Below are 111,952 nucleotides of genomic sequence, written 5' to 3'. Positions count from 1 at the left end.
GCACGGTGACGAAACCGTGGTCACGCTGATCCTGACCGTGTTCTCGGTGGGCATCGCGCTGGGTTCGATGCTCTGCGAGAAGCTCTCCGGGCGCAAAGTCGAGATCGGACTGGTGCCTTTTGGCTCGTTTGGCCTGACCGTGTTCGGCCTGTTGCTGTGGTGGCATTCCGGTGGGATCCCGGACAGCGTCACCGGCCATAGCTGGATTGCCGTGCTGGGCTTCGTGCACACCTGGGCGGTGTTGATCGACATCCTTGGCCTGGGCATTTTCGGTGGCTTCTATATTGTGCCGCTGTACGCGCTGATCCAGTCGCGCACGGCTGAAAACGAGCGGGCGCGGGTGATTGCCGCCAACAACATTCTCAACGCGCTGTTTATGGTGGTGTCGGCGATTGTTTCGATCGTGTTGTTGAGCGTCGCCAAACTGTCGATCCCGCAACTGTTCCTGGTGGTGTCGCTGCTGAACATCGGCGTCAACGCCTACATCTTCAAGATCGTTCCGGAATTCAGCATGCGCTTCATGATCTGGCTGCTCAGCCATTCCATGTACCGCGTCGAGCACCGCAACCTTGAAGCGATCCCGGACGAGGGCGCGGCGCTGCTGGTGTGCAACCACGTGTCGTTCGTTGACGCCTTGCTCATCGGCGGTGCCGTGCGTAGGCCGATTCGCTTTGTCATGTACTACAAGATCTACAACCTGCCGGTGCTGAACTTCATCTTTCGCACGGCGGGCGCGATTCCTATCGCCGGGCGCCAGGAAGATATCCAGATCTACGAAAAAGCCTTCACGCGCATTGCCCAATATCTGAAGGACGGTGAGCTGGTGTGCATTTTCCCGGAAGGTAAATTGACCGCCGATGGCGAGATCAACGAGTTTCGCGGCGGCGTGACGCGCATTCTGGAGGAGACGCCGGTACCGGTGATTCCGCTGGCGTTGCAAGGATTGTGGGGGAGTTTCTTCAGTCGCGATCCGAACAAGGGTTTGTTCCATCGCTTGTGGTCGCGGGTGACGCTGGTGGCGGGGCCGGCGATTACCGAAGGGACGGAGCCGGCGAAGTTGCAGGTGTTGGTGGGGGAGTTGCGCGGATCCGTCAGATAGTCGTTGACTGGACGGCCCTCATCGCTGGCAAGCCAGCTCCCACAGGTTCGATGGTGTACACCAATCTTGTGGGAGCTGGCTTGCCAGCGATGGGGCCGGTGGCCTAAGCGCTGACCTTGAGTCCGATCAACCCGGTGACGATCAACCCCACACTGACCAGCCGAATCAATGCCATCGACTCGCCAAACAGAATGATCCCGGCGATCACCGTGCCCACGGCACCGACACCGGTCCAGATCGCATACGCCGTACCCAACGGCAATTCCTTCATCGCCAGACCGAGCAAACCAAGGCTGATGGCCATGGCGGCAACGGTCAGGGCGGTGGGGAGCGGGCGGGTGAAGCCGTCGGTGTATTTCAGGCCGACGGCCCAGCCGACTTCGAACAGGCCGGCGCAAAACAGAATGATCCAGGACATGCAGGACCTCCATCGATTGACGGGGTCGTCCCCAGATTAATGACTCGATCGAGCCGCAGGGTCGTCCCCGCGTTGCGCAATATACTGACGAGCATTAACCCGGGGATCAAGTTTTCAGCCTCAATCGGCAGCCCGTTGCGCGAGGTTGTCGCGGTCTTCCTTCTCGCTCATGCGCCGGAAGTACGTCGACAGCAGTGCTCCGGAAATATTGTGCCAAACGCTGAACAGCGCGCTCGGCACCGCCGCCAGTGGCGAGAAATGCGCACTGGCCAATGCCGCGCCCAGCCCCGAATTCTGCATGCCGACTTCCAGTGCCAGCGACTTGCGCTGCGCCAGCGGCAAGCCGAACAGGCGCCCGGTGAAGTAGCCGAGCAAGTAACCGAAGCTGTTGTGCAGCATGACCACGGCCATGATCAGCAGGCCGGACTCGGCGATTTTCGCCTGACTCTCCGCCACCACGGCGGTGACAATAATCACGATGCTGACCACCGACACCAGCGGCAACACATCCACCGCATGCCGCACCTTGTCGCCGAGCAGCCGCTGCGCGACCACGCCGAGAACGATCGGCAACAGCACCACTTGCAGGATCGACCAGAACAGCTCCATGAACGATACCGGCAGCCACGCCGAGGCCAGCAGCCAGATCAGCGCCGGGGTCAACAGTGGGGCGAGCAGGGTGGTGACCGCGGCAATCGCCACTGAAAGCGCCAGATCACCGCGTGCCAGCCAGGTCATCACGTTCGAAGAGGTGCCGCTCGGGCAGCAACCGACCAGAATCACCCCGACGGCGATTTCCGGCGGCAGGTGAAACACCTGGCAGAGCAACCACGCCACACCGGGCATGATCACGAAATGCGCAACCACGCCCAGCGCCACCCGCCACGGATGGCGAGCGACGGCAGCGAAGTCGTCGAGTTTGAGGGTCAGGCCCATGCCGAACATCACCAGACCCAGCAGCGGTACGATCGCGCTTTTCAGGCCGATGAACCACGCCGGTTGCAGAAAGGCCACGACGGCGAATATCAGAACCCAGTAAGCGAACGTATTGCCGACAAAGCGGCTGAGTGCAGCCAGTGCGCGCATGGCTTGATCCTTATTTTTGGTTACACCACAAAACATTGTGGGAGCGAGCCTGCTCGCGAATGCGGTGAGCCAGACACATTAATGTTGTTGGCACACCGCATTCGCGAGCAGGCTCGCTCCCACAGGTTAAATACTCGTCAGAGTCAGATCCCCTGCGGCATCTCTTCCCCACCCAACGCTTCAACCAGTGCCGGCAGGAAGTCGCCGAAGGTCAGCATCATCAGGGTGAAACTGGCATCCAGTTGGCCCAGGGCTTCGTCGCCACCGTCCTGTTCCGCCTGATCCTGCAGCAGATCCTCGAATTTCAGGCGTTTGACGGTCATCTTGTCGTCGAGCATGAACGACAGTTTGTCCTGCCAGGCCAGCGACAGCTGAGTGACGACTTTGCCGGTGCTCAGGTGCAGCTGGATTTCTTCGCTGGTCAGGTCCTGACGCTTGCAACGGACGATGCCGCCGTCTTCGTGTGTGTCGCGCAGTTCGCACTCGTCCAGCACATAGAAATCGTCGGCGGCTTTCTGCGTGGTGACCCACTCGGTCATCACCGCAGTCGGTGCCATTTTCACGGTCAGCGGACGCACGGGCAGGGTGCCGATCACTTCGCGCAGGGTCGACAGCAGGTCTTCGGCGCGTTTCGGGCTGGCCGAGTTGACCAGGATCAGGCCCTGTTTCGGCGCGATCGCGGCAAAGGTCGACGAACGACGAATGAACGCGCGCGGCAGAAAGGCCTGGATGATTTCATCCTTGATCTGATCGCGTTCCTTCTTATAGACCTTGCGCATCTGCTCGGCTTCGATCTCCTCGACCTTTTCCTTGACCGCGTCACGCACGACGCTGCCCGGCAGAATACGTTCTTCCTTGCGCGCAGAGATCAGCAGGAAATCGCCGCTGACGTGCACCAGCGGCGCATCTTCGCCCTTGCCGAACGGCGCCACGAAACCGTAAGTGGTCAGCTCCTGGCTTGCACACGGCCGCGCCAGTTTGGTCGCCAGTGCAGTTTCCAGCGCCTCGGCATCGACAGGCAGGTCTTGGGTCAGGCGATAGATCAGCAGGTTCTTGAACCACATGGGGCGAGTCACTCCTTTATACAAAGGGGGGCATTATTGTCTTCGCCGGGGCATAGGCCAACCCTTCTCTAAGCCTTTGGAAGGCCTCGGAAAATTATTTAAAAAAGTGCTTGCCAGAGGTTAGGGTGCTCCGTAGAATGCGCGCCACACCGAAGCGAAGGGTGATTAGCTCAGCTGGGAGAGCGTCTGCCTTACAAGCAGAATGTCGGCGGTTCGATCCCGTCATCACCCACCATTCGTTTCAAGTGTTTAGCGCAGCGGTAGTTCAGTCGGTTAGAATACCGGCCTGTCACGCCGGGGGTCGCGGGTTCGAGTCCCGTCCGCTGCGCCATATTCGGTAACCTGGACCACTGAACGCCAGGTCGCCACGGAAGAACCCGCTGAAGCGGGTTTTTTTCTGTCTCAAGGTTGTACCCGCGGGATGTATCGTTTCACCGGTTTTCAGATTTTTTTGAAAAATATTCAATTAAATCAACGCTTTACGAAAACCTGTGGCATAATGCGCCCCGTAACGAAGCGAAGGGTGATTAGCTCAGCTGGGAGAGCGTCTGCCTTACAAGCAGAATGTCGGCGGTTCGATCCCGTCATCACCCACCATTCGTTTCAAGCGTTTCGCGCAGCGGTAGTTCAGTCGGTTAGAATACCGGCCTGTCACGCCGGGGGTCGCGGGTTCGAGTCCCGTCCGCTGCGCCATATTCGGTATCTGGAACTGAACGCCAGACACCACAAAAAGCCCGCCTTGTGCGGGCTTTTTGCTGTCTGCGATTTATAAAATCGCCGCGCTACTGCGCCGCATTGCGGGCATGCCGATAATCGCTCACCGCCTCGTACACTGCCTTGCGCAAGCGATTGATCCCGCCAATCGGCCGATGCGCCTCGATGCCGAACCACGGGTTGAACGACAGGTTGTCGCATTGCAGATTCAGCGCCGGCGTGTCGAAGTCCTGCGCGGGCAGGGTGATCCGCGCCACCGTTGCAAACGGTGCATCCTGCTCACGCCACTCAATGCTCGTGTCCTCGATCGGCATGTATTTGTTCGCGTCCTGGCGCTGGATCTGCAGGGCAAAACACGCCGGCACCTGATCCGTCGACAACTGTTGATTCAATGCACTGCGCAGAAAATTCGGCAGGTCGTGATTTTGTTTGGGCAGCGTATACGCCGGGCAACGCTCCGGATCCGGCACGACGCGGAATTTCGCATTGGCCTCACCGAACTTGTAGGGCGATACCGAGAAATATGTGGTCTCGGTCGGACTGTCCGGCGGCGCTGACAGGGTTGCCAACGCGATGAATAGATGACGGACCTGCCAGGTGCGCGGATCCCATGTCGGAAAAAACGCCATGACCCTCTTGCCGTCAGCCTGCGCCGCCACATTCTGACGGTACTCGGCGACATTGCTGACAAAGAAATTCGGATGGCTGAACATCACGAAATCCTGTTCATGCTGGTCCTGGCGGTTGCCGAGCAGTTGCGTGCCAGGAACCTCGAACAGCTTGATTGCCATCCCGCGCGCGTCGCGAATGCTGTCGAATTGCGGATAGGCATTGCCGTTGGACAACCGGATCAGCGCCTGCCAGGTCTTGCCCGGCTCGCTGAACACACCCTGTCGCAGCGATTGCGCCAGTTCCGGTAACACCTGCACTTGCGCCTTCACGCAGCCATGCGCCTTGGCGTGGGCATCGCGCAGATAACGCGTGGGTTCGCGGTGCTGGTCGACGATGCGCACTGCGGTTTGGATGACGTCCTGGGTCATCGCCGCTTCGCCTGCTGGAATCTGTTCCTGCGCGGACACCGGCCCGCGATGCTGCCAGGCAAACCATGCGGTGGCGATGGCCCAGCCGAGCAGGGCGATGACCAGTAGGATCAGCAGCGTCTTGCCAAGCAAACGCCCCAACCACAGCCAGAAACGCGCGAGTGGCGGCAGTTCTTTTTTGAATGTCGGCATGATCATGGCAACTGCGCCTCCAGTGGTCCGCCTAGTACTTTCAGGTATTCGAGCAGCGCCCAGCGCTCCTCGGGTTGCAGGAGTCGGCCGATCACTCCGTTGCCGCGAGCGCCGGCGCGGAATTCGTGGCCGCTGTTGTGGTTGCCGCTGATGCGCGTGTCGAACAGAAAACCGTTGGTGAAAGGCTCGGTGCGATAGCCGAGGTGGCGCGGGTCGTATTCGAGCGTGCCTTTATAGAAGGTGGTGGAGCGCTCATCCTGCGGTGACAGCAACTGATAGATGCTCGGCACCGAACCGTTGTGCAGAAACGGCGCAGTCGCCCACACGCCTGCCAGCGGTCGAGCCTTGTAAGCGACTTTCTCGCGCACGCCGATCGGCAGGCCGAAACCATCCATGCGCGGTTCTTCTTCCGGCGTGATCTGCGCGTCGCGATAGGCACGGTTTTCCACGAATGCGGTGACGTAAGCCAGGCCCTTGGCCACCGACAATTGGCTCAGATCAAGCGGCTCCTTGGGTTCGGGGTGCAGTTTGACGTCCATCTTTTTCAGCTCATTGACATCCCATTGCAGTGCGCTCAGGTCGAAACGGTGACTGGCAATGTTGTTGGCCGCATTCGGATCGGTGCCGATCACCTCCACGGGAATCATGTGCAAGTGCTGCACCCAGCGTTCGCCTTCCTGCGATTGGCGCGGGACATGGCAGCCGGCGCAGTTTTCCGCGAACAGCGCGCGGCCTCTGGCGGCCAGCGGCTTGTCGATCGCACCGAACAGATCTTCCGGCCAGGTTGGCGGCTTCAGCTGCTGCAAGGTTTCTTCGATGGCGTGCAGATCGCGCACGCGCACGCTGGAGGGATAGCGCTCAGCGCCTTGCAGCGGCTGACCGTTGGCGTCGAAGAAATTCAGCGTGGCACCGACGCCGAGCGCTTCGCCGATATTGCGCGCCATCGGCTGCTGGGCCGAGCCATTCCACTGCACCCAGTCAAACGTCCACATGTCCCACAGCTGCGGGTAATCCACCGGGGCATCGGCCACGCGGTAGTTGGCAGGGGAAATCGCATCGCCAAACGTCGCGTTGGCAATTCGTCCAAACGCGTCGGTACGCCCCGGGCCTTCCTCGGTCGGATAGAGGCCGCGATGGGTGTCGTTCCAGGCCACTTTGACGAAGGTGTTCAGTGAGGTCTTGAACTCGCTGCGCAATTGTTCGCGGCGCGCTTCGTAATCATCTCCGAGCACCTGGCGGGCGAAGCGCTCAAACTTCCATGGGTTGTAGTAAGTCGAGGCGAGACTGGCGACCAGGGCCTGTCCGAAACTGCCACCGCGCAAAGTAGGAACGCTGGAAGGCAACACGTGCTGTGCGGTGCCGCCATCAATGCGCACGGCCTGGCCTTTGAAGCGCAACTCGCCGGTGTGGCAAGCGGCGCAGGTGATGTCCAGATAACGCTCCGAGGCGTTGCCGGGATTCTGGTGCCGGGCAAAACCGACGGGGAGGTTGCCGGGGTTGTTCGGGCTAGATTTCTGCTGCGGGTCGACCAGGAAGCCGAAACGGGCGAGATATTCAGGGGAGGCGAAGCGCTGCTCGGAGAAGGGCAATTCCAATGCCTGGAACCACTCGTAACGCAGGCCTTTGACTTGCGTACCTTGGGGCGTGAAGTAGTAGGTCTGCCGTTGCTCTTCGCTCCATTGATCCAGGTAACGTACCTGTTGCGGCGGGGTGTAGAAGGGCAATTTCGGATTGGCGACGTAATAGGTAATCACCGCCACGGCGATTAACGCCAGCACGATCACCAGACTGATAACGCGGAATAAGAGGCGCAAGTTGAACATCCTTGTCGAATTGTTGCGCTGTTATGCCTGAGCGGCGCTGGCTGGGCAAGTGGCCATTACGCCAGATGTTGAGCCGTGAGCCGACGAGCCTTGTCGTTCACGGATGACAGAAGCTTCATCCAGCCATCGTCCAAATGCGTTTTAATCCCTGAACTTATCGGAAGATTCCTGCTCTCATGCCGGTAGCCATTGGTCGTGGCGGCCTGATAAGCTCGCGGCTTTACTCGATTGCCCATTCGGCGCATGAACAAGGAAATAGCATGAAACAGCATCGGTTGGCGGCGGCGGTAGCCCTGGTTAGCCTGGTACTCGCGGGTTGTGACTCGCAGACCAGCGTAGAGCTGAAAACCCCGGCGCAAAAAGCTTCCTACGGCATCGGCCTGAACATGGGCAAAAGCCTTGCCCAGGAAGGCATGGATGATCTGGACTCCAAAGCGGTAGCCCAGGGCATCGAAGATGCCGTTGGCAAGAAAGAACAGAAGCTGAAAGATGAAGAACTGGTCGAAGCCTTCGCCTCGCTGCAAAAGCGTGCTGAAGAGCGTATGGCCAAGATGAGTGAAGAGTCGGCAGCCGCCGGCAAGAAATTCCTCGAAGAAAACGGCAAGAAGGCCGGTGTCACCACCACCGCTTCGGGCCTGCAGTACGAAGTAGTGAAGAAAGCCGATGGCCCACAGCCTAAGCCGACCGACGTCGTCACTGTTCACTACACCGGCAAGCTGACCAACGGCACCGTGTTCGACAGCTCCGTCGAGCGCGGCAGCCCGATCGATCTGCCAGTCAGTGGCGTGATCCCGGGTTGGGTTGAAGGTCTGCAACTGATGCACGTTGGCGAGAAGTACAAACTGTACATCCCTAGCGATCTGGCTTACGGCGCTCAGTCGCCAAGCCCGGCAATCCCGGCCAACTCGGTTCTGGTTTTCGACCTGGAACTGCTGGCCATCAAGGATCCAGCCAAAGAAGACGCCGCTGCCAAGTAACACGCAACGGCTCGAAAACAACGCCTCGCACATGCGGGGCGTTGTTGCATCTGCAGGTCGGGAAAGGTAAACAGAGCGAACTGACGCCGTTCAACACAGTCATAGCTTTGAGGCCGCCCGCGCTAGACGCCCTGAGCTGCCAAGTCAATGAAATATTGGGCTTTTTTATGTGAGTAAAAAACGCCCGATCTGAGCGCAGCCCTTATGAAACGGGGCTCTCAGCGCTGAAATGCAGCTCTGTTCACAAGGTTATCCACAATTTGTGTGGATAACATTTCAACGGGAAGAATAGATGAAAGCTCCGTGGAATTTCGCTCGATTCCTGCCGTTGGCCGGTCGCCTGCTGGCCCGTGGACGCCTGCCGACCCTATTGTTTGCCGTGGCCAGCAAAGGCGCCGCGCAAGGCAATCGCTTGGGCAAACTCAAGGATGATCTGCGCTTGCTGCAGTCGTTATGCCTGGCCTACTGGCGTGGCGAGTATCGCGCGATCAGTGCCAAGTCGCTGATTTCGGTGGTGGCGGGCCTGATGTATTTCCTCAGCCCGGTCGATGCCATTCCGGATTTCATTCCCATGTTCGGCATGCTCGATGACATCGCTGTCCTCGCCTGGCTGATGAAAACCCTCGATGACGAGCTCAACGCCTTTCGCCTGTGGCGCAAACGCCAGCAGCCCGAAAAGCTGGCGGTGGTTGAACGCCTCCCTGATACCCCTGAACAATTGCAGCTGCAAGGCCCGAAAAAGCCCTGACTGACCAAGACTGCCTACAGATAGATACCACTCGCGACCTTAGCCGCTGTTAGGATTACACTTCTAGGGAAAAGTGCCGACTCGCTAAGTGGTGTTGTCCTACGGGGTAGTCATGGATATTCAGATAATTGCACGCGATGGCGAACCCGAATACGCGGTTCTGCCGTGGGCTCAATATCAGGCTTTACTGAAAGCAGCAGGGATCAACGCAACACCGGCGCCGCAGCCAGCAGCGCCGCTCGCCACCTCGCCGGAGCCGATTCTTCCGGGTCTGGATCAATTACGCAGTTTGCGCGAAGGGAAGGGCATCGCCATCGAGGCGCTGGCCCGCACGGTAGGCATCAGCCCGTCTTACCTGGCCATGATCGAAAGTGGTGAGCGTCAGCCCGACGCCGCGATTCGCCGCAGCCTGGCCTGGGAACTGACGGTGCCAGGTTGGAGGGATGAATCGTGAGCGTACGCATCAGCCGTCAACATTGGGACGGATTGCTGGGGGAACTGGACCAGGCGCGTCGTCAGCGCCATCTTCTGACCTATCGAGCCTTGCTTGAGCGTTTGCAGCTACCGACTCCGGCGATGCAGACGTTGACGGCTGCACTGGAGCATCTGGCCGCACTGGACGCCAAAGCCGAGCAGCCGTTGCGCAGTTCGCTGGTCATCAGTCAGGGCGCCAGTCGTTTGCCACGTACCGGGTTCTTTGAATGTGTCGAGCGTCTGGGGCGTTTTTCCGGGCCGTCGGATGGCGTCGCGGCGGCGTCCTGGCATGCGTCGGAAGTGGTGCGGGTCTTCGAATACGAATACCCGGAATCGGCGGAGGCCTGAGTGTTTCTGCGGCTCAAGGCGCGGGCCGGTTACTGGCTGGCCCGCCGGCTGTTTCATTGGTCGTGGTTCGTTCGCCAGCCGCGTGGCTGGCGCTGGCTTGAAGGCCAGTTCGCGCGCATGGCCAACCTCGGCGATGTCGATGCTCAAAGCTTTTATGGGCACATTCTGACTTTTCGCGGCGTCGGGTTGGGCGCGCGTGAAGAAGGCGTGCGTCTGCTGCGTCTGGCGGCGTTGGCCGGCGACGGTAAAGCCGCTTATCAAGTTGGCGTGATCAGCCTCGCCGGTACCCCGAGCAAGGCGCCGGATCCCGTTGAGGCCGCTCGTTGGTGGAGCATGGCCGCCAAGGCCGGGCATCCGTTGGCCGAGCTGAAGCTGCAACAGCTGAAGGCTGGTGATTCAACGCAGTAATTCCATGTATATCTTCTAAGTAAACGCGGCGTGAGGTTTTCCTCACGCCGCGTTTACGTTTCTGCCTGCACGTTTTTCGCTTGATGCTGGATTGCAGATTAGTCCTACATCCTTTGCCTACTCGCCTGACTTCTTTCCTCTTTGATCCCCCGCACAGTTCCCGCGACTAATTTCTTGCGCGAGGGACCGCTCATGCTTCAGCCCGTTTTTCAGTCCACCTTGTTTGCTCGCGTGTGTTGATGGAAGCCATCGCGCGCATCGAGCAGGAACTCGACAGCTTTCCGCAAACGCTCAGCCTCTACCGCAAACAGCTTGATCACTGGCTCAGTCGCAGGGCGGACCAGATCAGCGAGGCAGCAGACCTGCCATCGCTGGTGGGTATGGAGCGGATCATCCGCTTCGGCGATAGCAGTACGTCGGTCAGCAGCAGCGACGACGAATTTTCCTCCAGCGTCGTCCAGTGCCCGCACGGCGGGCTGATGCAAATCGAGAGCAAGTTCGAATCGGTCTACGACATCCCGCTGGGCAACATTTCCGTCGATGTGGTCGACGTGGATAGCGGCAAAACCGCGCCGGTCACCCTTGATCAGCAGGGCAAGGGCGAGTTCAGAGGCGACGAGGGCAAGTTCTACCGCGTTCTGGTCCACAGCGCTGTCACCTCCAGTCAAGTCGACGAGCTGTTCAAATCCTACGACGGTTTGACCGGCGAACTTGAGCGCTGGCTGCGTAGCGAGTGGCAAGGTTTCAAGCCGCAGTGGTCACAGTCGGTGGCGATCGCAGCCAGCAACGGCATGCTCGCCGGCAGTTGGGCGGCCATCGAGGGGGTATGGGACAGCCTCGGTCTGCTCTCGGAAATTCTCCAGGATCCCGGCAAGTTTGCCGAGCGTCTAGGCAGCGGCGCGGCTGAGCTGATCGAGCTGGCACAGACCGCTCCGGATCTCATGGAAAAGCTGCAGTTGCTGGTCAGTGACGAGGCGGCGATGTGCTTGCTGCTACGGTCGGCGAGTCTGTGGCTGGACATGCTGCCGCCCAGCGAGGTTGCCGGCAAGTCTGCTGAAGTGGCGTCGATGATGATCGTGCAACTGATCATCGATGTCTTGATCAGCGTGGTGCTGACGTTTGTCGGAGCGGGGGCGGGGATCGCTTATCTGACGCTGCGTCTGGCTGACCGCGCAACGCAGCTGTTCAACGTCGCCAAGCGTCTGGTCAAGGCGCTGTTCAGCATCGTCAACGCCTTTATTGAATACGTTGACCGCTACAAAGCCGTTGCCGCGCGGGGCATCGCCGCCGGGGTGAAAAAGGGCCGGATGCAATTGCGCTGGGATGCCAAGCGCAACGCCATGTTGAAGAAATACGAGCCACACGACGACGCGCCCGACCAATCGAAAAACCCCAACGGCGACGCCGCCGATTGCGTGCCCAAAACTTGTACCAATGGCTGCCCGGTGTCGATGGTCACCGGCGAAGAACTGCTGACCCTGACCGACGCGGTGCTCGACGGCGTGTTGCCCTTCGAGTTCACCCGTTTGTACCGCAGCAGCGCGGTCGAGATCGACATCGGCCTGGGTTTCGGCTGGAGCCATACGCTGGCCCATCGGCTGGCCTTCGACGGCGATGGCGTGATCTGGATCGACCACGAAAACCGCCGCACTCGTTTTCCCCTGCCCAACGTCGCGCGCCCGGCGATCCACAACAGCCTGTCGCGGGCGGCGATCTTTCTCGGCGAGGAACCCGAAGAACTGATTCTGGCTCTGGCCGGCGACAGCGCGCGGTTCTATCACTTTCGCGCCGGACGACTGACCGCAATCAGCGATGTCTACGGCAATCGTCTGACCCTGCAACGCGATCGCTCCGATCGCATACAGCGTCTGGACAACGGCGCCGGCCGCTCATTGCTGTTGCGTTATGACCGCGCGCAACTGGTGGCGGTCGAGTATCAGGTGTTCGTTCAGGGCGAGTGGATCACCGAGCAAAACCTCGCCACCTACAGCTTCGATGCCCGGCAACGCCTGCTGGTCGCGACCAACGCGGTGGGCGACAGCGAACGCTACGACTACGACGACCACCACGTCATCCTCCAGCGCCAGTTGACCGGCGGCGCGAGCTTCTTCTGGGAGTGGCAGCGCGAGGGCAAAGCCGCCCGCTGCATGCGCCACTGGGCGTCGTTCTCGCAGATGAACACCCGTTACGTCTGGAACGATGACGACGCCAGCGTGACCGTGCATTACGTCGACGGCACCGAAGAAGTCTACGTCCACGACGAGCGCGCGCGGCTGGTGCGCCAGGTTGCGGCCGATGGTGGCGAGCAGCTCAAGGCCTATGACCAGCAGGGGCGCTTGATCGCCGAGCAGGATGCATTGGGCGCGGTTACCGAATATCGCTACGACGAACTCGGACGGCTGATCGCGCTGATTCCGCCAGACGATGCACCAACGTCCTACGAGTACCGCAACGGTTTTCTCTACAAGCGTTGCCGTGGTGAGGCGGTGTGGATCTACCGGCGCAACGCTGAAGGCGCCGTCACCGAAGCGGTCGATCCCGACGGCCAGGTCACCCATTACTACTACAACCTGCGCGGCCAATTGCTGTCGCTGCGCTATCCGGACAGCAGCCGCCATCGCTGGGTGTGGAACGAGCTCGGCCAGCTCATCGAAGAAACTCTGCCCGATGGCGGCGTGCGGCGTTTTTCCTACGATGCGCTGGGCCGGCGGATTACCACCCAGGACGAATTTGGTGTTGTCAGCCGTCAGGAGTGGGACGCGGCCGGCCGACTGATCCTGACGACTTCTCCTACGGGCAGCACGCGCGCCTACAGCTACGGCGCCTACGGGCAGATCACCGCTGAGCGCGACGAGCTCGGGCGTATCACCCGCTATGAATATGACGATGACCTGCACCTGGTCTCGCGGCGGATCAATCCTGACGGCACCCGCGTGCAGTACCGCTATGACCATGCGCGGCTGTTGCTGACCGAGATTGAAAACGAATCGGGCGAAAAGTACCGACTGGATTACACGCCGACCGGATTGATCCGACAGGAAACCGGGTTTGATGGGCGGCGCACGGCTTATGCCTACGACCTCAATGGTCATTTGCTGGAAAAGACTGAATTCGGCGAGCAGGGTTTATCGCTGGTCACCCAATACCAGCGCGACGCGGCTGGAAGGTTGCGGGTCAAGAACCTGCCCGATGGCGCCAAGATCCGCTACGACTACGACCGCCTCGGCCGATTGATCGGTGTCGATGACGGCCAGAACCATCCGCTGGCCTTCGAGTATGACCGTCAGGATCGCTTGATCACCGAGCATCAGGGCTGGGGCACCTTGCGCTACGCCTATGACGCCTGCAGCCAGCTCAAGCGGATGCGCCTGCCGGACAACAGCAAGCTCGACTATCACTATGCCAAGGGCGGTGCGCTGAGCGCCATCGACCTCAACGGCACGCCGCTCACGCGCCACGTCTACCAGTCCGGTCGCGAACAGCAACGCCAGCAAGGCTTGCTGCTCAGCGAATACTCCTACGACGATCAGGGCCGCTTGCTCGCCCACGCTGTAGGTCATCGCCACGCTTCGCTGTACCGCCGCGATTATGCCTACAGCGCCAACGGCAATCTCGAGCACATCGCCGACAGCCGCCACGGCCAGCGCACCTACGGCTACGACGCCCTCGACCGGTTGATCCGCGTACGCCACTCGCGCGACGAACTGCCCGAATCCTTCGCCCACGACCCGGCCGGCAACCTGCTGATGCAGGACCGCCCCGGCCCCGCGCAGATCAAGGGCAACCGCCTGTTGATGCAGGGCGACCGCCATTACGACTACGACGCCTTCGGCAACCTGATCCGCGAACGCCGTGGCCACGGCCAGACCCTGGTCACCGAATACCGCTACGACTGCCAGCACCGCCTGATCGGCCTGACCCGCCCGGACGGCCAGACCGCCACTTATCAATACGACGCCTTCGGCCGGCGCATCCGCAAAACCGTCGACAGCGCCGTCACCGAATTCTTCTGGCAAGGCGAGCACCTCGTCGCCGAAAGCAGCGCCACGCAATACCGCAGCTTCCTCTACGAACCCGGCACCTTCCGCCCACTGGCGATGCTCGACGGCAAAGGCCCGAAAAAAGCCTGCCCGTTCTACTACCAACTCGACCACCTCGGCACCCCGCAGGAACTGACCGACTACAGCGGCGAAATCGTCTGGTCCGCGCAATACGACGCCTACGGCAAAGTCGCCGCCGTCACCCTCGCTGGCGAGGATTACCTCGACCAACCGCTGCGGTTTCAGGGGCAGTATTTCGATGTTGAAAGTGGGCTGCACTACAACCGCCATCGGTATTACGACCCGAGGCTTGGGCGGTATCTGACGCCGGACCCGGTGAAGCTCGCGGGTGGGTTGAATCAGTACCAGTACGTGCCGAATCCGACGGGGTGGGTGGATCCGTTGGGTTTGACGTCCAATTGCCCGCCGCCGAATAAGCCTGGGTGTGAGGTTCCGGGTGGGATTGGTGGGGCTAAAGTGGATGATGGTGAACCTGCGCTGCCGAAGATGACGGCTCAGGAGCGTCGGGCGAGGATTGATGAATTAGCTGAAGAAAACGCATACCGACGTTTGCATGAAATGGAGAATCCACAAAATGGAGAGCATTTTCTGGAAAAGCACGGCGCCCAAACAACACTACGGTCGCAATTTGAAAGGATCATGACAGGAAAAAATCCAACGACTGGCGTTATAGAGACCTACACCGGTGGATCGCACCATGGAGAACCTAAAATTCCAAGCGCGGCTACTCATTTTTTCAGCCATAGAGATCAGCTGAACGCTATCTATAGAGCAAAACTTATATTCAGTCAGACTAATCTTCAAACATCTAGAAGGCCTATGGACATGGGAAAGATAATTGGGGAAGGTTATACCAGAGACGGCATTTATGGGCAGCAGAGGAAAGCCGTGGTTATTCTGAGAGCTAATGGCGATACCGTGACTTCATATGCGGATTTTGAATGATGAAAAAAACGTATGAAATTGTAGATATAAAAAACTTATTGTTTGTTTTTGATATAGAGAATACTACTGATGTCGAGAGGGAACGATTAATAGTTGAAAAAAATGTAAACGATTCGCGTCAGTTAAAAGAGCTTTTCGATACTGTGTTAAGGCCTGAATTTTGTGAATACACAGATGCAGAACAAGAATCGCTAATAAATACTGTCGAACATTTTTTGGAGAGAGACGACAATTTCGACCGTGTATTTAATCGAATGACAACTTATTTTGACGAAGAAATTACCGATAGGTCTAGTTTTATGAGACTTCTATTGGAGTGCTTAACAAAGTATCGGGATGAAACGGGCTGTGGCTAAAAATCTGCATTCTGGAGTGGCGCCTGGCAAGTAAGCACGCACTCTACTACGTCGAGCTTAACCGACTAACTGTGATGCCTTTGGAGACGCCGTAGGATCGAGCAAATACACACTAAACCCCACAACCCCCTTCGCATGATGCTTAGCCTGCGAAGCCATCTCCGCAAGCTGGCTGGCATCAAGCGCTGCACAAGCCTCAGGTCGCAGATGTACCACCCCGATCGATAACGACAACAACGCAAACTCCTGCCGCACGCCTTGGCGATTGGGTGCAACGAAGCAGCCGGCCTCCAGATGCTCGGGGCGATAGAAGCGGCGGCATTGGCTTTGGAAATCGTCGAGCAGTTGGTTGAGGCGTTTGCGCCAGTCTTCGGGGCCGAGGACGAGGAGGAAGTCGTCGCCGCCGATGTGGCCGACGAAGTCGCGGGTGGGGTCGATGCGTTCGTTGAGGCATTGGGCCAAGCAGAGCAGGACTTCGTCGCCACGGCCGTAGCCGTAGATGTCGTTGAAGGGTTTGAAGCTGTCGATGTCGACGTAGCAGATGATCGACTCGCGGGCCTGTTGCAGCAGGCGCGTGAGGCATTGCTGGATCGGTACGTTGCCCGGGAGCAGGGTGAGGGGATTGGCGTAGCGTGCCTGCTGGATTTTCAGTTCGGTGATCAGTTTCAGCACGTCGATCACCCGGCCGAGGCCGAGGTAACTGCCGTTGAGGGTGATAATGAAGTCTTCTTCGATGCGCTGGCGGGCGCGGCTGGTTATCAGGCGGCTGACTTGCTGCAGCGACTGGCTGATTTCCACGGCGAGGAAATCATCGTTCATCAGGCGGCTGATCGGTTTGCGCGCGAACAGATCGGTGGCAAACGGTTTGAGCAGTGCGTCCGACAGCGAGTGGCGATGGACGATGCCGCAGGGCTGGCCTTGTTCGTCGAGCACGGCGAGCGAATTGAGGTTGGCCTGGCGGCGGAAGGCTTCCAGTACCGTCGCGGTGGGCGTATCGCGTGGCACGGCGGGCTGGTCGTTGAGCAGGGCGCTGAGGTCGCTGCCTTCGTCATTCAGCGCGACGGCGCTGCTATCGTGTTTGGGCATTAAGGCGCGAGCGTCGCGGGATGGATGTTCCTGAGGGCGGCCGAGCAGGTAGCCCTGCACCAGGTCGACTCCCATTTCAGTCAGCACCGCGAGTTCTTCCGGCAACTCGATGCCCTCGGCAATCACCTGCGCGCGGGACGCTTTGGCGATTTGCAGAATCGAACCGACAAACTCTCTTTTCAATGCATCCTGATGAATACCGTCGATGAAGTGCCGGTCGATCTTCACGTAATCTGGACGCAATTCCGACCACAGGCGCAGGCTCGAATAGCCTGCGCCCAAGTCGTCCAGCGCAATGGAAAAACCCATCGCCCGATAATGATGCAGAGCGGTTTGCAGCAACTGAAAGTCATCGATTGGCGTCTGCTCGGTGAGCTCGATGACCACTTGGCTCGGCGCAATGCCCAAGTCCTGCAGCAGTTGCAACGTACGCCCGGGTTGGTGCGCGGCTTCGAGCAAGGATTCTGGAGACACGTTAAGGAACAGCTTGCCCGGCAGTTGCTGCTCATTGAACCGGCGGCAGGCGCTTTGTCGGCAGGCGATTTCCAGTTCACTCAATCGTCCAGCCTGCCGCGCGACGGCGAACAGGGCAATCGGCGAGTGAAGAGGGCTGTTGGACGGGCCACGGGTGAGGGCTTCGTAACCGAGAATGCGGCGTTCGGAAAGACAGATGATCGGCTGGAACAGGCTGTGTAAACCGCTTTGAGTCAGGATCGAGCTCAACGCGCTCAGCTGTTCGGTCGTGGTCATGGCAGTCTCTGGCGATAAAAAAAGGACCGGGAGCGCTTGCTCCTGGTCCTTTATTGCACGACAGAATGATGACTGTTTGATGACGATCCGGGGATCGTCAGCACTAAATTGCCATCACTTACTTCTTGGCCACCTGATTGCTCAGTTTCAGGTAATCCAGCAGCACGCGCCCGGTTTCGCTCAGGTAGGCATCGTCTTCCGGTTTGACCTTGTCCGGCTCGGCAGCGGCCAGTGCGTCTTCGTCTTCTTTCTTCAGCTCTTTGAGCGGTTCTTCGCCTTTGGCCTTGCGACGGATGTTCTCCATCGCCAGCTGCTTGGCGTCGATGTCGGCGTGCTGGGCACGACGATCGGCTTCGTTGAGGCTGACGGTTTTTTCTTCCATCAGTTTCTGCGCCAGGGCCAGCTTGTCGCGGATGAACACGAACTCGGCATCCTTGTTGGTGCGCGCGTCATGTTCGGACTTCAGCTGGGCGAGGAACGGCTTGAACGGATCGGCCGCTGGTTTGATCGCCGCGCGGATGGTGTCCCACGGCATGGCTTCCGGCAGGGCGCTTTCGCCGATTTCCTTGGTGTCGATCAGCGACGGGTAGTCGATGTCCGGCAGCACGCCCTGATGCTGGGTGCTCTGCCCGGAGACACGGTAGAACTTGGCCAGGGTCAGTTTCAGTTCGCCATGGTTCAGCGGCTGAATGGTCTGCACGGTGCCTTTGCCGAAGGTCTGACCACCGATGATCAGCGCGCGGTGGTAGTCCTGCATGGCGCCGGCGAAGATTTCCGAGGCCGAGGCGGACAGGCGGTTGACCAGCAGCGCCATCGGGCCTTTGTAGAACGCGCCCGGGTTTTCGTCCTCGAGGACGTCGACACGGCCATCGGCATTACGCACCAGCACGGTCGGACCTTTGTCGATAAACAGGCTGGTCAGTTCGGTGGCTTCCTGCAGGGAGCCGCCGCCGTTGTTGCGCAGGTCGATGACCACGCCGTCGACTTTTTCCTTTTGCAGCTCGGTCAGCAGCTTCTTGACGTCGCGAGTGGTGCTCTTGTAGTCCGGATCGCCGGCACGGAACGCCTTGAAGTCGAGGTAGAAGGCCGGGATCTCGATCACACCAAGTTTGTAGTCCTTGCCGTCCTGTTTCAGGCTGAGAATCGACTTCTTCACGGCCTGGTCTTCGAGCTTCACCGCTTCACGGGTGATCGGCACGATCTTGGTGGTCTGGTCGTTCGGCGCATTGCTCGCCGGGATCACTTCCAGGCGCACCACGGTGCCTTTCGGACCGCGAATCAGTTTGACCACTTCGTCCAGACGCCAGCCGACCACGTCGACCATTTCCTTGTTGCCCTGGGCAACGCCGATGATCTTGTCGGCGGGAGCGACCTGCTTGGTCTTGTCCGCCGGGCCTGCCGGCACCAGACGCACGACCTTCACTTGATCGTTGTCGCTCTGCAACACGGCACCGATGCCCTCGAGGGACAGGCTCATGTTGATGTCGAAGTTTTCCGCGTTATCCGGCGACAGATAGTTGGTATGGGGGTCGTAGGACATGGCGAAGGTGTTGATGTACGCCTGGAAGATGTCCTCGGCACGGGTCTGATCGAGACGCGCCAGTTGATTCTTGTAGCGCTTGGTCAGGGTTTCCTGGATCTGCTTCGGGTCTTTGCCGGCGATCTTCTGGCGCAGCACTTCGTCCTTGACGCGTTTGCGCCACAGGTCGTCGAGTTCTGCGGTGGACTTGAGCCAAGGCGCGTCCTTGCGATCGATCAGCAAGGTCTCCTTGGTGTTGAAGTCCATCTTGTCGACGCCTTTGTTCAGCTCGGCAAGGGCGAAGTCCAGACGCGCCTTGACGCGGTCCAGATAGCGCTTGTAGATGGTGAACCCGGCGTTGAGGTCGCCGCTTTTGAGGAAGTCGTCGAACTGCGTCTTCCACTTGTCGAATTCGGCGATATCGCTGGCCATGAAATAGCTGCGCGACGGGTCGAGCAGCTTGATGTAACTGTCGTAGATGATCACCGAGCGCGCATCGTCGAGCGGCGGCTTGCTGTAGTGGTGACGCTTGAGCAACTCGACGACGTTCAGACTGGCGATGACTTCATCGCGATCAGGCTGCAACTTGTCCCAGCTGTTGGCTGCGAATGTGGTGCCCGACACCGGCAACAGGCCGATACCGATGAAAAGAGCGAGGGCGGTGCTGGGGAGCAGATGCTTCATGCTGATTCGACGCGGGGACAATTGATAACGCATATTAGGCCGTCTTTGAAGTCGCCGGTTCTTTGAGAGCCGGTCGCATAATGCAAAAAGCCCGGCGCTACAGCTTCGGGCTCAGTCCAGACTCACTATGGAGGCAGTGTGAAGGCATTGCAAGGCGTTGAAGGTCAAGTGGCATGGGTTGAAGAGCCGAGTCCTACCTGCGATGTAGGACAAGTCCGCATCCGGGTGGCGGCAGCCGGCCTCAATCGCGCCGATTTATTACAGAAAGCAGGACTTTATCCGCCCCCGCCCGGAGCCAGCCACGTGCTCGGTCTTGAGTGCTCCGGGGTGATCAGCGAAGTCGGTGCGGGCTCGTCCTGGCAAGTCGGCGACCGGGTTTGCGCCTTGCTGGCCGGGGGCGGCATGGCCGAAGAGGTGGTCGTCGACGGACGGCACGTGCTGCCGGTGCCCGAAGGTGTTTCGCTGATCGAGGCGGCGGCATTGCCCGAGGTGTACGCCACCGTCTGGCTGAATGTGTTCCAACTTGCAGCGTTGAAGCCCGGTGAGAAAATTCTCCTGCACGCCGGCGCAAGTGGAATCGGTTCAGCCGCCATTCAGCTGTGCAAAGCCTTCGGTAACCCTTGCTGGGTCAGCGTCGGTTCCGCCGAGCGCCTGGCTTACTGTGAAGCGCTGGGTGCGCAGGGCGGCGTGGTGCGCACCGATGATCTGGAGAGCCTGCGCGACTTCGGGCCGTTCGACGTGATTCTCGATCCGGTGGGCGGCAGTTATTCAGCATTGAACCTCAAGCTGATGGCGCTGGACGGGCGTTGGGTGCTGATCGGTTTGATGGGCGGGCGCGAGGCGAAACTGGATCTGGCGCAGGTGTTGGCCAAGCGTGTGCAACTGCTCGGTTCAACGTTGCGCAGTCGTGGCGATCAGTTCAAGGCCGATCTGCTCAGTGATCTGGGCCAGCATGTCTGGCCGCTGTTTGCCGAGGGCCGCTTGCGTCCGCAATTGGCCAAAGCGTTTGCGGTGAAGGATGCCGAAGCAGCGTTTGCCGAACTGGCGAGCAATACGGTGATGGGCAAGTTGGTGTTGGTGATCAATGAGGGTTTGAGCTGACAGCAAAACAAGGTCAAAAGATCGCAGCCTTCGGCAGCTCCTACAGAGGCACGCATTCCAAAAGTAGGAGCTGCCGAAGGCTGCGATCTTTTGCTTTTATTTCCAGAGGTGGATCGGCCAGCCGGCCTTTTCGGCGTGCTCAAGCAGCACCGGATCCGGATTGACCACGTGCGGGAAGTCCACTTTAAGCAACAACGGCAGATCGTTGCGCGAATCGGAATAAAAACTCGCGCCTGCGAGGTTTTCTTCTTCGGCATCCAGCCATTCCAGCAAGCGGGTGATCTTGCCTTCGCGGTAAGTCAGGGTGCCGACGGTGTTGCCGCTGTACACGCCATGGGCGACTTCCAGTTCGATGGCCAATATCTCGTCGATGCCCAGACGATCGGCGATCGGGCGGACCAGGTGCGCACCGGATGCCGAGATCACCAGAATCCGGTCGCCGGCCTTGCGGTGGGCGGCGATGGTTTTGGTCGCGTCGCTGAAGATGATCGGCTCGATGAAATCTTCCACCCACGGGCCAACCAAGTGCTCGATTTCCTCAGGGGTGCGGCCTATCAATGGTTCGAGACTGAAGGCCATATAGTCTTCCATCGCCAGATGTCCGCGGCCGTAGGCATCCATCAGTTCCTTGTCGCGCTGCATGAACGACTCGCCATCGACCCAGCCGAGGCGGGCCATCTGCTCACTCCATAGCGAGGAACAGTCGCCGTGGATCAACGTTTCGTCCAGATCAAAAATTGCCAAAGCCATCGGGTTCTCTCCGAGAACAGCTGCAAGCTACGAGCTAATAGCTGCAAGAATTAAAATCAGGTGCACCGCAGTCTACAACTTGTAGCTTGTAGCTTGTAGCTCGAAGCTTGCAGCTGCTTTTAAGCTACTTCGCACAAGGCCGTTGGATCGATGGAAAGTGCCAGGCGCTGTCCGTCGGGATGCAGATCGGCGGCGGAGCGGTTGAGCACATCGACCACCAGTTCCACGCCGCGTGCTTCGACGCGATAGCGAATGACGTTGCCGAGCAGGCTGTGGCTGCGGATCTGCGCGTCGAGTTCGCCGTCAAGGCTCAGTTCGATGGCTTCCGGGCGGATGGCGATGCGGTGGTTGATGGTTCGTTGCAACAGCTTCGACGCAGCCTCGGCGTCGAGCAGGTTGTAGTTGCCGATGAAGCCGGCGGCGAATACATCGATCGGCGCGGTGTAGAGGGTTTCGGCGTCGCCGCTCTGGACGATCTTTCCCTGATTCATCAGGAAAATCCGGTCCGACATGGTCAGCGCTTCTTCCTGATCGTGGGTGACGAAGATCGTGGTCAGGCCGAGTTCGCGCTGGATCTGACGAATCTGTTCGCGCAGGTGTTTGCGAATCCGTGCGTCGAGCGCCGACAGCGGCTCATCCAGCAGCAACAAGCGCGGGCGGGTTACCAGTGAGCGGGCGAGGGCGACGCGCTGGCACTGACCACCGGACAGTTGATGCGGATAGCGGCTGGCGAAGTCGTGCAGTTCAACCAGTTTCAACACTTCTGCCACGCGCTTGTGGCTGTCATCGGCGTTGACCTTTTGCATGCGCAGGCCGAAGGCGACGTTCTGTTCGACGGTCATGTTGGGGAACAGTGCATAGCTCTGAAAGACCATGCCGATCCCGCGTTTCTGTGGGCTCAACGGCACGATGTCGACGCCGTCGAGGAGGATCTTGCCGCCATCCACCGGGGTCAACCCGGCGATGCAACGCAGCAAAGTCGACTTGCCGCACCCGGACGGGCCGAGCAGGGTGACGAACTCGCCTTTGTTGATTTCGCAATCGATGTCGCTGAACACCGTGGTGCCGGCATAACTTTTCTGCAGGTGTTGGACGCTGACGTAGCTCATTCGCTTTTGTCCTTGTTCAAGATGTTGGCGATCCAGGTCAGGACCAGCACGAAAAAGAAATACGAAATGACCAGCGCACTGGTGAAGTGGCCGCTGCTGTTACGCATGTTGTTCAGGTACACCTGCAGGGTTTCGTAGCGGGTGCCGACGAGGATGTTGGCGAACACGAATTCACCGAAGAGGAACGAGAACGACAATAGCAGCGCCACCATCAGGCCTTTGCGCAGATTCGGCAGCACCACCAGAAACGCCGCTTGAAAAGTGCTGGCGCCAAGCAGTTGCGCGGCGTCCATCAGGTCGCGCAGGTTGATCGCTTGCAGGTTGTTGGTGATCGCGCGGTACATGAACGGCAGCGCCACGGTGAAGTAGCAGCCGATCAGAATCCACGGTGTGCCGACCATCGCCATCGGCCCGGAGCCGTAGAGCTGCAACAGCCCCACCGAGGACACCACCGGCGGTACCGCGAAGGGCAGCAGGATGAGGATGTTCATCAGCGCATCGAGTTTCGGAAAGTAGTAATGCACGACGAACAGCAACGGCAGGATCAGCACCACCGACAGCACCAGCGCGCCGACACAGACGATCAGCGACTGACCGAATGCATGCAGAAAGCGCGGATCGCTCCACAACTGGATGTACCACTTGAAGGTGAAGCCACTCGGCAGAATCGTCGCCGACCAGCTGCTGGCGATCGAATAGACCAGCGTGCCCAGCAGCGGCAACAGCAGAATGGCGAACAGCAGATAAACCACGACGCGGTGGTAGAGGCCGGCCGGACCGGATTCAGCGCGAGACATGGTAGCTCCTCTTCAACAGCAGTTGATGCACGACAGTGACGATGGTCATCAGCGCCACGAGCACCACAGCCAGGGCGCTGGCCAGGTTCGGATCAAGGGAAATGTCGCCGGAGACCATCGCCGCAATACGGATCGGCAGAACGTTGAAGTTGCCGGTGGTCAGCGCATAAACCGTAGCGTAGGCGCCGAGGGCGTTGGCCAGCAGGATCACGAACGTGCCGAGCAACGCCGGGGTCAACACCGGCAGGCCGATGTGCCGCCAGAACTGCCAGCCGTTGGCGCCGAGCAGTGCGGCGGACTCGCGCCAGTCTTCACGCAGGGCGTCGAAAGCCGGGTAGAGCAGGAGCACGCCAAGGGGAATCTGGAAGTAGGTGTAGAGGATGATCAGGCCGGTTTTCGAATACAGGTTGAAGTCCTGAATGATCCCCGACTGCTTGAGCATGATGGTGATGCTGCCGTTGAAACCGAGCAGGATGATGAAGGCGAACGCCAGCGGCACGCCGGCAAAATTGCTGGTCATGTTGGCGAAGGCATTCACGAAGTTGCGCAGCTTCGAATCGACGCGGCGTAGTGAATATGCACCCAGCACGGCGATGATGATGCCGAATACGCTCGACCAGAAACTGATCTCCAGGCTGTACTGGATCGCCTGCCGATAGAACTTCGAACCGAAGATCTTGCTGAAGTTGGCCAGGCCCCAGCGGGACTCTTCCGATTGCAGGCTGTTGATCATCACCCAGACCAGCGGGGCGATTTCGAAGACGATAAAGAACAGCGCGAAGGGCACCAGACACAGCGCCGCGAGCCATTTGCCGCGATTCATGGCATTCACTTGAGCAGCTCCCGGCACACAGGTTTGTCGTGGGGTACGCCAAGCAGTTCGCAAATTGTGCCGCAGAGCTCGGTCTGCGTCGGCGTGGCGTCAGGGTTGAGGCTGAACGCATTGCCGAGAACGAACAGCGGCACCTGACGTTCTTCCGCCAGCAGGCCATTGTGCGAGCGATCGTTGTTCATGCCGTGGTCGGCGGTCACCAGGATCTGATATCCCGCGTCGAGCCAGCGCTGCAGATAGTCTGCAAGGACAACGTCAGCCGAGCGCGCGCTGTTGCGGTATTGCGAGCTGTCGAGGCCGTGCTTGTGCCCGGCATCGTCGATGTTCATCGGGTGGATCAGAAGAAAGTCCGGCGCGTGACGCAGGCGCAGGCTTTCAGCGTCGGCGAACAGGTGCGAATCCGGATAATGATCGTTCCAGTAAAAATGGCCGTGCTGGATCGGCAACGTCGGATCGTCGGTGTGGCGGTCGCGCGCAGCCACGAACGGTGAGCGGTTATATAACTCGCTGACCCAGTGATACGCCGCGGCGGCTGTTTTCAACCCGGCATCGCGGGCGTAGTGATAGATGCTGCGCTGGTTGGACAAGCGCGAGACATTGTTGTGGACGATGCCGCTGTCGATCGGCGGCACGCCGGTGAGGATACATTCGTAAAGCGGTCGGGACAGGGCCGGCAGTTCGCACTCCAGTTGATAGAGCGCCGCGCGTCCTGCGCCAACATAAGCCTGCAGATGCCCCATGGCGTGACACGCAACCTCGTAGTTGAGGCCGTCGAGCACGACAAGGATGACGTTGTGCTTCATAGGGGCAAGAACTCCGCGAAATTCAGATATTCCGAAATCAACTCAATCCCTTGTGGGAGCGAGCTTGCTCGCGAAGGCGTCAGATCAGCCAACATCAATGTTGAATGAATAACCGCATTCGCGAGCAAGCTCGCTCCCACAGGGATCTTTGTCGGATCAAGCAGTGGGTCAAGCCATCACTTCATTTCTACGATGACTTCTTCGTTCCACTGCTGTGGCAGGGCTTTGGAAGTCTTTTCCCACGCCTCGGCGTCCTTGACCGGCGTGACCTTCTTGTACTGCTCGTTTGGCAGCAGTTTGGCTTTCACGTCTTCCGGCAGTTGCAGGTGTTCGGCGCGGATCGGCCGGGCGTTGCCGCGGGCGAGGTTGGTCTGGCCGGCGTCGCTGAAGATGTATTCGCGGGTCAGCTTGGCGGCGTTGGGGTTTTTCGCGTACTTGTTGATGATCGTGGTGTAGCCGGAAATCACCGAGCCGTCGGATGGAATCAGCACTACGTAATCATCCGGGTTGGCCATCTTGGCTTTGTAGCTCAGGCCATTGAAGTCCCAGACCACGCCGACTTCGATCTCGCCTTTTTCCATGGTGGCGATGGTCGGGTTGGCCATCGACAGACGACCCTGTTTGGCAAGCTCGGCGAACAGCAGCAGGGCAGGCTTGATGTTTTTCTCGTCACCGCCATTGGCCAGTGCGGCAGCGAGGACACCGTTGGCGGCCTGGGCAGCAGTGCTCACGTCACCGATGGAGACTTTGTATTTACCGGTTTTCAGGTCAGCCCATTTGGTCGGTACGTCGGAGCCGTTCAGCAGCTTCTTGTTGACGATGAAGGCGATGGTGCCGGTGTATGCCAGTGCCCAGTTGCCGTCCTTGTCCTTGGCCCAGTCCGGAACTTGATCCCAGGTGCTTGGCTTGTAGGGTTGCACCACGCCTTGCTTGACCGCGATCGGGCCGAAGGCAGCACCGACGTCGCCGATATCGGCGGTGGCATTGTCTTTTTCAGCAGCGAACTTGGCGATTTCCTGGGCCGAGCTCATGTCGGTGTCGATGTGTTTCAGGCCGTATTTCTTGGCCAGATCTTCCCAGGTGCCTTTCCAGTTGGCCCAGTCATCGGGCATGCCGACGCTGTTCACGGCGCCTTCCGCCTTCGCAGCGGCTTCGAGGGATTTCAGATCGGTGTCGGCCGCCATGGCGGCGGTGCACATAGCGATGGTCGAGCCTAACAGTGTTGCCAGGAAAAGCTGTTTCATTCCGAAGCTCCTTGGTCGTGTTCAACGCTGCGATTTGCGGTTGGTGTTGGTCTAGGTCAGCAATACCTGAGCCAATTTAGGTCGGCTGGATGACATTTTGATGTCGATGGCCTCGTGGCTGATCTTTTATCAACCATTGTCAGGAAGGTGCCAGATCAGCGTAGACCATGCTCAAAAGCCCGTGGAGCAGGGGACTTGGCCGATGTATTGCAAGCCGTGAAAGCGACCGTTCGGTAGTTTTGTCATCTGTCGGTCATCTGCACTGCCTAGGCTTGCAACATACGAAGGCGCTTTGATCGGCGTTCGGATTTGCCCCGAAACAGTGCTGGTCTAGTCCAGATAGGTAACGTTGATGCGCGATGAGGCAACGAAAGCGGTGACAGCGATTGGCCAGGTGCTGCAGGAGCAGATCGACCACGGTTTGCTGGCGGCCGGGAGCAAGTTGCCCGCTGAACGCAAGCTGAGCGAGTTGTTCGGGACGACGCGGATCACTGTGCGTGAAGCGCTGTTGCAGCTTGAGGCGCAGGGGCAGATTTACCGTGAGGAGCGGCGCGGCTGGTTCGTGTCGCCGCCGCGTCTGGCGTACAACCTGATGCAGCGCAGTCACTTTCACGCCATGGTCAGTGCGCAGGGGCGCGAACCTTCGACCGAGGTGATTTCGGCGCGGTTGCAGCCGGCTTCGGCGGCGGTGTGTGCGTGGTTGCAGCTGCCGGCGTTGTCGAGCGTGATCCAGATTTGCCGCTCGCGGCGCATTGATGGGCGACTGGTGTTGTATGTGGAGCACTATCTGAATCCGCAGTTTTTTCCGGGGATCCTCGAGTTTGATTTGAATCAGTCGATCACCGAGTTGTATGCGCGGCATTTCGATTTGCACTATGGGCGGGTGCGGTTTGAGATCGTGCCTACGTCTTTATCTGTCGATGCGGCAGCGGCTTTACGGGTGTCGGTGGGCAGTCCGGGACTGAGGATTGCTCGGGTCAATTATGATCAGCATGGGCGGTTGATTGATTGTGATCTGGAGTTTTGGCGGCATGATGCGATTCACGTAGGGGTTGATGTGGTTTGATCTTCTGGTCGCTGCGCTCCCACAGTCCCCCCCTTCTCTACTTGCCCACCGCCGCATTCCCATACAAATAATCCGTCGCCAACGACGCCAATGTTCTCACCCCAACCACCAGCGCTGATTCATCTACAAAGAATCCCGGATTGTGATTCGGCGCGGCCTTGCTCATGTCCTGATCCCGTGGCGTCACCCCAAGAAACACAAACAACCCCGGCGCTTCTTTGGCGAAGAACGAGAAATCTTCCGCGCCGCCCACCAGCGGTCCCTGCACCACGTCATCCTTGGCGGCCCACTTCAACGTCGGCAGCATTTTCTCGGTCAGTGCCGGGTTGTTAATGGTCGGGTCGTATTTCTTGATGATGGTGACGTCGGCTTTGGCGCCGCCGCTTTCGGCGATTTTCTCGACTGTCTGGCGCACGTCGCTGTGCAGTTTCTGGCGGATGCCGTAGTCGTAGGAGCGGATCGTGCCGGTCATGTCGAGCGATTCGGGGATGATGTTGTAGCGGGTGCCGCCGTTGATGGTGCCGATGCTGACCACCGACGGGTAAGAGGAAATGTCGGTGCGGCGGCTGACCACGGTTTGCAGGCCGACGATGGTTTGTGCGCCGACGGTGATTGGGTCGATGCCATCCCAGGGGCGGCCGGCGTGGGTTTGTTTGCCGTGGATCTTGATGCGCAGGTCGTCGGAGCTGGCCAGGGTCGGGCCGGGGCGGTAGGCGATCTGGCCGGCGGAGACGCCCGCCCAGACGTGCAGGCCGAACACCGCGTCGGGTTTCGGCGATTTCATCACGCCTTCCTCGACCATCATCTTCGCGCCCCAGGTATTTTTGCCGTCGGGAATAAAATCGCTCGGACCTTCCTCGGCGGGCTGGAAGTAGAACACCACGGTGCCGGGCAGGGTGTCGCGCATGCCCGTCAGAATTTTCGCTGCGCTGAGCAGGATCGCGGTGTGGGCGTCGTGGCCGCAGGCGTGCATGACGTCGACTTCCTTGTCGAGATACGTGCCTTTGGCTTTCGAAGCGAACGGCAAGTCGGAGACTTCCTTGACCGGCAGCGCGTCCATGTCGGCGCGCAGGGCCACGGTCGGGCCGGGCAGGGCGCCTTTCAGCACGGCTACTACGCCGGTGCGGGCGACGCCGGTTTTCACTTCCAGGCCCATGGCTTGCAGCTGTTTGGCGACCAGTTCAGCGGTGCGTTTTTCAGTGTTGCCAAGTTCTGGATGAGCGTGAAGGTCGCGGCGGGTTTCCAGCAGCTCCGGTTCGAGCTTCTGCGCCTGCTCGGCGATGCGCGTGCGGGCGCTGTCCATCGTCGCGGCGCTGGCATGGCTGGCGACCAGGGCGAGCAAAAGGGTCTGGGCAATGCGCGTCAGTTGCATGGGCTTCTCCTTGATTATTGTTGTGGGCTTCCTTGCCTGTGACAAAGGCTTTGCACGCAAGTGCGATCGGGTCCGGAAAACGCTAATGCGCTCCGACAGATTTACGTTTGAGCATAAGTTATCAGCGAAAACTCCTACCGCTTTATCAGTTCCGTCCGGCGTGACAGATAAAACGCGGGCGATAACCATGTACCGCACCGCACAACATCTATCTCCATAAATTTCTCCAGCTACCGGTCACGTTATTGGCTGTTTGAGGGTAACGGGTCAGTGCGACAAAACTATTGTCCATGGAGGACTTATAAATGCAGCGTAATGGAATAACGCTTCCGCCGATTGTTGTGCGTCCGGATAAACAAGATGAATATTTACATTACTTAGGTGCAGGGGACGGCTCGGGACCAGGCATTAACTTTGCGCCGTTGGGTGACATACTCGATATGGAAAGTATCTACAAAGATACTTCCAGAAATATTGCTCAAGTCATCGAACATGAACTGGCAGAAGTGCGGGCAGCAGGCGACCAAAGTGTATTGCCGCCTCTGGATGCGCTGGCGCGGGAGATGCGATTCAGGGATTCCCTGATCGCCAGGAAGTTTGGTGCGCTTTTGGTGGCCAAGGACGTGGCCATCGAACGTTTCGGCCACGCCCAGGTTGAAACTTTTTTCAACGGAGGTCGTTTACCGCAAGTCAATCGGCGAAGCGCCAGCGTCAGCGTACGGCAGGCCTATAGCGCCTTGTTCAACGCCAAGTTACTGGTTGAAGGCATTGGCGTGTTGAACAGCCAGTCGGCCACGGTCAAGGGCATGATTGCCGTGGTGCAAGCGCAGGAAGCCGAGCGGATCGCTCAGGAGCAGGCGCGGTTGGCGGCGGAACACGCCCGGCAGATTGCACAGGAACAGGCCCGCGTTGCTCAGGAGCAAGCGCGGCGGCTGGCGGAGGAGCTGGCGCGGCAGGCCGCCGCCGATGAAATCAGGCGGCTCGAAGAGGAACAGGCCCGTTTGGCGGCTGAGGCACTAGAGCGCAAGCGTGCCGAGGAACAGGCGGCGCTTGAGGCTGAAGCCGAAGCACGCAGGGTTGCTGAGGAAAAGCGCCGGCAGGACACCTCCGGTGGGCACAGTAGCCTGTTGCGCTTTCAGGGCAATACCAGCCACGCCCAACTGGTATTTGCGACGTCCGCTGGTGCGGTCGCGATTGCCGACAACCTGATGGCGGGTTTTGCCGCCTCGATTCGCTCGGCGGTGGCCGGTTTATCGGGGCTGGCTGCTGGCACTGCGTCCGGTCTGATGGTGGGGGTAAGTGCGTTTGTCTACTCCCCGGTGTTGGGCAATGGGGAATTGCCTGAACGCTTTCTGCTCAGCCTCCCACTGGCAGATCTGCTGCCCGGTCAACTGCCTGATCTGGACAGGCTGGCAAGCGAAAGGGCACGACTGAATCTGCCGGTGCGTTTGAGCGCCCGGCCGCTGACGGGCTCTCTCGCCGAACTGCTTGTCGTTCCGGTAGCGGGGACAAAACGGCCTTCCGGCGTTCGCGTGGTTGCAGCTGGTTTCAACGCAGGGAACAACACTTACAGCGCGACCCTCACTGACATCCCGCCGACAACCGCGGTCTGGACTCCCGCAGTAACGCCGGCAGACAGTTCAACGCTGTTCCCCATCGAGAATCCGTCCCCACCGCGATATATCGGCGGCAACCTCGTGCCGATTGAAGGACGGATCGACGCTTACCCAGGGCGGGGCAACATTCGTTTCGACGACTTCATTCTGGTCTTCCCGTCGGAATCGGGCCTGCCACCGCAGTACGTCATGTTCCGGGATCGACGCAATGATCCAGGGGTGGCGAGTGGTCATGGAGCGCCGGTTGCGGGTGGATGGCTAGGGGCTGCTGCGCAGGGTGATGGGGCGCCAATCCCATCGCACATTGCTGATCAGTTACGGGGTCGTCAGTTCAACAGTTTCAGAACATTCAGAGAAACATTCTGGAAAGCTGTTTTCAATGACGAAAAACTGGCTGACTTATTTAATGAAACAAGTTTGAACGAAATGAAAAAGGGCAAAGCCCCGATAGTTAGAATGAACGATTCAGCAGGAGCAAGAGTGAAATACGAACTGCATCATAAGGTCGGCTTGGCCGAGGGAGGGGATTTATATAATGCTGACAACATAAATATCGTTACCCCGAAGGCGCATGTTGAAATTCATAAAGGGCTTTGATATGAGATCGATACAGGATATGAGAGAGGAAGATTTTCTCGAGTTTGTCAGGAAAATACATGATTCCGGGTTTACTACAGAAAAGCAGCAAATTGCTGCCATTCTTGAGTTCTCTCGGCTAGTTGAACATCCATCTGGTTACGATTTGATTTACTACCCAGAGGAAGGTAAGGATGGGCCTGAAAATGTTGTCTTGGAGGTAAAAAACTGGCGTTCCGCTAATGGCAAACCTGGTTTCAAAGCCAGATAAAGCTAGCCCCCTATTGGTATTACCTGCCAATAGGGGGCCATCTCTGTTCAGCTTTCCTTTTTGATTTCCACCCCAGGCGTAATCACCTGCACACTCATCCTTGGCGTCGCCAGATCCAGCCCCGCCTCATCCAGTTGCCGCTTCAGCGACAAATTGAACGCCCGGGAAACCTCCCACTGCTTGATCGGCGCAGTCTTGAACCGTGCGCGCAAAATCGCGCTGCCGGACTCGAAACTTTCCACGCCCTGAATCTCCAGCGGCGACCAGATGTTGCGGCGTTGCAGCGGATCGCTGCGCATCTTCTGGCCGACGTCGCGCATCAGTTTGATCGCGTCGTCGATTTCCATGTTGTACGGCACGGCGACGCGGAAGATCGCGTAGCCGAATTCCCGCGAGTAGTTCTTGATGCTTTTGATTTCGCTGAACGGGATGGTGTGGACGATGCCGTCGATGTCGCGCAGGCGTACGGTGCGAATGGTCAGACCTTCGACAGTGCCGAGGTGGCCGCCAACGTCGACGTAGTCGTCGATGGCCAGCGAGTCTTCGATGATGATGAACAGGCCGGTGATCAGGTCAGCGACGAGCGACTGCGCGCCGAAGCCGATTGCCAGACCGATCACACCGGCACCGGCCAGCAGCGGCGTGACGTTCATGCCCATGTTCGCTAGGGCGACGATCAGCGCGATGATGAAAATCGCCACGAACAGCACGTTGCGGATCAGCGGCATCATCGTCTGCGCCCGCGCATTCGCCAGGCCTTTGCGCGAGCGGGTGAGGGCGTGATGCACGGCGGTGTCGGCGAGGATCCAGATCAGCCAGGAGAAAATCAGCGTGCCGATCAGGCTGAACAGTTTGACGCTGATGTCATGGCCATCGCCTTCGGCGAACGCGATCAGCGAATGGCCCCAGACGCGCAGGCCCAATTCGATGAAGATCAGCCACACCAGCAAATGCGTCAGGGTGTAGAAGAAGTTTTTCAGGCGCTCCGAGTACAGCGCATGGCGTTTCGGCCCGCGTTGCGGTTTGAGTGAATGGCGGCGCACCAGGCCGTTGATGACCATGCACAACACCAGCAGCACCGTGCAGATCAGCGACTGGCGCAGCGCGGTGCTGGTGTCGCCGGCGGAGACAAACGTGGCGAACAGCGAGATGCCGACCAGCACCAGTGCCGGCACGTACCAGAAGGTGCCGAGAATTTCGATGGTGTCGCTGAGGGCGCGGCGGGTCAGGCGCCGCGACAGTGGTTGGTTGCGGATCAGGTGCGCGATCGGCCGACGGAAACGCAGGATAAACAGGCCGGTCGACAGCGCCGCGAGCACATTGGCAGTGGTCGCGGCGGTGTGCGCCAGATGCACGCCCAGGCTCTCGACCAGACGCGGATCACTCAGCGCTTCACCAAACGCGGCGAAGCTGCCGATCAGCCACAGCGGCCGAAACGCCTGATGACGCAGAATGTACAGCGCGCGATGGCGGTGCGGGCCATCGAGCAGGGAGAAGGCGATCACGCATATCGCCGAAAAACAGGTGCCGACCACCAAAGCATAGGCCAGCACCATCGCCAGGCTTTTGCCCAGCGAAGACGGCAGCACGTAGCTCATGTACACCGTGATCACCAACGCGATCAGCCACGGCCCGAGCTTGCGCAGGGCAAAACGCAGCATGTCGAGGGCCTTGGGATGTTGCGGCAGTTCTTCGGTGAGGCCGAAGCGCAGACGCACGCGGTGGCCAAGCCAGATCAGCGCGGCGGCGAGCAGGCTCCAGACCATCAGGATCACCGCGAAACCGAAGATGATCGGCAGCCATTCATTGGCCGGCAGCAGCTTGCTGGTCAGTTCGTCCTTGGCCAGATCGAATTCGTTGGACCAGCGGGTAATCGGGCTGTCGGCGCCGGAAAACTGTTTTTCGAAGCTGGCGAGGGTGCCGCCGATCAGGCCCAGCACGCCTTCTTCGGGGGTGGTCTGAGCTTTCTTCGTGGCGTCGCGCAGCTTCTTCAGATCACTGAGCAGCTGCGCGCGTTGCTTGTCGTTTTCCAGCGACTTGATCACTTCGTCCAGCGACTGGCCGAGGGGTTCCACAGCTTCAGGCTGCGGTTTGGAAGTGTTGAGCAGGCCGGGCAGACCGACTGCCTGGGCGGGCGCCAGCGGCAGCAGCGTCATCAGGCAGACAAGCAGCAGACCGGGCAAAGCAAAAAGACGAGCAAACACCAGAAGACAACCTCGCGATAGGCGGATGCGCTGGAGTGTACGAGGCCCCTTGGCGCAATGCGAGCCGGGCGCGGTCATTCGTTGAGCTTGGCGAGGATCTTGTAGACCACCGTGGCGAGGATCATCAGCATGCCGATCCACATGGCGAACACCCCGGCATTCTTGTCGCGGAAGTTGAAGCCGATGGCCAGCAGGATCATCCCGCTGAGGATGGGAATGAGCATGGCGTGGAAGGAGGGCATCGAGATCATGAAGACTGCCTTGTCTGTAGAGGATTCTTGCAGTCTAGGCGGGTTTTCGAGGCAGGGTGTGATGTGGCTCAGGAATGCATCAGGCCGGGAGGATTCTGCTGTCTGCACAGGCGATTTCGCGAGCAGGCTCGCTCCCACAGTTTGTTTTGCATTCCAAGGGGAGATGACTGGCTCCCACAATAAAATGCAGTTCAATTGTGGGAGCGAGCCTGCTCGCGAAGCTTGTCAGCCGTTACGGCAATTCACGGCTGGCATAAAACGCGCTGAGCACTTTGACCAGATGCGCCAGGTCATGGCTGCCGCACAGTTCGCGAATCGAGTGCATGGCAAAGGTCGGCAGACCGATGTCGACGGTGCGCACACCCAGATGGCTGGCGGTGATCGGGCCAATGGTCGAACCGCAGCCCATGTCGCTGCGCACCACGAAGCTTTGCACCGGGACTTCTTCGGCCATGCACAGATGGCGGAAGAAGCCGGCGGTTTCGCTGTTGGTGGCGTAGCGCTGGTTGCTGTTGACCTTGATTACCGGGCCGGCGTTGAGTTTCGGGCCGTGGTTGGCATCGTGCTTGTCCGCGTAGTTGGGATGCACGCCGTGGGCGTTGTCGGCCGACACCAACAGGGATTTCTGGATGGTGCGGACGAACTCGTCACCTTCCGGCAACAGGCGGCGCAGGGTCTGTTCAAGCATCGGGCCGTCGGCACCGCATGCCGAGCAGGAGCCGACTTCTTCGTGGTCGTTACAGACCAGCACGCAGGTTTCGTCGGTTTCGGCGGTGAGCAACGCTTGCAGGCCGGCGTAGCACGACAGCAGGTTGTCCAGACGCGCACCGGCAATGAAATCGCCGTTCAGGCCGATCACCGCCGCGCTTTGCGTGTCGTAGAAGCTCAGCTCGTAATCCAGCACCACGTCGGCGTTCAGGCCGTGTTCGCGGGCCAGTTGATCAGTGAGTACGGCGCGGAAATCGACGCGCTCGTCACCGGCGAATTGCGCCAGAATCGGCGGCAGTTCGGTCTGCGCGTTGATCGCCCAGCCCTGGTTGGCTTCACGGTTCAGGTGAATGGCCAGGTTGGGAATGATCGCGATCGGTGCCTTGAAGTCGATCAACTGGCTCTCGACCTTGCCGTCACGGCGGAAGGTCACGCGGCCGGCCAGCGACAGATCACGGTCGAACCACGGCGCCAGCAGCGCGCCGCCGTAGACTTCGACGCCCAGCTGCCAGAAACCCTGACGCTGCAGTTCCGGTTGCGGCTTGACCCGCAGGCACGGGCTGTCGGTATGCGCGCCGACCAGACGGATACCGTCGTGCAGTGGCGAGTTGCGGCCCATTTTGATCGCGACGATCGAGGAGTCGTTACGGGTGACGTAATAGCGGCCGTTGGCCTCGGTGGACCATGGCTCGCGCTCGTCGAGGCGCACATAACCGGCGGCCTCCAGACGCTGAACGAGGCTGGCGGTGGCGTGGAACGGGGTAGGGGAGGCCTTGAGAAAGTCGATCAGGCCCTGGTTCAACTCTGCGCGCATAAGAAACTCCAGACAGCAATGGGCGGCAGTTTAACGTATTGGCCGGGGAATTGAATCCGGACCGGATCCCCATGGGGGAGCGAGCAGGCTCGCTCACCCAAGGGGCCGGTGCTGGCTGTCAGAACGGGGCGGGGCACTCGAAGCGCAGGCGTTCGCCGGTTTGCGGATGAGTGAAGCTGAGCATGCTCGCGTGCAGGCACAGACGTGGCCAGGCCGCCAGCGCTTGCTCGTGGGCGTAGAGTCCGTCACCGAGCAGCGGATGGCCGATCGACAACATGTGCACGCGCAACTGGTGCGAGCGCCCGGTGATCGGTGTCAATTCGACCCGGCACCAGTCGCCGCACCGTTCCAGCACCTTCCAGAACGTCAGCGCATGTTTGCCGAATTCGTGATCGACCACATGCCGTGGTTTGGTCGGCGGATCGTAGCGAAGGGGCAGATCGATGCTGCCGCTGTCCAGTTCCGGCTGACCCCAGGCCAAAGCGGTGTAGGCCTTTTCGGTTTCGCGGTCATGAAACTGCCGCGACAGCTCGCGATGGGTGTCGGCATCCCGGGCCAGCAGGATGATGCCGGAGGTTTCCCAGTCCAGACGATGGACGATGCGCGCTTCCGGGTAGCCGTTTTCCTGCAAGCGGGTAATCAGGCAGTCCTTGTTGTCGTCAGCGCGACCGGGCACCGAGAGCAGCAGGGTCGGTTTGTCGACCACCAGTACGGCGGCGTCCTGATGGATGATGCGGATGTTGGACAGCGGCATTAAAACAGCCTCGTAACAAATGCCAACGGCGGTTCAGGACCATTCCACTGGGGAATGGCCCTGAACCGCCGTCATACCTGCCGGATCGACTCAGCGATCGGGCAGGGTGATGTTGAGTTCCAGAATCGAGCAACTGCCCTGGCTTTCCAGTGCAACATGTACGTCGTCGTTGCCGATGTTGACGTACTTGCGGATCACGTCGACCAGTTCCTTCTGCAAGGCTGGCAGGTAATCCGGCGTGCTGCGCTGGCCGCGCTCATGCGCCACGATGATCTGTAGACGCTCTTTCGCTACCGAGGCGGTACTTGGCTTTTTGTTGGCACGAAAGAAGTCAAAAAGGTTCATTACCTACCTCCAAACAGGCGCTCGAAGAATCCCTTCTTCTCGACATCGAGGAATCGGTGGGCTTTTTCTTTGCCCAGCAGGCGGTCGACGGTATCGCTGTAAGCCTGACCGGCATCGCTCTGGTCGTCGAGAATCACCGGCACGCCCTGGTTGGAAGCCTTGAGCACTGCCTGGGATTCCGGGATGACGCCGAGCAGGGTCACCGAGAGGATTTCCTTGACGTCTTCAACGCCGAGCATCTCGCCCTTTTCAACACGCTCCGGGTGGTAGCGGGTGATCAGCAGGTGTTCCTTGATCGGGTCTTCGCCACGTTCGGCGCGGCGCGATTTGCTTGCCAGCAGGCCGAGCATGCGGTCCGAGTCACGTACCGAGGACACTTCCGGGTTAGTCACGACGATCGCTTCATCGGCGAAGTACATGGCCAGGTGCGCACCTTTCTCGATGCCCGCCGGGGAGTCGCAGACGACGAACTCGAATTGTTCCTTGAGCTCCATCAGGACTTTTTCCACGCCTTCGACGGTCAACGCGTCTTTGTCGCGGGTCTGGCTGGCCGCCAGTACGTAGAGGTTTTCCAGGCGCTTGTCTTTGATCAGTGCCTGTTGCAGGTTGGCTTCGCCGTTTACCACGTTGACGAAGTCATACACTACGCGGCGCTCGCAACCCATGATCAGGTCGAGGTTACGCAAGCCCACGTCGAAGTCGACGATCACTGTTTTGTGGCCGCGCAGAGCGAGACCGGTACCGATAGCGGCGCTGGTGGTGGTCTTACCCACACCACCCTTGCCGGATGTAACCACGAGAATCTTGGCCAAGGTGTTTCACCCCTAAGGAAGAAGGACTGTTCAGCCCCTGAAAAACATCTCTTGAAAACTACTGCAGTCGGACAGCCTTGGCTGGAATTTGGCTTTAGGCCTTTTTCCTACTTCGTTTGAGCCGTTTTCGCTACGTTTTAGAGATGCTTGGAAAATGCGGCAGTATCCGTTAAAGCCGAATGATGTTCAACACGTCGCCTGACAGGCTGACCTGGACGCCCGAGCCCCACATCGGATCGCGACGCAAATCCTCGGAGACCTTGTAATGACCGGCGATGGAGATCAGTTCAGCGCTCAATTGCTGACAGAAAATCCGTGCCTTGGTGTCACCTTTGACGCCGGCCAGCGCACGGCCGCGCATCGGGCCGTATACATGGATGTTGCCATCGGCAAGAAGTTCCGCCCCCGGACTGACCGAAGAGACCACGACCAGATCGCCACCCTGGGCATATATCTGTTGGCCACCACGTACTGGCGTGGTGATTACGCGGGTCGGTTTGACGCTCGGCTCAGGCGGCTTTTCCGGCTTCTTTTTGACTTCGGCTTCCGGCGTCTCCAGCGGGCGCTCGCGGGCGCCGGAGGGCGGCAGCACGGGGATGTCGATGGCGATGGCAGCGGCGATGTCTTCGATGCGGCTGGCACGAATGGCCAAGGTACGCAGGCCGTGCTGACGGCAGACGCGCATCAGCCCCGGCAGATCAACCGCGCCCTGATTCGGCGGCAGTTTGTCCAGCGCCAGGACCAGCGGTGCATTGCTGAAAAAATTCGGCGCCTGGGCGACTTTGGCGGCCAATTGCCGATCGAGGCTTTCGAGGTCGTTACGGGCCAGTTCCAGCACAGTGATGGCCAGCATGCTGCCCTTGAGCTGGAATACGGGATCTTGGTCTAACGGGTCGGTTTGGCTCATGTCGGCATACAACGGCTTGTCACTAAAAGTGCCGAGACTTATAACGAGAACGCCCGCGAGCCGCAAGCCGGGTCGAACGATGTAGAATGCGCGGCCACTGTATTTACGGAAGCTTTAATGGATCGCCCGCGTTTTCGAAAAGCATATCTTGCTCCGCGCTTCTGGCCGCTCTGGTGCGGCCTGGGGCTTTTGTGGCTGATCGTGCAGCTGCCGTATCCGGCGCTGCTGACCATCGGTCGAGTTTTGGGCGCGTTGATGTATCGCGTCGCCAGCGACCGGCGAACCATCGCCCGGCGCAATCTGGAATTGTGCTTCCCGGAAAAATCCGCCGCCGAGCGCAAACGCCTGCTCAAGGAAAACTTCGCCTCCACCGGCATCGCCTTCTTCGAAATGGCGATGAGCTGGTGGTGGTCGCGCGAGCGTCTGGCGAAACTGGCCCACGTCGAAGGCCTTGAACATCTGCAGAAGGCCCAGCGCGAAGGCAAAGGCGTGATCCTCATGGCCGCGCATTTCACCACGCTGGAAATCGGCGCGGCGCTGCTCGGCCAGCAGCACACCATCGACGGCATGTACCGCGAACACAAAAACCCCTTGTTCGACTTCGTCCAGCGCCGTGGCCGCGAGCGGCACAATCTCGATTCGCTGGCGGTGGAGCGCGATGACGTGCGCGGCATGCTCAAACTGCTGCGCTCGGGACGGGCGATCTGGTATGCGCCGGATCAGGATTACGGCGCCAAGCAGAGCATCTTCGTGCCGCTGTTCGGCATTCAGGCCGCCACCGTCACTGCGACGACCAAGTTTGCACGGCTGGGCAAAGCGCTGGTGGTGCCGTTCACTCAGGAACGTTTGGCCGACGGCAGTGGTTACCGCCTGGTGATTCATCCGCCGCTGGAAGACTTCCCCGGCGAAAGCGAGGAGGCCGATTGCATCCGCATCAATCAGTGGGTCGAGAGTGCTTTGCGTGCCTGCCCCGAGCAGTATCTGTGGGCGCATCGGCGCTTCAAGAGTCGCCCACCGGGCGAGCCGAAGCTTTATCCCAAGCGTCGTTGATTCACCCGTACTGACAAGCACTGTGGAGTGTTGCGATGAGTCCTGCTGAACCGGTCACAGGTTTGATTCTTTCCGGCGGCGGGGCCCGGGCGGCTTATCAGGTCGGGGTGCTGGCGGCGATTGCCGAGTTGCTGCCGATCGGCGCGGACAATCCGTTTCCGGTTATCGTCGGCACCTCGGCCGGGGCGATCAATGCGGTCAGCCTGGCCAGTGGCGCCACGGACTTTCGCGCAGCCATCGAACGCCTGACCCAGTTCTGGCAGGGCTTTCGCAGCCACCGCGTGTTGCGCAGCGACTGGCCGGGCGTGATCCATCAAGCCAGCCGCTTCGTCAGCCACAGCCTGCTCGGCCTCGGTCGACAGATGCCGGTGGCGCTGCTCAACAGTTCGCCGCTGCGCGAACTGCTCGAGGAAAAACTGCACCTGCCCGGCATCGCCGAATCCATCGCGCGCAAGCAATTGCATGCGGTGGCGGTGACCGCGTTCGGCTACGAGTCGGGGCAAGCGGTGACGTTCTATCAGGGCGGCGGCACCATCGACGCCTGGCTGCGGCACCGCCGCATTGGCGTGCCGACGCAATTGTCGGTCGATCATCTGTTGGCCAGTTCAGCGATTCCGCTGTTGTTCGCGCCGGTGAAAATCGGCGAGGAATATTTCGGTGACGGCGCAGTGCGCCAGTCGGCGCCGATCAGTCCGGCGCTGCATCTGGGTGCCAGTCGCGTGCTGGTGGTGGGCGTCAGCGGCAACCCGCGCGGCGTCGATCTGCAGCAGCCGCTGGAGCGCGCCTACAGCGGCCAGCAACCGACGCTGGCGCAGATCGGCGGGCACATGCTCAACAGCACGTTTATCGACAGTCTGGAGAGCGATATCGAGCTGCTGCAGCGTCTGAATCAGTTCAGTCATTTGCTCCCGGCCGGCACGCCAACCCGCGCGTTGGGTGTGGCGCCCGTGGAAGTGCTGGTGATTGCGCCGAGTCAGCCGATCGACGAAATCGCCGCACGGCATCGCCAGGAGCTGCCGGCGGCGTTGCGTCTGTTTCTGCGCGGGCCGGGCGCGACGAAGACGAGCGGGGCAGGGGTGCTCAGTTACCTGCTGTTCGAGGCGGGGTATTGCAGCGAGTTGATCGAGTTGGGGCGGCGGGATGCGTTGGCCAAGCGCGAGGAGCTTTGCCGGTTTTTGCGGATATCGGAAGCGGTGGCTCCTGCCTGAAATTGCGGTGAGCCTGTTCGCGAGCAAGCTCGCTCCCACAGGGTTTTGCATTGAATGCGCAATTTGCAGTCAACATAGAACCACCGTGGGAGCGAGCTTGCTCGCGAAGACGTCGGGGAGGACGCCGCCGGGTCAGAAGTGGAACTTGACCAGGAAGCTCGTGGTGCTCTGATCGGTCTTGAAGTACTGGCTGTCCTTGATCCCGTACTTGTCCGACCAGTAGTCGTACTCCACACCGACATACAACTGCTTCTCGCCGAAATTCAGCGCCTTGCCCAGGTCGTATTTGACCTGCGGGTTGAAGTGCAGGTTGGCGTGGTAATCGCCTTTGGAGTTGGAGTCGTTGTCGACCACCCAGTCCATGAAGCCGTCGATGAGGATGTTCGATTTGCCCACCGGGATGGTGTAGGACCAGACCGGGGTGATCTGCCAGACATTGTCACCGGCGCGTGCGCCCTGGGTGTGACGCTGGTAGAAGTTCAGCTGGAAGTAGTCGAAGCCTGGAATCGCCAGGTCGAAGCCCGGACCGATCAGGTACGACTCGGTATCGCCTTCACCGAACTCGTAGGTCATGGCCAGCAACACGTCAGTCACCGGACCAAAGGCCAGTTTCTGATCGAAGATCTTGCCGAACGACAGGCGCGGGCTGAGCTCGCCGTAGTAGGTGTTGGAGCCGACTCCGCCATCATCCTTGCCGTTGTAGAAGATCTTGTCGATGAACAGGAAGTTGTCCCCATACTTCCAGGCATCGGCGTGCTCGAAGGTCACGGTCTGCTGAATGCGCGGGTTGACCTGGAAGTCCTTGCCATACAGGTAGGTCAGGCTGTTGTTCTGCCACTGCAGCAGGCCTTCGGCCATCGCCTGGCCGCCGGCGAACATCGATCCGGCCAGCATCAGGCTGGTGCACATACGTTTCATTCGGTTGCTCCCAAAGTAGGTGTTCCACGTTATTTTTTTAAGATCGGCGCTCTGATGTGGCGCCTTTTTTCGTACCGCAAATTTCATCCGATCGGTCAGCTTTGAATGCTGATAGCAAAAGCTGCGCCAAGGCTTTCGAAAAACCAAAAAACGCCCGTTCGGCTGCTGAAAAACAGTCGACGAGCGTGTTTTCGGGATGCCTCAGGACTGACTGCAGCCGGGATAAGTTGGCTTTTCGGTCAGAAATTGAATTCAGGCTTTTTTTTAGAGCGAATTCGGACGGCCGCGGAGAATACTGACTCCTCGGCCAACGCTCAAGTGCCCCGCAACAGAGCACCGAAGACAAGCATGGCGCACGGTTGCGGGCCATCTCAGAAGTGCACCTTCAGCAGCAGGCTGGCGGTGTTCTGGTTGGTATCGAACGCGTGGCTGTTTTCAATGCCGTATTTGTTCTTCCAGTAGCTGTACTCGGTGCCGACGTACAGCTGTTTCTGGCTCCAGCCCAAGGCTTTGCCGAGGTCGTATTTGATCTGCGGATTGATGTGCAGGTTGGCGTGGTAGGTGCCGCGCGAGTTTTCGTCGTTGTCGACGACCCAGTCGAGGTAGCCGTCGATCAGCACATCGGAATTGCCCAGTGGGAAGCTGTAGGACCACGCGGGGGTGATCTGCCAGACACCATCGCCGGGCCGCGGGCCTTCGGTCTGGCGGCGGAAAATGTTCAGGGTGACGTAGTTGAAGCCGGGCACTTTCAGGTCGAAGCCGGGGCCGATCAGATAGGCCTCGGTTTCGCCTTCGCCGTACTCGTAGGTCATCGCCAACAGCACATCCTTGATCGGGCCGAACTCGATCTTGCGATCAAGGATCTTGCCGAAGGACAGGCGCGGGGTGAACTCGCCGTAGAAGGTGTGCGGACCTTTGTTCGGGTCTTCCTTGCCGTTGTAGAAGATCTTGTCGACGAACAGAAAGTTGTCGCCGTACTTCCACTTGTCGGCGTGCTCGAAGGTAACCGTCTGCTGATAGGACGGGTTGATCGCGAAGTTCTTGCCGTACAGATAGCTGAGGCTGTTGCTCTGCCACAGCAGCAGATCGCCGGCCATGGCCTGACTCGCGGCCAGCAGGCCGCCACTCAACAGAACGTTGCTTTGCGTGCGGATCATCTGTTGCTCCCTGTTGTTTTTATTGTTTGAGGCACAAGCAGTTGCGTAGTCCCTGTGGGAGCGAGCCTGCTCGCGAAGCGGTTGTGTCAGTCGCCACCAATGTTGAATGACACAGTGCTTTCGCGAGCAGGCTCGCTCCCACAGGTGGTGTGGTGGTTTCAATCAGTGCGCATGGCAATCGTTGATCGCCGCACGCTCCTTGCCGCCGAGGATGTTGAACAGCAGGTTCAGCGTCAGCGCGCTGAGGGTGGCCATGGCGATGCCGCTGTGGGTGATCGGGCTCATCCACATCGGCAGGTGGGCGAAGAATTCCGGACGCACCACCGGGATCAGGCCCATACCGATGCTCACCGCGACCAGCAACTGATTGCGGCGGTCACCGATGTCCGCCTCTTGGAGGATTTTGATGCCAGTCGCGGCGACCATGCCGAACATCGCAATCGCCGCACCGCCCAGCACTGCCGGTGGAATCGATGCCACTAGAAACGCCGCTTTCGGCAACAGGCTGAGGACGATCAGCAGACCGCCGGCAACGATGGTCACCGAACGGCAGCGCACGCCGGTCATCTGCACCAGGCCGATGTTCTGCGCGAACGAGGAGTGGGTGAAGGTGTTGAAGAAACCGGCGAAGAACGACGCGCCGGCATCGCACAACAAGCCACGACGGAGCATGCGCGGGCAGACTTCCTGGCCGGTGATCTTGCCCAGCGCGAGGAACATCCCGGTGGACTCGACGAAGATGATCACCACCACCAGGCACATCGACAGAATCGGCGCCAGCTCGAATTTCGGCATGCCGAAATGCAGCGGGGTGACGAACTGAATCCACGGTGCGCTGGCCATGCCGCTGAGGTCGACCATGCCGATCACGCCGCACAATACATAGCCCAGGCACATGCCGATCAGCACGGAAATGTTGACCCAGAATCCGCGCATGAAGCGGTGAACCAACAGGATGGTGGCCAGCACCAGCGCAGCGATGGCCAGATAAATCGGCGAACCGAATTGCGCGGCGTCGACACCGCCACCGGCCCAGTTCACGGCCACGGGGAACAGCGATAAACCGATCGAGGTGATGACCGTGCCGGTCACCAGCGGCGGGAAGAAGCGCACGACCTTGGACATGAACGGCGCGATCAGCATGCCGAAGAAACCGGCGGCGATCGTCGCACCAAAGATCCCTTGCAGACCGATGCCGGGCATGCCGGCCATGGCCACCATGCTGCCGACCGCAGCGAAACTGGCGCCCATCATCACCGGCATGCGAATGCCCATCGGGCCGATGCCGAGCGACTGCACGATAGTGGCGATGCCGGCGACCAGCAGGTCGGCGTTGATCAGGAAGGCGATTTCTTCACGACTCAGGCCAGCGGCCTGTCCGATGATCAGCGGCACCGCGATGGCACCGCCGTACATCAGCAGAACATGTTGCAGACCGACCAGGATCAGTTGCAAAAGGGGCAAACGCTGAATGGCGGGTGCGTCGGGGATGCGCGCTTTGGACAGCTCGGACATGCAACACCTCGGATCTTTTTTATTCTTGTGATTAACAGCTGCCGGGTTGCTTGCAGCTGTTTCTTTGCATCAGGGGGACCGCGGAGCGGCCATTCGCGGGCAAGCCCGCTCCCACACAGGCAATGCAAAACCCTGTGGGAGCTGGCTTGCCAGCGATGCTTTTAACGATTAATTGGTTTGCGCTCCCTGGGCAATCCAGGCACCGATCAGGTCACGTTCCTGCTGGGTCATCTGGGTGATGTTGCCCAGTGGCATGATCTGCGTGGTGATGGCTTGCGCCTGAATGCGCGCGGCGTTCTGGCGGATCTGCTCGGGGGTGTCGAACATCACCCCGGCCGGGGCTGCGCTGAACAACGGGCTGGTCGGCTTGGACGAGTGGCACACCGTGCAACGCTCTTGAATCACGTTGTGCACTTTGTCGAAACCGGGGCCGGCATTCGAGGCTTGCGCGGGTGCCGCCGCAGGGGCTGCGGGTGCCGCAGGTTGCGCCGCTTCGGCCGGTTTCGCGCCACCGCCCAGTGCCGTCTCCGGCAGCGGTTGGTACTCGATTTTCGCCGGTGCCTTGGCCACTTCAGGTGCAGTCGACATCGGCGTCGGGCCGGTGACGTAGGCCAGGCAGATCATGCCCACCGCTGCCACCGGCAGGGTCCAGGCAAACTTGTGGCTGTCGTGACGGGTGTTGAAGTAGTGACGCACCAATACCGCCAACACCGCGATCCCGGCGAGGATCAACCAGTTGTACTGGCTGCCGTAAGTGCTCGGGAAGTGGTTGCTGATCATGATGAACAGCACTGGCAGGGTGAAGTAGTTGTTGTGACGCGAACGCAGCAAGCCTTTGGCCGGCAGGGCCGGATCCGGCGTACGGTTCTCGGCAATCGCAGCAACCAGTGCCCGTTGCGCCGGCATGATGATGCGGAACACGTTGCCGACCATGATGGTGCCGATGATCGCGCCGACGTGCAGGTACGCACCACGACCGCTGAACACTTTGCTGAAGCCATAGGCCGCGGCAATGATCAGCACGAACAGGATGAAGCCGAGCAGGGCGGGTTTCTTGCCCAGGGCCGAATCGCAGAGGAAGTCGTAGACGAACCAGCCGACGATCAGCGAGCCGATACCGATGGCCACGCCTTCAGGACCGCTGAGGCCGCTGCCGGGTGCCACGAGGTAGAGCACCGGATTGGAGTAGAACACCACGCACAGCAGCGCGATCCCCGACATCCAGGTGAAGTAGGCTTCCCACTTGAACCAGTGCAGGTTGTCCGGCATGGACGGTGGGGCCAGTTTGTATTTTTCCAGGTGGTAGATGCCGCCGCCGTGGATCGCCCACAGATCACCGGCCAGACCGGTTTTCGGGTTGACGCGGTTGAGGTTGTTCTCCAGCCAGACGAAGTAGAACGACGCGCCGATCCAGGCCACGCCAGTGATCATGTGAACCCAGCGCACGCTCAGGTTCAGCCATTCCAACAGATGTGCTTCCACAGTCTTTACCTCTCGCCTGTCACTCTTGTTGTCGAGTGATCAGACCTTCTCTTATTGGTGGGGGGCGAGGATCAACCGCTCATCCTCTTTGAAAAAATGCTCATCGCAGTTATTGCCTGTGCCACTGCGATCAACCACCAGGAAGTCATCCCGCTTTTCGATCGTCAGCACCGGGTGGTGCCAGACGCCGCGATGGTAATTGATGCCCTGCCTGCCGTTGGTGACGAAGGCGCGGACCAAGCCTGATACAGGTGCATCGCCAACTGGCGCGACCACGATCAGAAAGGGGTTGCCGAGCAGCGGAATGAAAGCCTGGCTGCCCAGCGGATGGCGTTCCAGCATGCAAACGGTCAGCGGCATGTCCTGCGCGTCGGCGCGGAAAATACTGATGATCGCGTTGTCCTCAGGCTGAGCGGTTTCGACCGTCGCCAGTTTGTGGAAGCGCATGGTCGAACCGTTGTTGATCATGAAGTGATCGCTGCCGTCGGTTTCGATCACGTCACCGAAAGGGGCGAAGGCTTCTTTGGTCAGCGGTTCAATCGTCAGTGTGCGCATGCTGTTCTTCTTTTCGTTGAGTGATCGTTCCCACGCTCTGCGTGGGAATGCAGCCCGTGACGCTCCGCGTCACATCCAAAGCGGACGCAGAGCGTCCAGTGATGCATTCCCACGCAGAGCGTGGGAACGATCATTGCAGTGTTATTTAGCGACCTTGCCCAATACACGCAGGCGACTCACGCCACCATCCGGGAACACGTTCAGGCGGATGTGGGTGATCGGGCCGAGTGCCTTGATCTGCTCGACGAAGGTATGTTCGGCGTGCATTTCCAGCTTCTGGCTTGGCAACAGTTCGCGCCAGAACAGCGACTGGGTTTCGATCTGGCTGTCGGTGCCGCCCTTGACGAACGCGCCCTGGATCGAGCAAGTGTCCGGGTAGTTGCCTTTGAAGTGCAGGGTGTCGACGACGATCTTCTCGATCTCGCCCGGATGACCCAGCGCGACGATCACCCAGTCATTGCCCGGCGTGCGACGACGCGCGGTTTCCCAGCCGTCGCCCATGTTGATGCCACGGCCCGGGTTGAGGATGTTGCTCATGCGGCCGAAGTGTTCGTCGGAGCAGGCGAGGGCGCGGCCACCGTTGAGGGCTGCTGCCAAGTCCACTTGCTCGTTGTCGCCCACAGCGGACCAGTCGCGGAACGGAATGCCGTATACGCGCAGACGGGCAACACCACCGTCCGGGTAGATGTTGAAGCGCAGGTGGCTGAACGCTTTGTCGTTGCTGATTTCGTGGTAGTGGTGGCTGTTGCCCTGCAGCTCGACGGCCGACAGCACTTCGGTCCACTGGGTGTTTTCATCCGGTTCGCCCGAGGCCAGGAAGCACGCTTCCAGCGAGGCCGACGGCGGATAGTTGCCGGTGAAGAATGAAGTGTCGATGTCCACGCCTTTGATCGAGCCCGGTACGCCCAGACGGATCACCGCGCTGTCGTAACCTTCGAAGCGCTTGCGGCGCGACTCCCAGCCGTCCATCCACTTGCCGTTGTCATCGAACACGCCCTCCTTCCATACGGCCGGGGTCGGTTGGAACAGACGATTGGCGTCTGCGAACCAGTCATCGGTGACCGAAATGATCTTGGTGCCCAGACGGGCGTCGGCCAGGTTGACGTATTTTTCGAAAGGTACGGCGTAAGCTTTCATTCTTCTTGTCTGCCTTTGATAAGTTGGCTGGGGATGCTCGCAGGGCCCTGGGCGTTTGCGCGTTCATTCACGCTCGGGCCAGGCTTGCTAAAGAGTCAGTAAACGGAACAGGGCAATCTTGTTGATCTCCGCCAGCGCGCATTTGAACTCGGCTTCCACCGAATTGTTGATGCGCGTTTCGAACGCCGCGAGGATCTGATGCCGGTTGCTGCCTTTTACCGCCATGATGAAGGGAAACTTGAACTTGGCTTTGTAGGCGTCGTTCAGCTCGGTGAAGCGCTGGAACTCTTCGGCCGTGCATTGGTGAATACCGGCGCCAGCCTGTTCATTGGTGCTGGCTTCGGTCAGTTGGCCCTGGACGGCAGCTTTGCCGGCCAGGTCCGGGTGAGCGTTGATCAGGGCCAGCTGGCTGGCATGATCGGCGCTCAACAGGATATCGCTCATGCGCTGATGCAGGGTTTCGATCTCGTCGATCGAAGCGTCCGCACCGAGGTCGTAGGCCTTTTCGGCCACCCATGGCGAATGTTCGTAGATGTCGGCGAAGGCTTTGACGAAAGCGTCGCGGCTCAGGGTCGACGGTTGCAGGGTTTGAAAGCGGCTCATTTTGCAGTCCCTTGGTACGGGTGGGTTTCTTGCCAGTGACGCGCGATGTCGACGCGACGGCTGAACCACACCTGTTCATGACTTTTGGCGTATTCGATAAAGCGCTTGAGCGAAGCGAGGCGACCAGGACGGCCGATCAGGCGACAGTGCAGACCGATCGAAAGCATTTTCGGCGCTTCGGCACCTTCGGCGTAAAGCACGTCGAAGGCGTCTTTGAGGTATTCGAAGAAATCGTCACCCTTGTTGAAACCCTGCACTTGCGTGAAGCGCATGTCGTTGGTGTCGAGGGTGTAGGGGATCACCAGATGCGGTTTGCCGGTGGGGTTGTTCGGTTCCCAGTAGGGCAGGTCGTCGTCGTAGGTGTCGCAGTCGTAGAGGAAACCGCCTTCTTCCATGACCAGGCGACGGGTGTTCGGCCCGGTGCGGCCGGTGTACCAGCCCAGCGGACGTTCGCCGGTCAGTTCGGTGAGGATGCGGATCGCTTCGAGCATGTGCTCGCGTTCCTGCGCTTCGTCCATGTACTGGTAGTCGATCCAGCGGTAGCCGTGGCTGCAGATTTCATGGCCGGCCTCGACCATCGCACGGATCACGTCCGGGTGACGCTGGGCGGCCATGGCCACGGCGAAGATGGTCAGCGGAATATCGAATTCCTTGAACAGCTTCAAAATGCGCCAGACGCCGGCACGGCTGCCATACTCGTAAAGCGATTCCATGCTCATGTTGCGCGCGCCCTGCAGCGGCTGAGCGGCGACCATTTCAGACAGGAAGGCTTCGGATTCCTTGTCGCCGTGCAGAATGTTGCGCTCGCCACCTTCTTCGTAATTGAGTACGAAGGACAGGGCGATCCGGGCATTACCCGGCCAGTGTGGGTGAGGAGGGTTACTGCCGTAACCGATCAGGTCGCGTGGGTAGTCAGCGCTCACTGCAGTCTTCCTTCTTGTACGTTGACAGATTGGTGTGGCGGCCTGGCAGGCTGGCGTCACAGCGATGGGCTGATTGTATACAAGTTTATTTACATTTTGTAAGCCTGAATTTTCGCATTTTTCACCGGCTGTCATCTTTTGCTGTTAATGGTTCCAGCCTGCAAGAAACCTGCCTGACCAGTCAGCTAATGAATAGAAGGTTCAATGATCAGGCGCTTTGCCTGCGAATTGGTGATAAAGGCCCGCATGGCGGGGGTGAAGCGAAAAATGTCGTTTTTATTGTGTACAATTTTTTTGAAAAGTGTCTTAATCAGTCGCTCGCCGCAGCGTTTCATGCTCTGAAACGGTGCGGTCTCCTTTTCAACTGACTTCGGGAGGCGCGAAGTCTGACCGCTTGTTGCGGCCAGGCGCGCAGAATCAATGGGACGTTTGACAACACACGTTTTGGACGCTGCACACGGTTGCCCGGGCAGCTCGATCAAGGTCGAGCTGTACCGCGTTGAAGGATCGCAGCTGGAATTGGTCGCCAGTGCGACAACCAACAGTGATGGCCGGGTCGATGCGCCGTTGCTGCAAGGCGACGATTATCGCACTGGCGTTTATCAGGTGCAGTTCCATGCCGGCGATTACTACCGCGCCCGTGGCGTACAACTGCCCGAGCCGGCGTTTCTCGATGTCGTCGTACTGCGTTTCGGCATTTCCGCCCAGCAGGAGCACTACCACGTGCCCCTGCTGATTTCGCCTTACAGCTATTCCACGTATCGGGGCAGCTGACCCCCAAGCAGCTGCCCCCACCGGGAAGCGACTGCGCATATAGCTTCTTTGGTCTTTCGCCCGCTCACACTGCGGGCTTTTTTTATGCGTTTTTACGGCGCAACTGCCGGCGCAGTCGAGTCTCGGGTCAACGCTCGCGAATAATGAACACCGAGTCTGGCGTGGACGCGACCTTCAATACGCCTCCTATCAGCCATACCACCTTGTTCCGCGTCGCTGCATCGGTCAGTGCGGTGAAGGCGTCCTGACCGATTCTGGCGGGCAAGCTCGGTTCTGTCAGTTCGTTGCCAGGAACGTGAGTCAGGCCGGCTTGACTGATTGCCCCCAGTTTCAAAAAGAAGATTTGATCGTGACCGGCTCGTTTGAATACCAGCGTCGGCATTCTGTGTTCATAGGTCAGTGGAAACAGCTCGTAACCACAGCCGACCAGCAACGCGCCGAGCAATCGCCGCAGATTCAGATCTGATGGATAGGTCTTGTAATGATTCCAGGCGGAGGAGAAGTGCTGTGGATCAAAGGTCAGGCGTTGCAATTCGCTGTCGGTCTGGGAAGGCATCGGGATAAGCCGCTTGCCCCCCAGGTCGATGTCTGGCGCTATGGCGAGCATATTCAGCGGGTCGGCAAAATCAGGCGCTGTGGAAAACGGCAGTTGCTTCCATTGATGCAAGACGGCCTGAACGTTGATCAGGCCGGTGCCGGTAATCGTCGGGGAATGATCGGCGAGTTCGAATAACCTGCGGGCAACGGCTGTCGTTGTCGCTTGCGAAAAATCAGGGAACGCGCGAGCGACGGACGTTGTTATCGGCTCTTCGAAAAAGCGTTTGCCCGGATGGACTTCACCTGGATCGCTGCCGATTCGAAACGTCGCCACCGGCTGTTGCTCGGGGGCGTTTTTCAGCATGTTCTCGAAAGCGTCGAAACCGCTCGGGAAAAACTCGGGATGACATACGAAATACACTGTGGGCGCCGTATTCGAGCCAACCGGAACGATTGGATAATGCAGCCAGCCAAGCTGTACCGATTCGGTGTGCGCAGGTTTGTTCAGATGCCCCCAGGGAAGCCAGAAATACGGCGTCTGGTCGTTGTCAGAGGACGGCTTGGCTGTCGACGCGGTTAGCGTCTCTGCGGCTTCGGCAAGTCGGGGACGCTTGCTCGGGCCAGGTGTTGCCTGATCGGTCTGTTCGCCTGGCTGGCTGGATTGGGCTGGCGTTTGCGATGGCTTCGCCCCTGGCAGTTTTTGTCGCCAGAAAACAGTGCCGGGGATTTGCTCGAAGAAAACGTCGGGTGCATTGCTCGTCGAGGCAAACGCTTGTTGGTATTCGCCATCCTTGTTTTTGCGCACCATGACCGTGCCGTCCACCGTCGTTACGAAGGTCTGCCTGAGTCTGTTGTATCGAAGGCCCTCCGTTGCCAGCTCAGGCTTGCTCAGCGTCATGGCGTCGGCAGGCGAGATGTATGAGGGCAGGTTGGGGGTGGCGGATGCAGGCCGGTTGGATAGCCTCTCGGGCCGCCGGATCTGCCAAGTCGTCTGACCCTCGAGGCGCGTCAGGGGCAGGCCGGGCACACCGGGTGCGAAGGTCAGAGGCACATGATAATTGCCTTGCCCGTCCTGCTCGACGACGAACTGGCCTTCATTAGCGATCTGAGCGTACGTGCGCTGATCCGGTCCGGTGAACAAACCTTCGTTCTGCGCCACGGGTACCAGTTCGTGGAAACGCTCTTGCGGCCAGGCGATTGCGTTACGAGTGGCGCTGAAGTTCTCCGTTGCATCCGGCAAGGCGTGAACAGTAACTGTGGGCGGTGTGCTGGCTGCGGCAGATGTGCTTGCCGCTTGACTGACGGCCGGTGAATCGATGCCCAGAAGCAGGGCGTCAGGCATGTCCAGGCCCATACGGCTGACGAGAGGCGGTGAGCCGGAATGTCCAGCATCGGGGGCATTGGGTGGTTTTACTGCAGGGACTTTTTTGGGTGACTTGGCCATGGGGAATGCTCGGTAAAAGAGCGCGCAGACGCGTGCAAGTGCCGCGTAGACAGCAACGCTCGAAAAAAATGGGTTTATTGACGAATGACCGGCGAATTACGCGGGAGGCACTTTCATCACAGAAACGGGGCCGAAAATGTTGGTTTGGTGGTTGCAGCGATTCACCACCTTTAAAGCAGACTTTTCGATGCGGGATTTGTCGGCACGCAATACCCAGCCATGCGCCGCAAAGTTGTAGCCCACGCGCGCGGTCTGGTCGTTAAGGCAGATAATGTTCCAGACTTTGACTTCGTCATTGGCCAATGCGGCAAGAGCTTGCGGGAGTGCTTTTGAGGCGTCGGGCTCTTCGAAAAAACGTGCATCCAGACCATCCAGATAGACACGGTCAAAGACCAGATCGACCGTATGCACAACTCCACCGGTGGTAATAACGCGGATCTGGTCTATCAAATCGTCGCTTTCATAGACAGGCAGATAAAAAGTGGTAGTGCCGATGGAAAGCCGGTTTTCTTCCAGTTTTATATCGACCTCGCCGAGCTGCGTTGCATCAAGTTCCCAAGTGGATGAGTAGGGAAGCCGCTCTTTGGCATTGGCGAGCGCGCCAGGAGTCGAGAGTCTGATAGTCATGTCAGGCAATACGTGGATGAGATAACTCGCACCCACTCCTTCATAGGCGTCCATGCTGGTTTGCACGGCCAGTGGTATCGGCATTGCGCAACTCCTCAAAGTGCCAAGCGAGTAACCCGCTTTCTCAGGCAGCGCATAAAAGCACTGTCGAGAACGACCCGTGAGTGGCACTTTCATCTGGGTTACCCAATGCCTCGAGACCGAGAAGTCAGTAAAGGCTGGCGGGATGTCGGTTTCCGCTGTAAGACCAGCGTTTGCAACGACACCGTCCTTGAAAATCAACACATAACGGCCGAACGGTCGAACGGCCATGGTTCGCAGGATCTTGGTGATATTGTCGTGATCGTCTTCGCTACGCGCAGCCGAGTAATAATTCAGCTTGATGGTCTTCGCACCGAAGTGATAGACGAGATGGCAACCGACAGTCAGTCGGTATGACTTGGGTTTGTCGGAGAAAAAATGCGCCTCGGCTTTTGTCAGCTCATCACTGGTGAAGTCCAGATATATCCGGGTTATGACATCCGGGCGTAAAACCGCGTAGAAAGTGTTGGCCTTGCCGGTTCTCGGTACGTAATAGCTCGCTTCCTTGCGATGTCGGATCCAGCATTCCGGCGCATAAATAATGATCGGTGTTACCGGTTTGCCACGTTTGACGAAAATTTCCGGTATATCAGCGGTCTGGCCATCCGGGATTGTTTCAGGCAGGTCAAGCCTGAAATGCCAATCATCACTGGTTATGAAAATCAGATTTTTGTTGCTCAGCTTTCTCGTGCCCTCGTTTTTCTTGTAAACGTCATGAATGGTCAATACGTTTTTGGGATTGTCTTGAGTTTCGAAGCCTGAGCGGATGACCAGGGCATTGCCCTCGATATTCCAGGACTCAATCAGGTCCTTGCGCCAATTCATGACGATATGACTGGTCTGTTCACCATCATCGATAATGGAAAAACGACCAGCCACATGCGCAATGTAATATTGATCCGCACCGGCGCCTCCCGACGCTTTTGCTTTTTCGTGGGAGAGGAATATCTGATCGTCTCCGGCGCCAGCTTCAATGATGTCGCTGCCTCGTGATTTGATGACGTTGTCTTGCGCAGTGCCGGTTACTACGCTTGCTGCGCGATGGACTGTTTCAATATTTTCGATACTGTCCAGCAAACTGTGCAGGATGGATATCTTGTTATTCTCGGCATCGACATCGCTGGTGATGATCTGCAATGTTCCGGCCAGCAAATCTATGTCATAGCCAGTTCTGTTCGTATCACGAGAGGAGTAATTGCCGCCAAGTACCAGTGTGTCATTTCCTGCGCCGCCGCTCAGCGTTGAATATTCTGCAACATGGCTGTCCTTTTCGAGGAAAGCGGCTGCGTTCTCAAACAGGAACTGGTCATTGCCTTCACCGCCCGACAGTTGTTTTTTTCCTGACTTGTAATAGAACGTGTTGGGCTTTTTTTCTACACCTTTGATCGAGTCGTTACCCTCGCTGAGAAACCACAGAATGTTTTTGCCCTCTGCCGCAACTCCCAGTTCCGCGCCGGGTGTATCTTTTGTAACCCCTGCGCTTGCATCAATGATGTCATCGGTGCCTACCACTTCAGGGACATTGACCGACTCCCACGCATCCTGTTTGGTCCACCAGTTTCGTTTCCAGACCCGCGTCGGTTTCAGGCGTACATCAAACTTGCCATTGACGATGGCTTCGGTGCTCTCTTTCAAGGGGCCATCGAGTAGCGTTCTCGCGGTCTTTTTTAACTGCAATGAGTGTTGAAGTAGTGTTTTGGCCTTGATATAGCGGTTTTGAACGCTTTCGTCGACGTCCATCATGCAGAACGAAAACCATCCGCTACGCCACCGCTCATCAACGGTTAATTCGATGTAGTCATCTATGTCGTCAACAATCCGTACCGCACCGTAGACCTGCGAGCCAATGGCGAGAATCGCGCCGGCGGCAAGCCCGACGGGCCCGGCAAAGGAGAAACCGGCCATCGCGGCAGTGCCGAGAATGACGGTCATGGCTGCACTGGTAATGCTCAGGCCAGCGCTGACGTAATGATCCATAGCCTCTTTGCCGGTGGCATTCTCAGCGGCGTTCATGGATCTCACGGCGGTAAAGATGTCGAAGGGCAGCGTCAGCATGCCGCCGACCAGACCGCCCGATCGACCCAGTCTGAGTGCGAAGCGTGTTCTGGCGAAGTCCCGGTAAGCATTCTGTCCGGCTGTGAGCATCTGCGTGGCTATTTTACTGACCGTGACATCGGCCGCGATGGAGGCCAGTTCCGATGCAATGCCCGCGCTGTTTATTGCTACTTCAGCACGGTTATCGGCTTTGATCGCATCGATTACGCCACGAATCCCCATGAAAATGCCGAAGCCCTGGATGCCCAGGCTGGAGCCCAGCGTCGCGTAGCTTTTGGTCAATGCCGCCCAGCGGGGATGATGTCTGGGGACGTGCACATGTTGTAGATCGAGCGACTGTGCTGCGCTCAGAAGTTTTACCAGTTTGTCGCGGTAATTGCCGGCTACCTTTTCATTGGCATTGTTTTCCCTCAAGAGCTGAGGGGCGCCAAGCGGGCGCTGGCTGGCCATTTCAAACAGGAGCGTGGGTAACAAGTAGCTATCGCTGCCCGTTGAAGTTTTCAGAAAGTGTTCAACTTTATTGGCGTCGAACTGCAGGCTATTGATAAAAGAAAGTTTGGGGCGGCGAAAGAAGCTGTTCTGGCCATTCAATGGCTGACCGTCAATGGTCGCGCCTAGTCCATCGAGCGCTGTACGAGTAATCGAAATATCGCCAATTTCCAAAGGGCCGAACACTTCGTCCACCATTTGCAATTGGCTCGATTTTCCATTGGTTTGGCCATGGTCGATGGTTGAAGGCTTGTATTCGTTGGATTCATAGCCCAAATCCCTAATTATGACGGTATCGGAAACAGGTTGCGTGTCCGCATGTATTGCAGGGTCGGTTTGTGCTGTTGCTTCGCGTATAAGTGTGGCCATTAGAACTTCCTTGTTCCGGCAATTGTTGCTAAGGCCAAGGATATTACGTTGGCCTTTCGAGACCTGTATATCGATGGGTTGTTGCTATCTATTGCATATCAGGGATTGGATGTTGCACTTAATTGATTCATGAACAACATGATCCTGCCCGAGATCCATTCCGGCAGGATAATCAACAGTGGCGCTTTTCAGTCAGTGGCTGCCAAGCAACGACGCCGCGCCAGCACCACCAAACAGTCCGGCACTCACCCGATTGAACCAACTCTGGCCTTTGCCGCTGCGCAAATAACGTGCGGCACCATTGGCACCCAGACCGTAAGCCAGTTTGCAGCACAGATCGAGCACTACCCAGGTCGCAATCATGATCAGTAACTGCGGCAGAAACGGTTGGTCTGCGCGGAGGAACTGTGGCAGAAACGCGGCGAAAAACAGGATGTCTTTAGGGTTGCTCGCACCCAGGACAAAAGCGCGTCCGAACAATGTGCGAAAACGCGGCACCGGTGCGGCTTCGGGTACTTCGGCGCCCGTCGATGGATGACGCGACTGTTGCCAGCTCTGCCAGGCGAGGTAAAAAAGGTACAGCGCACCGATGATTTTCAGCGCGCTGAACAACTGTTCCGAGGCCAGCAACAGAGCGCCAAGCCCCAGTGCCGAAGCGCTGAGCAGGCAGATCGAGGCGATCACGCCACCCAGGAACGCGGGGTACGACCGGCGCAAACCGTAATTCAGACTGTTGCTGATCATCAGCAATGACAGTGGCCCCGGGATCAGGATCACCACCAGTGCAGCGCCACTGAACAGCAGCCAGGTTTCCAGACTCATCGTTTTGCTCCTTTGTTGTTATCGAGATGTGCAAAAGCCCCACCGGTGAGGGTGAGGCTGGTTTGAAGCCTGAACCGCGCAGCGCTTACAGGAAGATGAACTTGGCGATGAAGATCGCGCAGAGCACCCACAGGCTGACGGAAATTTCCTTGTACTTGCCGGTGCCGGCCTTCAACGCGACGTAGGTGATGAAGCCCAGCGCGATGCCGTCGGCGACGGAGAAGGTCAGCGGCATCATGATCGCCGTGACAATCGCCGGAATGGCGTCGGTCGCCTCGTCCCATTCGATGTGGGCCATGCCGCCCATCATCAGCATCGCCACGTAAATCAGGGCACCTGCCGTGGCATAAGCGGGAATCATGCCAGCCAGCGGTGCGAAAAACATGGCCGCTATAAATAACACACCCACGGTGACGGCGGTAAGACCAGTCCGACCACCAGCGGCTACGCCGGCGGCACTTTCCACGTAACTTGTCACTGGGGGCACGCCAACCACGGCGCCGAATACGCTGGAGGCGCTGTCGGCCTTCATGGCTCGTGAAAGGTTCTCGATGCGACCGTCAGCGGCGACAAGGTTGGCGCGCTGGGCCACGCCCATCAGCGTGCCGGCGGTGTCGAACATGTGCACGAAGAGGAACGCCAGCACTACGCTGATCATGCTGACGTTGAACACGCCGGCGACGTTCATTGCCATCCAGGTCGGCGCCAGGCTCGGCGGCGCGGACATGATGCCCTCGTAGTGGACGAGACCCAGGCCCCAACCGGCGAGGGTGACGGTGATGATGCTGATCAGGATCGCGCCGAATACGCGGTGGTAACTGAGGATCGCGATCATGAGGAAGCAGATCGCGGCGAGCAACGGGCCGGGTTCGCGCAGCGAGCCAAGTTTGATCAGCGTTGCCGGGCTGTCGACGACGATGCCGGCAGTCTTCAGCCCGATCAGGCCCAGAAACAGACCGACACCGGCGCCCATGGCAAACCGCAGGCTGACCGGAATGCTGTTGAGCAGCCACTCGCGAATCCGCGAAAAGGTCAGGAACATGAACAGCACGCCCGAGACGAACACCGCGCCGAGGGCGGTTTCCCAGTTGTAGCCCATGGTGCCGACCACGGTGTAAGTGAAGAAAGCATTGAGGCCCATGCCCGGCGCCAGGCCGACCGGCCAGTTGGCGTAGAGCCCCATCAACAGGCAGCCGAGCGCGGCGGCGATGCAGGTGGCGACGAAGGCTGCACCGTGATCGATCCCGGCATCGGCCATGATGTTCGGGTTGACGAAAATGATGTAAGCCATGGTGATGAAGGTTGTCAGACCGGCAATCAGCTCGGTCTTCACCGTGGTGCCATGCAAGCTGAGTTTGAACAGACGCTCCAGCAGGCCATTGCGTAATGGCGGCGTGAGCTCGAGCGGCGGTGCTTCGGATTTGCGGCTTTCCACAGCGAGTACTCCTCAAGAGTTTTATTGTTATTTCCAGGGCCGGACCCATGAGGGGTGGCAGCGGCCCTTTGAGGCATACGCGAATTTGTTGACCGTGTAGTCAGGAACTCGCACGCAGTGGATTATGCTTTTGTGTACAAATAAAGCAAATATTGTTTTGGTTTTTGTCGCCGATTTTTTTGCTGATAGGGATATATGGCCATCCAGGATGGCTTCGCGAGCAGGCTCGCTCCCACCTTTGTAAAGCATTCCAATGTGGGAGCGAGCCTGCTGGCGAAGAGGACGGTCCTGTCAACCGAGATGCGTCTGACTGCCCCCAAGCGCCAGATTCACCGCCAACCACCCATTCACCGCCCCTTCCCCAGCCTCGGCAAACACCCGCTCAAGCAATTTCACCTGCTCACGGCGCAACGCCTGCTCGAACTTCGCGCCTTCCGCCGTCAGCTCAAGCAGACGCTTACGCTTGTCCGTCTGTGAAGCGACGCTGTCGACCAGATGCATTTCCTGCAACTGACGCAGGGGCATGTTCAACGCCTGTTTGCTCACGCCCAGCAGGGCCAGCAACTCTTTCACACTCAGGTTCGGATAGCGCGCGATGAAAAACACGATGCGTTGATGTACCCGCGAGAGTCCGCGGCGCTCGAGCATTTCATCCGCCTTGGCCGTGAACGACTGATAGCCGAAGAAGAACGCTTCCATGGCCTGTTGCTGACTTGCGGGGTTTTTAAGGTCAAGCATGTTGACGTACTCGCTCAAGCTGTCGTAGTTTCAGTCAACCAGTTTGACTCATTTTTTACCTGCCTCGCTACGGTGACCACCATGGCTTTTTCCGAACGTGTCTCGCGCCTGAAAAGTTCTTTGATCCGAGAAATCCTCGCCGCCGCCCAGCGTCCAGAGGTGATGTCGTTTGCCGGCGGTTTGCCCGCTGAGACGATGTTGCCGAAGGTGGAGTGGGACGAGATGCCGCTGTCGCTGGGGCAGTACGGCATGAGCGAAGGCGAGCCGGCCTTGCGCGAGGCGCTGGCGGCAGAGGCGAGGGCGCTGGGCCTTGAATGCGAGGCGAGTCAGGTGCTGGTGGTCAGCGGCTCGCAGCAAACCCTGGATCTGGCGGCCAAGCTGTACATCGACAAGGGCACGGAAATTCTGTTGGAGGCGCCGACTTATCTGGCCGCGCTGCAAATCTTCCAGCTGTTCGGCGCCGATTGCCTGACTGTGGCGCAGGAAGCCGACGGCCCAAACCTGGCGCAGCTGCGCAATCGTTTACAACAGCATCGCCCGGCGTTCGTTTACCTGATCCCGACTTTCCAGAATCCTTCCGCCGTGCGCTACAGCGAGGCCAAGCGCGCCGCAGTCGCGGCATTGCTCGATGAATTCGGCGTCACGCTGATTGAAGACGAGCCATACCGCGAACTGACTTTCGATGGTGGCAGCGCGAAGCCGATTGCGGCGCGTCTGAGAAAAGCCAGCTGGATCTACACCGGCACCGTGTCGAAAACCTTGCTCCCGGGTTTGCGTGTCGGTTACTTGATCGCCAGTCCGGATTTGTTCCCGCACCTGCTCAAACTCAAGCAATCGGCGGACCTGCACACCAATCGCATCGGCCAGTGGCAGGCGCTGCAATGGATCGGCTCGCAGAAGTATCAACAGCATTTGAGCGATTTGCGGGATTTCTATCGGCAGCGGCGCGATGCGTTTCAGTTGGCGCTGGAGGAGCATTTTGCCGATCTGGCTGAGTGGAACATGCCCCAGGGCGGGCTGTTCTTCTGGCTGACGCTGAAGCAACCGCTGGATACGCGCACTTTGCTTAACGAGGCGTTGGCCAATGATGTGGCGTTCATGCCCGGTGAGCCGTTCTTTCCTGAGCCGGACAAGCATCATGGGCATTTGCGCTTGAACTTCAGCCACATTGATCCGGCGCGGCTGGATGAGGGGTTGAAGCGGTTGGCGGCGGTGGTGCGGCGGGCGCAGATGGAGAGGGCGGCCTAGCAAAAAACGCCGGCTCAAGGGCCGGCGTTGTCAGTGCGGGCCTCTTCGCGAGCAGGCTCGCTCCCACAGGACGGGATGCGTTTCAAGGGTGGGAGCGAGCCTGCTCGCGAAAGCGGCTAGCGCTCCAACCCATTAACATCAGACCGCCGCAAACCGCTTATCCAGATAATCGATAATCACCTTGGATTCATACATCCAGATGGTTTGCCCATTCTCTTCGATACGCAGGCAAGGCACTTTGATTCGGCCACCCTGTTCCAGCAGAGTCTGGCGATCCTGCTCGTTGTTCTTCGCGTCTTTCAGTGCCACCGGCACATTCAGACGATGCAGGGCGCGGCGGGTTTTCACGCAGAACGGGCAGGCGTGAAACTGATACAGCGTCAGATCTTTCGCGGCAGCGTCGACTTGCGCCTGAGCAGCAGCGGGGCGCTTTTTCTTGCCTGGACGGGTGATGAAGTCGATGAAGATAATCAGTTGGCCGAGGCCGACACGAAGCGCTTTGACGAACACGTTGAAAGCCTCACGGTGCAAATGAAGAAAGGCGCGCAGCTTACCCGATTTTTCACAGGCGAAAAAAAACCGGCGATCAACGCCGGCTCTTTTCTATTGTGAATTACTTGATGAGGCTGAGGAATTCGCTACGGGTTGCCGCGTTTTCACGGAATTCACCGAGCATCACCGAAGTGATCATCGACGAATTCTGCTTTTCGACGCCGCGCATCATCATGCACATGTGCTTGGCTTCGATCACCACGGCCACGCCCAGCGCGCCGGTCACTTGCATTACCGCATCGGCGATCTGGCGGCTGAGGTTTTCCTGAATCTGCAGGCGGCGCGCGTACATATCGACGATCCGCGCAACCTTCGACAGGCCCAGCACTTTGCCGCTCGGGATATAGGCGACATGCGCCTTGCCGATGAACGGCAGCAGGTGGTGTTCGCACAACGAGTACAACTCGATGTCCTTGACCAGCACCATCTCGCTGTTGTCGGAGCTGAACAGGGCACCGTTGGTGACCTCTTCGAGCGTCTGTGCATAACCGCGGCAGAGGTACTGCATGGCTTTGGCGGCACGCTTTGGCGTGTCGAGCAGGCCCTCGCGGGACACGTCCTCGCCCAATTGGCCGAGAATCGCGGTGTAGTTCTGTTCCAGTGTCACAGGGGCTGATTCCATAAGGGTTTCAGAGGGGTACTGTTTCTGCCTGTACCAATTTTGTACCAATCAAGCTGTTTTCGAGCTTCCCGAGTTCACCCCAGTCGGTGCTGGAATTTATCCATCGGGCGTATGTCGATAGCAACATCTGAACGCTATGACCGAGCTGAGTGGCGATAAACGCAGGGTTCATACCCGCCATGAGGCACATGGTAGCGTATGTGTGTCGGCAGTTGTATTGCCGGCGGGCGCGAATGCCCAATTCAGTCAGTGCAGCCTGGAAGTGTTTGTCGGTTACGCTCGATTGTTGGATGAACTCGAAGTTCTTGGTGGGCGGGAACACATAGGTCGATTCGGTGCGTTTGCGCCGGCTTGGCAAAGCACGTTGCTTCGCCAACAGTTCTGCCTGCTCGATGGCGTGCAGTGCTCGGCTGTTGAGCATGACCTGGCGTCCGTTGCGTGTTTTGGTGCGCTCCTCGATCTTGTAGTCCGCGACGATCCGACACACGTTGACCAGTCGCTTTTCCTTGTCGACCTCTTCCCAGCGCAGCGCCGCGATCTCGCTGGGGCGCATGCCTGTGTAGAAGGCGAACTCGAAGTAGGCCGCGTAGATCCGCATCGAGTGGGTCAGCGTCTTATATAGGTGATCGATAATCTGGTTGGCCTCGCCCACGGTGAAGGGATCGATGGGTTTCTTGGCCTTCACCGGCAGCTCGATGGACTCCACCGGGTTACGATTGATCAGGCCGTCTTTCACTGCGGTACCGAACACCGTGGTCAGGCGCTGGATCGCCGCACGCTTCACGCCCGGCGTAGGCCATTCGGTATTGGCCACCACCTTGCGCAGCATCACCGATGTGATGCTGTCGATGGGTAGCATTGCCAGATATGGCATCCAGTACAGATTGAGCGAACCGAGGTAGTTCTTTCGAGTCCCGGCCACGATCTCTCGGCTGTTGAGCCACTCTTGGGCGTACTCCCCGAAACGGGGAGTCGCTGAGTAGGTGGCATAAGTGGAGTTGGGGAACAGCTCGGAGTAGCGCTGATCATCCAGCACGCCATGCTTGATTAGGCTGGTTACGTTAGCGCGTAAGTCGGCGGCAGCCTTAATCCCCTTCGGCGTTTGGGGATAGGGGAGGGTTTCGCAACGACGTTGCCCGTTCCAGGTGAAGCGAATGCGGACGGACTGTCCAGCAAATTCAACTCCGGTGGGCAATCCCATTGGCTTTCGAGCCATGCCTCGTATCTCCTGATGCTGTAGTAAATGCGGCTGTCGATGGTGTTCCAGACACCTTTGGGGATGACGCCTCTTGCGCGTTTTCCTTGTAACGCCCGGCGGCTAGTTCCAACGAGTTCGGCCATCTTTTCTTCTGGAATCTTGTCCAGGTGATAGGTTGGAAGTGATGCCTCATCAGCTTCTTCAAACTGTGAATGGCTTTTGCCGGGCTGCGCGGAGAGGTGTTTCCGTCCGGTCAAAGTTGGATTGGGGCCACTTCCGTGGCCGCAGCACATGTGGAGCTGCTGGAATGGATGCTCCATCACGGCTGTACTCCTTCAGCGTGTTTGCCAACGAGCGCGGCATGCTTCCAGGCTCTGCGGCTCCACGCGGCGAACCCGGCACGGTAAGCGTAGTGCTCACGGGCGAAGGAGTCGGATGTCTTCGCGCCTGGTGCGGTGATGTACGTGCCTCGCTGTGTGCAGTACTGCAGTCCCTCGGGCACTGGGAACTCTTTTTCGAACTCGGCGCGCTCGTTGATCTGCACGTTGTTGGCTGCAATTTTTGCGGAGTGTTCGGACGCGCAAGCGGAGTGCTTATACCCCTCTGCAAGCTGCGCGGGCGGGCGATTCTGAGCGTTTAGCGTGGCATTGGGTGTCGCTGCCTCGCGCAGCTTTTCGTGGGGTATAAGTGCCTCGGTGGAGCTGCTGGAAGGAGCAATAATGCCTGCTGCTGCGCAACAGAGACTGTTTGTTTCAAGTGTGTCGACGCTGGTTTCCATGCGGAGCAAAGCGGTCGCGGATTGGATTTCGTGCTGGTCCATTTGCATGCCGCTTTCCTCCGAAATTCGATTGCGCGTTGGTGCATCAGCCGCTGATGGGGCGTTAGCCGGGTTGCGGTGGGTGCTGGGTAGTGGGCGGATCTCGCTCATGCGGCGTCCTCCTGTTCGGCCGGCTCCAGCAGTGCAGCTATGGCGAGCGCCTGGTCGCAGAGGATGCGAGTGTCGCGTTCCAGCTTTTTGCCGGTGCGAAAGGCGCTGAACGTTTCAGATGCGATCCGGAGCTTCTCGGCGATTTCCAGTAGGGTCAGTCGCTCTTGAGCGCCAAGTTTTGAGGCAGCTAAAGCGCGCTCGTAGTGGCCGTACAGTTTCTTGCCCTGATCAGTTGCCTGATTGAACGAGTGTTCTAAGTTACGGATCTCTTCCCAATTTTCAGAACGTTGAATGGCTTTACCTTCATCCATCCCGTCTCTAAACCCAGCGCACCCGCCGACGTCATAGCCTTCGCTGTAGCCCTTTGAGTGTCCCTCGGCTCGGCCGCTGTTGAAGCCGTGCCGGTAGGCGAGCCAGTAAACGCCGGCGACCATGAGAACGATCGCTATCAGCGCGTAGATTTGAACTGCAGTCATGTGGTGTGCTCCTGGTGAAGTCTTCGGCTGGTGGTGGCAGCCGTTTGGTTTTGAGTGTCACTCGTTGCGTCGTCCTGCTGCCGCTGCATGTCTTCGTCGGCCTTGTAGGCGCGGATGTCGATCAGTGAGGCGACGTGCCGGATGTGTACGTACTTCGGTGCCTTGCGGCTGGTGTCCAGCGTAGTGATGGGGAGTTGGATGCGGCCGCTGCTGATCTCGGCCACGAACGATTGCTCGTTGAGGTTACGGAAGTACTGCTCGCGCACTTTGTCGAGCGGGATCAGGACATCGCCGAAGATGCGGTACAGCAATTCGACAGTGGCTGATTCCGGCGCCGGGTGCAGGCGCAGCGGGTTTTGTGCTGTGTTACTCATGGCTTTGTTGGGCCTCCTTGTGTTGTTTTTTGGCCGGGTGGTTCCAGGCATTCAGGCAATGCGTTCTGGTCAGCTCGCGCAGATGTTCGGGCACTTCAAGGAGCGCGGCGTTGCGCTCCTCTCGTGTCCGCATAGCGATGATCTGGCGGGCGTATTCCCTAGGCCACGTCACGGCTGTCTGCCGGGATTGCAGGCAGATCGATACCCAACTGTTCCGCTAGCCAGCGGATGCCAGGTTGTTTCACCTTGGTCGACTGGCTGTACTGCATGCCGAGCTGATCGTGGTACCACTGGCCGTCCTTGATTCGCAGGAAGTCGCGATCACGGTTGGGATAGGCCGGTAGGTTCCGCTCGTTGAGTAGACCTTTTTCACGCATACGTGCGATGAGCTTCGGCCGAGTCAGGCCGAGGTGGGTTGCGGCTTGGGCGAGAGTGCGTTCCATGGTGTGCCCCTCATGCCGCGTGCGCAGCTGGTGTTGCCGCTGCAGCAAGGTGGTTGATGGACTCGCTGACTTTTCCGTAGATCTCGTCATCGCTGCCGTACACGGTGAAGCAACGGGTGTGCGGGCTTTTGTTACCGATGCTCAGGATGGTGGTGACACCTGATCGAGAATGAGTGCGATGAAGCGCGACGATTAGCGGGTAGTCGAAACCCATATCGAGGTTCAGCACGCCGCCGGTGCGCACCAGCTCAAACACTCGCTGCTTGTCCGAGATTTCAAAGCGGCCATATTCGCGGCTGGCGTGGGGACGGTGCAGCAGATCGCTGGTATTGCTCGCATCGAACGGGCCGTTGGCGATCTCTTCGATGAAGTCGGCCAGCTTGAGATGCATCTTCTTTTCGTTCGGCAGGGTCAGCGTGTGGCGCTCGCTGCCCAGCTCCACGACGAAGGTGCTTTCCGAGATGCCACGTTCAACCTTGAGGCGAAACGCCAGGCACTCGCGCTTGGGCGCGGTTCGGAGGACATGGTTGAAGGTCTCAGTCAAGTTGACCTGAGCATTGAGCAATTGCAGGGTGCGGTTGTCGATTTTGTACTTGATCATGCTGCATGCCCTCCGCCGTTCGGATTGACTGGGGCAGGAGTGATGCGTGCTGTCAGCTTCGGTTTGCTGATGGCGAACGCGCAGCCGTACTTGCGGGCTAGGCGCCGGATCTCAAAAATTTGGAAGGGGTTGGCAGCGGCTGGGTGGACGTGCAGGGTTGCTGTGGTGTGCATGGTGTTGCCTCGCTCTGTGGTGGAAGAGTGAAGCTAATATCAACCAATAATTGATATTGGTCAACAACCTTTGGTTGACTGTTGAGATTTTGCTTTGCGCGTTCTAGATTGACATGGCGACCGCATTCTTCGTTTCCACTCCCAACCTATCTAGGGCTAACAAAATGACGTTACCAGGTGAGAAGCTCATTATCCGAATATGGGAATCAGTCGCGGATAAAGGCATAGGTAGTATTTTCAGACCAGCTCAGATTAGGCGTGAAGGTTTGGCAAATATTGAAGTTCGTCGTGCTGAGCAGTTAGCGTTAGCTCAAATGGAACGTGAAATTCAAGAAATTCGCAATGGCACCCGAGAGCTATCGGATTTTTCTTTGAAGCTTCCCTTTGCTGATGAAAGAAGAGTCAAGAGTAATCTTCGCGTGGAGCCAGTTATCAATACTGCCACTTTGATTGAAAAAGTTAGTTTGCAGGGGGTGGCTGATAGTCTTCAAAAAGAGGTCAATATTACAAAGGCTTTGATCTATGCTGAGGAATCAGTAATGCAGGATGATGCGGAGCCAAGTGACGAAAAAGTTGAAGACGACTGGATTTATCGCTGGAAAGACTGTGCTAGCCAAATTTCATCAGATGACATGCAGAGGCTCTGGGGGCGGTTGCTCGCGGGAGAGGTTAAACAACCCGGAGCTTATTCTCTGCGTTGTCTGGAATTCGTGCGAAATTTATCCCATAGGGAGGCAAAACTTATAGAGAGAGTGTTAAGGCTCGATTTGGATGGGGCTATTTGGTCAGGTTTTGAAGTTGAGGACGGCGCGCTGCGCTATGCAGAATACTTAGAGCTGGAAAGCTTGGGAATTTTGACTGGTGTTACGGGAAATATTTCTAATAATATTACTACTCATGAGCCTGGTGTTAAGTGGATTCGGTTCTTGCGATCTCATAAAAAAGGATTGTTGATCACGCATAGCGATCTCAATGCTACGTTAAAAATCAAGGGATATGCAGTATCCGCACTCGGCTTGCAAATGAAGAGTCTGGCGGAGCTTGAATGTGATGAGAAATATTTGAGAAAATTAGGCGAGTTCGTGAAGGAACAAGGTTTTTCAGTTGAAATTGTTGATTATTTGCTAAAGGATGGCTACTACATGTTCGGCAATGCAATAGAGTTGTAGCTGTGAGGCGTTATCGTTTATTCAGGGATGAAGGAGCCCACTACTTTTCCACAGATATGAGTCTCCTCCGTAATATCGATGATTGGATATTGCGGATTTATTGGCCTCAAATATTGTCTTCCGGCATCTTCAACGAGAATTTTGAAAGTCGCTTCATTTGTTCTTGGGACTCTAGCAATTACACGATCTCCAGTTTTTGCTTCGGCTTCTGGGTCAACAAAAATGATACAGCCCGTTGGATAACTGCGCCCAGGACCAGGGTTGGTCATTGAGTCGCCAAGCACTTTAAGTGCATACCCATTGTTACTAATTGGGACGGGGCAAGAAAGCCAAGAGTCAGCATCATAGGAATCAAAGTTCGAAACAGTTTCACACCAAGCACCAGCCTGAACCCACGAGATCAACGGTACTTTACCAAATCGCTCATTGATTTCTCTTACATTGGTTCCGTCACTAACTCCGAATTGTCGAACATTGCTTTCGCCTGCCTGTTCTTTTGGCAGCACACCGTATTCAAGCCACTCCCTCCGTACCCTCAACCACGAGCATAGGGCTGACATGCTGTCTGCTTCAGCAATGGCTTCGCCGTTCAGCCATTTACTAATGGCTTGCGTGGTTTTATCCACCCCTGCACTTTTCAGTTGACGATGAATATCCACTCCACGACCACGAGCGCGTACGCCGGCATCGTCGAGAGCTTCGTGTAGGCGCTCGCTGAAAGCTGCGCGAAGGGAATTTTTATCAACCATGAGTTGAGAGTCTCATAAAGGTTGCGCAATAGTCAGTTGATCTATAACATCAACCGCAAGTTGATAAATGGAGGTTGTCATGTTGGACCCCGCAGATTTTCCGAGCGCAATTGCGTTTGCGTTTGAAGCCGTAGGCGGCATCGGGGCCGCTGCGAAGGTATGCAATAGAAGCTACCAGGCACTGAACAAATGGCGTCAGGCTGCATGCCTGCCGCGAACGGATTACACAGGTGAAACCAAATACGCCGAGCTGTTAGCGACTGCTGCGAAGCAAAAAGGCAACGCATTCCAAGCGGCTTGGCTGTTGAACGCTTCGGCTCCACAAAAAGCTGCAGCGTAGTGAGAAAAAAGGCGACCCAAAGGTCGCCCAGTTCCTCCCGGCACGCGCCACCACAGCGCTGTCGGGTCGCGATAAAGAAAGGCGGGCACACCACATGCAACCACCTCTCTTTATCGCGCTTTTCCAAGGCTCGGAAGCCTTGGTGTTGCTGCCTCTTCCACCACAGATTTGGCAGCTGTTGCGCCAGGGGTGAGCAACGGATTGCTCGCCCCGGCACGGTGCCGGTGTCGATCCCGAAGATCTAGCCGGCGTTTGGGCCCTTTCAAGCCACGCGGCAAATGTATCACCACTGCATGTCGCGCGGCACTGGCAACTTACAAGGATTAATGCCATGAGCCGTATCGCTCTGAGTTCTGTTGAGCGGGCGCAGCGGGAAGTTTTGCCGCTCGATCTCGCGCTTTACCATGCCGCACGGGACTACCCCGGTGGCGCCGCAGCCATCGCCGCCACCACCGGCCGGAATGCGACCACGCTGCAGCACAAGCTGTCCCCAACCCACCCCAGCCACACGGTGAACATTCAAGAGTTCGGCGAGATTCTGGAGCTGACCAAGGATCGCCGCATTCTGGATGCAGTGCATGCCTTGGTCGGTGATACGACTTGGCAGGAACTGGCTGAGGCGTACACCAATGACATGCCCGAGACGTTGACCATCGGGATTGCCGAGTACTTCCGGAAGGTCGCCGATCTGGCGGATATCTGGGCCAAGAGCATTGGCGACGGGGTGGTTTCCGATGAGGAACTGGCCGCGATTCGCCTGCAGGTGTTTCGAGGCATTCAAGGACTGCTGGGGCTGTTCAACCGCGCCACCTACGTCAATCAGACGACGCGGGGTACTGACCGTGGTTGATATCGTCGACTTTGCTAATGACTTGGTGCAAGAGCGCATCGATCAGGCGCTCGCTGCACGTCTCCTCGCCGCCAAGCCCACTTTGGCGGCGCATTCGTTTCTGTTCTGTGAAACCTGTGATGGCCCCATCCCCGAGGCTCGCCGTCTGGCGCAGCCCGGTTGTACTCAGTGCGTGGATTGCCTTTCCGTCGCAGAATTGAAAGGGGCGCGCCATGCTCGATGAGGTACTGGGGCAATTCGCGGATTACGGCCTTGAGCCTGCGCAGCCATTGGTGTTCGGCAAGCTCACCCGCTGCAAGACGACGCAAGACAAGGGCAAGGAAAAGAACGGCTGGTATGTCGTTCATGAGCAACGCACCGAGAAAGGCGAAACGCTGATTTTCGGTGCGTTCGGGGACTGGCGTTCGGGTGAGTCACAGAAGATCAAGGTCAAGGCCGGGCGGATGTCGCCTGAAGAGCGCGAGGTTATGCGCGCTCGACAGGAAGAGGCCAAACGGCGCGCGGCTGAGATTTCAGCCAACGCGGCACGTCGTGCGGCGAAGCGTGCAGCGGGTATGTTTAAGCGCATGCCGGAGAAGGGCCGTAGCGATTATCTGGATCGCAAGCAGATTGTCGGCTTTGGCGTCCGGTATGCGCCGCGCACCGGTGCGTTTTTGGTACCGATGAGCAATGTGCGCGACGAGATTGTCGGCCTGCAGGTGGTGTTCCCAACCAAGCAAGAGGATACAGGCCGGGACAAGTCATATTGGCCTTACGGCATGTCGAAGGAGGGCGCTTTCCATCTGATCGGGCCGCACCCGGATCCGGGCGAGCCGGTGCTGGTGTGTGAGGGTTATGCAACCGGCGCAAGTCTGCATATGGCCACGTCTCTGACCGTGGCCGTTGCGTTTGACGCGGGCAACTTGTTGGTGGTTTGCAAGGCCATGCGCGAGCGTTTCGCCGGTTGCCCGCTGATCATCTGCCGGGACGATGACTGGAAGACTACCAAGCCGAATGGCGATGCGTGGAACCCCGGTGAAGAGAAGGCAAACAACGCGGCGCTGATTGTCGGCGGCCAGGTGGTCGCGCCGATCTTTTCCGGCGAGCGGGAAGCCAAGTGGACCGACTTCAACGATCTGCATGTTTCTGAAGGTTTGGAAGCGGTGCGCCGTCAGGTGTTGGCGGTGGTCAAACCTCCCGCTGCTGGTGGTTGGAAGGATCTGCTGGCACGCAGTGAAAGCGGCGCGCTGATTGCGCACATGCAGAACGTCGAGCTGATCCTGGCCAATGATGAGCGTTGGGCTGGTGTGATCAGCTACAGCGCGTTCAGCTCGAAGATCGTGAAGCTGCGTGCGGCGCCTTATGGCGGCGGCACGGGTGATTGGGCGGACATTGATGATGTGCGGGTGATGAAGTGGCTCGCGCAGCAGTACAACCTGCGGGTCAAGGCCTCGCATGTGATCGAGGCGGTGAGCGTGGTTGCGCATGACCATGCGTTTCATCCAGTGCGCCAGTACCTGCGCAAGCTGCAGTGGGATCAGGTGCCCCGGCTCGAAAGTTGGCTTACCGAGGTCATGGGCGTGAAGGCGACAGATTATTCGGCGAAGGTCGGCAAGCGCTGGATGTTATCGGCGGTGGCGCGGGTGATGAAGCCCGGCTGCAAGGCTGACTCGGTGATGATTCTGGAAGGTGCGCAGGGCGCCGGTAAGTCAACGGCAATGAGCATTCTCGGCGGCGAGTGGTTTATGGACACGCCGTTTGCCCTGGGCGACAAGGACGGCTTTCAGGCGATCCGGGGGAAATGGATCGTCGAGCTGGGCGAGCTGGACAGCTTCAACAAGGCTGAGAGCACGAAGGCTAAGCAGTTCTTTTCGGCGTCCACCGACACTTACCGCGAGAGCTACGGCCGCAGAACGATGGACGTGCCACGCCAGTGTGTTTTCGTGGGTACCACCAACCAAGACGAGTACCTAAAGGACGCCACCGGCAACCGGCGCTACTGGCCGGTCGCGTGTACCAAGGTGGATCTGGAGTTGTTGCGCTCGATGCGCGATCAGCTGTGGGCCGAGGCGGTGTTCTGCTACGACGCGGGCGACCTCTGGTGGGTGACGCTGGATGAGGCTGCAATGTTCGGCGAAGAGCAGGACGAGCGTTTCGTTGTGGATGAATGGGAAGGGCCGATTCTGACCTGGCTCGAAGAGTCGCAGATCGGCGAGACCACCACCGGTAGTGACGTGCTGACCAGTGCATTGAAGTTGGACTTCGGGCATTGGGGCAAACCGGAGCAGATGCGCGTCGGCGCGATCATGCATCGGTTGGGCTGGCGGCGTGTGCGGTTGCCGGCATTGGCAAAGAGCGGTCAGCGGCCCTGGGCTTACAAGAAACCGACAGGGTGGGGCGGGGCCTCGGCGTTGCAGCGAGTAGAGTTCGAGGAGCCTTGCTTTGATTAAGGAGATCGATTCGTTACTTCGGTTGTGGGCGCAGGAGCTGCATTCGGAACATTCGAAAGGAGGGCTGGCAGGGGGAAATATGGTTGCCATGATGATGGAGAGCAACGGGCAACTGATCAGGGGGCGGCGCGCCTTTCGTGCGCCGCTGGAGAGTTCGCTAGACATCGAACTGATCGTGACCAAGCACCTCGCGCCGGAGCTGGTGACGGTGGTGCGTGAGCATTACTGCACGCTCGATGTTGATATGCGGCTGCGGTATGCCCACTGCGGTTGTGGCCGCGACACGTACTACCAGCGTTTGCATGAGGCTCATCTGCAGATCTTCGGCCTGATGATGGGGCTGGCTGCGTGACCCCAGGTATCGTTCCGGTCGTGGTTGTCCCACTGGCCCGTCTTGTCTCGCTACGTTTTGATGCAGTGGGACAGGTGCGGGCCTTGTCGTTGTTGGGTTGTCCCACCGTCCCGCCTAGAAGTGCCTCCCGCCCGTGTGAGCGTAGCGGGCGAGCGCTACGCGCTTACGCGCGAACGCGTGTTCTTTAAAATTCTTCCTTTACACGAGAAAGAAGAAAGATAAGTAGGACAGTGGGGCGAAGCCCCGAATTCAGGCGCTCGCAGGCGTCCCACTTCGATTCTGAAAAGTGGGACGTATGGGACACCATAGAAACAACAGAATGCCGTGGTGGTGTATTCGCCGACATTCGCTAGGCGTTCACCCTGCGTTACCCACTTATTCACCGGGTGGCATTAAAACAGGGTTGCTGCCACCGGAATCGACCTGTAAAAAGTAGTCATCTTCGATAGGTGCGACCGCAGAGAGCGGCAGGCACCACACCACCAAACCCGGCCATTGCGCCGGGTTTTTGCGTTCATGGGGTAGGCGATGACAAGCGAGCAACAAGCACTGGCAGAAATGCCGATCTGGTTAGTGATCGTCCTGGCTCTGGTCGGTGGCGTATCGGGGGAGATGTGGCGGGCAGACAAGGATGGCGCGCGGGGCTGGGCGTTGTTGCGTAGGCTCGCGCTTCGATCCGGTGCCTGCATTGTCTGCGGAGTCTCGGCAATGATGCTGATGATCGCGGCGGGCATGTCACTCTGGACGGCGGGCGCCTTGGGTTGCCTCACGGCAATGGCCGGTGCAGATGTTGCCATCGGTTTGTACGAACGCTGGGCTGCCAAGCGGCTTGGCGTGTGCGATGTCCCGCCGAATGGCGGCGGGCCAGCCTGAAACCGCCGGGGACCCTGGGGTTATTCGGTGGGTACGGGGTCGGAAACCCGCGGGAAACTGTTAGCGGGAGCGCCCCCAGCTTACTGAAATTTCAATCATTGAAATCTTGAAAGGATTCATTGAAATACGTTGAAGAAGGAGGACTCATGACAGAACCAACCTACCTGTCGAAGAGTGCCTTCGCGGCCCGGCTCGGCAGGTCGCCGAGTTACATCACTTGGCTGAAAGACAACAACCGTTTGGTACTTTCGCCCAACGGCAAACAGGTTGATGTACATGCCACCGAAGCGCTGATTCGTGACACCGCAGACCCGAGCAAGGTCGCCGTCGCCGAACGACACCAGCAGGACCGGATTCAGCGTGACGTTTACAGCCAACTGTCCACCCAGACTGAGCCGACTTCCACGGCTGCGCCGCCGCAGGTTCTCACTGGCGATGGCAAGCAGCCCGACTTTCAAAAGGCCCGCGCCCTGCGTGAGCACAACATGGCCAAGTTGGCGGAGATCGAGCTGGGCAAAGCCCAAGGCTCGCTGGTCTCCAAAGAAGCGGTCGAAACAGGTGCCTACAACGCCGGCCGCTTGCTGCGCGATCAGCTTTTCGGTCCGTTACCGCAGCTGTCCCATGACCTGGCGGCCATGACCGATCCTTGGCTGATCGAAAAACACCTGACCGCCACCTTCCGTCGAACGCTGGAGGAAGCCGAGCGGCTCTCTTCAGCAGACCTTGAGCACGCCATGACACCGGACTGAACCTATGCACACGGAATTTCCTGACGGTGCAGAGGTGTACCGTGAGGCTTATTTCCGTGGACTACGCCCGGACCCCGATCTCTGGATCGATGAATGGGCCGATGAGTACATGCGGATCCCGCGTGACACCGGTGCCCCTGAGCCCGGCCAGTACCGCACCTCTCGCACACCTTATGCACGAGAGCCTATGCGCTGCCTGTCGCCGGCTCACCCTTGCAGGCGCGTGGTCACCATGGTGGCTTCGCAATTGATGAAAACCCAGATCGCCCTGAACTGGATGGGCGGTCTTATCCACATGGCGCCATCGAACATCCTGGCGCTTCTGCCCAGCCTGAGCCTGTCAAAGCGGGTCTCGGGGCGAATCAGCAAAACCATCAAAGCCACACCCGTTTTACGCGAGCGAGTCGCTGCCACCCGTTCACGGGATGCGCGCAACACGATGGACACCAAGGAGTTCGAGGGCGGTTCGCTGTATGTCACCACCGCCGGTTCTGCGGCCAACCTGTCTGAGCTATCGGCACGTTACATCTACGGCGATGAGGTTGACCGTTGGGAGAACGACGTCGGCCAGGAAGGTGACCCGATCCGGCTGGCTGAGACGCGGGCGACCAACTTCGGTCGTAACGCCAAGATCTACTTTTCCAGCTCGCCAACGATCAAGGGAGCCTCGCGAATTGCGGATCTGTTCGAGTCCAGCGACCAGCGACACTACTACGTGCCGTGCCCCACTTGCGGCCACATGCAAGTGCTGGAATGGGAGCGGCTGCACTACAGCAAGGACCTCAGCACTGTGCATTACGAGTGCGCAGCACCTGAATGCGACGTGCTCATTGAGGAACACCACAAGAGCGACATGCTTGCCCGAGGCGAGTGGCGCGCCCATGCGGCTGGCGACGGCAAGACCGTTGGCTTTCATCTCAACGCGCTGTACTCGCCGACCGGGTGGATGGACTGGGCTTCGCTTGCCATCGAATTTGAGGACGCCAAAAAAGCCCAGGCTCAAGGTGATACGAGCCTGATGCAGGTGTTCTACAACACCCGTCTCGCGAAGGTCTGGGACAGTGCACTCGAACAGACCAAGGCCGAGGTGCTGATCGCTCGGGCGCGGCTGGAGAACTACACCCTCGGCGCGATGCCGTCAGGTGTGCTGATGCTGACCGGCGCCGTGGACGTTCAGGCCAACCGTCTGGAGTTGATGGTGATGGGCTTCGGTGTCGGCATGGAGCGCTGGGTTGTTGACCACCAAATCATCTGGGGCGACCCGGCAGACGAACGCACCTGGGCGGTGCTAGACGAGAAACTCAAGGCCCGTTACCGGCATCCCTGCGGTGTGGGTCTCGCGATTCTCGCCGTGGGTGTCGACTCCGGCGGACATCACACCGATGAGGTCTACCAGTTCTGCCGCGTTCGACGCTGGCGCAACATCTTTGCCATCAAGGGCGCAAGCAAACCTGGCAGGCCAGTGATCGCGCAGCGCCCATCCATGGTCGACGTGACGTGGAAAGGCCAGACCGAACGCAACGGCGCCGAGCTGTGGTTCGTCGGCACCGACACCGCCAAAGACTGGATCTACAACCGTTATCCATTCCCGGACGGTCCGGGATCGCTGCACTTTGCCAACGACCTGCCGGACGAATTCTTCGCCCAGTGCGTCGCCGAACGCAAAGTCGTGCGCTACGTACGCGGCCACAAGCGCATCGAATGGGTGAAGGGCAAGGCCGAGCGCAACGAAGCGCTCGACCTGATGGTGTACTGCCTCGCCATGGCGCATTACCTCGGCATCAACCGCTACCAGGAACACGATTGGGACCGGGTGCGACAAGCCCTGGCCCAGTCCGGTTTGTTCGATGACGCCTTGAGCATCAAGCCTGTTCAGGGCGAGCGACTTGATGTTGAGCAAACACCGGCGCCTGCTGCTGTACGCCAAGCCCAGCCCGCACCACCACCCGCTGCACCGGTTACGCAAGCGCGACCGGCAGCACCCCCTCAACGCCGCAGCTCTGCCAGCGGCTACCTGAAGAGACGCTGATATGTCCTTTACGAAAAAGCACCTCGACGCGGTTGAGGCGGCCATCGCACGCGGTGAGAAAACTGTGCGCTACACCGACCGTACCGTGGAATACCGCACGGTCGATGAGCTGCTCAAGGCTCGCGAAGAAATACGCTCTTCGCTTGCCAGCGCTGCCGGGCCACGTTCGCGCGTGGTCCGGCTTTACCATGCAGGGAAGGGGGTCTGATGGCCCGAAATTTCCCAACGTTGACCCGTAACGGATTTGTCCTGCCGTCCAACATCAAGGCCAGCTACGAAGGCGCTGGGGAAGGGCGCCGCTCCACCGGCTGGGATGCTCCCGACAATGGGATCAACAGCATCAACACCCCGGCTCTGCGCAATCTTCGGTCGCGCTCGCGGGCGGCGGTTCGCAATGACCCGTATGCCTTCAATGTCATCGACAAGCGCGTCAGCAACCTGATCGGCACGGGCATCACCCCTCGGCCGACGACTGATGACGATGCCTTGCGCAAACTACTGCAGGAGCTGTGGGGGGATTGGGTCGATGAGTCGGATGCGGATGATCGCACCGACTTTTACGGCCAGCAGGGGCTGGTGGCGCGCACGGTTGAAACCTCGGGCGAATGCTTCGTACGGTTGCGTCCGCGCGGGCTTGATGAAGGCTTGGCCGTTCCTCTGCAGCTGCAGATCCTCGCACCGGAATTTGTGCCGCACGACAAATTCGAATCCACCAAAAACGGCAACGTGATCCGTGCCGGTATCGAGTTCACCCCAGGCGGCAAGCGTGTGGCGTACTGGATGTATTTGTCGCATCCGCGCGATGCAGCCTCGCTGAACGCCGGTTACAACCAGTTGGTGCGCGTGCCGGCGGCTCAGGTGCTGCACATCTTCGAACCGGTGGAGCCAGGCCAGTTGCGGGGCGTGCCGCGATTGTCGCCAGTGCTCAAGCGCCTGCGCAGTCTCGACAATTACGACGACGCGGTGCTGTTCCGTCAGGAAGTGGCCAACCTGTTCGCTGGTTTCATCAAGCGGCCGGCTCCGGAGTCGGGGCAACAACCCCGCGACCCCGTTACCGGCGCCTTGCTGGATCTGGACCGCGATGGCTTCACGCCGATGGTTGCGCTCGAACCCGGCACCATGCAGGAACTGGGGGCAGGCGAGGAGGTTGAGTTCTCCAAACCGCCAGACGCCGGCAACAACTACCCGGACTTCATGCGGCAGCAACTGATGGCTGCAGCAGCAGGGTCGGGAACGCCTTACGAGATCCTCACCGGCGACATGCGCGGCATCAACGACCGAGCGCTTCGGGTGGTGCTCAACGAGTTTCGGCGCCGTCTGGAACAGCTGCAATTCAGCGTGTACGTGCATCAGCTCTGCCGTCCAGTGCGGGCTGCGTGGATGGACATGGCGGTGTTGTCTGGCGTCCTGGTGCTGGACGATTACGCACAGAAACGCCGCCAGTACCTGCGCACTCGCTGGGTCCCGCAAGGCTGGGCCTATATCCAGCCAGTGCAGGACGTGCAGGCACGCCGTATGGAAGTGCAAGCCGGCTTTGCCTCGCGCAGTGAGATGGTGCTGCGCACCGGCTACGACGCCGAAACGGTCGATCTGGAAAACGCCGCCGATCTGGCACGGGCCACAAAACTGGGCCTCAACTACAACACCCTTGATGCCGTCGAAGACACCGACGACAAGGAGCAACCATGAGCAAACAAGCGCGACCGCGCATTTACAACCGCGCGGGCAAGCGCGTCGAGGTTCAGGACAAGACCTGGTACGCCCTGCAGGCCAGCGGAGAAGCCACCGAGCGAGTGATCGAGGTTTTCGTCTATGGCGAGATCGGCGCGTGGGGCATCACTGCCAACCAGTTCGTGCAGGATCTGCGCGCCATGGATGATGGTGTGTCTCCGGTGATAGCCGCGTTCAACAGTATCGGCGGCGACCTGTTCGACGGACTGGCCATGCACAATGCGCTGTCGCGTCTGGGCGAGCGCTGCACCGGGCGAATCGATGCACTGGCCGCGAGTGCGGCCAGTGTGGCCGTATGCGGTGCACACCGCGTAGTCATCGCGGCGAACGCCATGTTGATGATTCACAACCCATACACCTATGCAGGCGGGGGCGCTGAGGATTTCCGCCGGGTCGCTGATGTATTGGATCAAACCTTGGAGGCGATCATCGCGGCCTATAAGGCCAAGGCGCCTGACATCGATGATGCTGAGCTGCGGCGGATGGTTGATGCCGAAACCTGGCTGACTGCTAACGAAGCGGTGGCTCTTGGTCTTGCAGACGAAGTCGGCGACGGCATCAAGGTCAAAGCATGCCTCGGCCAAGGCGCGGTGTTGCAACGGTTCCAGCACGCTCCGGTTGAGTTGGTGGCCCAGCTCGACGAGCCGCCTGAACCGGATCCCGAACTTGAACCTGTCGATCCTCCCCTGGTGCCGCCTGTGGTCGACTCGGCAAAGTTGGCACTGATGATTACTCAGCGTTGCACGGCGGCGGGCATCAGCAATCTGGTCGAGCCGCTGCTCAATTCTACCCAGCTCGAAAGCGAGGAAATCGTGCTCGCCGGCCTGGCTCGCGCCAAGGCGGTGAACGACCTCTGCGTCGCTGCGCGTCTGCCGGAATTCAGCGCCGAGTATGTCGCGGCCGGTCTGGATGCGGCGGCGGTTCGGGCGCGTCTGTTCGACAAGATTGTCACCAGCGGCAAAGGCTTTGAAATCGACAACAGTCTCCCGCTGGCGGACGACCCGGCACCCAAGGTGCTGGCCAAACAACCTGACCCCAACTCGATTTGGGCTGCTCGCCAAGCGGCTCAAACTGGAACCGCGCGCGGCGCGAAAGGAGCACGAGCATGACCATCAAACAGGAACCGATGCACGCAGGTGAATTCCTGCTGTCCGAGGGCGCTGGCACGATCTCGCGCGAAGCGATCAATGTTGCGGCGGGTCCAGCATTGTGGCCGGGACAAATTCTCGGGTTAGTGACTGCCAGCGGCGAATTCGCACCGTACAACCCAACGGCAGAGGACGGCACAGAAAACGCTGTCGCCATTCTTTACGGCCCGCTCGGCGAATCCGACGTGGTGCGTCGCGGTCGCGCCGTGGTGCGGCTGGCCGAGGTCAGCGAAGCGCACTTGACTGGTCTCGATCTGGCCGCTGAGAAAGCCTTGGCCGCACATTCGCTGATCGTTCGCTAAAGCGTTTCCTTCTTTTATATGCATCCCGCTACGTGCGGGATTTTTCGTTTCTGGAGAGTACCCATGGCCGATATCGCCATTTTTGACGACGAAGCATTTACCGTTACCTCGCTGACCGCTGCACTCAATGATCAACCATACCTGCCAGGGCGCATCAGCGGCTTGGGGCTGTTCCGCGAGGAAGGCATCACGACCCTGACCGTGCAGATTGAAAAGGACGGTGACACCCTGGCCCTGGTGCCTGCTGGTGAGCGTGGTGGTTCTGGCCTGGTGGTTGCTGCCAGCAAGCGCAACCTGATCCCGTTCAACACCGTGCACCTGCCGGAGCGGTTCACCATCAAGGCCGACGAGATCCAAGGCATCCGTGCCTTCGGCACTCGCACTGAGCTCCAGGCAGTGCAGGACGTGGTCAACGCGCGCCTGGCCAAGGCGCGGCGACAGTTGGACGCCACGCACGAATTCCAGCGTATGGGCGCACTGAATGGCCAGATCCTTGACGCCGATGGCAAGACCGTTCTGCTGGATCTCTATGAACGCTTCGGTGTGCAGCGTCAGAAGTTGTCCATGGGGCTGGCTGACGCCAGTACCGAACTGCGGGTCAAGTGCGGTGAAGCGCTGGACATGCAGGAAGACGCACTCGGCAGTGTGACCAGCACCGGTTCTCGCGCCTTCTGCGGCAAGAACTTCTGGAACAAGCTGATCGTTCACAAGTCGGTCAAAGAGACCTACCTCAACAGTCAGCAGGCAGCGGCACTGCGCGGTGACGCCCGTGAAAGCTTCGAGTTCGGCGGCATCATCTGGGAACGCTACCGTGGCAAGGTGGCGGGCGTTTCCTTTGTTCATGACGACAAGGCGCTGCTGGTTCCCGAAGGCGTCCCCGACCTTTATATCTCTGTGTTCGCACCGGCCGACTACATGGAAACGGTCAACACACAGGGCATTCCGTACTACAGCATGATCGAGCCGCTGCCCTTCAACAAAGGCATGGCCGGTGAAGCGCAGTCCAACCCGCTGCACCTGTGCACCCGACCGCGTGCGCAGGTCCTTCTGGAACTCTGACCGTGGGCTTTCGCGACCTGATCGCCGAGGTCGATGCGGTGGTGTTCGAAACGCTGGGCGATACCGCACGGATTGAGGGTCGCGAAGAGCCAGTGTTCGGCATGTTCGCCGCACCCTGGCTGCAACCCAAGTTCGGCAAGCTCAACACCGGGTTGCGCGAGCCGCGCTTCGAGATCCGTGTCAGCGATTCGCAAGGTCTGCAGCAGGGCATGCTGGTCAGCGTTGATTTGCCCGCCTTGGATGGCGGCGGTGACTACGACCTGATTCAGCTCGAACCGAGCGGCGACGGCCTGGTCGCCCTCATTCTGAGGTTGCGCCCATGAGTGTCGGCAGCTATTTCAAACCCTCGGCCGGGGGCGGGATGATCTCCATCCAATCCTCGGCCGCTGACTTTCAGGCGTTCCAGGACTTTGCCAAGGTGGTACCGAAAGCGGCCGCTGCGGCGCATCGGCGCGCGATCAACAAGACGTTGGGTTGGTTGCGCACGCACATTGCCCGAGCGGTCAGCCGGTCGGAGCGCATTGCTGTTTCGGCGGTGCGTCAGCGGTTGCGCAGCTATCCAGTTTCCGGCGGGGCTGCGAGCGGCAAACTGTGGTTCGGTTTGAACGCCATCGAGTCCAGCCGGATCGGCCGGGCGCGACAAAGCGGCAGCGGCGTGTCAGTAGCGGGGCGGCGTTACCAAGGGGCTTTCCTCAAGAAGGTCTACGGCAACAAGCCCGACATCTGGATCCGCACAGCCAGCAAGCATTTCAACGCGGACGACTACCCCGACAGCACGGTGTCACCTGGTCGCGGGCCGAGTTCGGGTTGGGTCGCCGAAAACGGCAGTCGTTTCCCGCTGGCCAAGGCCAAGGTATCGCTGGAGCAAGCCCGGCCGCACTTCGACAGCTGGGTCAAAAAGGCGGATGAGCGTCTGCTGGAGATCCTCAAACAGGAACTCAACTTTGAGCTGCAGAAATACCTCAAGAGGATCGGTAATGTCTGACGAACCCTTCAGCTTGGACCAGCTTTATCGGGCGGTAGAACAGCATTTGCGTACCCACTTGCCTGGCGTGCAGGCCGTCACAGCCTGGCCAGACATTAAGGATCGCGTGTTGCTGCCAGCGGTGTTCTTGGAGGTGGCCGAGATCGAGCCGGGTACCGATATCGGTACCGGCGAAACCTCGCTCATCTTCAAGTTCGAGGCCCGCATCATCGTCGACCCAATCAAGCCGCACCATCATCAACAGGCCGTGCAATTAGCGACTCAGCTGGCGGTGCTGCTGCGTGGGCAAACATGGGGGCTAGCAGTTGAGCCTGCCGAGTTTGTGCAATCGCTGCAGGACTGGACCCAGCCGCACCTGGATGGATACACCGTTTGGCTGGTGGAGTGGACTCAGCAGGTTTATCTCGGCGTTGAGGAATGGCCATGGTCGGACGAACCGCCGGGAACGTTGGTGTTTGATGTTGAGCCTGGTGACGGGCCATTCAGGCCTGAGGATCTACCGTGAGTTACGCAAGCGCCCAGCATGACCGCATGATCGCGGGGGCGGTAAAGGCTTGCTACGTGGTCGCGGTGGATCTGTCCGCTTCGCCGCCGGTATGTCGCGTGTCGGACGGCAGTGAATGGGTCAGCGCTTGGGTGCGGTGGCACAGCATTGCGGCGGGCAAGGCCAGGCACTGGCGGGCGCCGTCTTTGGGCGAGCAGGGCAGTTTGATCAGTCCCAGCGGTGACGTGTCGCAAGGCACCTTTGTCCCGGGCCTGTATGGCAATGCCGGACCGCCTCCAGATAATCGCGACCACGTCGAGGTCTGGCGTTTTGATGACGGCGGCTCGCTGATCTACGACTGGCAGGCCAAGAGCTACAGCATCACCCTGCCGAGCGGTACGGTCACCATCAAAGTGGCCAGCACCGAAGCGGTCGTAACCGATGCGACCGTGAGCGTGACTACCGGCAACATCAATCTGAAAGCGGCGGTGATGATCGACGGTGCGCTACACGTTACTAAGGGCATCACCAGCGCCGGCGCGATCATTGACGCCACCGGCAACAGTAATCACCACACGCATTAATTTCAACTCACGACAGCCCGCCCAGTGCGGGCTTTTTCATGCCTGGAGAAACAGATGGCCAAGATCGATACGACCGTCACCGAGGTGCAAGCGTCCTCGGAACTGGCAATTGCATCCTCACCGTTCTCATCGCCCGAACTCTTGAAATACCGCGACAAGCTCTACACGTCGCGACTGTTGATCGTCCCCGGCACTGACCGTTCTTATCCGGTCGACAAGGCGACGGTCGTGGTGCCGGCCTCCGACATCGAAGCGGTCAAGTTCCTGAAAGCCAGCGACGAATACGAGCCGTTCAAGGAGTGACATCGATGATCGGAATGGATCGCCACACCGGCTTACCCATATCCGGCATCGAGCACCTTCGCCAATCCATCGCCGACATCTTGAGCACGCCGCTGGGCAGTCGCCGGCACCGTATGGAATACGGCAGCAAGCTGCGGCGGTTTGTCGATTTGCCCATCAACGAAGGCTGGAAAAGCGCCGTACAGGCTGAGGTTGCCCGCGCTTTGGGGCGCTGGGAGCCGCGTTTGAAGTTGGATCAGGTGCGGGTCATTTCCGTCATTGGCGGGCAAATCAATTTGCAAATCGTCGGGAAGTACCTGGGCGACAGCGTCACGTTGGAGGTGGCCGCATGAGTACCGTAGATCTGTCTTCGCTGCCAGCCCCGACCGTGCTGGAGCCTCTGGACTTCGAAGAGGTTTATCAGGACGGGCTGAGCGTGTTTCGCGGGTACATGGGCGACAACTGGACGGCCGCGCTGGAAAGCGACCCAGTGGTCAAAGTGCTTGAGGTCGGGGCTTACAACAAGGTCGGTAACCGCGCCCGAGTCAATGACGCCGGCAAGGCGCTATTGCTGGCGCACGCCATTCGCGGTGACCTCGATCACTTGGGGGCCAACGTCAATCTGAAGCGCCTGGTCATTCAGCCCGAGGATCTGCTGGCAGTGCCACCAGTGCCCAAGGTCATGGAAGACGACGACCCGTTTCGCGAGCGCATTCAGTTGGCCTATGAGGGCTTGACCACGGCCGGCCCGCGTAACAGCTACATCCTGCATGCACGCAATGCCTCGGGATTGGTGGCAGATGCCACGGCCGAAAGCCCGAAGCCCTGTTACGTCACGGTCACGGTGCTGGGGTTGGACGGGGAAGGCGAAGCGCCGCCGGAGCTGCTGGCGACTGTGGCCGCTGCTCTGAATGACGATGACGTCCGTCCGGTTGGTGATCGCGTGACTGTGCAGAGCGCAGAGGTGATCCGTTACGAGATTGACGCCATCTTGCACATGGCCAGCGCTGGTCCGGAAGCGGATGCCAGTTTGGCCGAGGCCAAAAACCGCTTGGCAGCTTGGATCAATCCACGCAAGCGGCTGGGCGTCGAGGTCGCTCGCTCTGCTGTTGACGCTCAGTTGCACGTTGCCGGCGTTGCCCGGGTTGAGTTGGTCGGTTGGCAGGACTTGGTCCCGACCAAGGCGCAAGCGGCGTTCTGTACGCGCTACAGCGTGAGGCTGGCGGGCTGATATGAAAAGTCTACTGCCGCTCAACAGCACGCAACTGGAACGGGCCATGGAGGCCGCGTTTTTCGAAAAGACGATTGTCCCACTGCGCGACCTCTACAACCCCGACACCTGCCCGTTGCACCTGCTGCCGCATCTGGCGTGGGCGTGGTCGGTCGATCGCTGGGACTACCGATGGTCTGAGGCAACCAAGCGCGCGGCCATCAAGGCGTCTTTCTACATTCACAAACACAAGGGCACCATCGGCGCGCTGCGCCGCGTGGTCGAGCCGCTGGGCTACCTGATTGAGATCGTCGAGTGGTTCCAGACGGTGCCCGAGGGTGTGCCGGGCACTTTCGCGCTGAAGGTGGGCGTTCTCGATACCGGTATCACCGAGGAAATGTATCAGGAGTTAGAACGCCTGATTGACGACGCCAAGCCCGTCACCCGGCAACTGACCGGGCTGGCGATCAGCCTCGAAACCCAAGGCAATTTTGACATTGCCGTGTCCCTTTACGACGGCGACGAAATCGACGTTTACCCGCCCGTCATGCGTGACATTGAGGTCACTGGCAGCATTGGCGTGGTCGGCCGCGAACACACCATAGACACCCTGGACGTTTATTATGATTGATGCGAATTCGCAGTTTTTCGCGATCCTCACGAAAGTGGGGATGGCTAAGCAGGCGAATGCTGACGCGCTTGGCATTGCCTGGAAGCTCACGGAAATGGGGGTCGGCGATGCGAACCCGGGCGGGTTGGCCGATCCGCCGAATCCGATCCCGTCGGCCGATCAGACTAAGTTGCTCAATGAGTGGCGGCGCAAGCCGTTGAATCAGCTACGGGTTGACCCGGTCAACTCGGCGGTGATCATCGCCGAGCAAATCATTCCGGCCGACGAGGGCGGTAAGTGGATTCGCGAAATCGGCCTGTACGACGCGGACGGGGACCTGGTGGCGGTGGCCAACTGTGCGCCGAGCTTCAAGCCGCTGCTTTCGCAAGGCTCCGGCCGCACGCAAGTGGTGCGGATGAATTTTGTGGTGTCCATTACCGGGAACATCACCCTCAAGATCGACCCGGCCGTGGTGCTGGCGACGCGTGAATACGTCGATTCGCGCATTCTGGACGAGCTGAGCAAGCTCGACATTAAGCAGTCGGTGCGCGCCGCTACCACTGCCAACATCAGTCTGGTCGGTCTGCAGACGATTGACGGTGTCGCGCTCGCGTCCGGTGATCGGGTGCTGGTAAAAAATCAGGCGGCCGCCAAGGATAACGGGCCGTATGTGGTGGCGGTGGGTGCCTGGGTGCGGGCCAAGGATGCGGATAACAGCGCCAAGGTGACGCCCAACCTGACAGTGGCGGTCGAGACCGGGGCGACGCAGGCCGATACGATTTGGCAACTGGTGACAGATGGCCCGATTGTCGTTGGCACTACCGCGCTGACGTTCAAAGACATTACAGACGGGTTTGCCCGGTTGTTTTCGCCGAGTTTCGGCGGCAACCCGACAGCCCCGACGCCGGCGCAGTTCGACAACAGCAAATCGCTTGCGACGACCGAGTTCGCCCAGCGAGCGCAGGGGAGTTATGCAGATCTGGTGACCTATCCCGGGAGCGTTGATTTATCGCCGGCTGATGTTGGGCGCTTGGTGGCGCCCGGGGGGGCGGGGTCGAGCGTCACCCTACCGGATGCGAGCACTGTTCCTCAGGGGGCAGTCGTTACGGTTCTCGCGGGGTTGAATGGTGCGACCTTCAAGGCGAAGGCCGGGCAGTCTCTGATTGCGATCAACGGCGCGTTGGGGCCGTTCACTCAGCCTCAATCGACAATCTCGGCCTTCCGGCGCTTGAATAACGGTCAGGGCTGGGCGCTGGAAGGGGGTGATGGCGCGCTGAAGTATTCGCCGATTTTGCGGGGGCCGCATTGGGAGACGCAGCCGCAATTCGACAGCGGCAAGTCATTGGCGACTACCGAGTTTGTGCAGCGTGCAGCGGGTAGTTTGGCCGGTTATGTTAACTACGCTGCAAATACGGTATTGACGGCGGCTGATGTCGGCAAGTACGTCTATACAAGCGGTGCGGCTGTCACTCTCACGCTGCCGGACTGCGCGCTGCTGCCCGGCGGTAGCCGTATTTACATACAAGCGGGGTCAATGACCACCTGCACTGTAAGGTCTATCAACGGCAACGTTTCCGGGCCAAATGGCAATGCGGCTGGCTCACCCAACGTGGTGTTGGGTAACGGCGTTGCGTCGGAATTCATCTCTTCGGGGGTTGGCTGGCTTGCTGTAGGCGGGTCGGGAGTGTCTTCGATTCTGGGGAGTGGTTATCAGCGGCAACCGTCGGGTTTGATCGATCAGTGGGGTTCGGGCCTTACGGATGCTAACGGATACGCTTACATCACATTCCCTGTCCCGTTCCCAAACTCCTGCCTCAGCATCATCCCTGTTCATGTGGGTTCGTTGAGTTTGATGAGCGCTGTTATGGGGTCGACGGTGACCAAGACCGGTTGCACGGTGCGCTTGCAAAATGCGGCGGGTGCGTCGGCGGTCAACTGGACGGTGTGGTGGCGAGCATTGGGGAATTGATCATGAGTAAAGTTGTGTATTTCAGTCCGACCACGTGCGGGGCTTATACCCTTGAGATCAATGGCGAAGACATGCCGGCGGACGTAGTCGAGGTGTCGGAAAGTATTTGGCAATCGCTGCTCAATGAGCTGTCGACCAGTCCCAAAATGATGTCGTCACGGCCCAACGGTCAACCGGTGCTGATTGATCCGCCGCCACTTGATGCAGAGGCGCTGGCCGAAACTGAGCGCACCTGGCGGGATGCCCAGTTGGCTCTGACCGATCCGCTGGTTTCCCGGCACCGTGACGAACTCGAGGAGGGCGGTGCGACCTCGCTCACGGTCGATCAGTACGCTGAGCTGCAGGCTTACCGCCGGCAGTTGCGCGACTGGCCGCAAGGCTCGCAGTTCCCGCTCTCTGAGCATCGCCCGATCGCGCCGCCCTGGCTGATCGAGCAAGCCCAATAAACGCCCCGCACTGACGGGGCGTTTTCTTTTCCGTTACGCGTAACACGAACACCCTCACAGCCTCGCTTATGCGGGGCTTTTTCGTTTCTGGAGACTGACCCTTATGAGTTTTTTCCACGGCGTCACGACCACGTCGGTCGACACTGGCGCGCGCACCATCTCGCTGCCGTCGTCGTCGATTATCGGTCTGTGTGACACGTTCACCCCGGGTGTCCTCGGCGGCGGTACAGCCAAGGCGGGTGAGCTGAAGTTGATCACCACCGAGCGCGAAGCCATCGCCGCTTTCGGTCCCGACTCGGCAATCACCAAGGCCTGTCAGGCGATCTACGTCAAAGCCAAGGCGGTGATCGTCGCCATCGGCGTGGCCAAGCTGGAAGACCCTGCGCTGCAAACCTCGGCGATCATCGGCGGTGTTTTGGAGTCCGGTCAACGTACGGGCTTACAGGCGTTGCTCGACGGTAAAAGCATGTTCAATGCGCAACCGCGGCTGTTGATCGCGCCGGGTCATACGGCGACTCAGGCGGTGGCCACGGCGCTCGATAGCTTGGCGCAGAAGCTGCGCGCCATTGGCATCATCGATGGCCCGGGCACGACCGACGAGGCCGCTATGGCCTACGCCGATAACTTCGGCAGTCGCAACCTGTTCATGGTCGATCCGGGCGTCAAGTATTGGGACACCATTACCAGCAAGACCGTCGACGCACCGGGTTCGGCTTGGGCGGCGGGCCTGTTTGCCTGGACGGATGCTGAGTACGGTTTCTGGGCTTCGCCATCGAACAAGGAGTTGACCGGCATCACCGGCACCGGTCGCGCGGTCGAGTACCTGGACGGCGACGAGACTTGCCGGGCCAACCTGCTCAACAACGCCAATATCACCACGATCATTCGCGACGACGGTTACCGCCTGTGGGGCAACCGTACGCTGTCGAGCGATCCGAAGTGGGCATTCGTTACCCGCGTTCGCACGCTGTTCATTCTCATGGATGCGGTGCAGGCCGGGCACAAATGGGCGGTCGACCGCTCGATCACCAAGACCTACGTGACCGATGTCACCAATGGTCTCAACGCTTTCATGGCCGACCTGAAAGCCCAGGGCGCGATCATCAACTTTGAAGTGTTCCCCGACACCGAACTGAACACGACCAGCCAGATCGCCCAAGGCAAGGTGTATTGGCGTATCCGTTTCACCGACGTGCCGCCGGCAGAGAACCCAAATTTCCTTTTCGAAGTCACCGATCAGTGGATGACCGAAGTGCTTGAAGCAGCCTAAGGGGGCGTAGCCAATGATTCCTCAGACTTTGTACAACACCAACCTGTTCGTCGACGGCGTGAACTTCTCCGGCGACGTGCCCAGCCTGACGCTGCCCAAGCTGACCACCAAGACCGACGAATATCGTGGGGGCGGCATGGCCGGCCCCATCGAGATGGATCAGGGGCTGGAAAAAATGGAAGCCTCGTTTGTTACCAAGGGCGTGCGCCGCGAGTCGCTCAAATACTTCGGCCTGGCTGACGGCACGGCGTTCAACGCCACGTTTCGTGGTGCCTTCAAGGGCCAAAAGGGCGCGGTAACGGCGGTCGTCGCCACCCTGCGCGGCCGGCTCAAAGAGGTCGATCTGGGTGACTGGAAAGCGGGGGATGCTGCCGAGATCAAACATGCCGTTGCGGTCACGTACTACAAGCTCGAAATCGACGGGCGCCTGATGTACGAGATCGACATGGTCGCCGGCATTCAAGTGATCGACGGCAAAGACCAACTCCTCGAAGTGCGTCAGGCGCTCGGCCTGTAAGGAATAGATTCAGATGACACAAGCAATCGCTCAAAACCTGCCGGCCTGGCTGTCGCTCAGTGCACTCGGTGCCGTCGTGACGCTAACCCGTCCAACCAAAGCCAACAGCATCGATGTAGAAACGCTGAACTTGCGTAACCCGACCGTGCGTGAAGTGCGCGCGGCTGACCGTGCTGCCAACGGCGACGACGAACAGCGCGAGCTGATGCTGTTCGCAGGTCTCGCCGAAGTCGGACTGAAGGATCTGGAAGGCCTCAAACTGACGGATTATCGCCGCGTGCAAACGGCGTATTCGCACCTGGTACCGAAAACCGATTATTCGGACTCGATGCCGGCGTGGTTGTCGCTGACCACCGATCAGGTGCTGGTGACGCTGTCGTGCCCGAGCGAGATCAACGGCGTGACCGTCGACAAGCTTGCCCTGCGTTCACCGACCGTGGGCGACGTACGAGCGGCCAACCGTGAAGTGGGGGGTGACGATGAGCAGCGCGAGCTGGTGTTGTTTGCTGCGTTGTCCGGTGCGCCTGTCTCGGATCTGGAGGGGCTGAAGCTGGTGGATTTTAACCGCTTACAGGCCGGCTATTTTCGCATGGACAACGACGACGGGCTTTAACCCCAGCGTGATCAAGTCGGCGGCGAAACGTCTGGCGGCGGAAACCGGATTTTCCGCCGCCGAGATCCAGTCGATGCCGTTTGCGGAAATGGTGTGGTGGCTCACGGATTGAGCCGCCATCGGTAGTGCTGGGCACATGAGGGCCATGACATGGCAAACAAACTCGCCCTCGGGCTGGTGATCGGCGGTGCCGTCAGTTCCACGGTCGGCGCCGCGTTCAAGGATGTGACCGGGCGCATCAAGCGCCTTGAGGCAGAAGGCAACAAAGCGCGGGTGCTGCAGCGCACGATTGGCGACACCATTCGCCTGCGCGAAGAATGGAAAAAGGCTCACGACACCGGCGCGGCTGGTGCGTCCAAATTACTCAACCGTTTGAACTCGAACCTCGACAGCCTGAAAAAGCAGGGGATCGAGGTTGGCCGGCTGGAAAAAGCCTATCGCTCGATGGGACAGACGGCCAACAAAGCCGAGCTGAAAGCCAAGGGTCATCAGCAGATTGATTCTGGCGTAAAGGGCATGAAGGGCGCCGTCGGTGCGGCGGTGGTCGGTGTCGGTGCCATGGCGGTACCGACCAAGGTCAGCGCTGATTTTGGCGCGATTGTGCGGGATATCGCGATCAAGGCCGGCATTGCCAACAAGCCGCAAGAGCAGGAGATGTCGCGCAAGATCATCGACACTTCACGCGACACCGGCATGGCGCGCAACGATGTGGCCGACGTGGTCAACCAGTTGGTCGGTGCCGGTATGGACCTGAGCAAGGCGCTGGAATACGCGCCTGTCGCGGCCAAGTTTGTCGTGGGGCAGGGATCCAGCGGCGTCGACACGGCGAAGATGATCAACGCCCTGGGGCAGAACGCCAAGATCACCGACCCCAAGCAGATGCAGCAGGCGCTGGAAGCGATCGCCTACCAAGGTCAGGCGGGCAGCTTTGAAGCGGCCGACATGGCCAAGTGGTTCCCGGAACTGCTGGCCAACATGGCCAGCAACGGAATCACCGGCTTGGATGCGGTGACCCAACTGGGTGCCATGCTGCAGGTGCAGATGAAACAGGCCGGCAGTTCGGACGAAGCGGCCAACAACCTGAAAAACTGGATGGGCAAAATCGGCTCGACTGATACGGTCAAGGCTTACGAAAAAGCCGGGATTGATTACAAGGGATCGATGCAGACCGGTTTGCAAAACGGTATGTCGACGCTTGAGACCAGCATGTCGCTGGCTCAGAAATACATTCAGGCGACCGATCCGAAGCGTGCGGCGGCCATGGCCGAAGCCACGTCAAAAATCAGCAAAGAAGCCGACCCGGAGAAGGCCAAGGCCATGATGGCCTCGCTGGAAGAGTCCCTGCGCACCGGCGACCTGTTCGCCGACATGCAGGTCAAGGCCGCGCTGTCGGCTTACATGCAGAACAAGGCGCTGTACAGCCAGCTCAAAAACGATTCGCGTGACGCGACCGGGATCCTCGACAAGAACCTCGCCGAGCGGCGCGAGTCGTCATCGCAGAAATGGGCGGAAATGGCCCAGTCGATGGATGACGCCATGCGTAGCGTCGGTGATGCGCTGCGCCCGGTGACGGACACCGTGGCCGAGTCGTTAACCAAGGTTACTAAAGGCATCACGTCGCTGACTGATAGCGCGCCCGGGATAGTCGCCGGTATCGCCACGGTCGGAGCGGGGCTGATCGCCTTAAAAGGTATCTTCAGCACGATCAAGATCAGCAAGGGGCTGCTAAACCTTGCGCGTGGGTCGCGCGGTGGCAGGGGGGGAAGCGAAGCCCCAAATAAAAATCCCGGAGAACTTGATCTGGTAGCGACTGGGCTGGATGTAGTTTCGCGGGTGAAGGATGCGGCAACAGGCGGTGGCCTTGGTACTGAAAGTGGTGCAGGTAACGACGGCGTCAGGAAGGTTTTCGTCGTCAATGCCGGCGCTATAGGGGGCGGTGTGGATGCGTCGGGCGAATCGCGCCGACGTGGACGTGGGTCAAGGCGCAGCGCTCGGCGCTGGTCGTTGCCGAGTTCGAGGGGGCCTCGCCCATCTGTGCCTCGTCCACCTGTTCCGGTTTCACGTCCCCCTGTTTCGATCCCATCGCCATCAGTCCCTTCAGTTCCTGGGGCATTGTCCAAGCTCGGCGTCGTCGCAGGAACCGTCGGTAAGGTCGGCAAGGCGGCCAAGGTCATTCCTGGCGGCACGCTGCTGGAGTCCGGCGCGATGGCTTTTGAAACCTTTCAAAACGCCAAGACCAAGGACGAAAAAGCCGAAGGTTACGGTTCGGCCGCTGGCAACCTGGCCGGCACCATGGCCGGTGCAGCAGCAGGCGCCGCCATCGGTTCGGTTGTGCCGATCATCGGCACCGCTATCGGCGGCATGATCGGTGCTTACCTGGGCAGTCAGGGCGGTGCGGCGCTGGGCGGGTCGTTGGGTAAGTCGCTGTTCGGCGGTGAGGATGAAAAGCCCGAGCAAACGGCAAAGGCACCGGTGCCGACCACGCCGCTCATGATGGCGTCAGCGGGCCAGAAAGGCCCGGCGCTGGGGGATGTCGCACGCTCGATGGCGGTGACGGCGCCGCTCAAGTCGGCTGCGATGGCCATTCAACCCAAGGAGCCAGAAAAGCCGGTACCGGCCAAGGTGGATCAGCAGTTTCAGTATTCGCTGAACATGCCTGTAACGGTGCAGGGCGACGTCAAGGACCCGCAAACTTTGGCGCAGGATCTGATGCCGCACATGCAGCGAATGATGGCGGATTCGGCGAAGAGTAACGCCGCCAAGCTGTACGACGAACCCCATGTCTAAGGAGGTTTCATGGCTTACATGGAGCAGATGCAATCGAGCCTGAAGTACCTGGTCGAGGCAGCCGAAACCGGGCGGCGCAGTGCTGACGGCATGCTGACCCCGGTCAACGGTGCGATCCGTGAACTAACTGGCGCCGCGTCCGAGCTGGAAAATATCCCGTTCGTTGGTCCGGCCATCGGCGCCAAACTTCAGCGAGTGATGCGCGGCGTCGACGCGGCTCAGGCCAAGGTCGGTCAGGTGGTAGCAGTGTACGGCCGCGCCACTCGCGCGGCGGCTGAAGTGCAGGATCGGCTGGGCACGTTGAAGGAACAGGCGGGCAAGGCGGCCACGGCGATCAACAACGTCGCCGGCAAGGTCAGTCCTTCGCTGGCCAACATCGTGCCCACCAGTTCCTTTGCTGGTGAGGCTACGCCGGCGCCGGAGGCGGTGAAGCCATTCCCGCACCTGATGATCATTCAGCCGCGCGATCCGAAGATTGAGCCGTACTACTTCAACCTGGACACCGCAGCCTTTGATGAGCTGAGCCGTTCGACTGAATTCCGCTGGGCTTCGCAGGAGCGGCTGACACGCCGGCCGGCGAAGCAGGCCATCGGTATGGGCGATGAAAAGTTAACGCTCAAGGGCACGATCTACCCGGGCTTTAAAGGTGGCTTGAAGCAGCTCGACACGTTGCGTTCCATCGGGGCCAGGCTTCAACCGCTGACCCTGACCACGGGCTATGGCGAGGTAATCGGGACGTGGTGCCTGAAAAACATCAACGAGGAACAGTCCGCACTGCTGCACGGCGGGATTGCTCGCAAACAGGGGTTCACTTTGGAGTTTGAGCGTTATGGCGACGACATGCAGGACGTCTGATGGCGACATGCTCGATGTCATTTGCAACAACGTTTACGGCCATCTGAATGGCAGCGTCGAGGCGGTGCTCGATGCCAATCAGGGGCTAGCCGATGAGCCTCAGCCGTTCCGGTCTGGTGTGATTATCGTCCTGCCGGATCTGCCCAGCCCGACCAATGAGGGCGTCAGCTTGTGGGATTGACCTGGGGCGATGCCTTCGCCGGCACCGCGTCGCGTTACGCGTAACGACACCTTGTTTTTCTGGCCCGCCTTGTGCGGGTTTTTTATTGGAAAAAACCATGACTCCGATGTTTCGAATTGTCGCCGATGGGGCCGACGTCACGGCCAAGATCAATGATCGGCTGTTATTGCTGCGCACTTCTGACAAGCCGGGCATGGAGTCCGACGAGTTTGAGTTGCGCATCGACGACCGTGACGGACAAGTGCAATTGCCACGGCGTGGCAGCTCAATCGAGATCTACCTGGGCTATGCCGAAACGACGTTGGCACGCATGGGCAGTTACACCGTGGACACGGTCGAGGTATCAGGCCCACCCGATACCATCGTGATCAAGGGCAAGGCCAGCGACATGCGTGGCAGTGGCAAGACCATTCGTAGCGGAAGCTGGGAAGACGTGCCGCTGTCGAAGATCGTGGCTGACGTGGCCGCGCGCAATGGCTGGACGCCGGTGTGTCCGGTGTCGACCAAGGTCGCCCGGGTCGACCAGCTCAACGAGTCCGATTTTAATTTCATCACCCGTCTGGCCAAGCAATACGACTGCACGGCCAAGGTGGCCGACGGCAAGCTGTTGGTGATGCCGCGCCAAGGTGGCCAGACGGCCAGCGGCAAAACATTTGGCGCTATCACGCTGACCCGCAGTGAGCTTAGCCGCTGGCAATTCAGTCTCGGCGATCGCAATTCGCACAAGGCGGTGGTCACCAAGCATCAGGACAAAAAGAACGGCAACCTGGCGGTGGTCACCATCGACAATGATGACGCTCCGGATGGCCTGCCGGCAGTGCATACCGACCGACATATCTACCCTGACAAAGGCGCTGCTGAAGCGGCGGCCAAGGCACGTTTGTCGGCGTTCAATCGCTCGACCGCCGATGTGCGCCTTGAAATGCCCGGCCGCACGGACATCTTCGCCGAGCGTCCCATCATCGCTCAGGGTTTCAAGGTAGGGCTTGATGGCGAATACCTGGCGGATTCGGTCGAGCAGGTGTTCACCCAGTCCGGCTGGTCGACCACGGTCGAATGCAATGCCGGCAAAGCCGGTAAATCCAAGGGCAAGAAAAAGAAAGGGCCGAAACCACCGCTCAAGGTGGTGAACATCGAGCAACAGTAGCCACATCCCATCGCCGCCTGAGTGCGGTATTTTTATGTCTGGAGTTTGTATGTCCATCACTGAGCAACAGCTGCAAAGCATCATGCCCAACGCCCGCCGCCAAGCGGGCGTTTTTGTATCCGCCCTCAACGCAGCCATGACCCATCGACAGATCAACACGCCGAAACGCCAAGCCGCGTTTCTGGCGCAAGTCGGTCACGAGTCGGGTCAGCTACAGTACGTCCGCGAACTGGGCGGCGACCAGTACCTGAGCAAATACGACACCGGCAACCTGGCTGCGAAACTGGGCAACACGCCGGCAGCAGATGGTGATGGCCAGCGCTATCGCGGTCGCGGCCTGATCCAGGTCACCGGTCACGATAACTACTTACGCTGCAGCTTGGCGCTGTTCGGTGACGAGCGATTGCTGCGCACGCCTGAACTGCTGGAGCTGCCGCAGTGGGCCGCCGAGTCGGCGGCATGGTTTTGGTCCGTGAATGGGCTGAACGCGCTGGCCGATCAAAACGAATTCAACACGATCACCCGCAGGATCAACGGCGGCCTGAATGGCCTGCAGGATCGGCTGGAGTTGTGGGGGCGAGCGAGGGCGGTGCTATGCGTTTCGGCGAACTGATCCCGGCGCCGTATCGGCTGCTGGCAAAAGGCGTGCTGCTGGCCGTCTTGGTCGGTGGTTCAGCGGCCATCACCTGGCGAGTCCAAGAATGGCGTTATGGCAAACAGCTCGCAGAGCAGGCCCGACTCCACACCGAAACCCTTAACCAGTTGGCCCTGGCCACGGTGGCGCAGCAGCGTGCCGAACAGGACAAACGCCTCGCGCTCGAGCAGCGCCTGGCCACCAGCGAACAAAACCATTACCGAGCCTTGAGTGATGCCCAACGTGATCAAGGTCGCCTGCGCGACCGTCTTGCCACTGCTGATCTGCGCCTGTCAGTCCTACTCGACGCCACCACCGGCGCCGGCAACGGGTCGCTGTCAGCCACCACCGCCACCGGCCGCGTGGTTCATGGCCCCACAAGAGCCGAACTTGACCCAGCGCATGCTCAACGAATTATCGGCGTCACCGATGACGGCGACCGGGGGCTGATTGCCCTCGCGGCCTGTCAGGCATACGCCAAAGAAGTCTCAACACCGAAGTGAAAAAGAGCGATCGGTCCGGATGCGTCAACATCCGGATCGACCGCCGTCCCTGCAGATGGTCCCTGCAAGTCCAGCCAAGGCTCTTGCTCCGTGCACAAAGCGCGGCGAGCCTAGCACCTGTTTATCTATACAGTAAAGGTCTTGCTTTTTATGTCTACCCCCATCATCCCTTGGATGGGCGGCAAACGCCGCCTAGCCGACCGCCTCATTCCGCTTTTTCCGCCACACGAATGCTACGTTGAAGTCTTTGCCGGCGGTGCCGCGCTCTACTTCATGAAGCCCCAGCCATCGCCGGTCGAAGTCCTGAACGATATTAATGGCGACCTAGTCACGCTTTACCGCGTCGTGCAGAACCACCTCGAAGAGTTCGTGCGCCAGTTCAAATGGGCGCTCAGCTCGCGGCAGGTGTTCGAATGGCAGAAAATGACCCGCCCCGAAACCCTCACCGACATCCAGCGCGCCGCCCGATTCTTCTACCTGCAGCACCATGCCTTTGCCGGCAAGGTCTCCGGTCAGACATTCGGCACGGCGACGACTGCTCCGGCCATCAACCTGCTGCGCATCGAGGAAAACCTCTCGGCTGCGTGGCAGCGGTTGTCTGGCACCTACGTCGAAAATCTCCCCTGGCTTGAATGCGCTGAACGTTACGACCGTGTTCATACGTTCCACTACATGGACCCGCCTTACTGGCAGACCGCCGGGTATGGCATGGACTTTCCGTTCGAAAACTACGAGCGGATGGCCGACTTCATGCGCCGCTGCAAAGGCAAGGTGATGGTCAGCATTAACGACCATCCGGACATCCGCCGGGTGTTCGACGGCTTCCACTTCGAGACCTTGGACATTCGCTACACCACCACCAATCAGCGGCAGGGGAAGGCCGAAGTCAGTGGCGAATTGGTGATCATGAACTGGGCGCCAGAATCGTTGGGCGGCTTGTTTCGATGAATCTCGGGCTTACTTACTTCGTCCGGAGCTAGGCTGGGCGGCACACTGCGTTCGGATAGCGAAGCGCCACGATAGTGCTGCTGGCTCAATTGCGTTAAAACTCAAAGCAGTGATCAGAGGCAAAGGGTTAAAGAATGTCCCATGGCTTAGATGTTCCCATCACGCATGAATATCGCGGTCATAAGCTGGTCGTAAAATTTGATTGGAATAGGCCAAACGATCCATCGCCGACAGCGGCGCATGTGCTGGCGGAGAGCGGGGTACATGGTCTCGCCGACACGGTCGCTGAGCTGCCAGGACCATGGCCGGATTATCCCTGTGCGCTTGCTGACGCGATGGCGGCCGCTGAACGGTGGATTGATAGTCAGTGGCCTTGACAACCGATTGTCTATCGGACCAGCTATATCATTCAAATGGTGTCATGATGATGTCACTTGGATAGCAGGGATGCGCTCGTCCATTTACGCCACCGAGTGTGACCTCATGCTCTCCACCGATGATTTTCGTTTCAATGCGCACCACCTGTTGCTCGACCTCGACGCAACTACCAATCATCTCATGATGCTGGTCGTTTCGAGCGAGGTCAGCGGCGTGCGATGGGAAGAGGCTGTCGCTAGACAGCAGCGAGCCTATACCGCGTGGATCTCTATCCTCCCAGGCATTCAGATCGACCCGATGCCTGTGCTCGATGGCCGGGCGGCAGACGCGGACAATCCTACTGTTGATTAGGATTGTTCACAGTTGAGCATTTATGCGTGATCCTCTTCCCAGACGACCGCAACGGATTCCCGCCATTTCACGTCGGTCACGCCGAAGCGTTCGGCCATCGGTTTCGAAAAACGCTTCAGTGGCGGACGGCCCGGCCGGGGGATGGGCGTAAGGCCAGCGTCACAGCTGGCCCATTGCCAGGCTTCGGCGTTGCTCATCACCTTCGTTCTGATGACGAAGCTTTTCGGCGCGCCATGGAGTCGATAATCGATGACATACAAATCAGTTGGCTTCATGAGACCTCCTATTGCTCATGAACAAGTGATTTTGTGTACGGAGGAAAATTCAGAGAAGTTGTCCGACGGTCATTAACGCCTTCGGCAGGCCACTCTCCATGTGCGCGATGAGCAAGACTGCAGCCAGATCAGTGATCTACGAAAGAGCCACCCTCGGCCGAGGCAAAGTTCTGCAGATCCAATGGCGTCACGCAATGGATCAACGTCTCAAGTAACGCGTCGGTGCGAACTAAACTGTCTGGATGATCTTTCTCAATCGCTGTGATCGGCATGCTGGACACCAGCGCATCGCCGGGGTCCTGCACCAGGCTGATCCCGCCGGCTGCCCGCACAGCGGCAGCACCGGCGGCGCCGTCCCCGTCATTGCCGGAGAGGATCATGCTGACGACTCGTCCTCCGAACACCGCCGCGGCCGTGCCAAACAACCGATCCACGGCAGGCTTGGAGAAATGCAGCTTGGGTCCATCGCTGAGGTGCAAAAGGCCCGGTTCAACCACTTCAAGATGGCGTCCGGGTGGAGCCAAATAGACACGACCCGCTTCGACGGGGACGCTCTCGTCTCCATAGACAACCGGCAAGGCTGACCAGGCATCAAATATCGACGCGAGCAGTCTTGGGCTGGACGTGCCTGTATGGACGACGATCAAGACAGCAGCGGGGAAGTCTGGTGGCAATCCTGTAAGAATTTGGCGAAGAGGAGGAATGCTTCCCTCCGATCCGCCGATCACCACGATGTCTCTCAATGTATCCATGTCACTCGCCCGCTCTGTCTTTATGGGTGGATCAACAGCGGCGGGCAAATGTTCCATGCTCAGACGATAATCTGCGCTTGGATGACGTGGGAGACAGCAGGAGAATCAACGTTGCCTGAGATTGCGTAGGCCAAAGGCCCTCGGTGTCCGCGTCGGCGCCACGTCGCCGATGGGCCGATCACACAACCACAAACCGCTCATAACTCGACGGTGAAACCTTTGAGCCCGATGTTGTCGGCAAAGCGCCCCACCGCCGTCAGGCTGGCCCAGGTGCGCAGGCGCTCTCGTCGCGAGCGCACCGGTACCCAGCGTGCGCCGCTGCCGCCCAGGCGGATCGACAGGCTCCAGTCAGGGCCGCCATCGATCTTGGAAACCAGGCATTCGCGCACTGCGTGCTGTTCGACCAGGGCGCGCAGCACCTCCTCATGGATGCCTACGCCGATCACTCGACCAGTTCCTGTTGACGCGCCTGTGACGCCTGATCAAACGCCACGTATAGGCTTTCGATCAGCGCAGGGTTTAGCGCCTTCACGGTTTCGATGCCGAGGGCAAAACCCTCGGCGCGGTCGGCCGCGTGCAGCGTGTCAGCCACGGTGCTGGCATCGGCGATGGCCGTGAGCAGTTTCAACGCCTGCACCTGGACCGAATGCGGCAGGTTCAATTCCCTCAGCACGTCGTCGTTAATCATCGCCATTGCCATCCCTTCGAGGAGCCCGGTGACTCATATGCCAAGTCGTACTGCTCGACATCAATCAGCAACCAGCCGCCGGTAGGTTGGTTCCAGCCGTCGAGGATCGGCCCTTGCGCCATCATCCCGTGCGGCAGCATGACCCGCAACGTGTTGGCCGCCTTCGGGCCTTGCAGGTAATACTGCAGTTCCACGCGCACGCGGCCAGCGTTGAGCAAGCGCACCGGGCATTCAAGGGTGGTCAGCTCAGCCCATTCCAGGCCGAGATAGCGGGCCATCACGGTGACGCTGGCTGGACCTTCGTAGACGTAAGGCATAAACATCCTTTCCTGGAGGAGGGTGATGGCAGTAAACCAGACGGTGGGACTATGGTAGTCCAGCCTGGGGATAAGTGGTTTTCATTGCCCCATAAAAAGGCCCCCACACCGGGGCACGGTGTGGGGGCCAATTCAACATAAACGGCGTTCTGTCTATCAGCGGGCCATCTATGAATTTCTCAGTCGCAGGATCGCCTCGGTGATCGCTTGCGCATTTCGGTCCAGTGTTTCCAAAGCCGTGATAGCGTTATTAGCCACGTCATCTGCGCCGGTTCCCGAGATCCATTGGGTAAGCTCTTCGATCGCCGCACCGAGAGCGTGCTGGTTGTGCAGGAGCAACGTCAGTGCGTCAGCAGTGAAGATATTGAAGTCCGACTGATTTGGCATAGTGTTCGTCCTTGAAAGTGATGCGAGTGAAATTTGCGATCATTGTGCAATATATCGGTTCAAGATGTTGACACTGATTGATGCCATTTTTGTCACGATTAAAACGTCAGCAACGGTCTAGAACAGTTGTTATCTACAGGCACTGCTAAAACTTCATGGTGTTCGCTCGACAAAGGGGTTCATAGGAGTGCTGCCAACTCCAATGGAAGCCAGTCTGCTGCAGAATCGGCCACGGCGGACAACCAAAAGATGTACTAGGCTAGGATCAATCCGCTTAACTCAAGCAAGCGGCATGTCAATGGTAGGACGTTTGTAAATCAGGGGCGATCAAATGGCAAAGCTTCCCCATAGGCCTGACGGGCACAGCGGCAAGGTAAAAGTTCGAATAATCGAGTTTGAGATGGAGGGAAGCGATCTCTCGCTACAGGAAAGTCTTAAAAGCATAGCTGCGGCACTCTCGCGACCGAACGTTGCAGCAAACACCCGACCGACTGCGCGTCTCGAATCGACGAGGCCTGCTAGCACGGCCCGAAACGGAGAGTTGAATGTCGACGAAGAACGAGACGAAAACGAGTATGAAGAGCATGAGATGCTCCCTGAAACTACAGCGCCGATAGTTGTTCGGAAACCTAGAAAACCTTCGAAGCCGGCATCACCCAATGTTGTTGCTGTGCGTTTCGACGACGTGAGCCCAACCTTCGTCGAGTTCGTAGCTGATAGGGACCCTAAAAACGATAAGCATAAATATCTTTGCGCAGCTTTCTGGCTCAAATTCTATAAGGAAGTGCAGGAGGTCAGTATCGACCACATTTACACCGCTTATCGATCACAAAACTGGGCCCTGCCCACCAGTCCTGTTCAGCCGATGCGAGAGCTTGCTGCTAGGCGTGATGGGCGATTCAGCAAAGGTGTAGAAAGGGGCCATTATTCCATCAATCACATTGGTGAGGGATATGTCACAACGAAAATGGGGAGCGGGGCGTGACAAATCTAGCTAATTTCACGCGAAGCATCCCCAGCTTTGATAGCAAATCGTATATTTCAAAAATTGAATTTTTTGGTTGGTATCTTCATGAGATCAACGGTAAGGAAAAGTTCGGCGCCAGCGATATAATTCAATGTTTTGAGGAGGCACATTGCCAACGACCGACCAATATTCATAACCTGCTAAGGCAGCTATGCGAAAAAAAACCGGCGCATCTTTTAAAAGATACTCAAGGCTATCGTTTGGCATCGTCTGTTCGCATTAAGCTCGCCAGCAACGTTGTTAAGCCGGTAGGCGCACAGACTAGATCATTGCTATCCGGTTTAATTCTCCAAGTCTCAGATGTTTCAAAGAAGTTGTTCTTGGATGAAACAATCGCGTGCTTTAACAATGGTGCTTATCGTGCGGCAATAATTATGGCGTGGAATCTCGCCTATTCGCATGTTTGCGACCAGATTTTTAATGGGCATCTTGCATCATTTAATGCTCAGAGGAGTAAAGTCTTTCCCAAACTGCCGGAACTGAAAAAGCGAACTGATTTCGAGGACTATAAGGAATCTAATGTTATCGAAATCTGTCGTGGGGGTCGAATTTTAGATTCCACCGTATGCAAGGTTCTTACGGGTAGGCTGGATCGGAGAAATTCAGCGGCACACCCCTCTTCAGCAATATTTTTATCGATTCAAGCGGAAGATCAAATAACTGATCTAATCAACAATGTACTCCTTAATAAGAATGTATGAGTTGCCCCGCTTTCGCGCATCGTATGAATTGCTGAAAATAATATTGATTGATATAACTTAGATCGCGCTGATTCGCATTTGCAATTTTCGACCTTGGATCTTTCCGATTGAGTCATCATGCAGCATAAATTTTATGCAAGAGTTGAGCCGGCTATCTTTATCTGAGTACCCTCCATTGTTATCATAGCGAGCTATACTGTCTCAAGCCAGTAAGCTATTTGGAATTTGCCATGAAAAAGCGAGGGTGTTCATCTAAAAATGCTATTGCGAGTATTTCAGTGGCTTGCTGCACAATTCTTGCTTCCGTCGCTACTTTCGCGGAGTGTCGAGATATCCTAGAGCAGGGAATTCGCAACACATATCAGAGTCTACGCACATCTAGTATGCGTTCGGCCTTTACCGAAGGCTTCTGTAATAAATCAATTCAAAAGGTCCAGAACAGTAGCGGCGGAGGCATCAGCATAGGTTTTCCCGTTGATGGCATACCTGTAGATATAGGGGGCAATTATAGCCAAGCTGGCGGCAACTCATTACAACAAGAATTGTGCGCCAATAAATCGGGTGATATGAATGACGCTCAATACGAAAAGTTACTCTCTTCGGTGGCTGATCCAAATATAGTGGAGGCCTGGAAGCAGTGCGAAGGTAGTTCTGGTGGTTTGTTGTTAACTGGAAAATTGAATGGGTCCACATTGGTCCTGTCTATTTCTTTCAGGAATGTCGGTGCTATATCAAGCACAAATCTAACAGACGACGCCACCTACGATGGACTTCAGTGCAAGACTCCATGGCTGAACGGAATGAAAGTAGATGGTAGTACTCGATATTTGCAATGCAAACGTATCGGAACAGATCCCGTTACAGTAACCGTTAACAGCTCATTTAACGGAGCTATGTTCTATATCCCACCTCCGCCGCAGTGGGCATGGGTTGAGTCGGATAAAAAGAAACTCGAGCCAGACCCTGCACCGCCTGACCCGTGTATACCTCATACAGTCACCATGAACACCTGTATCCAGAAAAGCAATTCCAAAAACCGGTGTCCGGCAGATGACCATGCGGCAACGGGATCTCAGTGTTCTTGTACAGCTCCACCAGGGTTCACGCCGTTTAGCGATGGCGCTGTCATACCACTCCAAGTAACTGGCGTGATACAGGTCGGCTGCACTGTAGGCGTACCTGGTGTCCTACCAGCGCCAAAGTAACGGCTCCAGTTGGCACTACCTCAGGGTAGCGTAAATGCGAATCGCATAAAATCTGCTATAGGACGCCAGGGTTGTTGCGGATCGGTCAGTCGGGACGGGCTTTTAGGGGACTACTGCACTCAATCCATCATCGAGGCCAACTGGCGGCAGCTTTCGGTCCAGAGTTTGAAAAAAAACACGTCTCCAATTGGAGGTGCGGGAGCCTGCGCGAGATTTGAAATATATCGGCACGTCAGCACACGTGGAACTCCCGTAGCAATATGATATCCAACCCGGTTTTAAGTGCATGTCGCGCTCAAAAAAACTTTTTATAAAGCCTAGGCCCAAAGCAGACAAACTATCATAGTGATCATGCAGTAAACTTTTTATCATGGTCTACAAATCGCACATAGAGATGCCTGCAATTTAAAACGAATGATGAGCTAATTTATTTAAACAGACTAAGCACTCGATCTAGCTCAATGCATGGCGTGCCCTGGTCTATAAATTTAAGTATGTTTCGATATTCGTTACTTACCCTGTATTGTCGCAAGGTTGGTTTTTTATCATCCGTGTAATCCTCAATAACTCCGTTCTTAAGAAGAGTTGGTAGCACGTTGTTAGTGACGATCTTAGACTTAATGTATTGCTGCTTTTGAGGATAAAAATTGCCGCGCTCTTTGAAGAGCTCAAAAACTTTTCTTAGGTTCTCTGTAATTCGTTCGCTCTGCTCGTTTTCTTCCTCTATTCTTTTGTTTATGACATGCTGAATATCTATAGTATCGCAATCTTCAAAGCTTGGGATCACTGTAGGGCGCAGTCCCTTTCGAGGTTCCAATTGGTAAAAATTTGAAGTGACAAAATGTGTATTTTCGTCCATTGCACAATCCCAAAAAAAATCATAGCGTTCAAAATGTGATTTTCTTATGGTTTTTGACTTGAGATCGAAAGTTAGTTTTTTCGAGTCACCAGCTAAAATATTTATTAATGCAACGCCAGAGATTTCGCTTCCCCCAGAGTCACCAAAGATTGTAGTAAGAAGATCTGTGGCTGAAGAGCTATCGAATTTTTTGTCACCCGACTCTATCAACAAAGATATAGCCATAACAAAACAGGAAGATATTGCAGACAAGTACTTGCTTTTCTCGGATGGCTCTGCGAAATCAACTAGCTTATTGAGTTGCTCAACGGTTTCCATTGTAAAGTAAACAAGGCTGTCGCTATATTCTAGCTTTCGACTGAGTGTGCTACATAGTTGGTTGCCATACCGCAGATATGAGCCTATTAACTCTATAAGGTTGTCGTCAAGCTTTGACACGTTTAGGTCAAGGTAATAGCTGTAAATATACAAACCTTTAAAATACTCATAGAAGAAATCATATCGAAAATTTATTTTACCGTGACTGTACCTGAGGAGGGGGTGTGCTTTTAATTTTTCAATAGTTAAATCATCTATGTCGCAATCAGACAAGTTTTTTATATTATAGTCAGTAACGTAGCCGCTTTCTTGTATAGCTAGATTTATCAGAAATCCTACCTGATCATCAATGCTAAAATTGCCAAGCTTTGTTACCTCGCGCTCACACACACTAAGCACCAAAAAATCATTGGACATCGCCGGAGAGAGTAATCTTGCCTTGGCCTTGACGTTATTATGACCTCCAAACTCTGAATGCTGCTTAATTAAGTATCCGATCATGTCTAATACATAAGGGATGTAAATTAAGTCGCTATCTTTTTTGTCGCCGCTCAGCCTGAACTCCGAAGCCATTTTCAAAGCTTTTGAGATTTTAGCCTGATCTCCAGCGAAATATTTTTGAAAAAATACAGCGGCGAGATCTTCACTAAACGGCTCGAGAGTGATTTCTTCAACCTTTGTTTTGTACTCCAAGGTATCCCAGAAATAATCTCGACAGGTGATGATGATTTTTGTTTTCTCTAGATTCGTTGTATAACTTTCTGAGATTGAAGTGATAAATGAAGAGACGTCGAATCCAGTTCCAAGCTTGGCAATAACTTCGTCAATGCCGTCTAGAACTATAAGGAGATTCCCGTTGTCTACAGAAAGCTTTAAAAGCTCTTTACTAAATCCTTTACCATCGAAGTCTTTTTTCTTCATTTGAGCTAGGTAGAAATCATAAATATCGTCAATATTGTGATCCGACCTAGCAATTTTAATCAGCTCGTCTACGATTTCATTTGAGTCAATAAATAGAATGCCCACGTCATCATGATGATCGTGCACATGGTCGAGAAACTGTTTTACTAAGGTGGTTTTGCCGATCCCGCCGTACCCCTTGATCACCATTAATGGATTCGACACTGCGCCGTACCAATCCTTTAATTGGTCAAGTGCTTTTTTCTTTTCGTCGCTGCCGATATCGGCAACACCCTCAACGTAATTTTCCAATCGATAAGGCTGGTAATCCAGCATATATTCGGAATAGAGGTTTTTATAACCAAACTCATCAATAAAAAATACATGCTCGGTTTGGAAGCGGGCTTTCAGATTGCTCTTTCTTCTCCCAAGATCTTTTAATTCGCTTGGGCGCTCCGTTAATACTATTAAAGTGTCATCGCTATTTGTGAGTTTTTCGCGTTTGATATGTTCATATGTTTTATTTTGCGCAGCGTTTTCATGTATGTATAGAAAGACAGTTGGGTTTGAAAATTTTTGGTTTAGCCTGTAAAGTTCAAAAAGAACATTTTCGCTCCAATCTCTTTTTGATACAGGATAATCTTTCTCAATAGTCAGGCTTCTGTTTTTGTCTATATACAGTTCAACAGTACTCTTGATGCTTCTGTCGCGTTTTTGATCTGGCTTCGGCTTTTTGTCGAGCGAATCTTTGAATTTTGAAAACTCAGAAACTAGAGAAGATATTTCCTCTGTTGAAGCTGCGCGCACAGAATCTTTGTCCTGTCCCTTTCGAACAAGAACAACTCCAGCCATTACCGTTAAAGTTTTTGTGTCAAGATTGTTTTTTGTTTCGGTGATAAAGGTTGGGCTGGGGATTTTAAACGCCAGAAGAGTGTGCCCATCTATCAGTACTGTTTCAATTTCGATATTAAGTGGTGGGGTATTAACTATTTTTTCCAGTCGTGCTAATAAGTCTTTTTTAAAAAGCTTTAGATCTCTAAGCTTTTTTATACTAGAGGTATCTATTGGATATACTTTTTTCTCTGTTTCGCTAAAACCAACTATCAGGTATCGATCTATTCCGCAGTATCCGACGTAAGAATTACAGAGTGAAATTATGTCTTTAAGGAACTCTCCCCACTGCCTTGAGATTTCTACTGGCGACGACGCTTCGGTCCAATACCAGTCACGTTTAAACTCTAGGACGGGCGACTCTTCCTCTTGGAGACAGGCATAAATTTCATCTACGGTTATCATGATCACGTCCCTATGTGTTAGAAGCAATCTCCTAACATTAGGCGATTCGTAAGGCTGATGTCAATTTGATGTCTCCTGGCCTGTCTAATTGAACTGCTTGTTTGAGCTCCAGCCGCTGTGTAGGGCTCCCCAAGTGACAGCTATTTATTAACGATTGCGTTGGCGTTAGACACCACTCCCGCTGAAAGGCAATTGTGTCTTTGAACGTCTACTTTTAGTAGATCGCCGGTGTGCGATACGGTCTAACCGTCATCCAGCATGAAAAAAGCCCCACATCGTTTCAAACGATGCGGGGCTTTTAGATTTAGGTGGAATATAAATCTCGTACCAATTTCTGTACCAATCACTGCGAATTAGCGTGGAATACTGAGTTTTCCTCGGTGCCAAGTCCCTGATTTCATTGCCCCTGCGAACCTACTGACCCTCATAAACATGGCGGTGTAATTCTGTTCCAGGGACATGAAACTACCTGTGGGGATTTTCGCAAAGGGCAAGGGTACGGTGGCGGACACAACCCTGCAAGTTCGGTGTGACGGCTTTATTCGTCGCGGCCTTCCATCATCGTCCGTTTCAGCATCACATAAACCGCGCCGGCGCCGCCGTGGCGGGCCTGGCAGGAGCAGAAACCGAGCACTTGCGCATGCTGGCGCAGCCAGGTGTTGACGTGGCTTTTGATCATCGGCCGCTTGCCATCCAGGCGCACAGCCTTGCCGTGCGTCACGCGCACGCAGCGGATTTCGAATTTGGTTGCTTCGGCGAGAAAGGCCCAAAGCGTCTCCCGGGCCTTTTCCACGCTCATGCCGTGCAGGTCGAGACTGCCTTCGAACGGGATCTGCCCGACCTTGAGCTTGCGCATCTGGCTTTCCTGCACGCCGTCGCGGGACCACATCAGCTCGTCTTCCGGGCCGACGTCGATCACGAACTGGTCGGAGAGGCCGTCAATGATGGTGGTGTCGCTGCGCACGGTGGCGGACTGACGCAGCTTGGCGATCTGCGCGCGGTCAGCCTTGGGTTTGCCGGTGTCGGCGCGGTCGTGCTTGATCGGCTTGACGCCCTGGATGGCACTTTTGAACAGAGAAAAATCGTCGTCTTGCATGTCAGCCTCCGCGAAGGGCGGCCAGTTTACCCAAGTCGACAGAAAACGGCCCGGCAAAAAGCCAGGCCGTTGGGTCAGTCGTGTTTTTTCATCAGATGCGGGGACATGTTCAGTTCCCGCGATTGCCGTGCGCGACGGCGGCAGCGGCGCCACAGGGCAACGCCGAAATACAGAAACAGCAAGCCCACGGCGAGCATGATTGCCGAACCCAGCGGCGACGCGTTCAGGTCACCCAGCGCCGGCGGACGGCCGAGCAGGCTGGCGGCGCCGGCCATCGCCAGCAGCACGCCGAACGTCGCCAGAATGGCCGAGATCGCCGCGCCAAATCGAAAACGCCAGTTGCTTTGGCCTTTGGGCCGCAAACGGCGTGCGTCAAATCCATCGGATAACTTCATTCCGACCTTCCTCAATGGTATCGGCCCTTCGACCGGGAGTTGACCGGGTTGTTCCTGAGGCTATGGCATTTGCGGCAAATCAGCGGATATAGCGGATGAGCGGCGCCAATGCACCGCTCACAAGGGCAGGATCAGATCAGGTCCTGAGTCTTGGCCAGCGTGGCGAAGTTGTCAGCCATGATCGCCATTTCCGCTTCCTGCACGCGTTCGGCGCTGAGCACGCCGCCCTTGAACGGCAGATCGCGGGTCGCGCAGGCGTCTTCGACCAGCGTGCAGCGGAAACCGAGATTCTTCGCCGCGCGCACGGTGGTGCTGACGCTGGAGTGACTCATGAAACCGCAGACGATCAGGTCCAGAGAGCCGAGGTTTTGCAGGCGCTCGAGCAGTTCGGTGCCATGGAATGCGCTCGGCAGCAGTTTGCCGATAATGGTTTCATCGCCTTGCGGTTCGAGACCGGGGATGAATTCGCCACGTTCGCCCTGCGGGTCGAACAGGCCACCAACGGTGCCGAGATGACGCACGTGCACAATCGGCCGACCGGCGGCACGGGCTGCGGCAACCACTTGTTTGATGTTCGCGACGGCCGCGTCCATGCCGCTCAGGGCCAGCGGGCCACTGAGGTATTCCTTCTGGGCATCGATGATGACCACGGTGGCATGGCTCAGGGTGGCCGCTGCGTAACCGCGACCGCTGAGTTGAAACATCGTTTTTGGAACGGACATTCTGGGGCTCCTCGGGGTGGGGCTTTTGCGACATTGTCCTCTGGCTGAGCGGTTCTGTGAATCGCTACCATCGTAGGCGCCGTCGTTCTTGGCCTGCAGCCTTGTCAAGTTACACGTTCCGTTCAATGCCTGATGCAAAAAAAAGAAATCTCCTACCGTTGCAGCGCGGTTTTTCCTGCGTCGTCGTCGGGCGTTTTGGCTGTTAGAATCGCCAGTCGTTTTTTCTGGAGTTCTACGCCGTGATCACTTCCCGACTTCGTACCCTGCGCGACCACATTCGTTGGGCCGTCAGCCGCTTCCATGGGGAGGATCTGTTTTTCGGTCATGGCACCGACAACGCCTGGGACGAGGCGCGCCAGTTGGTACTGGGCGCTTTGCACCTGCCTTGGGAAATCGCCGACAGCTATCTTGATTGCGCGCTCGAAGATGATGAACTGGTCAATCTGCAGCGCCTGCTCAAGCGCCGCATCGAAGATCGCGTTCCGACCGCCTATCTGCTCGGCGAGGCGTGGTTCTGCGGCATGTCGTTCATCGTCGACCAGCGCGTGTTGATCCCGCGTTCGCCGATTGGTGAACTGATCGAAAACCGCTTTGCGCCATGGATCGGCAACGAACCGGCGCGGATTCTCGACCTGTGCACGGGTTCCGGCTGCATCGGCATTGCCTGTGCTTACGAGTTTCAGAATGCCGAGGTAGTGCTCGCGGACCTGTCGTTCGAAGCGCTGGAAGTGGCCAACCAGAACATCGAGCGCCATGGCGTCGATGAGCGCGTCTATACCGTGCAGGGTGATGGCTTCGATGGCTTGCCGGGTCAGCGTTTCGACGTGATCGTGTCGAACCCGCCCTACGTCGATGCGGAAGATTTCGCCGACATGCCGGACGAGTATCAGCACGAGCCTGAACTCGGTCTTGCCTGCGGTGATGATGGTCTGAATCTGGTCCGGCGCATGCTCGCCGAAGCGGCGGATCACCTGACCGAGAAAGGTTTGTTGATTGTCGAGGTGGGCAACAGCCAGGTGCACGTCGAGGCGTTGTACCCGGAAGTCGATTTCGCCTGGCTGGAGTTCCAGCGTGGTGGGCATGGCGTGTTCATGCTGACAGCCGAGCAGTGCCGCGCGCATCAGGCCCTGTTCGCGTCCCGCGTCTAAGGTTGTGACAGATCGTTCCCACGCTCCGCGTGGGAACGATCAGTACGCGCTCAAGCCCTCAGCGGTGTGTAGCAATCCAGATCAACAACCCCGCCTGAAACACCGCAAACGCCACCAGACACGTAATGGTGAAACGCAACCCGGCATCTTCGCGCTTGAACTTGCTGACTTTTTCTTCCTGCTTCTTCAGCTTCACTTCCTGCTCGGCGAGATTCTGTTCGGCCTGCTGCAGCATCTGCGCGGCTTCAAGAATTTCGACGATCTGCAGCTTTTCGCTGTTCCAGTCACCGAGCAGATCACCGACCTGCACCGCCTTGATGCTGCCTTTCAAATGCTGGGCATCGGCGTAAGCCACATCGAAACCGTGCACGCGCAGGAAATGGTCGCGACGCAAGCGAGTGTCTTCGTTGAGCGCGTCCTTGTTGTTCAGGTCCATGCCTTCAACGGTGTAGCCGGGCCAGCGCTTTTTCGCCCAATTGATGCCTTGCGCAGCCATGAAGCGGCCGATACCGCGATTCAGCGGTTCGATCTGCAAGCCACTGTCGGGACCGAAACTCACTCGTTTGCTCGCGTGGTCGACCCACACATCGAGATGATTCTGCTCTTTGCGCACGCGCTGGTTGGGCAGCTTGATCGCCATGCGCATCAGGCTGCGCTCTTTGCTGTTGCGCTCGGCGTAACCGAATTCGACAAAGCGCAACGGCCGGCCGCCGGTGTTGCGGTCGGTCTGCAGCGGCGCCAGGCGGAGCATCTTGTGGTGCTCGGCCTGAACATCCGCCCACGGCAGTTCGACCGCTGGCGGTGCGTCTTTTTCAGCGCTGGTATCAGTTGAAGTCTGGGTTTCAGTCATAACGGCGAGATCCTGTCCAAGCCCTGCTTGCCGCCAGACGTTGCGCTGGCGACAAAGGCTTATCGGCCGTTTTCTGTGAGGCTGGAGGGTAAAACGCAGTTAACTTGCACGAATTCCGTCAATAAATTCGATGACGGCGGCGCCCAGTTCGGCGGCCAGGGGCAAATTCGGGTCCTTGTAGGAGGCCAATTGCCGCTTCATGTCGTTGTGGACGATGCGCAGCACATGATTCATGCCTTCGATCACCGTCAGTTGCGCGTCCGGTTTCGCCGCCTTGAGCAGCTTCGCGTCCTCGGTGCCGACCTGAATGTCGTTGCTGCCCTGGACAATCAGCGCCGGCATTTTCAGCTGGGCAAAGGCTTGGGCCGGGTCCTGACGGAACAGCGAAATCAGGTACGGCTGCACGCTCGGGCGAAAGATCACCTGCAACGGTTGCGGCACGTTGTCATCGGTGTGGCCGGCCTTGAGACTGTCGAGCAGTTCGTTGCTGCGCAGCATCAGTGGCGGCGGCAGGCTGCGCGCCAACTGTTCGCGGATTACCTGATCGACCGGGCGCGCGCTGCCGGACAGCGAGATCACCGCCGCTGCGTCCAGCTTCGGCGCAGCGAGGCTGGCAATCAGCGCGCCTTCGCTGTGGCCGAGCAGAATCAGTTTACCGAAACGCGGATCGGCCTTGAGCTTCTGCCCCCACGCCACCGCGTCCGCCGCATAGCCCTCTACTGACAGATCACGTTCATCGGGAGCGGCCGCCAGACTCGCCGCGACACCGCGCTTGTCGTAGCGCACGCTGGCGATGTTGTGTTTGGCCAGCACCCAGGCCAAGCGCTTGAGGCTGTCATTGCGCCCGCCGTCGGGGTTGTTTCCGTCGCGATCTGTAGGACCCGAGCCAGAAATCATCAGAACGATCGGCACCGGGCTGTCGGACTTGGGCAGCAACAGCGAACCGAAAAGTTCGCCACTGCCGGTGTCCAGAGTGACCGGGCGCTGTAGGACTGTCGCTTGGGCAAAGCCGGTAAAGAGGGTAAGACTCAAGATCAGAACTCGCAGCATCATCACGCCATCATTGGTCAAGGTGCCGGTTGGACTCGCCAGCACCACTAAGGTTCGAGGATGAACTACTCGGTTAGCCTGCGTATACTGGCGCGCATCAAGAATTCGGGTTTGATTTCACGGAGCGTCCTGCATGTCCGGCAATACCTACGGCAAGTTGTTCACTGTCACCACCGCTGGCGAAAGCCATGGTCCGGCGTTGGTCGCCATTGTCGACGGCTGCCCGCCGGGCCTGGAGATTTCCCTGGAAGATCTGCAGCGCGACCTCGATCGCCGCAAGCCTGGCACCAGCCGCCACACCACCCAGCGCCAGGAAGCCGATGAAGTCGAAATCCTCTCCGGCGTGTTCGAGGGTCGCACCACCGGTTGCTCGATCGGCCTGCTGATTCGCAACACCGACCAGAAGTCCAAGGACTACTCGGCGATCAAGGACCTGTTCCGCCCGGCTCACGCCGACTACACCTATCACCACAAATACGGCGAGCGCGATTATCGCGGCGGTGGCCGCAGTTCCGCGCGGGAAACCGCCATGCGCGTAGCGGCCGGTGCGATCGCCAAGAAGTATCTGGCCAGTCAGGGCATCGTCATTCGCGGTTACATGAGCCAGCTCGGCCCGATCGAAATTCCGTTCAAGACCTGGGATTCGGTCGAAGAAAACGCCTTTTTCAGCCCTGACCCGGACAAGGTCCCGGAGCTGGAAGCCTACATGGACCAGTTGCGCCGCGATCAGGACTCGGTCGGAGCGAAGATCACCGTGGTCGCCGAAGGGGTCATGCCGGGCCTTGGCGAGCCGATCTTCGATCGCCTCGACGCCGAACTGGCCCACGCGCTGATGAGCATCAACGCGGTCAAAGGTGTCGAGATCGGCGCCGGTTTCGCCTGCGTCGCCCAGCGCGGCACCGAACACCGCGATGAACTGACGCCGGAGGGTTTCCTCAGCAACAACGCCGGCGGCATCCTCGGTGGCATCTCGTCCGGCCAGCCAATCGTTGCGCATCTGGCGTTGAAACCGACCTCGAGCATCACCACCCCGGGCCGCTCGATCGACGTGAATGGCAACCCGGTCGATGTGATCACCAAGGGCCGTCACGACCCTTGCGTCGGTATCCGTGCAACGCCGATCGCCGAAGCGATGATGGCCATCGTGCTGATGGATCACCTGCTGCGCCACCGTGGGCAGAACGCCGATGTGCGCGTGAGCACGCCGGTGCTGGGCCAGCTCTGATGGCTGCGCTCAAAGCTGTCGCGGCATAATCGGCGTGGCGGCGCTTCCTTACTGGCGGTTGTCCAGTTTCTATCTGTTCTATTTCGCCTTGCTCGGATCGACAGCGCCGTTTCTGGCGCTGTACTTCGATCACCTCGGCTTCAGCGCCGCACGCATCGGCGAGCTGGTGGCGATTCCGATGCTGATGCGCTGTGTGGCGCCGAACATCTGGGGCTGGCTCGGCGATTACACCGGCAGGCGTCTGGCCATCGTGCGCTTCGGTGCTGTGTGCACGTTGCTGACCTTTTCGCTGATTTTCGTCAGCCAGACCTACGCCTGGCTGGCGATGGTCATGGCCCTGCATGCGTTCTTCTGGCACGCGGTACTGCCGCAGTTCGAAGTCATTACCCTCGCGCATCTGCAGGGGCAAACATCGCGCTACAGCCAGATTCGCCTGTGGGGCTCGATCGGTTTCATCATCACCGTGGTGGTGCTGGGGCGGCTGTTCGAATGGCTCAGTCTGGACATTTATCCGGCGGCGCTGGTGCTGATCATGGCCGGTATCGTTCTCAGCAGCCTGTGGGTGCCGAATGCGCAGCCGGCGCAAGGCAATCGGCCGACGGGCGAGGGCTTCCTCAAGCAATTGCGTCATCCCGGCGTGCTGGCGTTTTATGCCTGCGTCGCGCTGATGCAGGTGAGCCACGGGCCGTATTACACCTTTCTGACTCTGCACCTTGAACGCCTCGGTTACAGCCGTGGCGTCATCGGCATGCTCTGGGCCGTGGGTGTGGTGGCGGAAGTGCTGATGTTCATGGCCATGAGCCGCATTCTGGCGCGCTTTTCCCTGCGCCGGGTGCTACTGGCGAGTTTCCTGCTGGCGGCGTTGCGTTGGGTGCTGCTCGGTTCGTTTGCGGAGTTTCTCTGGGTGCTGTTGTTCGCCCAAGTGTTGCACGCAGCGACTTTCGGCAGCTTTCATGCGGCTGCCATCGCTTTCGTGCAACGTAGTTTCGGCGCCCGCCAGCAGGGTCAGGGCCAGGCGCTGTATGCGGCACTGGCCGGCACCGGCGGGGCGCTCGGTGCGCTGTATTCCGGTTACAGCTGGAATGCCCTCGGCGCGACATTGACCTTTAGTATTGCCAGTCTCGCAGCGCTTGCCGCTGCCGTTATCATTGCCACATGTATGCAAGAGGACAGGCCATGAGCCTTAGTCGTGAACAGCTCGCCCAGCAGATCGTTGACGCCGGGCGTTTTCTATATGGCCGTGGCTGGTCGCCAGCCACCAGCAGCAACTATTCGACGCGCCTGTCGCCGAGCGAAGCGCTGTTGACCGTATCGGGCAAGCACAAGGGCCAGTTGGGTGTGGATGACGTACTCGCTACCGATCTGTCCGGCAATAGCCTGGAACCAGGCAAGAAACCCTCCGCCGAAACCTTGCTGCACACCCAGCTCTATAGCTGGCGCGCGGAAATCGGCGCGGTGTTGCACACCCACTCGGTGAACGCCACGGTGTTGTCGCGGCTGACCCCGGAAGATTTCATCGAGTTCGAAGACTACGAATTGCAGAAAGCCT

112 protein-coding genes and 4 tRNA genes (2 of these 116 only partly in view) are annotated in these 111,952 nt (G+C 58.3%); 61 read left to right on the top strand and 55 right to left on the bottom strand.

Annotated features, from left to right (window positions below):
* Positions 1-1,099, top strand: partial view of an MFS transporter gene (locus JWU58_RS19355; protein ID WP_122602267.1) — the 3' portion only. Its footprint begins 773 nt before the window's first position; only the last 1,099 of its 1,872 coding nucleotides appear in the window; its start codon lies beyond the left edge, outside the window; it ends in the stop codon at positions 1,097-1,099.
* A 103-nt stretch (positions 1,100-1,202) separates the two neighbouring features.
* Here JWU58_RS19355 and sugE read toward each other — a convergent pair whose 3' ends face one another.
* From sugE to rdgC, 3 genes are all read right to left on the bottom strand, one after another.
* Positions 1,203-1,517 (bottom strand): quaternary ammonium compound efflux SMR transporter SugE, encoded by a 315-nt coding sequence (gene sugE / locus JWU58_RS19350; RefSeq protein WP_123442799.1) that lies wholly within the window; start codon positions 1,515-1,517, stop codon positions 1,203-1,205.
* Positions 1,518-1,637: 120 nt separating this feature from the next.
* Complete coding sequence (locus JWU58_RS19345) at positions 1,638-2,603, bottom strand: bile acid:sodium symporter family protein (RefSeq protein WP_206420813.1); 966 nt, start codon at positions 2,601-2,603, stop codon at positions 1,638-1,640.
* 143 nt (positions 2,604-2,746) lie between these two features.
* On the bottom strand, positions 2,747-3,667 hold the full coding sequence (gene rdgC, locus JWU58_RS19340; protein WP_024012190.1) for a recombination-associated protein RdgC: 921 nt from the start codon (positions 3,665-3,667) through the stop codon (positions 2,747-2,749).
* 159 nt (positions 3,668-3,826) lie between these two features.
* Here rdgC and JWU58_RS19335 point away from each other — a divergent pair.
* The 4 genes from JWU58_RS19335 to JWU58_RS19320 all read left to right on the top strand — a co-directional run bounded on the left by JWU58_RS19335 (position 3,827) and on the right by JWU58_RS19320 (position 4,360).
* Positions 3,827-3,902, top strand: a tRNA-Val gene (locus tag JWU58_RS19335).
* A gap of 19 nt (positions 3,903-3,921) precedes the next feature.
* A tRNA-Asp gene (locus JWU58_RS19330) sits at positions 3,922-3,998 on the top strand.
* 190 nt (positions 3,999-4,188) lie between these two features.
* Positions 4,189-4,264: transfer RNA gene (locus tag JWU58_RS19325), tRNA-Val, on the top strand.
* Positions 4,265-4,283: 19 nt separating this feature from the next.
* A tRNA-Asp gene (locus JWU58_RS19320) sits at positions 4,284-4,360 on the top strand.
* Between the two features lie 89 nt (positions 4,361-4,449).
* On the opposite strand, the gene JWU58_RS19315 is transcribed toward JWU58_RS19320, so the two are convergent.
* The gene (locus tag JWU58_RS19315; RefSeq protein ID WP_206420812.1) at positions 4,450-5,619 is read right to left on the bottom strand and encodes a catalase family protein; all 1,170 of its coding nucleotides are present in this window, start codon (positions 5,617-5,619) and stop codon (positions 4,450-4,452) included.
* On the bottom strand, positions 5,616-7,427 hold the full coding sequence (locus JWU58_RS19310) for a di-heme-cytochrome C peroxidase (protein WP_206420811.1): 1,812 nt from the start codon (positions 7,425-7,427) through the stop codon (positions 5,616-5,618). Before JWU58_RS19310 ends, JWU58_RS19315 begins: the two co-directional genes overlap by 4 nt.
* 269 nt (positions 7,428-7,696) lie before the next feature.
* Here JWU58_RS19310 and JWU58_RS19305 point away from each other — a divergent pair, with 269 nt between their 5' ends.
* The 7 genes from JWU58_RS19305 to JWU58_RS19275 all read left to right on the top strand — a co-directional run bounded on the left by JWU58_RS19305 (position 7,697) and on the right by JWU58_RS19275 (position 15,753).
* The gene (locus JWU58_RS19305; RefSeq protein ID WP_016773732.1) at positions 7,697-8,413 is read left to right on the top strand and encodes a BamJ family beta-barrel-assembly machinery protein; all 717 of its coding nucleotides are present in this window, start codon (positions 7,697-7,699) and stop codon (positions 8,411-8,413) included.
* A 292-nt stretch (positions 8,414-8,705) separates the two neighbouring features.
* Complete coding sequence (locus tag JWU58_RS19300) at positions 8,706-9,161, top strand: YkvA family protein (protein WP_016773733.1); 456 nt, start codon at positions 8,706-8,708, stop codon at positions 9,159-9,161.
* 112 nt (positions 9,162-9,273) lie between these two features.
* A complete protein-coding gene (locus JWU58_RS19295) occupies positions 9,274-9,615 on the top strand; it encodes a helix-turn-helix domain-containing protein (protein ID WP_016773735.1) in 342 nt (113 codons plus the stop codon).
* Complete coding sequence (locus JWU58_RS19290) at positions 9,612-9,983, top strand: hypothetical protein (protein WP_003223109.1); 372 nt, start codon at positions 9,612-9,614, stop codon at positions 9,981-9,983. The genes JWU58_RS19295 and JWU58_RS19290 overlap by 4 nt, the downstream gene beginning before the upstream one ends.
* On the top strand, positions 9,984-10,391 hold the full coding sequence (locus JWU58_RS19285; RefSeq protein WP_122505980.1) for an SEL1-like repeat protein: 408 nt from the start codon (positions 9,984-9,986) through the stop codon (positions 10,389-10,391). It abuts the gene before it with no gap.
* 239 nt (positions 10,392-10,630) lie between these two features.
* Positions 10,631-15,397 carry an RHS repeat-associated core domain-containing protein gene (locus tag JWU58_RS19280; protein WP_206420810.1) on the top strand — a complete coding sequence of 1,589 codons (4,767 nt, stop codon included), beginning with the start codon at positions 10,631-10,633 and terminating at the stop codon, positions 15,395-15,397.
* Positions 15,394-15,753: a hypothetical protein gene (locus JWU58_RS19275; RefSeq protein WP_241196134.1), complete on the top strand. Its 360-nt coding sequence runs from the start codon at positions 15,394-15,396 to the stop codon at positions 15,751-15,753. The genes JWU58_RS19280 and JWU58_RS19275 overlap by 4 nt, the downstream gene beginning before the upstream one ends.
* A 57-nt stretch (positions 15,754-15,810) precedes the next feature.
* Here JWU58_RS19275 and JWU58_RS19270 read toward each other — a convergent pair whose 3' ends face one another.
* Both JWU58_RS19270 and JWU58_RS19265 read right to left on the bottom strand, forming a co-directional pair.
* The gene (locus tag JWU58_RS19270) at positions 15,811-17,589 is read right to left on the bottom strand and encodes a bifunctional diguanylate cyclase/phosphodiesterase (RefSeq protein ID WP_206420809.1); all 1,779 of its coding nucleotides are present in this window, start codon (positions 17,587-17,589) and stop codon (positions 15,811-15,813) included.
* A gap of 118 nt (positions 17,590-17,707) precedes the next feature.
* Positions 17,708-19,792, bottom strand: a complete 2,085-nt coding sequence (locus tag JWU58_RS19265) for a carboxy terminal-processing peptidase (RefSeq protein ID WP_163018905.1) — start codon at positions 19,790-19,792, stop codon at positions 17,708-17,710.
* 138 nt (positions 19,793-19,930) lie between these two features.
* Between JWU58_RS19265 and JWU58_RS19260 the strand changes: the two genes are divergently transcribed.
* On the top strand, positions 19,931-20,893 hold the full coding sequence (locus JWU58_RS19260; RefSeq protein WP_206420808.1) for a zinc-binding dehydrogenase: 963 nt from the start codon (positions 19,931-19,933) through the stop codon (positions 20,891-20,893).
* Positions 20,894-20,989: 96 nt separating this feature from the next.
* On the opposite strand, the gene JWU58_RS19255 is transcribed toward JWU58_RS19260, so the two are convergent.
* The 6 genes from JWU58_RS19255 to JWU58_RS19230 all read right to left on the bottom strand — a co-directional run bounded on the left by JWU58_RS19255 (position 20,990) and on the right by JWU58_RS19230 (position 26,428).
* The gene (locus JWU58_RS19255; protein WP_206420807.1) at positions 20,990-21,643 is read right to left on the bottom strand and encodes an HAD family hydrolase; all 654 of its coding nucleotides are present in this window, start codon (positions 21,641-21,643) and stop codon (positions 20,990-20,992) included.
* A gap of 119 nt (positions 21,644-21,762) precedes the next feature.
* Entirely contained in the window at positions 21,763-22,752 is a 990-nt protein-coding gene (locus JWU58_RS19250; RefSeq protein ID WP_125918596.1) for an ABC transporter ATP-binding protein, read from the bottom strand.
* Complete coding sequence (locus tag JWU58_RS19245; protein WP_016773742.1) at positions 22,749-23,549, bottom strand: ABC transporter permease; 801 nt, start codon at positions 23,547-23,549, stop codon at positions 22,749-22,751. The genes JWU58_RS19250 and JWU58_RS19245 overlap by 4 nt, the downstream gene beginning before the upstream one ends.
* Positions 23,536-24,372 (bottom strand): ABC transporter permease, encoded by an 837-nt coding sequence (locus JWU58_RS19240; RefSeq protein WP_206422211.1) that lies wholly within the window; start codon positions 24,370-24,372, stop codon positions 23,536-23,538. The genes JWU58_RS19245 and JWU58_RS19240 overlap by 14 nt, the downstream gene beginning before the upstream one ends.
* Positions 24,373-24,377: 5 nt before the next feature.
* Complete coding sequence (locus tag JWU58_RS19235) at positions 24,378-25,184, bottom strand: alkaline phosphatase family protein (RefSeq protein WP_206420806.1); 807 nt, start codon at positions 25,182-25,184, stop codon at positions 24,378-24,380.
* A 176-nt stretch (positions 25,185-25,360) separates the two neighbouring features.
* The gene (locus tag JWU58_RS19230) at positions 25,361-26,428 is read right to left on the bottom strand and encodes an ABC transporter substrate-binding protein (protein ID WP_206420805.1); all 1,068 of its coding nucleotides are present in this window, start codon (positions 26,426-26,428) and stop codon (positions 25,361-25,363) included.
* A 352-nt stretch (positions 26,429-26,780) separates the two neighbouring features.
* On the opposite strand from JWU58_RS19230, the gene phnR reads away from it, so the two are divergent.
* The gene (gene phnR / locus JWU58_RS19225) at positions 26,781-27,494 is read left to right on the top strand and encodes a phosphonate utilization transcriptional regulator PhnR (protein WP_016773745.1); all 714 of its coding nucleotides are present in this window, start codon (positions 26,781-26,783) and stop codon (positions 27,492-27,494) included.
* 37 nt (positions 27,495-27,531) lie between these two features.
* Here the strand turns inward: phnR and JWU58_RS19220 are convergent, their stop codons facing one another.
* Positions 27,532-28,866: an amidohydrolase gene (locus tag JWU58_RS19220; protein WP_206420804.1), complete on the bottom strand. Its 1,335-nt coding sequence runs from the start codon at positions 28,864-28,866 to the stop codon at positions 27,532-27,534.
* Positions 28,867-29,171: 305 nt separating this feature from the next.
* Between JWU58_RS19220 and JWU58_RS19215 the strand changes: the two genes are divergently transcribed.
* Positions 29,172-31,079 (top strand): S-type pyocin domain-containing protein, encoded by a 1,908-nt coding sequence (locus tag JWU58_RS19215; RefSeq protein WP_206420803.1) that lies wholly within the window; start codon positions 29,172-29,174, stop codon positions 31,077-31,079.
* Positions 31,054-31,329 carry a bacteriocin immunity protein gene (locus tag JWU58_RS19210; protein ID WP_306663004.1) on the top strand — a complete coding sequence of 92 codons (276 nt, stop codon included), beginning with the start codon at positions 31,054-31,056 and terminating at the stop codon, positions 31,327-31,329. The genes JWU58_RS19215 and JWU58_RS19210 overlap by 26 nt, the downstream gene beginning before the upstream one ends.
* 47 nt (positions 31,330-31,376) lie before the next feature.
* Here the strand turns inward: JWU58_RS19210 and JWU58_RS19205 are convergent, their stop codons facing one another.
* From JWU58_RS19205 to minC, 7 genes are all read right to left on the bottom strand, one after another.
* On the bottom strand, positions 31,377-33,533 hold the full coding sequence (locus tag JWU58_RS19205; protein WP_123443434.1) for a mechanosensitive ion channel family protein: 2,157 nt from the start codon (positions 33,531-33,533) through the stop codon (positions 31,377-31,379).
* A gap of 74 nt (positions 33,534-33,607) precedes the next feature.
* Entirely contained in the window at positions 33,608-33,784 is a 177-nt protein-coding gene (locus tag JWU58_RS19200; protein WP_206420802.1) for a hypothetical protein, read from the bottom strand.
* A 232-nt stretch (positions 33,785-34,016) separates the two neighbouring features.
* Positions 34,017-35,306, bottom strand: coding sequence for a M18 family aminopeptidase (locus tag JWU58_RS19195; RefSeq protein WP_016773748.1), 1,290 nt, complete (start codon positions 35,304-35,306; stop codon positions 34,017-34,019).
* A gap of 118 nt (positions 35,307-35,424) precedes the next feature.
* Positions 35,425-36,060, bottom strand: coding sequence for an RluA family pseudouridine synthase (locus tag JWU58_RS19190; RefSeq protein ID WP_039763788.1), 636 nt, complete (start codon positions 36,058-36,060; stop codon positions 35,425-35,427).
* Between the two features lie 90 nt (positions 36,061-36,150).
* A complete protein-coding gene (gene minE / locus JWU58_RS19185) occupies positions 36,151-36,405 on the bottom strand; it encodes a cell division topological specificity factor MinE (RefSeq protein ID WP_003223146.1) in 255 nt (84 codons plus the stop codon).
* Entirely contained in the window at positions 36,405-37,217 is an 813-nt protein-coding gene (gene minD / locus JWU58_RS19180) for a septum site-determining protein MinD (protein ID WP_007913953.1), read from the bottom strand. Before minD ends, minE begins: the two co-directional genes overlap by 1 nt.
* Before the next feature lie 169 nt (positions 37,218-37,386).
* Positions 37,387-38,124 (bottom strand): septum site-determining protein MinC, encoded by a 738-nt coding sequence (gene minC, locus JWU58_RS19175; protein ID WP_024012205.1) that lies wholly within the window; start codon positions 38,122-38,124, stop codon positions 37,387-37,389.
* 117 nt (positions 38,125-38,241) lie between these two features.
* Here minC and JWU58_RS19170 point away from each other — a divergent pair, with 117 nt between their 5' ends.
* The gene (locus tag JWU58_RS19170; protein WP_041479319.1) at positions 38,242-39,174 is read left to right on the top strand and encodes a lipid A biosynthesis lauroyl acyltransferase; all 933 of its coding nucleotides are present in this window, start codon (positions 38,242-38,244) and stop codon (positions 39,172-39,174) included.
* 35 nt (positions 39,175-39,209) lie between these two features.
* The gene (locus JWU58_RS19165; protein ID WP_130902540.1) at positions 39,210-40,382 is read left to right on the top strand and encodes a patatin-like phospholipase family protein; all 1,173 of its coding nucleotides are present in this window, start codon (positions 39,210-39,212) and stop codon (positions 40,380-40,382) included.
* Positions 40,383-40,514: 132 nt separating this feature from the next.
* Here JWU58_RS19165 and JWU58_RS19160 read toward each other — a convergent pair whose 3' ends face one another.
* From JWU58_RS19160 to puuE, 8 genes are all read right to left on the bottom strand, one after another.
* Entirely contained in the window at positions 40,515-41,300 is a 786-nt protein-coding gene (locus tag JWU58_RS19160; RefSeq protein WP_056784020.1) for an outer membrane protein OmpK, read from the bottom strand.
* A gap of 371 nt (positions 41,301-41,671) precedes the next feature.
* Positions 41,672-42,457 (bottom strand): outer membrane protein OmpK, encoded by a 786-nt coding sequence (locus JWU58_RS19155; RefSeq protein ID WP_206420801.1) that lies wholly within the window; start codon positions 42,455-42,457, stop codon positions 41,672-41,674.
* A gap of 162 nt (positions 42,458-42,619) precedes the next feature.
* On the bottom strand, positions 42,620-43,972 hold the full coding sequence (locus tag JWU58_RS19150) for a nucleobase:cation symporter-2 family protein (protein WP_042608508.1): 1,353 nt from the start codon (positions 43,970-43,972) through the stop codon (positions 42,620-42,622).
* A gap of 168 nt (positions 43,973-44,140) precedes the next feature.
* Entirely contained in the window at positions 44,141-45,454 is a 1,314-nt protein-coding gene (locus tag JWU58_RS19145; RefSeq protein WP_016773757.1) for a urate hydroxylase PuuD, read from the bottom strand.
* Positions 45,455-45,505: 51 nt separating this feature from the next.
* Positions 45,506-46,009, bottom strand: a complete 504-nt coding sequence (locus JWU58_RS19140; protein ID WP_093103207.1) for an ureidoglycolate lyase — start codon at positions 46,007-46,009, stop codon at positions 45,506-45,508.
* A 141-nt stretch (positions 46,010-46,150) separates the two neighbouring features.
* Positions 46,151-47,146 (bottom strand): allantoicase, encoded by a 996-nt coding sequence (alc, locus tag JWU58_RS19135; protein WP_071171520.1) that lies wholly within the window; start codon positions 47,144-47,146, stop codon positions 46,151-46,153.
* A gap of 87 nt (positions 47,147-47,233) precedes the next feature.
* Positions 47,234-47,749 carry a 2-oxo-4-hydroxy-4-carboxy-5-ureidoimidazoline decarboxylase gene (uraD, locus tag JWU58_RS19130; protein WP_016773760.1) on the bottom strand — a complete coding sequence of 172 codons (516 nt, stop codon included), beginning with the start codon at positions 47,747-47,749 and terminating at the stop codon, positions 47,234-47,236.
* Positions 47,746-48,672 (bottom strand): allantoinase PuuE, encoded by a 927-nt coding sequence (gene puuE, locus JWU58_RS19125; protein WP_024012213.1) that lies wholly within the window; start codon positions 48,670-48,672, stop codon positions 47,746-47,748. Before puuE ends, uraD begins: the two co-directional genes overlap by 4 nt.
* Positions 48,673-49,092: 420 nt before the next feature.
* On the opposite strand from puuE, the gene uraH reads away from it, so the two are divergent.
* Entirely contained in the window at positions 49,093-49,446 is a 354-nt protein-coding gene (uraH, locus tag JWU58_RS19120) for a hydroxyisourate hydrolase (RefSeq protein ID WP_206420800.1), read from the top strand.
* Between the two features lie 127 nt (positions 49,447-49,573).
* Here uraH and JWU58_RS19115 read toward each other — a convergent pair whose 3' ends face one another.
* The 5 genes from JWU58_RS19115 to JWU58_RS19095 all read right to left on the bottom strand — a co-directional run bounded on the left by JWU58_RS19115 (position 49,574) and on the right by JWU58_RS19095 (position 58,043).
* Positions 49,574-51,427 (bottom strand): hypothetical protein, encoded by a 1,854-nt coding sequence (locus tag JWU58_RS19115; protein WP_148046985.1) that lies wholly within the window; start codon positions 51,425-51,427, stop codon positions 49,574-49,576.
* A 96-nt stretch (positions 51,428-51,523) separates the two neighbouring features.
* Positions 51,524-55,048: a calcium-binding protein gene (locus tag JWU58_RS19110; RefSeq protein WP_206420799.1), complete on the bottom strand. Its 3,525-nt coding sequence runs from the start codon at positions 55,046-55,048 to the stop codon at positions 51,524-51,526.
* A 192-nt stretch (positions 55,049-55,240) separates the two neighbouring features.
* Positions 55,241-55,870 (bottom strand): LysE family translocator, encoded by a 630-nt coding sequence (locus JWU58_RS19105; protein ID WP_206420798.1) that lies wholly within the window; start codon positions 55,868-55,870, stop codon positions 55,241-55,243.
* An 85-nt stretch (positions 55,871-55,955) separates the two neighbouring features.
* Positions 55,956-57,305 (bottom strand): NCS2 family permease, encoded by a 1,350-nt coding sequence (locus JWU58_RS19100; protein WP_024012217.1) that lies wholly within the window; start codon positions 57,303-57,305, stop codon positions 55,956-55,958.
* Positions 57,306-57,596: 291 nt separating this feature from the next.
* Positions 57,597-58,043 carry a MarR family winged helix-turn-helix transcriptional regulator gene (locus JWU58_RS19095; protein ID WP_206420797.1) on the bottom strand — a complete coding sequence of 149 codons (447 nt, stop codon included), beginning with the start codon at positions 58,041-58,043 and terminating at the stop codon, positions 57,597-57,599.
* 81 nt (positions 58,044-58,124) lie between these two features.
* Between JWU58_RS19095 and JWU58_RS19090 the strand changes: the two genes are divergently transcribed.
* Positions 58,125-59,291, top strand: a complete 1,167-nt coding sequence (locus JWU58_RS19090) for an aminotransferase-like domain-containing protein (RefSeq protein WP_206420796.1) — start codon at positions 58,125-58,127, stop codon at positions 59,289-59,291.
* Between the two features lie 138 nt (positions 59,292-59,429).
* Here the strand turns inward: JWU58_RS19090 and JWU58_RS19085 are convergent, their stop codons facing one another.
* The 8 genes from JWU58_RS19085 to JWU58_RS19050 form a co-directional block, all read right to left on the bottom strand.
* Entirely contained in the window at positions 59,430-59,801 is a 372-nt protein-coding gene (locus JWU58_RS19085) for a glutaredoxin family protein (protein ID WP_206420795.1), read from the bottom strand.
* A 103-nt stretch (positions 59,802-59,904) separates the two neighbouring features.
* Positions 59,905-60,450, bottom strand: coding sequence for a GTP cyclohydrolase I FolE (gene folE / locus JWU58_RS19080; RefSeq protein WP_064364569.1), 546 nt, complete (start codon positions 60,448-60,450; stop codon positions 59,905-59,907).
* 22 nt (positions 60,451-60,472) lie between these two features.
* Positions 60,473-61,681 carry a tyrosine-type recombinase/integrase gene (locus JWU58_RS19075; protein ID WP_206420794.1) on the bottom strand — a complete coding sequence of 403 codons (1,209 nt, stop codon included), beginning with the start codon at positions 61,679-61,681 and terminating at the stop codon, positions 60,473-60,475.
* A gap of 301 nt (positions 61,682-61,982) precedes the next feature.
* The gene (locus tag JWU58_RS27345; RefSeq protein WP_241196133.1) at positions 61,983-62,591 is read right to left on the bottom strand and encodes a hypothetical protein; all 609 of its coding nucleotides are present in this window, start codon (positions 62,589-62,591) and stop codon (positions 61,983-61,985) included.
* Positions 62,588-63,067 (bottom strand): FliH/SctL family protein, encoded by a 480-nt coding sequence (locus tag JWU58_RS19065; protein WP_206420793.1) that lies wholly within the window; start codon positions 63,065-63,067, stop codon positions 62,588-62,590. The genes JWU58_RS27345 and JWU58_RS19065 overlap by 4 nt, the downstream gene beginning before the upstream one ends.
* The gene (locus JWU58_RS19060) at positions 63,064-63,441 is read right to left on the bottom strand and encodes a pyocin activator PrtN family protein (RefSeq protein ID WP_206420792.1); all 378 of its coding nucleotides are present in this window, start codon (positions 63,439-63,441) and stop codon (positions 63,064-63,066) included. Before JWU58_RS19060 ends, JWU58_RS19065 begins: the two co-directional genes overlap by 4 nt.
* Before the next feature lie 158 nt (positions 63,442-63,599).
* A complete protein-coding gene (locus JWU58_RS19055) occupies positions 63,600-63,884 on the bottom strand; it encodes a phage antirepressor KilAC domain-containing protein (protein WP_083366739.1) in 285 nt (94 codons plus the stop codon).
* A 10-nt stretch (positions 63,885-63,894) separates the two neighbouring features.
* Positions 63,895-64,485 carry a hypothetical protein gene (locus JWU58_RS19050; RefSeq protein ID WP_137215287.1) on the bottom strand — a complete coding sequence of 197 codons (591 nt, stop codon included), beginning with the start codon at positions 64,483-64,485 and terminating at the stop codon, positions 63,895-63,897.
* A gap of 337 nt (positions 64,486-64,822) precedes the next feature.
* On the opposite strand from JWU58_RS19050, the gene JWU58_RS19045 reads away from it, so the two are divergent.
* A complete protein-coding gene (locus tag JWU58_RS19045) occupies positions 64,823-65,827 on the top strand; it encodes a DUF2806 domain-containing protein (RefSeq protein WP_206420791.1) in 1,005 nt (334 codons plus the stop codon).
* Between the two features lie 17 nt (positions 65,828-65,844).
* On the opposite strand, the gene JWU58_RS19040 is transcribed toward JWU58_RS19045, so the two are convergent.
* A complete protein-coding gene (locus tag JWU58_RS19040) occupies positions 65,845-66,576 on the bottom strand; it encodes a LexA family protein (RefSeq protein WP_137215289.1) in 732 nt (243 codons plus the stop codon).
* A 79-nt stretch (positions 66,577-66,655) separates the two neighbouring features.
* On the opposite strand from JWU58_RS19040, the gene JWU58_RS19035 reads away from it, so the two are divergent.
* The 34 genes from JWU58_RS19035 to JWU58_RS18870 all read left to right on the top strand — a co-directional run bounded on the left by JWU58_RS19035 (position 66,656) and on the right by JWU58_RS18870 (position 95,192).
* On the top strand, positions 66,656-66,916 hold the full coding sequence (locus tag JWU58_RS19035) for a hypothetical protein (protein ID WP_103520664.1): 261 nt from the start codon (positions 66,656-66,658) through the stop codon (positions 66,914-66,916).
* 331 nt (positions 66,917-67,247) lie between these two features.
* A complete protein-coding gene (locus tag JWU58_RS19030) occupies positions 67,248-67,766 on the top strand; it encodes a phage regulatory CII family protein (protein WP_161984084.1) in 519 nt (172 codons plus the stop codon).
* Positions 67,759-67,989 carry a TraR/DksA family transcriptional regulator gene (locus JWU58_RS19025; RefSeq protein ID WP_206420790.1) on the top strand — a complete coding sequence of 77 codons (231 nt, stop codon included), beginning with the start codon at positions 67,759-67,761 and terminating at the stop codon, positions 67,987-67,989. Before JWU58_RS19030 ends, JWU58_RS19025 begins: the two co-directional genes overlap by 8 nt.
* Positions 67,979-70,195, top strand: coding sequence for a VapE domain-containing protein (locus JWU58_RS19020; RefSeq protein ID WP_206420789.1), 2,217 nt, complete (start codon positions 67,979-67,981; stop codon positions 70,193-70,195). The genes JWU58_RS19025 and JWU58_RS19020 overlap by 11 nt, the downstream gene beginning before the upstream one ends.
* A complete protein-coding gene (locus tag JWU58_RS19015; protein ID WP_206420788.1) occupies positions 70,188-70,547 on the top strand; it encodes a PA0613 family protein in 360 nt (119 codons plus the stop codon). The genes JWU58_RS19020 and JWU58_RS19015 overlap by 8 nt, the downstream gene beginning before the upstream one ends.
* 528 nt (positions 70,548-71,075) lie before the next feature.
* Positions 71,076-71,420: a phage holin family protein gene (locus JWU58_RS19010; RefSeq protein ID WP_206420787.1), complete on the top strand. Its 345-nt coding sequence runs from the start codon at positions 71,076-71,078 to the stop codon at positions 71,418-71,420.
* 146 nt (positions 71,421-71,566) lie between these two features.
* Positions 71,567-72,169, top strand: coding sequence for a terminase small subunit (locus JWU58_RS19005; protein ID WP_206420786.1), 603 nt, complete (start codon positions 71,567-71,569; stop codon positions 72,167-72,169).
* Positions 72,170-72,173: 4 nt separating this feature from the next.
* Positions 72,174-74,198, top strand: coding sequence for a phage terminase large subunit family protein (locus JWU58_RS19000; RefSeq protein ID WP_206420785.1), 2,025 nt, complete (start codon positions 72,174-72,176; stop codon positions 74,196-74,198).
* Position 74,199: 1 nt separating this feature from the next.
* Complete coding sequence (locus JWU58_RS18995) at positions 74,200-74,406, top strand: phage head-tail joining protein (RefSeq protein WP_008087653.1); 207 nt, start codon at positions 74,200-74,202, stop codon at positions 74,404-74,406.
* Positions 74,406-75,887: a phage portal protein gene (locus JWU58_RS18990; RefSeq protein WP_206420784.1), complete on the top strand. Its 1,482-nt coding sequence runs from the start codon at positions 74,406-74,408 to the stop codon at positions 75,885-75,887. The genes JWU58_RS18995 and JWU58_RS18990 overlap by 1 nt, the downstream gene beginning before the upstream one ends.
* Positions 75,884-77,038: a head maturation protease, ClpP-related gene (locus JWU58_RS18985; protein ID WP_206420783.1), complete on the top strand. Its 1,155-nt coding sequence runs from the start codon at positions 75,884-75,886 to the stop codon at positions 77,036-77,038. The genes JWU58_RS18990 and JWU58_RS18985 overlap by 4 nt, the downstream gene beginning before the upstream one ends.
* Complete coding sequence (locus JWU58_RS18980) at positions 77,035-77,379, top strand: head decoration protein (RefSeq protein WP_102902291.1); 345 nt, start codon at positions 77,035-77,037, stop codon at positions 77,377-77,379. The genes JWU58_RS18985 and JWU58_RS18980 overlap by 4 nt, the downstream gene beginning before the upstream one ends.
* 63 nt (positions 77,380-77,442) lie before the next feature.
* A complete protein-coding gene (locus JWU58_RS18975; protein ID WP_206420782.1) occupies positions 77,443-78,438 on the top strand; it encodes a major capsid protein in 996 nt (331 codons plus the stop codon).
* A 2-nt stretch (positions 78,439-78,440) separates the two neighbouring features.
* Positions 78,441-78,761, top strand: coding sequence for a head-tail joining protein (locus JWU58_RS18970; RefSeq protein WP_130910911.1), 321 nt, complete (start codon positions 78,441-78,443; stop codon positions 78,759-78,761).
* The gene (locus tag JWU58_RS18965) at positions 78,758-79,423 is read left to right on the top strand and encodes a hypothetical protein (RefSeq protein ID WP_206420781.1); all 666 of its coding nucleotides are present in this window, start codon (positions 78,758-78,760) and stop codon (positions 79,421-79,423) included. The genes JWU58_RS18970 and JWU58_RS18965 overlap by 4 nt, the downstream gene beginning before the upstream one ends.
* Positions 79,416-79,928 carry a hypothetical protein gene (locus JWU58_RS18960; protein ID WP_206420780.1) on the top strand — a complete coding sequence of 171 codons (513 nt, stop codon included), beginning with the start codon at positions 79,416-79,418 and terminating at the stop codon, positions 79,926-79,928. Before JWU58_RS18965 ends, JWU58_RS18960 begins: the two co-directional genes overlap by 8 nt.
* Positions 79,925-80,491, top strand: coding sequence for a phage baseplate assembly protein V (locus tag JWU58_RS18955; protein ID WP_206420779.1), 567 nt, complete (start codon positions 79,925-79,927; stop codon positions 80,489-80,491). The genes JWU58_RS18960 and JWU58_RS18955 overlap by 4 nt, the downstream gene beginning before the upstream one ends.
* A gap of 54 nt (positions 80,492-80,545) precedes the next feature.
* On the top strand, positions 80,546-80,794 hold the full coding sequence (locus tag JWU58_RS18950; RefSeq protein WP_241196132.1) for a hypothetical protein: 249 nt from the start codon (positions 80,546-80,548) through the stop codon (positions 80,792-80,794).
* 5 nt (positions 80,795-80,799) lie between these two features.
* Positions 80,800-81,126 (top strand): GPW/gp25 family protein, encoded by a 327-nt coding sequence (locus JWU58_RS18945; RefSeq protein WP_122505839.1) that lies wholly within the window; start codon positions 80,800-80,802, stop codon positions 81,124-81,126.
* Positions 81,123-82,004: a baseplate assembly protein gene (locus JWU58_RS18940; RefSeq protein WP_206420778.1), complete on the top strand. Its 882-nt coding sequence runs from the start codon at positions 81,123-81,125 to the stop codon at positions 82,002-82,004. Before JWU58_RS18945 ends, JWU58_RS18940 begins: the two co-directional genes overlap by 4 nt.
* 1 nt (position 82,005) lies before the next feature.
* On the top strand, positions 82,006-82,614 hold the full coding sequence (locus tag JWU58_RS18935; protein WP_206420777.1) for a phage tail protein I: 609 nt from the start codon (positions 82,006-82,008) through the stop codon (positions 82,612-82,614).
* On the top strand, positions 82,607-84,562 hold the full coding sequence (locus JWU58_RS18930) for a phage tail protein (RefSeq protein WP_206420776.1): 1,956 nt from the start codon (positions 82,607-82,609) through the stop codon (positions 84,560-84,562). The genes JWU58_RS18935 and JWU58_RS18930 overlap by 8 nt, the downstream gene beginning before the upstream one ends.
* A 2-nt stretch (positions 84,563-84,564) precedes the next feature.
* On the top strand, positions 84,565-85,008 hold the full coding sequence (locus tag JWU58_RS18925; protein ID WP_206420775.1) for a tail fiber assembly protein: 444 nt from the start codon (positions 84,565-84,567) through the stop codon (positions 85,006-85,008).
* A gap of 103 nt (positions 85,009-85,111) precedes the next feature.
* Positions 85,112-86,278 carry a phage tail sheath subtilisin-like domain-containing protein gene (locus JWU58_RS18920; RefSeq protein ID WP_206420774.1) on the top strand — a complete coding sequence of 389 codons (1,167 nt, stop codon included), beginning with the start codon at positions 85,112-85,114 and terminating at the stop codon, positions 86,276-86,278.
* A gap of 13 nt (positions 86,279-86,291) precedes the next feature.
* On the top strand, positions 86,292-86,795 hold the full coding sequence (locus tag JWU58_RS18915; RefSeq protein ID WP_073473004.1) for a phage major tail tube protein: 504 nt from the start codon (positions 86,292-86,294) through the stop codon (positions 86,793-86,795).
* A 13-nt stretch (positions 86,796-86,808) separates the two neighbouring features.
* On the top strand, positions 86,809-87,408 hold the full coding sequence (locus JWU58_RS27445; RefSeq protein ID WP_206420773.1) for a phage tail assembly protein: 600 nt from the start codon (positions 86,809-86,811) through the stop codon (positions 87,406-87,408).
* A 150-nt stretch (positions 87,409-87,558) separates the two neighbouring features.
* Positions 87,559-90,195 carry a phage tail tape measure protein gene (locus JWU58_RS18905; RefSeq protein WP_206420772.1) on the top strand — a complete coding sequence of 879 codons (2,637 nt, stop codon included), beginning with the start codon at positions 87,559-87,561 and terminating at the stop codon, positions 90,193-90,195.
* Between the two features lie 9 nt (positions 90,196-90,204).
* Positions 90,205-91,050, top strand: a complete 846-nt coding sequence (locus JWU58_RS18900) for a phage tail protein (protein ID WP_064596195.1) — start codon at positions 90,205-90,207, stop codon at positions 91,048-91,050.
* Positions 91,025-91,231: a tail protein X gene (locus tag JWU58_RS18895; RefSeq protein ID WP_123377010.1), complete on the top strand. Its 207-nt coding sequence runs from the start codon at positions 91,025-91,027 to the stop codon at positions 91,229-91,231. The genes JWU58_RS18900 and JWU58_RS18895 overlap by 26 nt, the downstream gene beginning before the upstream one ends.
* Positions 91,232-91,328: 97 nt before the next feature.
* On the top strand, positions 91,329-92,378 hold the full coding sequence (locus JWU58_RS18890; RefSeq protein ID WP_206420771.1) for a phage late control D family protein: 1,050 nt from the start codon (positions 91,329-91,331) through the stop codon (positions 92,376-92,378).
* Positions 92,379-92,427: 49 nt separating this feature from the next.
* Positions 92,428-92,991 (top strand): glycoside hydrolase family 19 protein, encoded by a 564-nt coding sequence (locus JWU58_RS18885; protein WP_206420770.1) that lies wholly within the window; start codon positions 92,428-92,430, stop codon positions 92,989-92,991.
* Positions 92,973-93,515: a lysis system spanin subunit gene (locus JWU58_RS18880; RefSeq protein ID WP_206420769.1), complete on the top strand. Its 543-nt coding sequence runs from the start codon at positions 92,973-92,975 to the stop codon at positions 93,513-93,515. Before JWU58_RS18885 ends, JWU58_RS18880 begins: the two co-directional genes overlap by 19 nt.
* A 150-nt stretch (positions 93,516-93,665) precedes the next feature.
* Complete coding sequence (locus tag JWU58_RS18875) at positions 93,666-94,463, top strand: DNA adenine methylase (protein WP_206420768.1); 798 nt, start codon at positions 93,666-93,668, stop codon at positions 94,461-94,463.
* 447 nt (positions 94,464-94,910) lie between these two features.
* Positions 94,911-95,192, top strand: a complete 282-nt coding sequence (locus tag JWU58_RS18870) for a hypothetical protein (protein ID WP_206420767.1) — start codon at positions 94,911-94,913, stop codon at positions 95,190-95,192.
* Between the two features lie 20 nt (positions 95,193-95,212).
* Here JWU58_RS18870 and JWU58_RS18865 read toward each other — a convergent pair whose 3' ends face one another.
* The 6 genes from JWU58_RS18865 to JWU58_RS18840 form a co-directional block, all read right to left on the bottom strand.
* The gene (locus JWU58_RS18865) at positions 95,213-95,467 is read right to left on the bottom strand and encodes a DUF6555 family protein (RefSeq protein WP_206420766.1); all 255 of its coding nucleotides are present in this window, start codon (positions 95,465-95,467) and stop codon (positions 95,213-95,215) included.
* A 128-nt stretch (positions 95,468-95,595) separates the two neighbouring features.
* Positions 95,596-96,219 (bottom strand): chemotaxis protein CheB, encoded by a 624-nt coding sequence (locus tag JWU58_RS18860; RefSeq protein ID WP_206420765.1) that lies wholly within the window; start codon positions 96,217-96,219, stop codon positions 95,596-95,598.
* Between the two features lie 197 nt (positions 96,220-96,416).
* Positions 96,417-96,665: a hypothetical protein gene (locus tag JWU58_RS18855; RefSeq protein WP_206420764.1), complete on the bottom strand. Its 249-nt coding sequence runs from the start codon at positions 96,663-96,665 to the stop codon at positions 96,417-96,419.
* A complete protein-coding gene (locus tag JWU58_RS18850; RefSeq protein ID WP_206420763.1) occupies positions 96,662-96,913 on the bottom strand; it encodes a hypothetical protein in 252 nt (83 codons plus the stop codon). Before JWU58_RS18850 ends, JWU58_RS18855 begins: the two co-directional genes overlap by 4 nt.
* The gene (locus JWU58_RS18845) at positions 96,904-97,224 is read right to left on the bottom strand and encodes a hypothetical protein (protein WP_206420762.1); all 321 of its coding nucleotides are present in this window, start codon (positions 97,222-97,224) and stop codon (positions 96,904-96,906) included. Before JWU58_RS18845 ends, JWU58_RS18850 begins: the two co-directional genes overlap by 10 nt.
* 168 nt (positions 97,225-97,392) lie before the next feature.
* Entirely contained in the window at positions 97,393-97,611 is a 219-nt protein-coding gene (locus tag JWU58_RS18840; protein ID WP_206420761.1) for a hypothetical protein, read from the bottom strand.
* 331 nt (positions 97,612-97,942) lie between these two features.
* Here JWU58_RS18840 and JWU58_RS18835 point away from each other — a divergent pair, with 331 nt between their 5' ends.
* Both JWU58_RS18835 and JWU58_RS18830 read left to right on the top strand, forming a co-directional pair.
* Positions 97,943-98,596, top strand: coding sequence for a hypothetical protein (locus tag JWU58_RS18835; RefSeq protein ID WP_206420760.1), 654 nt, complete (start codon positions 97,943-97,945; stop codon positions 98,594-98,596).
* A complete protein-coding gene (locus tag JWU58_RS18830) occupies positions 98,593-99,339 on the top strand; it encodes a hypothetical protein (RefSeq protein WP_206420759.1) in 747 nt (248 codons plus the stop codon). The genes JWU58_RS18835 and JWU58_RS18830 overlap by 4 nt, the downstream gene beginning before the upstream one ends.
* A gap of 1,632 nt (positions 99,340-100,971) precedes the next feature.
* Here the strand turns inward: JWU58_RS18830 and JWU58_RS18825 are convergent.
* From JWU58_RS18825 to JWU58_RS18810, 4 genes are all read right to left on the bottom strand, one after another.
* Positions 100,972-103,917 carry a P-loop domain-containing protein gene (locus tag JWU58_RS18825; protein ID WP_206420758.1) on the bottom strand — a complete coding sequence of 982 codons (2,946 nt, stop codon included), beginning with the start codon at positions 103,915-103,917 and terminating at the stop codon, positions 100,972-100,974.
* Positions 103,918-104,455: 538 nt separating this feature from the next.
* Complete coding sequence (locus JWU58_RS18820) at positions 104,456-105,013, bottom strand: Smr/MutS family protein (protein WP_016773770.1); 558 nt, start codon at positions 105,011-105,013, stop codon at positions 104,456-104,458.
* A 74-nt stretch (positions 105,014-105,087) separates the two neighbouring features.
* The gene (locus JWU58_RS18815) at positions 105,088-105,408 is read right to left on the bottom strand and encodes a hypothetical protein (protein WP_016773771.1); all 321 of its coding nucleotides are present in this window, start codon (positions 105,406-105,408) and stop codon (positions 105,088-105,090) included.
* Positions 105,409-105,539: 131 nt separating this feature from the next.
* On the bottom strand, positions 105,540-106,130 hold the full coding sequence (locus JWU58_RS18810; protein ID WP_016773772.1) for a cysteine hydrolase family protein: 591 nt from the start codon (positions 106,128-106,130) through the stop codon (positions 105,540-105,542).
* A 239-nt stretch (positions 106,131-106,369) separates the two neighbouring features.
* Here JWU58_RS18810 and prmB point away from each other — a divergent pair, with 239 nt between their 5' ends.
* The gene (gene prmB, locus JWU58_RS18805) at positions 106,370-107,278 is read left to right on the top strand and encodes a 50S ribosomal protein L3 N(5)-glutamine methyltransferase (RefSeq protein WP_123443426.1); all 909 of its coding nucleotides are present in this window, start codon (positions 106,370-106,372) and stop codon (positions 107,276-107,278) included.
* A 58-nt stretch (positions 107,279-107,336) separates the two neighbouring features.
* Here the strand turns inward: prmB and JWU58_RS18800 are convergent, their stop codons facing one another.
* Together JWU58_RS18800 and JWU58_RS18795 are read right to left on the bottom strand one after the other, a co-directional pair.
* Complete coding sequence (locus JWU58_RS18800; RefSeq protein ID WP_123443425.1) at positions 107,337-108,128, bottom strand: hypothetical protein; 792 nt, start codon at positions 108,126-108,128, stop codon at positions 107,337-107,339.
* 99 nt (positions 108,129-108,227) lie between these two features.
* Positions 108,228-109,181 carry an alpha/beta hydrolase gene (locus tag JWU58_RS18795; protein ID WP_110645197.1) on the bottom strand — a complete coding sequence of 318 codons (954 nt, stop codon included), beginning with the start codon at positions 109,179-109,181 and terminating at the stop codon, positions 108,228-108,230.
* A 130-nt stretch (positions 109,182-109,311) separates the two neighbouring features.
* Here JWU58_RS18795 and aroC point away from each other — a divergent pair, with 130 nt between their 5' ends.
* The 3 genes in view from aroC to JWU58_RS18780 are tightly spaced (at most 34 nt apart) and all read left to right on the top strand, a layout consistent with a single transcriptional unit that may run on beyond the window.
* Positions 109,312-110,403 carry a chorismate synthase gene (gene aroC / locus JWU58_RS18790; protein ID WP_024012223.1) on the top strand — a complete coding sequence of 364 codons (1,092 nt, stop codon included), beginning with the start codon at positions 109,312-109,314 and terminating at the stop codon, positions 110,401-110,403.
* A gap of 34 nt (positions 110,404-110,437) precedes the next feature.
* Entirely contained in the window at positions 110,438-111,583 is a 1,146-nt protein-coding gene (locus JWU58_RS18785) for an MFS transporter (protein WP_024012224.1), read from the top strand.
* Positions 111,580-111,952, top strand: partial view of a methylthioribulose 1-phosphate dehydratase gene (locus JWU58_RS18780; RefSeq protein ID WP_024012225.1) — the 5' portion only. 254 nt of this gene lie beyond the right edge of the window; 373 of the gene's 627 nt are visible here — the first part of the coding sequence; its start codon is at positions 111,580-111,582; its stop codon lies off the right edge, out of view. The genes JWU58_RS18785 and JWU58_RS18780 overlap by 4 nt, the downstream gene beginning before the upstream one ends.

Source organism: Pseudomonas atacamensis, assembly GCF_017167965.1.
Taxonomy (GTDB): Bacteria; Pseudomonadota; Gammaproteobacteria; order Pseudomonadales; family Pseudomonadaceae; genus Aquipseudomonas; species Aquipseudomonas atacamensis.
The sequence above is the reverse complement of the archived record's forward strand: the minus strand, read 5'-3'. Positions and strand labels throughout refer to the sequence as shown.

What these genes read in the sequence shown, in the direction of transcription:
- sugE (WP_123442799.1), bottom strand. Translation starts at nt 1,517, where the DNA reads ATGTCCTGGATCATTCTGTTTTGCGCCGGCCTGTTCGAAGTCGGCTGG.
- JWU58_RS19345 (WP_206420813.1), bottom strand. Translation starts at nt 2,603, where the DNA reads ATGCGCGCACTGGCTGCACTCAGCCGCTTTGTCGGCAATACGTTCGCT.
- rdgC (WP_024012190.1), bottom strand. Translation starts at nt 3,667, where the DNA reads ATGTGGTTCAAGAACCTGCTGATCTATCGCCTGACCCAAGACCTGCCT.
- JWU58_RS19315 (WP_206420812.1), bottom strand. Translation starts at nt 5,619, where the DNA reads ATGATCATGCCGACATTCAAAAAAGAACTGCCGCCACTCGCGCGTTTC.
- JWU58_RS19305 (WP_016773732.1), top strand. Translation starts at nt 7,697, where the DNA reads ATGAAACAGCATCGGTTGGCGGCGGCGGTAGCCCTGGTTAGCCTGGTA.
- JWU58_RS19300 (WP_016773733.1), top strand. Translation starts at nt 8,706, where the DNA reads ATGAAAGCTCCGTGGAATTTCGCTCGATTCCTGCCGTTGGCCGGTCGC.
- JWU58_RS19295 (WP_016773735.1), top strand. Translation starts at nt 9,274, where the DNA reads ATGGATATTCAGATAATTGCACGCGATGGCGAACCCGAATACGCGGTT.
- JWU58_RS19280 (WP_206420810.1), top strand. Translation starts at nt 10,631, where the DNA reads ATGGAAGCCATCGCGCGCATCGAGCAGGAACTCGACAGCTTTCCGCAA.
- JWU58_RS19275 (WP_241196134.1), top strand. Translation starts at nt 15,394, where the DNA reads ATGATGAAAAAAACGTATGAAATTGTAGATATAAAAAACTTATTGTTT.
- JWU58_RS19270 (WP_206420809.1), bottom strand. Translation starts at nt 17,589, where the DNA reads ATGACCACGACCGAACAGCTGAGCGCGTTGAGCTCGATCCTGACTCAA.
- JWU58_RS19265 (WP_163018905.1), bottom strand. Translation starts at nt 19,792, where the DNA reads ATGAAGCATCTGCTCCCCAGCACCGCCCTCGCTCTTTTCATCGGTATC.
- JWU58_RS19255 (WP_206420807.1), bottom strand. Translation starts at nt 21,643, where the DNA reads ATGGCTTTGGCAATTTTTGATCTGGACGAAACGTTGATCCACGGCGAC.
- JWU58_RS19250 (WP_125918596.1), bottom strand. Translation starts at nt 22,752, where the DNA reads ATGAGCTACGTCAGCGTCCAACACCTGCAGAAAAGTTATGCCGGCACC.
- JWU58_RS19245 (WP_016773742.1), bottom strand. Translation starts at nt 23,549, where the DNA reads ATGTCTCGCGCTGAATCCGGTCCGGCCGGCCTCTACCACCGCGTCGTG.
- JWU58_RS19240 (WP_206422211.1), bottom strand. Translation starts at nt 24,372, where the DNA reads ATGAATCGCGGCAAATGGCTCGCGGCGCTGTGTCTGGTGCCCTTCGCG.
- JWU58_RS19235 (WP_206420806.1), bottom strand. Translation starts at nt 25,184, where the DNA reads ATGAAGCACAACGTCATCCTTGTCGTGCTCGACGGCCTCAACTACGAG.
- JWU58_RS19230 (WP_206420805.1), bottom strand. Translation starts at nt 26,428, where the DNA reads ATGAAACAGCTTTTCCTGGCAACACTGTTAGGCTCGACCATCGCTATG.
- phnR (WP_016773745.1), top strand. Translation starts at nt 26,781, where the DNA reads ATGCGCGATGAGGCAACGAAAGCGGTGACAGCGATTGGCCAGGTGCTG.
- JWU58_RS19220 (WP_206420804.1), bottom strand. Translation starts at nt 28,866, where the DNA reads ATGCAACTGACGCGCATTGCCCAGACCCTTTTGCTCGCCCTGGTCGCC.
- JWU58_RS19215 (WP_206420803.1), top strand. Translation starts at nt 29,172, where the DNA reads ATGCAGCGTAATGGAATAACGCTTCCGCCGATTGTTGTGCGTCCGGAT.
- JWU58_RS19210 (WP_306663004.1), top strand. Translation starts at nt 31,054, where the DNA reads ATGTTGAAATTCATAAAGGGCTTTGATATGAGATCGATACAGGATATG.
- JWU58_RS19200 (WP_206420802.1), bottom strand. Translation starts at nt 33,784, where the DNA reads ATGATCTCGATGCCCTCCTTCCACGCCATGCTCATTCCCATCCTCAGC.
- JWU58_RS19195 (WP_016773748.1), bottom strand. Translation starts at nt 35,306, where the DNA reads ATGCGCGCAGAGTTGAACCAGGGCCTGATCGACTTTCTCAAGGCCTCC.
- JWU58_RS19190 (WP_039763788.1), bottom strand. Translation starts at nt 36,060, where the DNA reads ATGCCGCTGTCCAACATCCGCATCATCCATCAGGACGCCGCCGTACTG.
- minE (WP_003223146.1), bottom strand. Translation starts at nt 36,405, where the DNA reads ATGAACCTTTTTGACTTCTTTCGTGCCAACAAAAAGCCAAGTACCGCC.
- minC (WP_024012205.1), bottom strand. Translation starts at nt 38,124, where the DNA reads ATGAGCCAAACCGACCCGTTAGACCAAGATCCCGTATTCCAGCTCAAG.
- JWU58_RS19170 (WP_041479319.1), top strand. Translation starts at nt 38,242, where the DNA reads ATGGATCGCCCGCGTTTTCGAAAAGCATATCTTGCTCCGCGCTTCTGG.
- JWU58_RS19165 (WP_130902540.1), top strand. Translation starts at nt 39,210, where the DNA reads ATGAGTCCTGCTGAACCGGTCACAGGTTTGATTCTTTCCGGCGGCGGG.
- JWU58_RS19160 (WP_056784020.1), bottom strand. Translation starts at nt 41,300, where the DNA reads ATGAAACGTATGTGCACCAGCCTGATGCTGGCCGGATCGATGTTCGCC.
- JWU58_RS19155 (WP_206420801.1), bottom strand. Translation starts at nt 42,457, where the DNA reads ATGATCCGCACGCAAAGCAACGTTCTGTTGAGTGGCGGCCTGCTGGCC.
- JWU58_RS19150 (WP_042608508.1), bottom strand. Translation starts at nt 43,972, where the DNA reads ATGTCCGAGCTGTCCAAAGCGCGCATCCCCGACGCACCCGCCATTCAG.
- JWU58_RS19140 (WP_093103207.1), bottom strand. Translation starts at nt 46,009, where the DNA reads ATGCGCACACTGACGATTGAACCGCTGACCAAAGAAGCCTTCGCCCCT.
- alc (WP_071171520.1), bottom strand. Translation starts at nt 47,146, where the DNA reads ATGAAAGCTTACGCCGTACCTTTCGAAAAATACGTCAACCTGGCCGAC.
- uraD (WP_016773760.1), bottom strand. Translation starts at nt 47,749, where the DNA reads ATGAGCCGCTTTCAAACCCTGCAACCGTCGACCCTGAGCCGCGACGCT.
- uraH (WP_206420800.1), top strand. Translation starts at nt 49,093, where the DNA reads ATGGGACGTTTGACAACACACGTTTTGGACGCTGCACACGGTTGCCCG.
- JWU58_RS19115 (WP_148046985.1), bottom strand. Translation starts at nt 51,427, where the DNA reads ATGGCCAAGTCACCCAAAAAAGTCCCTGCAGTAAAACCACCCAATGCC.
- JWU58_RS19110 (WP_206420799.1), bottom strand. Translation starts at nt 55,048, where the DNA reads ATGGCCACACTTATACGCGAAGCAACAGCACAAACCGACCCTGCAATA.
- JWU58_RS19105 (WP_206420798.1), bottom strand. Translation starts at nt 55,870, where the DNA reads ATGAGTCTGGAAACCTGGCTGCTGTTCAGTGGCGCTGCACTGGTGGTG.
- JWU58_RS19095 (WP_206420797.1), bottom strand. Translation starts at nt 58,043, where the DNA reads ATGCTTGACCTTAAAAACCCCGCAAGTCAGCAACAGGCCATGGAAGCG.
- JWU58_RS19090 (WP_206420796.1), top strand. Translation starts at nt 58,125, where the DNA reads ATGGCTTTTTCCGAACGTGTCTCGCGCCTGAAAAGTTCTTTGATCCGA.
- JWU58_RS19075 (WP_206420794.1), bottom strand. Translation starts at nt 61,681, where the DNA reads ATGGCTCGAAAGCCAATGGGATTGCCCACCGGAGTTGAATTTGCTGGA.
- JWU58_RS27345 (WP_241196133.1), bottom strand. Translation starts at nt 62,591, where the DNA reads ATGAGCGAGATCCGCCCACTACCCAGCACCCACCGCAACCCGGCTAAC.
- JWU58_RS19065 (WP_206420793.1), bottom strand. Translation starts at nt 63,067, where the DNA reads ATGACTGCAGTTCAAATCTACGCGCTGATAGCGATCGTTCTCATGGTC.
- JWU58_RS19060 (WP_206420792.1), bottom strand. Translation starts at nt 63,441, where the DNA reads ATGAGTAACACAGCACAAAACCCGCTGCGCCTGCACCCGGCGCCGGAA.
- JWU58_RS19055 (WP_083366739.1), bottom strand. Translation starts at nt 63,884, where the DNA reads ATGGAACGCACTCTCGCCCAAGCCGCAACCCACCTCGGCCTGACTCGG.
- JWU58_RS19050 (WP_137215287.1), bottom strand. Translation starts at nt 64,485, where the DNA reads ATGATCAAGTACAAAATCGACAACCGCACCCTGCAATTGCTCAATGCT.
- JWU58_RS19045 (WP_206420791.1), top strand. Translation starts at nt 64,823, where the DNA reads ATGACGTTACCAGGTGAGAAGCTCATTATCCGAATATGGGAATCAGTC.
- JWU58_RS19040 (WP_137215289.1), bottom strand. Translation starts at nt 66,576, where the DNA reads ATGGTTGATAAAAATTCCCTTCGCGCAGCTTTCAGCGAGCGCCTACAC.
- JWU58_RS19035 (WP_103520664.1), top strand. Translation starts at nt 66,656, where the DNA reads ATGTTGGACCCCGCAGATTTTCCGAGCGCAATTGCGTTTGCGTTTGAA.
- JWU58_RS19030 (WP_161984084.1), top strand. Translation starts at nt 67,248, where the DNA reads ATGAGCCGTATCGCTCTGAGTTCTGTTGAGCGGGCGCAGCGGGAAGTT.
- JWU58_RS19020 (WP_206420789.1), top strand. Translation starts at nt 67,979, where the DNA reads ATGCTCGATGAGGTACTGGGGCAATTCGCGGATTACGGCCTTGAGCCT.
- JWU58_RS19010 (WP_206420787.1), top strand. Translation starts at nt 71,076, where the DNA reads ATGACAAGCGAGCAACAAGCACTGGCAGAAATGCCGATCTGGTTAGTG.
- JWU58_RS19005 (WP_206420786.1), top strand. Translation starts at nt 71,567, where the DNA reads ATGACAGAACCAACCTACCTGTCGAAGAGTGCCTTCGCGGCCCGGCTC.
- JWU58_RS19000 (WP_206420785.1), top strand. Translation starts at nt 72,174, where the DNA reads ATGCACACGGAATTTCCTGACGGTGCAGAGGTGTACCGTGAGGCTTAT.
- JWU58_RS18995 (WP_008087653.1), top strand. Translation starts at nt 74,200, where the DNA reads ATGTCCTTTACGAAAAAGCACCTCGACGCGGTTGAGGCGGCCATCGCA.
- JWU58_RS18990 (WP_206420784.1), top strand. Translation starts at nt 74,406, where the DNA reads ATGGCCCGAAATTTCCCAACGTTGACCCGTAACGGATTTGTCCTGCCG.
- JWU58_RS18985 (WP_206420783.1), top strand. Translation starts at nt 75,884, where the DNA reads ATGAGCAAACAAGCGCGACCGCGCATTTACAACCGCGCGGGCAAGCGC.
- JWU58_RS18980 (WP_102902291.1), top strand. Translation starts at nt 77,035, where the DNA reads ATGACCATCAAACAGGAACCGATGCACGCAGGTGAATTCCTGCTGTCC.
- JWU58_RS18975 (WP_206420782.1), top strand. Translation starts at nt 77,443, where the DNA reads ATGGCCGATATCGCCATTTTTGACGACGAAGCATTTACCGTTACCTCG.
- JWU58_RS18965 (WP_206420781.1), top strand. Translation starts at nt 78,758, where the DNA reads ATGAGTGTCGGCAGCTATTTCAAACCCTCGGCCGGGGGCGGGATGATC.
- JWU58_RS18960 (WP_206420780.1), top strand. Translation starts at nt 79,416, where the DNA reads ATGTCTGACGAACCCTTCAGCTTGGACCAGCTTTATCGGGCGGTAGAA.
- JWU58_RS18950 (WP_241196132.1), top strand. Translation starts at nt 80,546, where the DNA reads ATGGCCAAGATCGATACGACCGTCACCGAGGTGCAAGCGTCCTCGGAA.
- JWU58_RS18945 (WP_122505839.1), top strand. Translation starts at nt 80,800, where the DNA reads ATGATCGGAATGGATCGCCACACCGGCTTACCCATATCCGGCATCGAG.
- JWU58_RS18940 (WP_206420778.1), top strand. Translation starts at nt 81,123, where the DNA reads ATGAGTACCGTAGATCTGTCTTCGCTGCCAGCCCCGACCGTGCTGGAG.
- JWU58_RS18935 (WP_206420777.1), top strand. Translation starts at nt 82,006, where the DNA reads ATGAAAAGTCTACTGCCGCTCAACAGCACGCAACTGGAACGGGCCATG.
- JWU58_RS18930 (WP_206420776.1), top strand. Translation starts at nt 82,607, where the DNA reads ATGATTGATGCGAATTCGCAGTTTTTCGCGATCCTCACGAAAGTGGGG.
- JWU58_RS18925 (WP_206420775.1), top strand. Translation starts at nt 84,565, where the DNA reads ATGAGTAAAGTTGTGTATTTCAGTCCGACCACGTGCGGGGCTTATACC.
- JWU58_RS18920 (WP_206420774.1), top strand. Translation starts at nt 85,112, where the DNA reads ATGAGTTTTTTCCACGGCGTCACGACCACGTCGGTCGACACTGGCGCG.
- JWU58_RS18915 (WP_073473004.1), top strand. Translation starts at nt 86,292, where the DNA reads ATGATTCCTCAGACTTTGTACAACACCAACCTGTTCGTCGACGGCGTG.
- JWU58_RS27445 (WP_206420773.1), top strand. Translation starts at nt 86,809, where the DNA reads ATGACACAAGCAATCGCTCAAAACCTGCCGGCCTGGCTGTCGCTCAGT.
- JWU58_RS18905 (WP_206420772.1), top strand. Translation starts at nt 87,559, where the DNA reads ATGGCAAACAAACTCGCCCTCGGGCTGGTGATCGGCGGTGCCGTCAGT.
- JWU58_RS18900 (WP_064596195.1), top strand. Translation starts at nt 90,205, where the DNA reads ATGGCTTACATGGAGCAGATGCAATCGAGCCTGAAGTACCTGGTCGAG.
- JWU58_RS18895 (WP_123377010.1), top strand. Translation starts at nt 91,025, where the DNA reads ATGGCGACGACATGCAGGACGTCTGATGGCGACATGCTCGATGTCATT.
- JWU58_RS18890 (WP_206420771.1), top strand. Translation starts at nt 91,329, where the DNA reads ATGACTCCGATGTTTCGAATTGTCGCCGATGGGGCCGACGTCACGGCC.
- JWU58_RS18885 (WP_206420770.1), top strand. Translation starts at nt 92,428, where the DNA reads ATGTCCATCACTGAGCAACAGCTGCAAAGCATCATGCCCAACGCCCGC.
- JWU58_RS18880 (WP_206420769.1), top strand. Translation starts at nt 92,973, where the DNA reads ATGCGTTTCGGCGAACTGATCCCGGCGCCGTATCGGCTGCTGGCAAAA.
- JWU58_RS18875 (WP_206420768.1), top strand. Translation starts at nt 93,666, where the DNA reads ATGTCTACCCCCATCATCCCTTGGATGGGCGGCAAACGCCGCCTAGCC.
- JWU58_RS18870 (WP_206420767.1), top strand. Translation starts at nt 94,911, where the DNA reads ATGCGCTCGTCCATTTACGCCACCGAGTGTGACCTCATGCTCTCCACC.
- JWU58_RS18865 (WP_206420766.1), bottom strand. Translation starts at nt 95,467, where the DNA reads ATGAAGCCAACTGATTTGTATGTCATCGATTATCGACTCCATGGCGCG.
- JWU58_RS18860 (WP_206420765.1), bottom strand. Translation starts at nt 96,219, where the DNA reads ATGGATACATTGAGAGACATCGTGGTGATCGGCGGATCGGAGGGAAGC.
- JWU58_RS18850 (WP_206420763.1), bottom strand. Translation starts at nt 96,913, where the DNA reads ATGGCGATGATTAACGACGACGTGCTGAGGGAATTGAACCTGCCGCAT.
- JWU58_RS18845 (WP_206420762.1), bottom strand. Translation starts at nt 97,224, where the DNA reads ATGCCTTACGTCTACGAAGGTCCAGCCAGCGTCACCGTGATGGCCCGC.
- JWU58_RS18840 (WP_206420761.1), bottom strand. Translation starts at nt 97,611, where the DNA reads ATGCCAAATCAGTCGGACTTCAATATCTTCACTGCTGACGCACTGACG.
- JWU58_RS18835 (WP_206420760.1), top strand. Translation starts at nt 97,943, where the DNA reads ATGGCAAAGCTTCCCCATAGGCCTGACGGGCACAGCGGCAAGGTAAAA.
- JWU58_RS18825 (WP_206420758.1), bottom strand. Translation starts at nt 103,917, where the DNA reads ATGATAACCGTAGATGAAATTTATGCCTGTCTCCAAGAGGAAGAGTCG.
- JWU58_RS18820 (WP_016773770.1), bottom strand. Translation starts at nt 105,013, where the DNA reads ATGCAAGACGACGATTTTTCTCTGTTCAAAAGTGCCATCCAGGGCGTC.
- JWU58_RS18815 (WP_016773771.1), bottom strand. Translation starts at nt 105,408, where the DNA reads ATGAAGTTATCCGATGGATTTGACGCACGCCGTTTGCGGCCCAAAGGC.
- JWU58_RS18810 (WP_016773772.1), bottom strand. Translation starts at nt 106,130, where the DNA reads ATGTCCGTTCCAAAAACGATGTTTCAACTCAGCGGTCGCGGTTACGCA.
- JWU58_RS18800 (WP_123443425.1), bottom strand. Translation starts at nt 108,128, where the DNA reads ATGACTGAAACCCAGACTTCAACTGATACCAGCGCTGAAAAAGACGCA.
- JWU58_RS18795 (WP_110645197.1), bottom strand. Translation starts at nt 109,181, where the DNA reads ATGATGCTGCGAGTTCTGATCTTGAGTCTTACCCTCTTTACCGGCTTT.
- aroC (WP_024012223.1), top strand. Translation starts at nt 109,312, where the DNA reads ATGTCCGGCAATACCTACGGCAAGTTGTTCACTGTCACCACCGCTGGC.